This window comes from Bacteroides sp. MSK.18.37, from assembly GCF_019129155.2.
Lineage (GTDB): Bacteria > Bacteroidota > Bacteroidia > Bacteroidales > Bacteroidaceae > Bacteroides > Bacteroides ovatus.
Genome location: NZ_JAHOIB020000001.1, coordinates 3,171,932 through 3,287,274, shown reverse-complemented (window position 1 = coordinate 3,287,274; position 115,343 = coordinate 3,171,932). Strand labels below are relative to the sequence as shown.

79 protein-coding genes and 1 tRNA gene (2 of these 80 running past the window's edge) are annotated in these 115,343 nt (G+C 41.8%); 47 read left to right on the top strand and 33 right to left on the bottom strand.

Annotated elements, in window-relative coordinates:
- The 7 genes from KSX81_RS13085 to KSX81_RS13055 form a co-directional block, all read right to left on the bottom strand.
- Positions 1–585 carry the 5' end (the start) of a PcfJ domain-containing protein gene (locus tag KSX81_RS13085; RefSeq protein ID WP_217726102.1) on the bottom strand. 696 nt of this gene lie to the left of the window's left edge, so 585 of the gene's 1,281 nt are visible here — the first part of the coding sequence; its start codon is at positions 583–585; its stop codon lies beyond the left edge, outside the window.
- Position 586: 1 nt separating this feature from the next.
- Positions 587–997 carry a PcfK-like family protein gene (locus KSX81_RS13080; RefSeq protein WP_022217992.1) on the bottom strand — a complete coding sequence of 137 codons (411 nt, stop codon included), beginning with the start codon at positions 995–997 and terminating at the stop codon, positions 587–589.
- A 7-nt stretch (positions 998–1,004) separates the two neighbouring features.
- Positions 1,005–1,262: a DUF6926 domain-containing protein gene (locus KSX81_RS13075; protein WP_057099066.1), complete on the bottom strand. Its 258-nt coding sequence runs from the start codon at positions 1,260–1,262 to the stop codon at positions 1,005–1,007.
- A gap of 18 nt (positions 1,263–1,280) precedes the next feature.
- Positions 1,281–1,499: a hypothetical protein gene (locus KSX81_RS13070; protein WP_013619456.1), complete on the bottom strand. Its 219-nt coding sequence runs from the start codon at positions 1,497–1,499 to the stop codon at positions 1,281–1,283.
- 24 nt (positions 1,500–1,523) lie between these two features.
- Complete coding sequence (locus KSX81_RS13065) at positions 1,524–1,727, bottom strand: hypothetical protein (protein ID WP_410492459.1); 204 nt, start codon at positions 1,725–1,727, stop codon at positions 1,524–1,526.
- 8 nt (positions 1,728–1,735) lie between these two features.
- Complete coding sequence (locus KSX81_RS13060) at positions 1,736–2,083, bottom strand: hypothetical protein (RefSeq protein ID WP_013619458.1); 348 nt, start codon at positions 2,081–2,083, stop codon at positions 1,736–1,738.
- Between the two features lie 1,040 nt (positions 2,084–3,123).
- Complete coding sequence (locus tag KSX81_RS13055) at positions 3,124–3,981, bottom strand: SGNH/GDSL hydrolase family protein (RefSeq protein WP_118418346.1); 858 nt, start codon at positions 3,979–3,981, stop codon at positions 3,124–3,126.
- Positions 3,982–4,423: 442 nt separating this feature from the next.
- Between KSX81_RS13055 and KSX81_RS13050 the strand changes: the two genes are divergently transcribed.
- The 3 genes from KSX81_RS13050 (at position 4,424) to KSX81_RS13040 (ending at position 5,859) form a co-directional block, all read left to right on the top strand.
- The gene (locus tag KSX81_RS13050) at positions 4,424–5,200 is read left to right on the top strand and encodes a class I SAM-dependent methyltransferase (RefSeq protein WP_004302574.1); all 777 of its coding nucleotides are present in this window, start codon (positions 4,424–4,426) and stop codon (positions 5,198–5,200) included.
- Between the two features lie 70 nt (positions 5,201–5,270).
- Positions 5,271–5,621: a helix-turn-helix domain-containing protein gene (locus tag KSX81_RS13045; protein WP_004302575.1), complete on the top strand. Its 351-nt coding sequence runs from the start codon at positions 5,271–5,273 to the stop codon at positions 5,619–5,621.
- 13 nt (positions 5,622–5,634) lie between these two features.
- On the top strand, positions 5,635–5,859 hold the full coding sequence (locus KSX81_RS13040) for a hypothetical protein (RefSeq protein ID WP_004311131.1): 225 nt from the start codon (positions 5,635–5,637) through the stop codon (positions 5,857–5,859).
- Positions 5,860–5,879: 20 nt separating this feature from the next.
- Here KSX81_RS13040 and KSX81_RS13035 read toward each other — a convergent pair whose 3' ends face one another.
- Positions 5,880–6,578, bottom strand: coding sequence for an SIR2 family NAD-dependent protein deacylase (locus tag KSX81_RS13035; protein WP_008775240.1), 699 nt, complete (start codon positions 6,576–6,578; stop codon positions 5,880–5,882).
- A gap of 473 nt (positions 6,579–7,051) precedes the next feature.
- On the opposite strand from KSX81_RS13035, the gene KSX81_RS13030 reads away from it, so the two are divergent.
- The 11 genes from KSX81_RS13030 to KSX81_RS12980 all read left to right on the top strand — a co-directional run bounded on the left by KSX81_RS13030 (position 7,052) and on the right by KSX81_RS12980 (position 17,770).
- Positions 7,052–7,636 (top strand): FKBP-type peptidyl-prolyl cis-trans isomerase, encoded by a 585-nt coding sequence (locus tag KSX81_RS13030; RefSeq protein WP_004302578.1) that lies wholly within the window; start codon positions 7,052–7,054, stop codon positions 7,634–7,636.
- Positions 7,637–7,656: 20 nt separating this feature from the next.
- Entirely contained in the window at positions 7,657–8,535 is an 879-nt protein-coding gene (locus KSX81_RS13025) for an FKBP-type peptidyl-prolyl cis-trans isomerase (protein WP_118418287.1), read from the top strand.
- A gap of 160 nt (positions 8,536–8,695) precedes the next feature.
- The gene (locus KSX81_RS13020) at positions 8,696–9,160 is read left to right on the top strand and encodes an Lrp/AsnC family transcriptional regulator (RefSeq protein ID WP_004302580.1); all 465 of its coding nucleotides are present in this window, start codon (positions 8,696–8,698) and stop codon (positions 9,158–9,160) included.
- 5 nt (positions 9,161–9,165) lie between these two features.
- The gene (locus KSX81_RS13015) at positions 9,166–9,477 is read left to right on the top strand and encodes a DUF4491 family protein (RefSeq protein ID WP_004302581.1); all 312 of its coding nucleotides are present in this window, start codon (positions 9,166–9,168) and stop codon (positions 9,475–9,477) included.
- A gap of 90 nt (positions 9,478–9,567) precedes the next feature.
- Positions 9,568–9,641, top strand: a tRNA-Ile gene (locus KSX81_RS13010).
- Between the two features lie 142 nt (positions 9,642–9,783).
- On the top strand, positions 9,784–11,055 hold the full coding sequence (locus KSX81_RS13005) for a site-specific integrase (protein ID WP_217726101.1): 1,272 nt from the start codon (positions 9,784–9,786) through the stop codon (positions 11,053–11,055).
- 87 nt (positions 11,056–11,142) lie between these two features.
- Positions 11,143–12,156 carry a hypothetical protein gene (locus KSX81_RS13000; protein WP_217726100.1) on the top strand — a complete coding sequence of 338 codons (1,014 nt, stop codon included), beginning with the start codon at positions 11,143–11,145 and terminating at the stop codon, positions 12,154–12,156.
- A 236-nt stretch (positions 12,157–12,392) separates the two neighbouring features.
- Positions 12,393–13,394 carry a hypothetical protein gene (locus tag KSX81_RS12995; protein ID WP_217726099.1) on the top strand — a complete coding sequence of 334 codons (1,002 nt, stop codon included), beginning with the start codon at positions 12,393–12,395 and terminating at the stop codon, positions 13,392–13,394.
- A gap of 313 nt (positions 13,395–13,707) precedes the next feature.
- Positions 13,708–15,321, top strand: a complete 1,614-nt coding sequence (locus KSX81_RS12990; protein ID WP_217726098.1) for a hypothetical protein — start codon at positions 13,708–13,710, stop codon at positions 15,319–15,321.
- Positions 15,322–15,764: 443 nt separating this feature from the next.
- Positions 15,765–16,781, top strand: a complete 1,017-nt coding sequence (locus tag KSX81_RS12985) for a DUF3871 family protein (protein ID WP_149923655.1) — start codon at positions 15,765–15,767, stop codon at positions 16,779–16,781.
- 401 nt (positions 16,782–17,182) lie between these two features.
- Positions 17,183–17,770 (top strand): tyrosine-type recombinase/integrase, encoded by a 588-nt coding sequence (locus KSX81_RS12980; protein WP_008646584.1) that lies wholly within the window; start codon positions 17,183–17,185, stop codon positions 17,768–17,770.
- Positions 17,771–18,197: 427 nt separating this feature from the next.
- Here the strand turns inward: KSX81_RS12980 and KSX81_RS12975 are convergent, their stop codons facing one another.
- Entirely contained in the window at positions 18,198–19,271 is a 1,074-nt protein-coding gene (locus KSX81_RS12975) for an IS110 family transposase (protein WP_008645115.1), read from the bottom strand.
- Positions 19,272–19,790: 519 nt separating this feature from the next.
- Between KSX81_RS12975 and KSX81_RS12970 the strand changes: the two genes are divergently transcribed.
- Both KSX81_RS12970 and KSX81_RS12965 read left to right on the top strand, forming a co-directional pair.
- Complete coding sequence (locus KSX81_RS12970) at positions 19,791–20,273, top strand: hypothetical protein (RefSeq protein ID WP_254884170.1); 483 nt, start codon at positions 19,791–19,793, stop codon at positions 20,271–20,273.
- 30 nt (positions 20,274–20,303) lie between these two features.
- The gene (locus KSX81_RS12965) at positions 20,304–20,714 is read left to right on the top strand and encodes a lipocalin family protein (protein ID WP_217725468.1); all 411 of its coding nucleotides are present in this window, start codon (positions 20,304–20,306) and stop codon (positions 20,712–20,714) included.
- A 759-nt stretch (positions 20,715–21,473) separates the two neighbouring features.
- On the opposite strand, the gene KSX81_RS12960 is transcribed toward KSX81_RS12965, so the two are convergent.
- Together KSX81_RS12960 and KSX81_RS12955 are read right to left on the bottom strand one after the other, a co-directional pair.
- Positions 21,474–22,250 (bottom strand): Cof-type HAD-IIB family hydrolase, encoded by a 777-nt coding sequence (locus KSX81_RS12960; RefSeq protein ID WP_004311110.1) that lies wholly within the window; start codon positions 22,248–22,250, stop codon positions 21,474–21,476.
- 217 nt (positions 22,251–22,467) lie between these two features.
- The gene (locus tag KSX81_RS12955) at positions 22,468–22,971 is read right to left on the bottom strand and encodes an RNA polymerase sigma factor (protein WP_004323001.1); all 504 of its coding nucleotides are present in this window, start codon (positions 22,969–22,971) and stop codon (positions 22,468–22,470) included.
- A gap of 594 nt (positions 22,972–23,565) precedes the next feature.
- Here KSX81_RS12955 and KSX81_RS12950 point away from each other — a divergent pair.
- The 7 genes from KSX81_RS12950 (at position 23,566) to KSX81_RS12920 (ending at position 33,921) form a co-directional block, all read left to right on the top strand.
- The gene (locus tag KSX81_RS12950) at positions 23,566–24,921 is read left to right on the top strand and encodes an SWIM zinc finger family protein (protein WP_004323000.1); all 1,356 of its coding nucleotides are present in this window, start codon (positions 23,566–23,568) and stop codon (positions 24,919–24,921) included.
- Positions 24,909–27,770 (top strand): DUF6493 family protein, encoded by a 2,862-nt coding sequence (locus tag KSX81_RS12945; protein ID WP_004322999.1) that lies wholly within the window; start codon positions 24,909–24,911, stop codon positions 27,768–27,770. The genes KSX81_RS12950 and KSX81_RS12945 overlap by 13 nt, the downstream gene beginning before the upstream one ends.
- Before the next feature lie 13 nt (positions 27,771–27,783).
- Positions 27,784–30,633, top strand: a complete 2,850-nt coding sequence (locus tag KSX81_RS12940) for a DUF6493 family protein (protein ID WP_004322998.1) — start codon at positions 27,784–27,786, stop codon at positions 30,631–30,633.
- Between the two features lie 67 nt (positions 30,634–30,700).
- A complete protein-coding gene (locus KSX81_RS12935; protein ID WP_004322997.1) occupies positions 30,701–31,474 on the top strand; it encodes a M15 family metallopeptidase in 774 nt (257 codons plus the stop codon).
- Between the two features lie 68 nt (positions 31,475–31,542).
- Positions 31,543–32,733: a THUMP-like domain-containing protein gene (locus KSX81_RS12930; protein ID WP_004322996.1), complete on the top strand. Its 1,191-nt coding sequence runs from the start codon at positions 31,543–31,545 to the stop codon at positions 32,731–32,733.
- Between the two features lie 48 nt (positions 32,734–32,781).
- Positions 32,782–33,435 carry a hypothetical protein gene (locus KSX81_RS12925; RefSeq protein WP_004302604.1) on the top strand — a complete coding sequence of 218 codons (654 nt, stop codon included), beginning with the start codon at positions 32,782–32,784 and terminating at the stop codon, positions 33,433–33,435.
- A 21-nt stretch (positions 33,436–33,456) separates the two neighbouring features.
- Entirely contained in the window at positions 33,457–33,921 is a 465-nt protein-coding gene (locus KSX81_RS12920; RefSeq protein WP_004302605.1) for a hypothetical protein, read from the top strand.
- 18 nt (positions 33,922–33,939) lie between these two features.
- Here KSX81_RS12920 and KSX81_RS12915 read toward each other — a convergent pair whose 3' ends face one another.
- The gene (locus KSX81_RS12915) at positions 33,940–35,790 is read right to left on the bottom strand and encodes a mechanosensitive ion channel family protein (RefSeq protein ID WP_004322995.1); all 1,851 of its coding nucleotides are present in this window, start codon (positions 35,788–35,790) and stop codon (positions 33,940–33,942) included.
- 126 nt (positions 35,791–35,916) lie between these two features.
- On the opposite strand from KSX81_RS12915, the gene KSX81_RS12910 reads away from it, so the two are divergent.
- Positions 35,917–36,900, top strand: a complete 984-nt coding sequence (locus tag KSX81_RS12910; RefSeq protein ID WP_004322994.1) for a calcium/sodium antiporter — start codon at positions 35,917–35,919, stop codon at positions 36,898–36,900.
- Here the strand turns inward: KSX81_RS12910 and KSX81_RS12905 are convergent.
- Entirely contained in the window at positions 36,897–38,894 is a 1,998-nt protein-coding gene (locus KSX81_RS12905; protein ID WP_004302608.1) for a DUF2961 domain-containing protein, read from the bottom strand. The two genes, KSX81_RS12910 and KSX81_RS12905, sit on opposite strands and share 4 nt — an antisense overlap.
- Before the next feature lie 310 nt (positions 38,895–39,204).
- Between KSX81_RS12905 and KSX81_RS12900 the strand changes: the two genes are divergently transcribed.
- From KSX81_RS12900 to KSX81_RS12820, 17 genes are all read left to right on the top strand, one after another.
- The gene (locus tag KSX81_RS12900) at positions 39,205–40,182 is read left to right on the top strand and encodes a glycoside hydrolase family 5 protein (protein ID WP_004322993.1); all 978 of its coding nucleotides are present in this window, start codon (positions 39,205–39,207) and stop codon (positions 40,180–40,182) included.
- Between the two features lie 119 nt (positions 40,183–40,301).
- Positions 40,302–43,553 (top strand): SusC/RagA family TonB-linked outer membrane protein, encoded by a 3,252-nt coding sequence (locus KSX81_RS12895; RefSeq protein WP_004322992.1) that lies wholly within the window; start codon positions 40,302–40,304, stop codon positions 43,551–43,553.
- Between the two features lie 12 nt (positions 43,554–43,565).
- Positions 43,566–45,329: a RagB/SusD family nutrient uptake outer membrane protein gene (locus tag KSX81_RS12890; RefSeq protein WP_217725465.1), complete on the top strand. Its 1,764-nt coding sequence runs from the start codon at positions 43,566–43,568 to the stop codon at positions 45,327–45,329.
- A gap of 28 nt (positions 45,330–45,357) precedes the next feature.
- Positions 45,358–46,530: a glycan-binding surface protein gene (locus KSX81_RS12885; protein WP_004302612.1), complete on the top strand. Its 1,173-nt coding sequence runs from the start codon at positions 45,358–45,360 to the stop codon at positions 46,528–46,530.
- Positions 46,531–46,589: 59 nt separating this feature from the next.
- Entirely contained in the window at positions 46,590–47,675 is a 1,086-nt protein-coding gene (locus KSX81_RS12880) for a glycoside hydrolase family 5 protein (RefSeq protein ID WP_004302613.1), read from the top strand.
- Between the two features lie 18 nt (positions 47,676–47,693).
- The gene (locus KSX81_RS12875; RefSeq protein ID WP_004322991.1) at positions 47,694–50,264 is read left to right on the top strand and encodes a glycoside hydrolase family 2 protein; all 2,571 of its coding nucleotides are present in this window, start codon (positions 47,694–47,696) and stop codon (positions 50,262–50,264) included.
- Positions 50,265–50,274: 10 nt separating this feature from the next.
- Positions 50,275–51,315, top strand: a complete 1,041-nt coding sequence (locus KSX81_RS12870) for a glycoside hydrolase family 5 protein (protein ID WP_004322990.1) — start codon at positions 50,275–50,277, stop codon at positions 51,313–51,315.
- A gap of 4 nt (positions 51,316–51,319) precedes the next feature.
- A complete protein-coding gene (locus KSX81_RS12865; RefSeq protein ID WP_004322989.1) occupies positions 51,320–52,681 on the top strand; it encodes a DUF4038 domain-containing protein in 1,362 nt (453 codons plus the stop codon).
- A 26-nt stretch (positions 52,682–52,707) separates the two neighbouring features.
- A complete protein-coding gene (locus KSX81_RS12860; RefSeq protein ID WP_004322988.1) occupies positions 52,708–53,877 on the top strand; it encodes a glycosidase in 1,170 nt (389 codons plus the stop codon).
- A 10-nt stretch (positions 53,878–53,887) separates the two neighbouring features.
- A complete protein-coding gene (locus KSX81_RS12855; RefSeq protein WP_004322987.1) occupies positions 53,888–55,282 on the top strand; it encodes an MFS transporter in 1,395 nt (464 codons plus the stop codon).
- Positions 55,242–57,974 (top strand): alpha-L-rhamnosidase, encoded by a 2,733-nt coding sequence (locus KSX81_RS12850; RefSeq protein ID WP_004322986.1) that lies wholly within the window; start codon positions 55,242–55,244, stop codon positions 57,972–57,974. The genes KSX81_RS12855 and KSX81_RS12850 overlap by 41 nt, the downstream gene beginning before the upstream one ends.
- A gap of 2 nt (positions 57,975–57,976) precedes the next feature.
- Positions 57,977–58,756, top strand: a complete 780-nt coding sequence (locus KSX81_RS12845; RefSeq protein ID WP_004298414.1) for a DUF5040 domain-containing protein — start codon at positions 57,977–57,979, stop codon at positions 58,754–58,756.
- A gap of 18 nt (positions 58,757–58,774) precedes the next feature.
- Complete coding sequence (locus KSX81_RS12840) at positions 58,775–60,694, top strand: sialate O-acetylesterase (RefSeq protein WP_004322985.1); 1,920 nt, start codon at positions 58,775–58,777, stop codon at positions 60,692–60,694.
- 177 nt (positions 60,695–60,871) lie between these two features.
- Complete coding sequence (locus KSX81_RS12835; protein WP_004298422.1) at positions 60,872–62,008, top strand: GNAT family N-acetyltransferase; 1,137 nt, start codon at positions 60,872–60,874, stop codon at positions 62,006–62,008.
- A gap of 10 nt (positions 62,009–62,018) precedes the next feature.
- Complete coding sequence (locus KSX81_RS12830) at positions 62,019–63,896, top strand: DNA topoisomerase IV subunit B (protein ID WP_004298424.1); 1,878 nt, start codon at positions 62,019–62,021, stop codon at positions 63,894–63,896.
- Positions 63,893–64,351 carry a pantetheine-phosphate adenylyltransferase gene (gene coaD, locus KSX81_RS12825; protein ID WP_004298426.1) on the top strand — a complete coding sequence of 153 codons (459 nt, stop codon included), beginning with the start codon at positions 63,893–63,895 and terminating at the stop codon, positions 64,349–64,351. The genes KSX81_RS12830 and coaD overlap by 4 nt, the downstream gene beginning before the upstream one ends.
- Before the next feature lie 37 nt (positions 64,352–64,388).
- The gene (locus KSX81_RS12820; protein WP_004322984.1) at positions 64,389–65,966 is read left to right on the top strand and encodes a S41 family peptidase; all 1,578 of its coding nucleotides are present in this window, start codon (positions 64,389–64,391) and stop codon (positions 65,964–65,966) included.
- A 155-nt stretch (positions 65,967–66,121) separates the two neighbouring features.
- Here KSX81_RS12820 and KSX81_RS12815 read toward each other — a convergent pair whose 3' ends face one another.
- From KSX81_RS12815 to KSX81_RS12765, 11 genes are all read right to left on the bottom strand, one after another.
- On the bottom strand, positions 66,122–68,350 hold the full coding sequence (locus KSX81_RS12815) for a glycoside hydrolase family 3 C-terminal domain-containing protein (RefSeq protein WP_004322983.1): 2,229 nt from the start codon (positions 68,348–68,350) through the stop codon (positions 66,122–66,124).
- A 22-nt stretch (positions 68,351–68,372) separates the two neighbouring features.
- Positions 68,373–70,928: a beta-galactosidase BoGH2A gene (locus KSX81_RS12810; RefSeq protein ID WP_004298430.1), complete on the bottom strand. Its 2,556-nt coding sequence runs from the start codon at positions 70,926–70,928 to the stop codon at positions 68,373–68,375.
- Between the two features lie 19 nt (positions 70,929–70,947).
- Entirely contained in the window at positions 70,948–73,812 is a 2,865-nt protein-coding gene (locus tag KSX81_RS12805) for an alpha-xylosidase BoGH31A (RefSeq protein ID WP_004298432.1), read from the bottom strand.
- Between the two features lie 143 nt (positions 73,813–73,955).
- Positions 73,956–77,996, bottom strand: coding sequence for a two-component regulator propeller domain-containing protein (locus KSX81_RS12800; RefSeq protein ID WP_004298434.1), 4,041 nt, complete (start codon positions 77,994–77,996; stop codon positions 73,956–73,958).
- Between the two features lie 64 nt (positions 77,997–78,060).
- Positions 78,061–79,824 (bottom strand): glycoside hydrolase family 9 protein, encoded by a 1,764-nt coding sequence (locus tag KSX81_RS12795; RefSeq protein ID WP_004298437.1) that lies wholly within the window; start codon positions 79,822–79,824, stop codon positions 78,061–78,063.
- Positions 79,825–79,890: 66 nt separating this feature from the next.
- The gene (locus KSX81_RS12790) at positions 79,891–81,360 is read right to left on the bottom strand and encodes a glycan-binding surface protein (RefSeq protein WP_004298439.1); all 1,470 of its coding nucleotides are present in this window, start codon (positions 81,358–81,360) and stop codon (positions 79,891–79,893) included.
- Between the two features lie 13 nt (positions 81,361–81,373).
- Positions 81,374–83,002 (bottom strand): RagB/SusD family nutrient uptake outer membrane protein, encoded by a 1,629-nt coding sequence (locus KSX81_RS12785; protein WP_004322979.1) that lies wholly within the window; start codon positions 83,000–83,002, stop codon positions 81,374–81,376.
- Between the two features lie 23 nt (positions 83,003–83,025).
- Positions 83,026–86,199 (bottom strand): SusC/RagA family TonB-linked outer membrane protein, encoded by a 3,174-nt coding sequence (locus KSX81_RS12780; protein WP_004298443.1) that lies wholly within the window; start codon positions 86,197–86,199, stop codon positions 83,026–83,028.
- Between the two features lie 25 nt (positions 86,200–86,224).
- A complete protein-coding gene (locus KSX81_RS12775) occupies positions 86,225–87,733 on the bottom strand; it encodes a cellulase family glycosylhydrolase (RefSeq protein WP_004298445.1) in 1,509 nt (502 codons plus the stop codon).
- Between the two features lie 172 nt (positions 87,734–87,905).
- A complete protein-coding gene (locus KSX81_RS12770) occupies positions 87,906–89,486 on the bottom strand; it encodes a glycoside hydrolase family 43 protein (protein ID WP_004298447.1) in 1,581 nt (526 codons plus the stop codon).
- Positions 89,487–89,654: 168 nt separating this feature from the next.
- Positions 89,655–91,244 (bottom strand): glycoside hydrolase family 43 protein, encoded by a 1,590-nt coding sequence (locus KSX81_RS12765; protein WP_217725464.1) that lies wholly within the window; start codon positions 91,242–91,244, stop codon positions 89,655–89,657.
- 284 nt (positions 91,245–91,528) lie between these two features.
- Between KSX81_RS12765 and KSX81_RS12760 the strand changes: the two genes are divergently transcribed.
- Positions 91,529–93,889, top strand: a complete 2,361-nt coding sequence (locus KSX81_RS12760; protein WP_004322977.1) for a glycoside hydrolase family 3 protein — start codon at positions 91,529–91,531, stop codon at positions 93,887–93,889.
- 200 nt (positions 93,890–94,089) lie between these two features.
- Here the strand turns inward: KSX81_RS12760 and KSX81_RS12755 are convergent, their stop codons facing one another.
- From KSX81_RS12755 to KSX81_RS12730, 6 genes are all read right to left on the bottom strand, one after another.
- Positions 94,090–94,410, bottom strand: a complete 321-nt coding sequence (locus tag KSX81_RS12755; protein WP_004298459.1) for a hypothetical protein — start codon at positions 94,408–94,410, stop codon at positions 94,090–94,092.
- A 110-nt stretch (positions 94,411–94,520) separates the two neighbouring features.
- Positions 94,521–96,116, bottom strand: coding sequence for a glycoside hydrolase family 30 protein (locus KSX81_RS12750; protein WP_004298461.1), 1,596 nt, complete (start codon positions 96,114–96,116; stop codon positions 94,521–94,523).
- An 80-nt stretch (positions 96,117–96,196) separates the two neighbouring features.
- Positions 96,197–97,204 carry a family 43 glycosylhydrolase gene (locus tag KSX81_RS12745; RefSeq protein WP_004298463.1) on the bottom strand — a complete coding sequence of 336 codons (1,008 nt, stop codon included), beginning with the start codon at positions 97,202–97,204 and terminating at the stop codon, positions 96,197–96,199.
- A 68-nt stretch (positions 97,205–97,272) separates the two neighbouring features.
- Entirely contained in the window at positions 97,273–97,947 is a 675-nt protein-coding gene (locus KSX81_RS12740; protein ID WP_004298466.1) for a DUF3823 domain-containing protein, read from the bottom strand.
- 13 nt (positions 97,948–97,960) lie between these two features.
- A complete protein-coding gene (locus KSX81_RS12735; RefSeq protein ID WP_217725463.1) occupies positions 97,961–99,811 on the bottom strand; it encodes a RagB/SusD family nutrient uptake outer membrane protein in 1,851 nt (616 codons plus the stop codon).
- A gap of 14 nt (positions 99,812–99,825) precedes the next feature.
- Positions 99,826–102,957, bottom strand: a complete 3,132-nt coding sequence (locus KSX81_RS12730; protein WP_217725462.1) for a SusC/RagA family TonB-linked outer membrane protein — start codon at positions 102,955–102,957, stop codon at positions 99,826–99,828.
- 190 nt (positions 102,958–103,147) lie between these two features.
- On the opposite strand from KSX81_RS12730, the gene KSX81_RS12725 reads away from it, so the two are divergent.
- The gene (locus KSX81_RS12725) at positions 103,148–107,266 is read left to right on the top strand and encodes a hybrid sensor histidine kinase/response regulator transcription factor (protein ID WP_115483929.1); all 4,119 of its coding nucleotides are present in this window, start codon (positions 103,148–103,150) and stop codon (positions 107,264–107,266) included.
- A gap of 117 nt (positions 107,267–107,383) precedes the next feature.
- Here the strand turns inward: KSX81_RS12725 and KSX81_RS12720 are convergent, their stop codons facing one another.
- Positions 107,384–108,346 (bottom strand): glycoside hydrolase family 18 protein, encoded by a 963-nt coding sequence (locus tag KSX81_RS12720; RefSeq protein WP_115483928.1) that lies wholly within the window; start codon positions 108,344–108,346, stop codon positions 107,384–107,386.
- A gap of 273 nt (positions 108,347–108,619) precedes the next feature.
- On the opposite strand from KSX81_RS12720, the gene KSX81_RS12715 reads away from it, so the two are divergent.
- The 4 genes from KSX81_RS12715 (at position 108,620) to KSX81_RS12700 (ending at position 113,214) form a co-directional block, all read left to right on the top strand.
- Entirely contained in the window at positions 108,620–109,489 is an 870-nt protein-coding gene (locus KSX81_RS12715; protein ID WP_004298479.1) for a helix-turn-helix domain-containing protein, read from the top strand.
- Between the two features lie 211 nt (positions 109,490–109,700).
- Entirely contained in the window at positions 109,701–110,405 is a 705-nt protein-coding gene (locus tag KSX81_RS12710) for a succinate dehydrogenase/fumarate reductase cytochrome b subunit (RefSeq protein WP_004298481.1), read from the top strand.
- A 37-nt stretch (positions 110,406–110,442) separates the two neighbouring features.
- Positions 110,443–112,422: a fumarate reductase/succinate dehydrogenase flavoprotein subunit gene (locus KSX81_RS12705; protein ID WP_004298483.1), complete on the top strand. Its 1,980-nt coding sequence runs from the start codon at positions 110,443–110,445 to the stop codon at positions 112,420–112,422.
- 36 nt (positions 112,423–112,458) lie between these two features.
- Entirely contained in the window at positions 112,459–113,214 is a 756-nt protein-coding gene (locus KSX81_RS12700; protein ID WP_004298485.1) for a succinate dehydrogenase/fumarate reductase iron-sulfur subunit, read from the top strand.
- Between the two features lie 646 nt (positions 113,215–113,860).
- Here the strand turns inward: KSX81_RS12700 and KSX81_RS12695 are convergent.
- Positions 113,861–114,700: a helix-turn-helix domain-containing protein gene (locus KSX81_RS12695; RefSeq protein ID WP_115483927.1), complete on the bottom strand. Its 840-nt coding sequence runs from the start codon at positions 114,698–114,700 to the stop codon at positions 113,861–113,863.
- 265 nt (positions 114,701–114,965) lie between these two features.
- On the bottom strand, positions 114,966–115,343 hold the end of the coding sequence (locus KSX81_RS12690) for a fimbrillin family protein (protein ID WP_115483926.1). Its footprint extends 588 nt past the window's final position; only the last 378 of its 966 coding nucleotides appear in the window; the start codon falls outside the window, past its right edge; it ends in the stop codon at positions 114,966–114,968.

Genomic DNA, 115,343 nt, shown 5'->3' with positions numbered 1-115,343 from the left:
CTTGAAGCCGTTCCGCCTTAATTCGGGAATGATGCGCATTGCCGGATAAGTCTTGTATGCGTCTATGTTGTATGCTTTCAGCATCTTGTTGCTGCGCAAATCCATATCGCTCCATTCAGTCCAAAGGTCATAGTACATCGTGTGCATGGCTCTCAGTCGGGCAATAACTTCGGTCTTTCCGTTTGGGGCAATCCACCATTGCACCACCTCCCGAATGGAATACTCTGCCTTCTGTCCCACCTTGTATGTTGCTCCTACCATAAAGTAGCGCAACACTTGATAGCCTTTTCGGGTCGTAATGATTTCATAATATGCGCTGTCCCTGAAAACTCTCTTTCGGGTATCAAGTATTTCAAGTTCCTTTCCGCAATGGGGACAGCTACAGCCACATATAGTTTCCGCAAGAGTGTGTCCGCCTTTCCAGCGGTGTCCACATTCTGAACAAGTGATAGTTCCGCCTTTTGTGCGGTAGGCATGATGCTTGAAGCAATGTTCAAAAGCGTATGCTTTCTGCTTGTCTGTCAGTTCGGGCAGTCCGCTTGACAAACGGACTACCTCTTTCTGTATGCGTGTTCTCGGTTTCATATCAAAAATCAAATAATGAGGGTTGGACTTGTGTTTCTTTTTTCGCTGTCGGCTTGTTGCGGTTCTGTAGCTTTTGGAGTTCCATCTGCTGATATTGGGCAACAGCCTTTCTTCTTGCTTCCTGCTTTTCCTCTTCTGTCAGTTCCACCACATGGTTTACAACTACTTGACATTGTATAGGCTTGCCTACTTCAATCTCGTTTTCATCGTAATAGTGAATGGCTTGTCCGTAAATCTCTCCGTCTGAAAAGCCGTTGCAACCGCTTTTCTGCACATAGTTCAGAATGTATGTGACACAATCGTCTATGTTCTTGGCAGGGTTGCGGTAGCTTTTGGCGAATAGTTCATCTTCCGCTGCTCTCTGCTCCAAAAACATCTGTATGGTTCGTTTGAAATGGTCTGTTCCTTTCATCATAATCTCAAATTTTAGTCGGGTTGTCGTTCAAATAAAGTATCTCGCAATCTTCCACTTCTGTGGGAAGTCCGAAAAGGGGGTAATGGGTGAAATAAGGCTGTGCGTTCCCTTCTTCATCTGTGAGGGGTGAAACATCTTGTACTTGCCATCGCTTCATCCATCTGTCTATTGTCTGAACTTCATCGTCTGTGAGTGCGGTTGCATCGCCATTGATGATGTAGGCTAAACTCCATGTGGGTATCTTTTCCGTTGTCCTGTTCATATCCGTTCCTTTATGTGGTCAGACAATCTCTTGTAAAATCTCCGTGTGGTATTGTGGGGGGCATTCCACCAAAAGAAAACCGATAAAATCCTTTCTCGCTTCCTTGTTGAGTTCGTGGTATAGCCTTCTTAGGGTTGAATGGTTGCCGTTGATGTAGGTTTCCACCATATACTCAAAGATGTTGTCCACCTCGTAAAATCTGCATTGCTGCGCTGCTGTCTTGCTGTATCGTTTCATAATGTTATGCTTTGGGGAGTTAATTCAAAGTGTCAGTAGCCATAGGAAAAAGCCGAAAATGGCAATGAGAAATATGATGAATACCATTACATTGATAACCATTCGGAATACTCCACAGACTATTTCTCTGATGATGTACCAAAGGATATTGACTATCCAAAGGAAACAGCGCAACAGAAATGCGAATACTGCAAGTCCAATGGATTGCGCTGTCTGTCTTATGTTCATTGCTGCTGTCATTTTGGGTGTCGTTTGTCAAGTTCTACAATTCTGTCAATTCTTCCGTACAATATCTTGCGGAGTGCCGTCTTGTCCATAGCCTTGTATTCTCTCCATTGTCCGTACTGGCTTACAAGGAATGTCCTCAGTATGTCGGAGAAGTCAAACCGCCATCCTTGCAATGGTATCGCACTTTTGAAATAGGTATTGCCGTTTACCTTTTCGGTTATCCAATTCTTTTCCTCTCTGTTCAGCACCTCGCCATTATTCACTTTCATACGAAGTCTGTAAACCTTGCACTCATGTAGGCTTTCCAATGTCGGAACTTCCCACTTCACGAATTTTGTTGCTACTGCTGCTTCCATATCCATTTATTTTTATTTTTAATGCGGATTCGAGAGCTGAGGGAGTTGAGTTTCCAACCTTATATGCCTCCCGTTTATCCGACATTTTTTTTAATGCGTCTTTCTGTCGCTTCGGTCGTTTTCGTTTCGGGTGCTTCAAAAAAGGTAGGGAGTGGGTAGAGCAAGGGTTTTCAAAGAAAAAATACTACCCGCAGGGCTGGAGATTTTTTCTAAAAACCATTGAGCATCCCAATCCCGGATTTACCTTTGCACCCAGAACGGGAACGATCCACCTGATGCGACTGCCTGAAAGACCATCAAAATGGAGGTAAACGGATGTGGAGGCATATTGGATATGAAATGTTCCGGGAAAAGAAAGAAAGGAAATGTCAAAAAAGGGATACGGCGAAAACGTGAAACCGGCAAACATTCCAAGAAAGTATGTTGCAACCGTGTGGCTAAACCTGTTTAGTTATGCGGTTGCAATTTTCTTTCCGGTTTGCCGTCATGGGTAATGGCACTTTTCATTTATGGAAGGTGTGGTTACCCATGACTTCCGTTTTCGATTAGAGGAACCGACAAAAAAAGAAAATCAACAGGTGACAGCCGTAAAAGCACCGCTTGTGGCATAAGCAAAAAAAGAAAGGGGCCTTGCATCATCAGTCTGAACATGGTTCAGGCGTGACGCAAAGCCCTTTTCTATGCTTATGCAATAGTAGGAACATGGTCGTCAATTTATTGATGATGATGTTCCTACGAATAAATTCGCTTTTACGGAAAAACTTGTCTGTGGAGCTTAAAAAGCTGGATTTTTATTTCAATATATGCCATTAAAGTGCTACTTTTGCATACGAAGAGTTCTTTGAAGGTTACGCAATGCGCAGAAGAATAAAACAGCAGATAACTAACTAATTCGTAACCTATTACTACTATGAGTTGGTAACTGCAACTCATTTTCAATCACTTAGACCTTTTTCGTAATTTCGGTTTACAAAATTACAGGTTTGCAGAAAATGTACTATAGAATAGTGTACAATTTCATAGAATTCTGTCCGACCTATTTAAAATGTAGCAGGCAACGCAAGCAACTGATACATCAGCGTTCGTGCCATGCGTATCTGTCCTTTCGTGCTGGGATGCAAACGGTCATATCCCGCATCGTAGAAATAAATCAGTTGTTCTTCCACCATCGGATTCAATCCGGTTACCGCATTAAAATCAATCACGGGAACTCCCCACACATTGCCGGCTTCTTTAACAGCCTGCACGTAGGCATCCACATATTCGCCACAACTGTTCTGGTAGTTTTCATCCGGTTGCACATTCGTTTCTCCAAAATTGGCCAGTGAACGGTGCAACGGGGTCAGCAACACAATCTGCTTGTCCGGGAAGAGTTGTTTCAGTCTATTGATTCCTATGTTGATACGTCCCTTATACGTGCTTCCATCCATTATAGGAGTGCGTTTCTTACGGGTTTCCAGCTTTTGGGTTTGCCCACGGGCTGCCATCACTTGTTCTTCTGTTTCCGTAAACCATTCTCCAATAGGTACACCGTCATTAAAATCATTCGTACCCATCAAAATCACGATAGCATCTACTTCTTCGCCGTGTTCTTTCTTCAGTTGCTCGGCTTGCCGGGGCACATCATTCCATTGCCTGCCACTGATACCATATACATAAGGAGTGATTCCCAGCCATTCCTGCAGAAAATCCCAGTATTTCTTTATCTTGTCACCATAACAGTTGGGATCTGTAATAGAGTCTCCCAAATATCCCACTCTTTTTCCTTGCCACGGGTGCCGGATGCATCCATTATTCGTTTCAACAGAGTTTGCCACTTTAGAAGATTGATTCTGTCCGCACAGAAAAGAGGAACAGAAAAACAGGATGGTACATGTGAGTAATAATTTGCTTTTCATCGGTATCATACATTAAATGAGAGATTTGTATTTAATATTCGACAAAAATAACTCAAAAAAATGTAGTTTCAATCAATTTGGCCGATCAATCTCATCCATGCAACCGGATATATAAACATATTCCTATTTGACTATTCTTGCTAAAATACAGGTTTACAGTCTTTTTTCAATCAAGTTATCATTGAGTTTTGCAGCTAAAACCCTATCTTTGTCACAAACTAAAAGAAATAATTGGATGTTTAACTCATTTTCATTCCATAAGGATTCCGTTCTGTAAATAATCTGTAAGCCTTCCTCTCATTACAGATTATCCCTTATGTTTTCTGACATACTCTTGTCAGAGTTATTTTCTATATCTAAATTTTCAAACTATTTGTATGGTCAAATGGTTGCAAGCATCATTATATGCCTCCATTCGCCGTACAACTAAAATATTAAAACAATGAGTAACGATTTTAAATCAATCCACGAATTCGATTTTACACTGATATGTAATTACTTCAAGGCATTAAAACGTCAAGGTCCCGGAAGTCCTGAAGTCACACAAAAAGCCGTAAGCTTCATCAACGAACTGTCCGACAAGGCACGAATAGCCGACATTGGCTGTGGCACAGGCGGTCAGACAATGGCATTAGCCAACTATACGAAAGGACAAATTACAGGTATCGACCTTTTCCCCGACTTTATCGAGCTATTCAACAAAAATGCAATAGAAGCCCATTGTGAAGACAGAGTAAAGGGTATCGTCGGTTCCATGGACGCTCTGCCATTTCAAGAGGAAGAACTCGATCTGATCTGGTCCGAAGGCGCTATCTATAACATAGGATTCGAACGCGGCATGAACGAATGGAACAAATTCCTGAAAAAGAACGGATTTATCGCTGTAACGGAAGCCTCCTGGTTCACCCCGGAACGTCCCTCCGAAATAGAAGACTTCTGGATGGCCAATTACCCGGAAATCGATACGATTCCAAGAAAGATAATGCAAATGGAAAAAGCAGGATATATCCCGACAGCCCATTTCATTTTACCGGAAAATTGCTGGCTTGAGCATTTTTACGCTCCCCAGTTCCCTGTTCAGGAAGCTTTTTTGAAGGAATATGCAGGAAATGACGCAGCCGCAGACCTCATCACCGGGCAACGGTATGAAGAGAGCCTATATAATAAGTATAAAGAATACTACGGCTACGTATTCTATATAGGACAAAAAAAAGATTGATTATCTGCCGGAGAAGTTAGCAAGATAGGACAACTCTCCGGCATTTATTATCCTTTACTTTGCAGAAAACATGGAGACGAAAGATATCAATAAACAGGAATATCAGTTACGGATCAATAAAGTGACCGACTATATTCACAATCACATAGACCAGCCGTTATCATTACAGAAAATGGCAGGTATCGCCTGCTTTTCTCCTTTCCACTTCCATCGCGTATTTACAATCCTGACGGGCGAAACGCCTACGGATTATATCAAACGCACCCGGATTGAAAAAGCAGCCCTATTATTAAAACGAAACAAGGAACTTTCCGCCACCGAAATCGCCCGTCTTTGCGGCTTTAGCAGCCTTTCACTTTTAAGTCGCAATTTCAGGTTGCATTTCAGTATGACGATCCGGGAGTTCCGTTCATTAAAATAAAACCCTAAAGAATATGGAAAAAGAAAATAAGATTCTGATTTTTCGAACTTCTATCACCCAAAGGCGTGACATCAAGCGCATAGGAGAGCTTTTGGCAGAGTTCCCCCAAATAGACAAATGGAATGTGGACTTTGAGGACTGGGAGAAAATATTAAGAATCGAGTGCAGGGATATCTCTGCACTCGAAATATCGGAAGTACTCCGGAACAATCATATTTTTGCCACCGAACTGGAATAAAACCGGGAAAAGAAAACCTCTCAAACTCCCAACAACTGTTTCAATTCAGCCACTCCTTCAGAAGCTCCCTTCTGAATTACATGTATCGAACGGGAAGTATGCGTATCTACCGGTTTCGGATCAATCAGATACACCTCTGCTCCTCTCGGTACATAATGAAGCAGCCCCGCCGCAGGATATACGTTAAGCGACGTACCGATAATGACGAAAATATCCGCTTTCTCCACATATTGGATGGCGGTTTCAATTTCCGGCACAGCTTCTCCAAACCATACGATAAAAGGTCGCAATTGAGTGCCGTCGCCGGCCTTGTCTCCCATCTTCACTTCATATTCTTCCGGTTTCAGTTCTTTTATGTAGTGGGGATTATGAGGATCTCTGCTGGAACACACTTTCGTCAGTTCGCCATGCAGATGAATGATGTGGCTACTCCCGGCACGTTCGTGCAGGTTATCAATATTCTGTGTCACCACCGTCACATGGAAGTTTTTCTCCAGTTCCGCCAACAATTCATGTCCACGGTTCGGTTTCACCTCCAACAACTGTTTCCGGCGCTCATTATAGAAATTAATCACCAAAGCCGGGTCACGCTGATAACCTTCAGGAGTGGCCACCTGCTCCACTGGATATCTATCCCACAAACCGCCTGCATCGCGAAATGTACTAATCCCACTCTCGGCACTCATACCCGCACCCGTCAAAACTACCAGATTCTTCATTACTATTCCTCCTTCTTTTTTAATAGCCACACAAATGTAATCAGAATCATCGAATAAAAAAACACTTTCTCACGCTTAATATAATCCAATTTATGCAGAACTTTAAGATGAAAGATGCAGATAGTTAGCATCATTTATGGCAACAACTATTCGTCTGACTACTGTTACTCTTTCGTCTGACAGTTGTCAGACGAAAAAACAACAATTGTCAGACGCAAGTTCAACAGCTGTCAGACGATTAATTATCTACATAAACCAACCTAAATAATAAGAATAAGCCGATTAAATCCTACGAACAAAAAAACTAATTCTTTAAAGAAAAGCGATTAACTTTCACAGATATAAGAATTTTTAAATAGCAAATGCTAAATCATTCAAATAAAACACGTACTTTTGCGATTCATAAATTTGCAATTGATTGAAAGCTAAAACCATGATGGTGATACATTTCAATCGCCAACAAAAAACATTATATGGATAAATTCAGTTACTCTATTGGCCTCGGAATTGGTCAAAACTTATCAAGCATGGGAATCGGAAACCTTGCGGTAGATGATTTCGCACAAGCAATCAAAGACGTATTGGAAGGCAATCAGACGGCTATCAGCCACAATGAAGCCCGCGAAATAGTAAACAAGTATTTCGAAGAACTGGAAGCTAAAATGGGTGCCGTTGCTATCGAGCAAGGACAAGCTTTCCTCGAAGAAAACAAAAAAGGACCGGGCGTAGTTGTTCTTCCCAGCGGACTACAATATGAAATCATCAAAGAAGGTACAGGCAAAAAGCCGAAAGCTACCGACCAGGTAAGATGCCACTATGAAGGAACATTGATTGACGGCACACTGTTCGACAGCTCTATCCAACGCGGAGAACCGGCTGTATTCGGTGTCAACCAAGTAATACCGGGATGGGTGGAAGCTTTGCAGCTGATGCCGGAAGGTTCTAAATGGAAACTGTATATTCCGTCAGAACTTGGTTATGGCGCAAGAGGTGCCGGAGAAATGATCCCTCCTCATAGCACACTCATTTTTGAAGTAGAATTACTCGAAGTATTATAAATAAAAAATTTCAAAGCAAAATGAAAAAAGTTAGTATTTTTATGGCAATCGCCGCTGCTGCAAGCCTTGCTTCTTGTACAGCTCAAGCTCCTAAAGCAAATCTGAAATCAGACATCGACTCACTGTCTTATTCTATCGGTATGGCGCAGACTCAAGGTCTGAAAGGCTATCTGACAGGTCGTCTGGACGTTGATACTGCTTATATGGCAGACTTCATCAAAGGTTTGAATGAAGGCGCAAACAAGACTAGCAAAAAAGACATCGCTTACATGGCAGGTCTGCAAATCGGTCAGCAAATCAGCAACCAGATGATGAAAGGTATCAACCAGGAATTGTTTGGCACAGACTCTACTAAAACTATCAGCAAAGAAAACTTCATGGCAGGTTTCATCGCAGGTACTTTGGAAAAAGGTGGCGTGATGACTATGGAAGCAGCTCAAGAATATACTCGTACAGCTATGGAAACTATCAAAGCAAAAGCTTTGGAAGAAAAATATGCTGACTATAAAGCTGAAAACGAAAAATTCCTTGCTGAAAACAAGACTAAAGACGGCGTAAAAACAACTGCAAGCGGTCTGCAATACAAAGTAATCACTGAAGGTAAAGGTGAAATTCCTGCTGACACTTGTAAAGTGAAAGTGAACTACAAAGGTACTTTGATCGACGGAACAGAATTCGACAGCTCTTACAAACGTAACGAACCGTCTACTTTCCGTGCCAACCAAGTAATCAAAGGTTGGACAGAAGCATTGACTATGATGCCTGTAGGTTCTAAATGGGAACTTTACATCCCGCAAGAACTTGCTTACGGTGCAAGAGAATCTGGCAACCAAATCAAACCGTTCTCTACTTTGATTTTCGAAGTTGAACTGTTGAGCATCGAAAAAGATAAGAAATAAGAAAGTTCTTTTCTAAATAGAAAAAGGAAAGAGGCGCAAAACGTTTGTGCCTCTTTTTTTTGCTTTTTCCTATTTTTTTTCTCCGAAAAGAAGAATAATTAAAATAAATCTCTATATTTGCTTACTATTTGATAACAACAGGAAATTACAATTTATTATTATGGAAAGAATAGACAACCTCGACAGGCAGATCCTAGAGATTATCTCCCAGAATGCCCGCATCCCTTTTAAAGACGTAGCAGCCGAATGTGGAGTGTCACGCGCAGCTATCCATCAGCGTGTGCAAAGACTGATTGACCTAGGTGTCATTGTAGGCTCTGGTTACCATGTGAACCCGAAATCATTGGGATACAGAACTTGTACCTACGTGGGTATCAAACTGGAAAAAGGCTCCATGTACAAATCTGTCGTAGCGGAACTACAAAAGATTCCCGAAATTGTGGAATGTCATTTCACTACAGGTCCGTACACAATGCTGACAAAGCTTTATGCATGCGACAACGAACATCTGATGGATTTGCTGAATAACAAAATGCAAGAAATACCGGGTGTGGTAGCTACCGAGACATTGATTTCTCTGGAACAGAGTATCAAGAAAGAAATCCCCATCCGCGTTGAAAAATAATTGTGATGGAATTTCTAAATGAATATCACCTTGCGGGGTTATTCATCGGAATATGTACCTTTTTGATTATCGGCCTTTTTCACCCCGTCGTGGTAAAGGCCGAATACTATTGGGGTACAAAATGCTGGTGGATATTCCTGGTACTCGGCATAGCCGGTGTGGTCGCCTCATTAAGCATCGATAATGTGATTTTATCTTCTTTGCTTGGCGTGTTTGCGTTTTCTTCCTTCTGGACGATTAAAGAGGTCTTCGAACAGGAAGAACGGGTACAAAAAGGATGGTTCCCCAAGAACCCGAAGCGCAAATATAAGTTCTAAAAATAAAGTATCGTAGTTTTTTATCAAAAGGATTTGCATAATTCGAGGGAAAATACTACTTTTGTCACCGCATCCAACAAAGGATACATCGGACTTGTAGCTCAGTTGGTTAGAGCAACAGACTCATAATCTGGAGGTCCCTGGTTCAAGCCCAGGCTGGTCCACAAACTAAGAGGCTCATTCCTAAGGGAATAGAGCCTCTTTTAGTTTGTAGAACCTCACAGATATAAGTCTGTTGCTTGGGTAATATTAGCCTTAATTTAGGTAGTTGTTGACCTATTGTTGACCCCAAATTAATAGGTTAAAATGCTAACAATTAAAGCAGAAGTCCAACAGGACAAACAGAGGAGTGATAAGACATACAATGTCAAGGTAAGGTTTACAATGAATAGAAAGGTAAGAAGATTATCTACAAACCTATTCATAACACCTAAAGAACTTACTAAAGACTTCAAATTCAAGGAAGGTACTCCTATTAAGAAGGAGATTGATAATCTGGTAGTATACTACAAAGAACGGTGTAACAAACTTCAAATAGACCAGAATAATTACACATTAGAGGACATATTGGAGTTATTAAACCATGAACATGAGAAGAACCAAGTAATAGATTTCATTAAATTCAGTCATGAATGGATAGCCTCAACTACAATCAAAGGTGCACCCAATTATACAACTGCCATTAATGCTTTAGTGCGTTTCATAGGTAAGGAGGAGTTGGATATTAATCTAATTACTCTTGACTTCTTAGAAGACTTCAAATCATTCTTGAATAAAGAACGTGAGATACGGACTAAAAGATTAATGCAGCAAGGCAAACGTGTACCTTCTAATCGTTCACTCTCCCTTTATTTGATAAGTATCAAGAAGTTGTTCAATGAAGCCAAGAAGAGGTATAATAAGAAGGATAAGAATTTAATCTTAATTCCCAACTCCCCCTTCATAGAACTTGAAATACCCAAACAAGAAGCTACCCGTAAAAGAGCCATATCCGCAGATATTATAAAGAAGGTATGGAAACTACCATATAAGGACATGAAGAAGGGTTACAAAGCTACGTGCCGTTATAATTTGGCTAAGGATTGCTTCATTCTCTCATTCTGCCTTATGGGTATGAACTCAGCAGATTTATACAATGCCACTGAAATGAAAGGCAATACAATTACATATAATCGTACAAAGACTAAAGACCGCAGACTGGATAAAGCTCAAATGAAGGTTGATATACCTAAATTAGCCCAACCGCTCATTGAGAAGTATAAGGATAAAACAAGTAAACGCCTCTTCAATTTCTATCAATATTACGTTGACGAGAAAGGTTTTAATAAAGCCATAAACTATGGTTTAAAGGAGATTGGAAGATTATTGGAGATTGATGACTTGGAATATTATGCAGCCCGCCACTCATGGGCTACCATAGCACTCAATAAGGTAGGAATTGACAAATATACAGTCCATGCAGCGTTAAATCATGTTGATGAAACAATGAAGGTTACTGACATCTACATTGAACGGGACTTTGTCAACGAGAACAAAGCTAATGCGAAGGTCGTGAAGTACGTATTTGGAAGAATGTAATTACATTCTGTAGTAATTTGTAATGCTGTTCTATTGTGTAATGGGACAGCATTATTTATCTTTACAGCACTAATATTAAGAAGCGATATGAGAGATTACATACTACCAATTCCAGAATTAAAGAAGATAGAACCCATACTCACGGAATACTTTGGCTATAAGCGTGCCATGTTTGAGAATGAACTGTCAGCTACTTACTACCATGAATATCCCAACGGAATCAGTGAAGACATTTGTAAGAACTACATGACAGACTATTCATTTCTAAATACTATCGCAGTAGATAACGGAGTATTTGATTATAAACGGTATGCTCCCAAATCTACTTCTCTCAGTAAGGCGTTTAATCCAAGTAGCTTCATTATGGATTCAGAACACAATATACTTATCACTCTGCCAAGTGATAATTTATTGGAACGGCTGACTGATTTATTACAGAAGCATGGTGAAACTGATAATGACGGAGTAATTGGAATAAGTATGCTTGTTGTAGCTGCCATATATGAGAAGTATAAGAATGGTGAACTTTACACAGAAGTTGTCATATCAGAGAACACACTGCCTTATCTGGAACAAGTCCGTCCAGAAATGCTAAAGCTATATGAGTTGCTGAATACCAAGAGATACTCACCTTCCAAGAAGAAGGAGCTAAGGGTATTCAGCCCTATAACCATTGATAACGGAGTTAAGAAGATTACTCTTGATAACTCTTGCTATTGGCTGACTGATTTATTGGATAACTACCTTCACATCTATTTAGGAGTAAACAGTTTGGAAGAAGCCCAACAGGAATTGAAGGAAGTATATTCACAGAAGAAGGGCAGGAAAGCCAATAATGCAGCCCATAATCTAATCATGTACGGTACATTCCACCTGTTGCAAAGATATTCCTCAATAAAGACCAAGAGTGAACAGATACGCATGACTTTAGACTACATGGAATTATTATTTGAAGCAGGCAGTTTCAATAATGATGAGAACTACACCAATGCAGCAATAGCCTATTTGGTGAAACAAGGCTATAAACCGCAATGGAAGACCAAACAGACAGAAGACTACAATTTCTCACCCAATAATCAATCTACAGAACATCTTTGGTAATTAATAAATCCACCAATCCTTACAGACTACCATGTAATCGCGTGGTAGTTATTTTTATGTCTTTAAATAAGCTAATTTATTGATATTCTTATATCTAAAGAATGCACACAAAATCGCCTTCTATTCTTTATAACACACCTTCCGACTATTCCTCACCTTTGCAATGTAATCAGAAACGATAAGGCGCCAAGTTGAAGATTACACCAACTTAATTATTAATTTAAATTTAAACAATTATGAAGAAGATTTATTTGACAATTAAAATTGTAACTAATAATGAAGTAAGAAATGTAGCTTTTGCTAAAGGTATTAACCGTGCCATCAACTTGGGTAATGTAGAGAAGATATTAGCCATGATGAAGGTCAAGGGTTATAGAAAGGCAGAAATGGTACAGGTCGTTAAGGCAGAAGATGTAATCACAACAGGTGACATTCGTCTGGTTGACATAAACGGACAGGATATAAATCCAGAGGATGCAGCCAAATACTTCCTTGTATTGGACGGTCAGCACAGAACCATTGCCGCATCCCTCTATAATGAATGGGCAGCGGAGAACGGAGAGGAAGCAATAAATGTACCCGCCATTGAAGTTGAACTGCAAGAGAATGAAACCATTGCAGAATACATCAACGAGATTAATATTACCAAGAAGGAATGGACTACCCCAGACTATGTGCGTGGTGCAGCCAATATTAACCCAGACAATGAATTTCTGCAACGGTACAACGAATTAATAAAGAGCGAGAAGAACCCAGACGGTTATCCAATCTCAACACTGAACCTTATCTTTTGTGGCAATAATAACGCCATATCAAAGTCTGACTTCTCTTTATTATGCTCTGGTAAGGATGAGAAGGGGAAGAAGGTGAAGAAGCCTATCATTCCAGCCTATAACATGGAGATAGGTAACAAGTTCATCCAAATCTGCAAGGATAAAGGCTTTGATGACAAGGATATTGCCAAGAGATACTTAAGTAACCAATTCAATAATATCAAGACAATTACAGGGGACGTCAAGGAAGCTGTCAAGATATTCCAGTCCATTACACAGAATGACAAGGCGGCAATGTTCAATACACACGGAAATCTGGACGAGAATTTAGTAATGGAACAGTTTGAGAAGATAAGAGAACGGTACAATCGCCCTACTACTGTCATCTCAATTAAAGACAGCAAGGAAGTGACCGCCAATGATGACACAGAGGACATTCCTTATCTGGAAGCGGAAGAAGTCTAACCATGTAAAGAGCCTATGTGACAGGTAGGCTCTTCTACTCCAGATTCTTCCAGAGTGGTGAATTTCCATTATATAATAATACGGGTTACCCTAATAAATGAAGCTAAGAGTAACTTAAAGTCTGATTATTGAGGTGACAGGTAGCTGTTTTCCAATCACCAAGCAGAAGTGGAGATAAAGTTGGAATCTCCAAAGAGTGGTGAATTATCCCTATATAAAACGGTCAGTTACCCCAATATTCAGAGTTTAGGATTATTTAAAGTCCAATAATTAGGGGCACAGGTAACATATTTAAAATCACAAAAGATAACTTATGGTAAAGTTAGAAATTCAAGAGCGGAACGGCTTCCTCATTATGGAGGACTTCCCAAAGAACTGTATCTTCAACAAGGTGAAGACAGGATGTGGTGCTACTACGATAGCACTTACCAATGACGAGAATTACATTATAGCCGTACCTACGACAGAGTTAGTAATTAATAAGTGTTATCCACCTAAGGATAAGAATGGTAAGGACATTACTTGGAAGAGGTCACAGATTCAAGCAGGCGTAAGTCCTACTAATGACAAACTGTTCGGCTTGTATGGCAGTTTCAATAAAACAGTGCAAGCCAAGTTAAGGAAGTTTCTTGATAAGGACGGAGTGAAGAAGATAATCTGCACTTATGACAAGGTTGACAAGTTGATTCCTGTTATCAATCCACTGGAATTTAAAATACTTGTGGATGAATACCACAACCTGTTAAAACAGTACGGGTTTAGGACAATGGTGATAAATCAAATCATAGAGAACTTCAAATGTTTCAAATCCCATTGCTTCCTGACCGCAACCCCTATCCCAGAACTGTTCAAGCCCAAAGTCTTTGCTGAAATGACAGAGTACGTGGCTGACTGGAAGACAGTGGATAAGATTACAGTCTACCCCTATCCATGTAAAAGCGCAAGCAGTACGGCTGCCAAGATTATAAGGCATTATAAAGACAACGGTCATTTTGTACTGGACGGGATTAAGAGTGAGGAAGCTTACTTCTTTGTTAATAGCGTAAGAGAGATTAAGGAGATACTTGAAGAAGCCAGACTGACTAATGATGATTGCAGAATTATATGTGCGGATGACGAGAAGAACCATTACAAACTGGAAGGCTTTGAAATCTCCAGTTCAACAGCTCCCGCCAAACGGTTTACATTTGTAACCTGTAAGGCGTTTGAAGGAGTGGATTATTATTCTGAAACGGCAATATGCTTCATTGTCAGCAACGGTTACAACAAGCATACCCTAATCAGCATTGATATGGATATTCCCCAGATTGCAGGACGTATCAGAACCAAGTCCAATCCGTTCAGAAACAAGATAGTCCATATCTTTAATCCAAAGGTTATGAACTACTACCTTCCATTTGCTGAAATGAAACGGAAGACAGACGAAGAGCTTGCAGCGGCAGAGGAACGGATACAGGTATTGAATGAGAGCAAGTTAGGGGAAGTTGCAAGGAAACAGCAGGACGATGAACTTAAGAAATTGGGGGCTGATACATATATCATCAAGAAGGGTGACAGGTATGAAGTCAATGACATGGTTGCCCAGTTAAAACTCTACCAACACTGGACTACACGTATAGTGTACAGGTCGGCAGAAGCATTGCAGGAAGGCTACAGACAGTTGGGCATGGCAATAGTCCAGACGTATGAATGGAACATTGCAGACGAGAATATTATCAAAGGCATACTTACCACTCCCCAATTCAGAGACAGGCTCAAACGCTTCTGTGACTTGAAGGAGAAATCCGCTCTGACTGATAACGAGCGGCAGGAGTTGGAAAGCCTTATGAAGAGAGACCCAATATTAGAACAGGGATATCAGCAGCTTGGATTAAGCCAACTAAGGAGAACAAGAACCAAGAAGGCTATCAAGGCTTTGATTGAATAAGAATAAAACTCCAGACCACTAATACGGTTTGGAGTTTCTTATTATATACCCCAACCCAAGAATAGGGTACTCTAAATTCATACCCCCGCTCTTAAGATTTAGGTCGTGTTTCTATTTAGACTTTATGCAGCTATAGAGTGAAATATTTGATTTGTCAGTGAGCAGGCTGACATATATCAGATGTATATCATGCGCTAAGCTTTATTGTTACCCTAAAACACCCCCTTACCCATTATTGGAAAAATGAGAGGATAACATGAATCGCTATTCAGCCCACAAACGCTTTGAACTTCTGAAATGTGCGGACTTATCAATGATTTGTATATGTCTACATATAAAGATGCACAAAAAGAAGTGGAATGAATAGTACTTCATGTTAAGCCCTCATTTTGTCCTCAAATGCAGTATTTACTAATCATATTAACTTAATAATTTATCAGATTATGGAATCAACATTACAGATTATGCCAGTGCAGAGAATTAGTAGAAACTTTGGTGAATATGCAGAAGAAGCGGTAATAATTGAAGAGCCAATTATTAAGCAGAAACGACCGTTATTTATTGAAGCTAATACGATTGAAGCCAGTTTGGAACATCTAAGGAATGATTGCATTATCCCTGTATTTGCCAAGGATAACGAAGCTACATTATCTCATGTGGCTTTTATCGAAGCGGTACAGGATGCAACCAATACATTCTTTAGCGGTGAACAAATTGAATCGCCAGACATTCGTGTAAGCCATGTTATTAAGGGTCGCATTCCGGAAGCAATTCATAAGCCCGCCAATCAGTTATTAGAGAGTGACAAGACTATCTACTACGAGAGGTGCGCTTTTGTTATTGAAGTTCCTACTATCTATGAGACAGTACACGGTAACAGGCTAACACTTACTATTGGCGGTGTCAGAGCTTATAACCATACCAATCTTTATTCAAAGAAGGGTGCGGAACGCTTTAAAGTGTTTATTGGCTTTACTTGTAAGGTTTGCACAAATCTATGTGTATCTACAGACGGTTATCTTAGTTGCTTGGAAGTTACCAATACAAGGGATTTATATCAAGCGGTATTGGAGATGTTCCATAAATACGATGCAGCCAAACACATACATTTGATGCAGTCTTTAGGCAATACCAGTATGACGGAGCATCAGTTCTGCCAACTATTAGGCAGAATGAGACTTTATCAGTCATTACCGCAAGGCTATCAAAAGGATATACCTAAAATGTTGCTTACTGATACACAGGTTAACAATGTGGCTAAAGCGTATATCAATGACGAGAACTTTGGCAGCTTGGGAAATGACTTGTCTATGTGGAAGTTCTACAACTTGCTCACAGGTGCAAATAAGAGTAGCTATATAGATTCATTCTTGGATAGAGCCTATAATGCTACAGAACTTGCAACGGGTATTTGTTCCGCTTTACACGGTGATGACAAATACCAATGGTTTCTTAGTTAGTGGTATTATACAGTATTTAATAGGGGACATCCATATAATAAGGGTGTCCCTTAATTTATTCATTACTTAATTAATAATTAAAGATTTATGTTAGTAGCATTATTCGCTGTTATATTTTGGACTATTATGTTCTTTATTGCATGTGCGGTTTCACCTATTGTATTCTTCTTCATGATTATTTGGACTATATATCAATATTTCAAATTATTATGTTGAGGTAGTACATGAAGTACTAATAAGGGTATCTATATACTATATATAGGTACTCTTTATTAGCTATAGCCAGTAGTATAATATTCACTTTGTTAATTAGTGAATGTTTAGCTAATAATCAGTAAGTTAGATATTCCAGTTTAAAATTAATATTCACTTATATTAGTTTCACTATAAATCAGAACATTATGTCACTTAAATATTCAAGTACAACAGCAGATTATCTGCAATGGAGCGAAGCAATGAACCTAATAAGAAAATTGGCAAGGGATAGTAATTATAAGATGTCACTTCTTATTGCTTTAGGTTGCTTCACAGGTCTAAGAATTTCTGATATTCTTGCCTTAAGGTGGAATCAGATATTAGATGCAGAAGAATTTACCATTACAGAGATTAAAACAGGGAAGCAAAGGACAATTAGGATTAACATGCAGCTACAGCAACATATCAGAGATTGTTATGAGCATATAAATCCAGTTGGCATAAATGCGCCTGTATTGATAAGTCAGAAGGGGACAGTGTACACAGTTCAGAGAATCAATGTCATGTTGAAGGAGATTAAGAAGAAGTACAGGTTACATATAGGCAATTTCAGTTGCCATTCTCTTAGGAAGACCTTTGGCAGACAGGTTTATAACATGAATAACGATAATTCAGAGCTTGCACTTGTCAAGCTCATGGAGCTATTCAATCATTCCAGTGTATCAATTACTAAGAGATACTTGGGATTAAGGCAAGAGGAATTACTTAATACTTATGATTGTCTTAGCTTCTGATAATTGGGTTGGTATGGAAGTTCAGAATTTCTACTTATATGGGGATTTGGCAAGTTTCATACCAACCTTGAATTATTGAGTAGAGACAGCTCTCAACATTTAATAAACAATAGTTCTTGCTAATCAAACGTAAATTCGTAACTTTGTAGCAATTTCAGATACCTAATGTGTTAGGGCTGAAGGGACATAGTTAACGAAGAGCGTTTAAGATATTATCCTATCGTGGAATCTCGACAATTTCAATGAATGGGGATAGTAGGCAAGAACGCTCACGTCAGTGTTATATATTCATCTTAAGGGATGAACTATATATTCTTCTGGCGTGGGCTATTGTTTATTACCCATTCAAGGCAGTCGAGAGCCTCACGATAGTAATATTCAGTAGTTCCCACGTATTCTATGCTAATATCCTAATCTCTTATTCCGTTTAACAATAAATTAACTTCTCGTTCTTTTTCCTTTCTATAACTTCTCGTTCTTCATAATATTTGTATGTATTTTGATCATATGGTACTTTCTTCCTGACTAATGCCACTATGATTCTTATGAGTTTGTTCTTGACATTATTTAAAGCCACTTGAGGCTTCTTTCCCTTACTAATCAGTCTTTGATAGTAATCTCTAATTTCGGGATTATATATTTTGGCTATATGAGCTGCTTGTCCTAATAATGATTTAATAAGTTTATTGGCGAAATGGCTTGTATGAGCAGGTGTATTTACACTCGTTCCGGATTGTTTACCAAAGGGGGCAACTCCATAATAGCATGCAATCTTTCTTGGGTCATATCCGAATTTTTTGAAGTTGTTTGTGTAGACCAACATACAGGTTGCGTTTTGCCTGGCTACGCCTTTTATTGAGGTTATAATAGCATAATTTTCTTTCAGTTCCTCATCCGCCTCTATTATGCTATCAATGGCCTTATCGCATTCGGCAATTGTTTTGTTTATCTCCGCAATAAGGTGTTTGCTCTTGCGGTTGATGAAGGATATTGCTTTTGACTTGTTTGATTGTGATTTGTCCTCTTTTCGTAATTCCATTGCCACTCTTTGCCCAACTAGCTTATGCCTATAGAGGAAAATCTCCCTTAGTTGCGCAAGGGATTCATTCAATGGTTCAAAGGGTACAACCTTGTCCTGTTGCCTCCATGCGTATTCAGCAATGATTGCTGAGTCCGCCTTATCGTTTTTCACACGCTGGATACCACTGCTATGTTTTATGGCGTAAGCGTTCTCAATCCATATGTCATAGCCTTTTCCGTAAAGCCATTTGCTCAGTCCTATACTACATGAACCTGTGTCTTCTCCACAGAATAGCCATTCCTCAGCAATTGTATTCCAAGCGTTTGTTTTAACCCAATTACATAACTTGCGGTAGCCCGTAGTGTTATTTGGGAAACACCCATACTCACGGGAGCCTATTTCGTTCATTCCACATGCGAGAATTATCGTCGCGTCAAGTTTCTCCTTTGAAAAATCAATTCCAATAAATAATTTTTTCATATTTTTGCTGTACTTTTCTAAGACTGGTAAAAGCTGTTTGAACTCTAAACTCTAAATAGGCTCGCAACCTTGATATTCTATCGGAGCTTTGCAGCTTGGCGGAGAGAGGCCGTTACGTGGGCTAGCCTCAAGTGCTTTCTCTTTTATGGTGTCCTCTTCCCGCCTATCAGTCTTTATCTTAATACAACAAAGATAATAAGACTGATATTTTCCTGATAAGATGCGGAGGTAATTATTCGTCTCGCTTGACTTTTTTAAAATAAATTTCCGACCTCTTATCTATTAACTGCAAACTTAGAGCTTCTTGTATGTAGTAGCCAACTATAGGGAACAGGTTGGCATAAATACAGGTATCTAAGAAACAGACAGTCTATCTACTAATCAATTGCAGTTCTATTAAATGAAGTGTGCAACCTTCGTGTTGCGTTCCTCACACTTGTATCTCAATTACTAACGCCTCTAATGGGAACGTAGAGACACAAACAGATTTATATAACGATGAAGATATTAAGATTACTAATGGTATCAGTTGCCTTGATTACCGTATCAGTGTGCAGTGCACAACGTGGATACAGAGGAATGATAGAGGGCGGACGGACGTTTCACCTTGAAGAAACAACCTTGCACTCTACGGAGTTCTCAACTACGCATGGTTATCAATTTAATCCTTATTTATTCATTGGAGCAGGAGTAGGATTTCACTTCACATCTTCGGAAACTGATATGACGTACATGCCATTGTACTTAGATTTAAGAGCCAACCTTATGAGAACTAAAGTATCTCCATTTATTGATGTTAAAACTGGATATACCGTATTAGATGCTAAAGGCGTGTATCTGAATTCAAGTGTGGGAGTTAATTATAACTTCTACAGGCTTCTCTCCGTTTATTTAAAAGTGGGCTATACTTATCAGAAGGTGGATTCTCCCATCTATGCTAATAGTGATAAGGAATACGATAACATAGGGGGTATCACAGCTAAAATCGGATTTGAGTTTTAACTATATTACTAACTTAATCAGTTAATTGAAATGAGAACATTAAGATTTATAGGTATGGCTTTAATAGCCATTATTATGAGTGTAAATTTCGTTGCTTGTAGCGATGACGATGATGACAAGAGTGGTGATGCTGCCAATTTCATAGGCAAGTGGAAGATTGAAAAGACAAATTACGAAGGTGAAACAGAAGAATGGGATGGTTATCCATACCTTGTGGTAACAGCTTCTAACTTCTATTTTACAGATGAAGCAGGAGCAACTAAATCTGACCATTCGACTTATACCTATGACGTAAAGAATAAGGTTATTAATGCCAAGTATGTAAATGGTGGAGAATCTTATACTATCAAGGTCGTTAAACTGACTGATACAGAATTCCAATGGCAATGGGACGAAGATGATAATAACCAATGGACTACCTTCTACTGTAAGAAGGTATAACAAGAATCTTCAATAAAGACGGAAGGCAGCATTTGAAGTAACATCCACTTGCTGCCTTATTAATTACCTCCTTCTCTTCTTAACTAATTTATGCTTATTCTTCTTAGCTGAATTTGAGAATAGTTGTTCTAACATTTCCCTTGTAATAGGTAGGTATGTTACTTCTGTGAGTTTGGTTTCTTTAATCTCTTGTGGTAAATAGTGAATTGTGTTATTCCTCTTTGGTGTTACTTGCATATTTGTGTAGCAATAAATAGGTTGGTAATTGATTTATCTACAGTAAAGATACTAAGAAGCAGTGGAAGAACATAATACAAGGATCGAAGTTTTAAATATAGCATAGCAGGTACACATATAAATAAAATTCTGCATTGGGGTATAATAAGAAACAGTGATTTAATTCTTGATATGAGGAATTATTATTAACTTTGCAGAGTAAGTTCAATGTTGACCTATTGTTGACCTCTGAACTTACATAGAGATAATTAATGTGTTGACAATCTGCCTTATACAAGGTTAGTATTAGAGCCTCATAATCTGGAGGTCCCTGGTTCAAGCCCAGGCTGGTCCACTGAAAAATTCCTGCAAGTGAAGCACTTGCAGGAATTTTTCCTTTTTATAGCCATCCTCCAACTAGAATAAAAGATAACTAATTGTTCCCAAACAGGTAAAAACAACAGCAACGGACAAAGCAGAAATGGCGAAGAATAAGCAATAGGGGAATAACACCTATAATATTAAGCTATAGAGTACCCAATATTAAATAATTCCAAAATGTTTCAGCGCTTTACAAAGCCCGTCATTCTCCACCGTATCAGTAACAAAATTGGCTGAAGCCTTGACTATCTCCGATGCATTTCCCATAGCCACTCCGATTCCGGCAACTTTCAACATAGGAATATCATTACCACCATCGCCGCAAGCCATTATTTCCGTCATTCCGATCCCATAATAATCAGCAAATACCGAAAGGCCGGTTGCTTTACTTATTCCTGCCACATTTACGTCAGCAAATAAAGGATGCCAGCGCGACAAGGAAAGATTAGGCAGAAACGACATCACTTTTTGTTCCATCTCATCATCGATATAAAAACAAAGCTGACAACACTCTTTCTTTTCAAACAGGTTTTCAATGTCTACAACGGTCGGGATAGGGTGTTCCACGATTTTAGCAATCTGTTCGACAGTCGGAGTCAGACGATTAACAAACACACCTTCATCCAATTCAATAGCGACTGCAAAATCAAAGGTCTTTGCTATTTCCATGGCTTTCTTAAAATCATCTTTCGGAATAAGGTGCTTTCTTATCACAGTGCCATCCCGCAAAACACAGTCGGCACCATTCAATGCAATAATTCCGTCATACGGAACATCAGCTATTTCATGAAGGTCGCCTGCCGCTCTACCGGTAGCAATGACTATTCGAATTCCACCGTCATGAATCTTCCTAAGGGCATCAACAGAGGATGGCAACACTTTATGAGTTTCAAAACTCACCAATGTTCCATCCACATCGAGCATGATCGCTTTTATCATAACACTTATATCTTTATTCATTCTTCGACAATTTAGAGAAGCAAATCGACTATCCTTGACTGATAAGTCAGAGCAGTCAATTAAACAGTGACAAAGTTACTGAAAAAATTCCCATAACAAATACAAACCTCCAACACATAAAATAAAAAAGGCAAAAGGAAACGAGATCCTTTTGCCCTATACCTATTGATACCAACTGAAAATTGATAGTAAACGTTTAGCGGAAGTCCTTTAATTCTTCCTGCAATTTCTGACGGGTAAAGAATATGCGGCTCTTTACAGTACCTAACGGAAGATTCAGCTTTTCTGCAATCTCACGGTACTTGAATCCTGAAACGTGCATAGCAAACGGAACTCTGTATTCTTTCGGCAGAGCATTGACTACACGGTGCATTTCTTTTAAATCGTAAGCTCTTTCCGTACTTTCAAAACCTGAATCTTGCGGCAGGTTTAAGTGATAGAGGTTTTCAGTCTGATCGACAAATGTCTGATCGCGCACTACTTTGCGGTAATTATTAATAAAGATGTTCCGCATTATAGTATACATCCATCCTTTGAAATTTGTGTCGGGGGTATATTTGTCTTCGTTATCCAATGCTTTTAATGAGGTTTCCTGTAACAAATCGTTTGCTTCTTCACGATCGGTTGTCAGTTTATATGCAAAACGGAGTAATTCATCCTGTACTCCTATCAGATCTTTCCTGAAGCTTAAACTTTTCATATACGTTATTTTTAAATTGTGAGTATTCGTTATCATCATTTTGATGTTGCAAGTTTACGGGTTTTCAACAAATGTGGCAGGTGAAGAACAGACATTGTTTAGGGGAAAATCTATCCACTGATAGAATTTAGGTCATTTTTGATAGTATTCAGGTGGTTTTGAGACTGTCTTTATAGCGAAAATCCCATTTTGAAGTCACACCTGACTCAAAATGGGATAACACAAACAAAACAAACAATATTAGCGATTTTCACAAACAGCTGTCTTTTTCATCTTTAAAAATTCATAAGACTTAATTTAGAATCTGTTACTAAAACATTCTAATTATGGGAACAAAAGTATTATTTTCCGGCAAAAAGGAACGTAGAAATTAAGAATAGTTATAAATAATAGTTGTTTTATGTATAAAAAATTGTGCCTGACTATAAAGAATTGTATTTAATATTTGCTGCCAAAAGAGGCATAAATGCTTCATTTGACGATATTTTATAATATCAGTATTCCAAAGCGATGTAAATTCTCCTACTTCTTTTTTTCACTAAGAATTAATTTCTATATTTGGAGAATATACAACCAAATTCAGATTTACTATCTATGACTGATACCATCTCTTACCAATATGCAGCTCCTTCCGCACTGCAACGGTCAGCCGATCAGGACGAACTGTTTCTTGCCAAATACAGCGAAATAGAAAAGAAAGAAACACCCTGTTTCTTTTGGGGAAAGTTGACACAACCCTACATGACAGCACGCTGCCTCATCGCATTATCCAATGTTGTGCAGTCCAGTTTTAATCTGACACCGTCACAGCTTTCCATGCTGAAAGATCCGATTGTAACCGCAGGAAATGACCGCCTGCGTTTTGAAGGATTCTCTAATTGTGCAGGTGTATATGCCAGAGTCGACGTGCTTCCTGACGGACACGACGGAGAATTTCTGGAAAACGGGACAACAAACGTAGATTTTAATCCCGGAATGATTTCTGCCTTAGGAGGAATAGGCAGACAGGAGAATATGGTAATGTCGGTCGGTCCCAAAGAGGTGGGACTTTATCATAAAGGTGAGAAAGTGATAGAACGAAAAGTACCTCTTCCCGTGAAATGGATAAAAGGGCTGACTACGGTACAGATTTATCAATCCGTTGCGGAACAGCTCTACTCTTTCAATCGCATACAAACCTTACAACTCTTCCAGACTCTTCCGAAAAGTAGTGTGAAATGCGACTATTATTTAGTGATGCGCGGTCAAAAACCCGCCTTTTCACCGGTGAAAAGCATGAATGCCGTCTGCATTGGAGGACTTCATCGCTTACGTCTGCTCGAGCCCTTGCTTCCATTTGCCGATGAGCTGAAAGTCTTTGCGCATCCCACCATGCAATCTACCATTTGGCAACTTTATTTCGGTCCGGTACGCTTCAGCCTTTCTCTTTCCCGCGAATGTTGGAGAGGATTTTCCGGAGAAGGCGCCGCACTGGAATCTCTGCTCGAAGATGTCCCCGAAAGATGGATAGAAGCAATGGATAAATACAGTTATGCCAACCAACAGTTCAACCCCACTCTTTTTGCCATAGAGGAACATATTGACCTGGAGAAGGTAGATTCCCTCGCGGCACGGCTGGCAGCCATGGGGTTATTAGGATTCGATTTGGATGAAAACAGCTTCTTCTACCGTCGCCTGCCTTTCAAAACCGAACGTATTTTAAGTCTCAATCCTCGAATGATAGCTGCAGAAAAATTACTGGAAGAAGAAAAAGTAGAAATCATATCGAATGACGAGAAACGGACAGAAGCACGCGTGGCAGGAAGCGGAGGTGTCAGACATACGGTCATTCTCGACAGAGAAAGCGAGAAGGAGCGTTGCACTTGCACCTGGTTCAGCAGCAATCAAGGAGAACGGGGAGCTTGCAAACATATTCTGGCAGTAAAGAAACTAGTACAATGGAAGAACTAAAAAAAGAACTCGAGAAATTATCCAAGGCTTATGTGGATATTCCGGAGAATGAAGAGAAGATATTAATCCCTTTTGTCAAGAGATTACTGGAGTTACCAATGAAAGAAAGACGGAAGCTGCTGCCGGTTATCCGGGATTTACAATGGATAAAAAGTAAGTTTGCCGGTTTCAGTAGTGAGACAACCTGCAGTGCGGCACGGGCACATTTTCTATCTGCTGTCCAGTTTGTCTGCGCCAACAAACGGGAGATGGATATGGCATATCATGTAAAGTTTGATATGCTTTGCAAACTACTCCCGCTCTACTACCCCACCTGGCTGACTGATTTTATCAATGATGACAAAACTTGGTTTAATTTCGATCTCAATTACGAACAGCTGATGCAGCTCATGGATATGGGATACCTCAAAGAAATCGCTCCAAGCCGCATTGCACATGTACTCCCCTGGATTACCCGTATCAGAAATAAAGAACCTAAAGGAAACGATACTTTCAACAGTGAGTTATTACTCAAGCGGGACATCACCCTGAAAGAACATATCTGGACGATTTTCGAATACGAATCGTCCATCGGCTATCAAGATGATTGCGCCAAAGAGGCTTATAAAAAAGGAGTTACCGCACGGGATGAAAGTATCAGTGCCGCTCTCTACCGCTTTTCGCTGGACGGCCATCTGGATAGAGAACGCCTATTAAAAGCCACACTCGCCACCTTCCACCGGAGTTTCAAAAAAGATATGGCAGGATGGTTTGCCGGATTCTTCGAAACTCTGCAACCAACTACCGGAGAACTGTTATCCTTGCAAGAAGAGATGATGCAAATATTCACCTCTTCCTATACCAAACCGGTGAACGTGATGTTGCAACAGTTGAAAAATATTGCATCCGAAGAAGGATTCCGTTATCAGGAATTCATCGAACGTGCAACCACCCTTTTCTTCTCCAGCCCCAAAAACTCGCTGCTTACCATTTACGCCCTCTTTGAAAAGATCGTCGCACAACATCCCGAGATGAAAGAGCCCTGCTGCATCACTCTCTGCCAACTCTTCTTGAAGAAAGACGAAAGCCTTCAAAAGAAAGCCGCTAATTTTATATCAAAACATGGAGACGCCTCTTCATCCAATCTCCAGGAAACACTGCAATCTTATCAACCGGAGATGTTTCAAAGCGTGCATGCGATACTCTCATCTTTCAAACCGCAGCCTGCGGAAGATACCCTTGAACCCGATGCAAGTGTAGGAGAAACGGTACGCATCTGCAGGGAAGACAACTTTATTCCCTTCCCCGCCAACAAAGAAGATTTCCTGTTCCAGCTTAGTCGTTTGTTCGATATGGAGGAAAGTTGGGAGATAGAAACAACCATTGCCGCCATCATTGCCTTCCATCCCCAATTGGACAAAGAAGATCTCAACCGGATGGAACCTGTTTTCCAACGGGCTGCCACTATCGTTGCCAATAGCTGGGAGCCATACGAAGATCTTCTCGCTACCTTCCTACTGGAATATCAACGCTTATGGGCACAGAAAGATACCTCCAACACAGGATTTTTGAGAAATATGTTCACCCGACTGGAAGAAAGGCTGAAAGGAATAGATGAAAACAGAGGAGCTTATGACGAGCGCTCTTTCAAACGACTTGCCGACTGGAAACCCGGCTACAGCAACGCAACCTGTTTCACGCCCATCAAACATTTATGGCTAAATGTGATCCGTAAAATAAAAGGAGGCAATGCCTTCCCCCTACTTTCTACTCCCACCCATACCCCGGCATACGTACAGGCTACCGAACTGGTACGCCGGCTTGCCGTATATCAGAAAGCAGAAACGAAACCCTGTCCATGGGATTTCCAGCTAGCTATTGCCCGATGTGCCATGGAAGACAAAGAAGAAGCCATCGCCACCGCCCGGCAACTGTTGCAAGATGAATACCTGCATCTCTCTCTGTTCCTGTTGGATGAAAACACGCTACCCGAACCGCCCTACAATCATCCGACTGCCTGGGTGGCCGCCGGACTGGTAAAAGCACCGGAGACGGAATTCGAAGCATTCAAATCTTTCGCCTGTAACACATTACCGCACAACTATCTGACAGGAGACTACGAGTGGAAAGAGGTAAAACCCAAAGAGAAATCATACGAAACAGACAGGCGTCTGCTCCAACTCGAGTTCTACAAATGGCATACATATACTGAATACAACAGCCACCAGTTATGGCAGGAACATCTGATTATCAACAGTAAATATAACATGGATGATTCCCGTTACATGGAACCTTTGTTATGCTGCTTTCCCAACCGCCCGGAACCATTAATAGCCCAAATTATCACTTGCTACATGACTTTCGGCACTCCGCAGGAAGACAGCAAACGCACCCTCGCCTGTGCCTTGCGCATGTTGTTGTCTTTCCACTGCCCGCTCAAAGAGATGAGTTTGCTCCTACTAAGTGGTTCGCTGCTTTTTGTAGACAAAACAGTCCGTTCCTATGCAGCCGAATTATGGGTAGAAGGAATATCCACAGGAAGAATAAACAATCACCGGGTAGGAGAAATCCTGGCCCGCCTCATCCAGATGGAACTTGCTCCGCTAAAACGCTTCACCACACAAGTGTACGAAAGCATGTACAAACGAAGTACTTTCCACAACCAGCAACTGGAAGCACTGCTCACAGAATTTATAGGCGGATTGCCAGACAAACCCGTTACCGGACTCAAACAACTGCTCGAACTTTATCTGGAGCTATTGACCATCAACCACAGTAAGGTTACAGACGAACAAATCCTGCAACGCCTACAAGAATGGGGCACAAACAGCAACCTGAAAAAAGTGACGACTTCACTCAACAACCTATAACAAATTCATGATTATGACCATAGAAGAACGCCTCAACGAGATAGTAGAAAAAGGACAAGGCGATGCCATCATCCCTTTTCTGCAAGGATTAACGCAGGAAGAACGAAAAACGCTTGTTCCCTGCCTTAACAAATTGGAAGAACACTACAATAAATTCGTGCAACTTAACGAGAACACATACGGTACACGCGGAACTCCCGAACAGCATCGTATCATCAATCTTACCGCTCTCGTCATCTATTCGCTAAAAGAATTCCGCAAACACGAATGGGGAATCTATACGGAACAACTGAATGAATTGATCCCATGGTACATTCCTTCCTGGATCGACAGTTTCTTCAAAGAGGGTGAAAGCAGGGAATTCGGCGGTTTCTATGGAATGAATTACGAAACTCTGATGGATTGGATAGAACAGGGAGTACTCACCCTAACACCCTCTCCACAAACCATCGCCGGTTATCTGGTGAACTACATGAACAATACCGATTTCCTGCAAAAGCGGGCAATCACACTCAAAGAACATATCTGGTATCTGTTCCAATACGATTGCGGACAAAACTGGACGGATAATCGTACAAGCGGACAGCCTTATTTCTCTTTCAGATACTTCGTAGAACACGGTCAACTAGATCGTATGCGTGTATTAAAAGAATCTCTGCTTGCCGTCAACCGGAATCTGAACAAAAACCTAAGTAGTTGGTTTGCAGGCATGTTTACCGCACTTAACCCCAGCACAGAAGAACAACTGACACTACAACCGGAAATATTTGCCGTTCTGTCCGCCCCTCACAGCCGTCCGGTAAATATCATACTCGGACTGCTGAAGAACTTATGCACTCACCCACAATTCCAGGTTGAAGAGTTTCTAAGTCAGACTTCCGTGCTTTTTGCTTCGGACGTGAAAGCGATTCACCAAAACACACTGGCAATACTCCATAAGCTGGCAAAAGAAAGAAAAGAACATCGCGACACTATCTGTTGTGCAGCCGCACAAGGACTGACGAGCCAGGAAGAATCCACCCAAAGTAAGATAGTCAAACTTATTCAGACGTATGGAGAGACGGCATCTACTACATTAAAAGAGATACTTTCCATATATACGGAAACCATGTTGGCTAATACTAAAAAGGAGCTGAAAGCGTATTTGGAGAATAATGAGCCGGAAGATTCCGCCTCTTTCACGTATGAGCCAATACTCCCTATCATCCGTGAAGACAACCGGATACAGGAAATCACTTCCACTGAAGACCTGATATTTCTAGCCAGCCAAGTGCTCGACGTGAACGAGATCTATCACTTCGACCTGTTACTCGGAGCCTTAGTGAAATGGGACCGGCAACAGGAAGCAAAACAAATCTCTCAATGGACCCCTATTCTCCAACGTGCCTACAAATTGCTGATGAGCGGAGGAAGTTCCCGAAATGGTATATTAGACCAGTTAATGGCCACCTTCCTCCTTGACTATGCCAAACTGCTGATTAAACGTTTCCCTGAAGAAGCCCAAGAGTTAAACAACTTACATCTGAAAATGGTACAAAAAGACGAACTTCAAAAAGGCAAATGGGGGTATCGTAATCTGCAAAAACTCACCATTCGTGAAAAGACGAACAAAAAAATAAAGTTCCCCGTTCATAAGCAACTGTTATGCCGGACATTAGACCTTCTGGAAAGCAAGGAGAAACCTTTGCCCCTATTGTCCACTCCCACTCATACACCGATGTTTATCGCTCCGGAAACCCTGATAGAAAGGTTAAAACAATATCAGCAGGCAAATGCCGAACCGGACGATATGGATATGCAAACAGCACTTTCACGAGTGGCACTGGAAAGTTCGTCGCAAGAGCTTCCTCTGCTCCTCCGAAGTTTGAAAGGAGAATACCGGCACCTGCTCACTTTTTTGCTGGGAGAAAAAGATGTACTCCCCCAACCACCTTTCAATCATCCTTCCTGGTGGATGATGGCAGGATTAATGAAATCACCGGAAACAATCTATTCTGAATTTAAAGACTTCTCTTACAATAAAAGTCCACGTGAATTTCTGACTGGAAACTTTAAATGGAGAACCTATCAGTATACTGACTCGTACACGGATTATAACAAGAAAACGGTAGAATGGATTTGTTCAACTCTTACTTTCGATATTCCGGAAAGCGAGAACTCTCATGTCATCAATAAAGACAAATATAATGAAAGAGTCAGTTACTATTCATACGATCCGCATCCGTTACTGGTTGAAATGTACCCACAGATAGAACGTTTTGACGACATACAGAACGACTTACCACGTTTGGCATGGTTAACTCCCAATATACCGGAGCCACTATTGGTATGGTGCATCCGCAGTGCCATATACGCCCCGACGTTAAATGAGGTAAGGGAAGCAGGTATCACCCAAGCTGCTATTGAAGCGCTTCATCAGTTAAGGCATACATGGCACGAAGTGTCTTACCTGCTGGAAGCCACTTGCATGCTGGTAGCCGATAAAACTTCCCGTTCCTATGCAGCCGAAATCTGGATAGAGCGTGTAGGTCAAGGCTCCATAGACAGTGGACGCATAGGCAGTATCTTAGGTTCGCATCAACATACCGGCTGGGGACCGCTGAAAAGACTCACTGACCTGATACAGCAACAAATGATAAACGTCAGTCCGCTGCATAACCGGGAATTAGAGAAACTAATCGTGGCAATGTTGACCGGACTTCCAGAAAAGCCTGTCAAAGACTTAAAGAAATTACTAGAAATATATGCAGAGCTGTTATCCATCAACCACAGCAAAGCCGAAGACGAACACGTTTTGCACCTGCTTGACGCATGGAAAGGAGTGGCCAATCTGAAGAAAGCAGTAGCTAATATCCAACGGTAAGAGAGGTAGCTTATTGGAGCTAAAGCCAAAAAGAAGTATCTTTGGCACACTAAATACAAAAGGTTGAATGATTATTCTAAAATATAGTTTAGCTATTTTCTGTTTACTGCTGACAGGATGCTCCTTCTTTTCCAGCCATAAGGAAAAGGAGAGCACTCCCCTCATGGAATACGAACAAACGACGGAGGATATACAACCATGCGAAGAATGTTCCATCATCTCACCACCGGAACGAAGCGAAATGGCTCTCTACATGGACTCATTAGGACTCGTCAATATAGCTGACCTGGATAGCAGTCTCGTTGTAAAACTGATGTATACACAGGCTGATAATTTCACAGGCGAAGTGCTTTACGACAACTTAACGGAAGCCTACCTGCATCCGGATGCGGCATACGCTCTGATAGAAGCACAAAAAGCCTTAAAGAAACTACACCCGTCTTATAGTCTTATCATTTACGATGCGGCACGTCCCATGTCGGTACAGAAAAAGATGTGGAACGTAGTGGAAGGAACGTCCAAATATAAATATGTCTCCAACCCCAACCGTGGAGGCGGGTTACACAACTACGGACTGGCAGTAGACGTCAGTATCCAAGACTCTCTGGGACAGCCCCTACCGATGGGAACCAAAGTAGACCACTTAGGCATGGAAGCACACATCACAGACGAGATCGGATTGGTACATAATGGAAAAATGAGTGAAACAGAGCGTCAGAACCGATTACTGCTACGAAAAGTGATGAAAGAGACCGGATTCCGTGCATTACCCAGCGAATGGTGGCATTTCAATTTTTGCAGCCGGGACGTAGCCAAACAGAAGTATAAGTTAATACCATAACCGACACTCAACAACCCCATAATCAGAGCTCGACGATTCATTGTAATATCCTATAACACAATAACACCATGATGCAAATCTCTCCTGAAACCCAACTTTTTATTCGCGAACATTCATCGGACGATGTACGTGTGCTGGCTTTACAAGCTAAAAAGTACCCGGATATAGATATGCCAACTGCCATCACCCAAATTGCAGGAAGGAAGGTAGCAGCCGAAAAGATTCCCTCATGGTGGGAGATCGAAAAGATATGGTATCCGAAACATCTGTCGCTGGAACAATGCTCTTCAGAAATCACCGCCCGCTACAAAGCACGTCTTTTGCAGGGAGATTCTCTGACCGACCTCACCGGCGGATTCGGCATTGACTGTTCTTTTCTTGCCACTGGATTCAAATCCGCCACTTACGTAGAACGTCAGGAGGAACTCTGCGAAATAGCAGCACATAACTTTCCCGTACTGAATCTAAACCATATAAACATAAAAAACGAAGATGGAGTAACCTACCTGCAAGCAATGTCCCCCGTAGACTGCCTTTTCCTCGACCCTGCGCGCCGCAATGAGCACGGCGGAAAAACGGTTGCCATCTCCGACTGCGAACCAAACGTAGCCGAACTGGAAGAGCTTTTACTTCAAAAGGCCAACCGGGTAATGATAAAACTCTCCCCCATGCTCGATCTTTCATTGGCACTGAAAGAACTGAAACAGACACAGGAAGTTCACATTCTGTCCGTCAACAACGAATGCAAGGAACTACTAATTCTACTCGGACAAACATCACCGGCAGAAATCTCCATTCATTGTGTGAACCTTTTCACAAAAGGAACTCAAAAAGAACAACACTTTGTATTCACCCGCGAACAGGAACAATGCAGCGAATGCACATATACGGATTCTTTAGAAACCTATCTTTACGAACCGAATGCCTCCCTTCTGAAAGCCGGTGCTTTCCGAAGCATTGCAGCAGCCTATCCTGTCCGCAAACTGCATCCCAATAGCCATCTTTATACTTCCGATACTTTCATTGAAAACTTCCCCGGAAGAATATTCCGTATTGTCAACCAGTGCAGTTTCAATAAAAAAGAAGTAAAGGAGAATCTGGCAGACCTGAAAAAAGCAAATGTAACTGTCCGTAACTTCCCCGCCACAGTAGCCGAACTCCGCAAACGAATCCATTTGGCTGAAGGAGGAGATACCTACTTATTTGCCAGTACATTAAATAATGGGCAAAAAGTTCTGATTCGCTGTGAGAAAGTCTGAACTATTTTCTATTTTTGCAAAAAAGAAACACAATCTAAACTAATCCAGATGAATCAAACACTCATAAAAGCCATTCTATTACTAATCGCATTCACCTTGTCCTGTCACACTCTACTTTTCTCACAGAGAGATTTTGAGCGACACGAGTTCTCTTTTCACGCGGGCTACGGTGTTATGTTCCATCACCCTCCTACACTCACGTTAAGTACCCATAGTTACCAACGTACACTCGCACAAGGCGTAAGCTGGGATGGACAATATAATTTCCGCCCTCTCAAACGTTTTGTCTTTGGAGGAATCTACTCCGGATTTTCTTCCAAAGGAAGTCATCCTGAAGGGAAGGACCATTTATGGGTTCATTTCATTGGTACTCAAATCGGAATGTGTAATGCCAACACCAAACATTGGCAAATCCGCGTAACAACTGGTCCCGGTGGAGTCATTCTACGGAACAACAGTGAGGTGTTCGGCAAAACACGGAAAGTGAAAGCCTTCACTATTGGTCTCCTGACCAATGCCAATCTTACCTATAAACTGAATCCCAATCTGGGAGTCAGTCTAGGAGTACAATATATGTATAGTGAACTGCTTAGAATTAGAACCCACTATCACGGAGAAAGGGTTATTGTAAAACTCGATGGCAATAATGATACCAACCTCACACGAATAAATTTCACTACGGGATTATCCTATTATTTCTAACATTCACTCAAAAAAAGCACTATGAAGAAATATATACTCATTCTTTTTTCCATTATCAGCTTTTGGAGCTGTACGGAAGATGAATCGATTGACATTACAGTTTTACCTTCTGTCACCACTACAGGTGCCAACACCTTTGGCTGTCTGATGGACGGATGGATTTATGTGGGAGGACGATACCTGAATTGGGGGCACTCGTATGTCTGGACGTATGATTCATTCCACTACTATCCGGAGGAGGACAAACTATCCGTCAATGTTTCCGTCAAACCTGACATCAACATACACTTCATCATTTTATCTCCCCAGGAAGGCAAAGAAGCAACTCTCACCGATATACGGTTCAGAGGAGAAGAACTGGAAGACGGAACAGCTTTTATAAGCCATTTTGACCCAGAATTGAATATTATCAGTGCAACCTTCGGCAATGGCAAACGCCTGACTAACGGACGTTTTGATATTCATTATACAACACAACAGCAATAATGGCGGCGACAGTAATAACTATTCAGATTTACTTTCTTCTCCCGCCTTATTGGAAGGATTGTTACTTTTCTGATACTCTTTGGGAGTGGTTGTCTCATTTCCATCCCGTACAGCCATATAGTGCGGCGACATAATTTCAATGCCGGCTTCATTAAATTTATCCTGAATATTCTGATGCAAATCCGAATAAATCTGTGCCATTTTATCTGCCTGTTTGATATAAGCATTAATTTGATAGACCGGATACCAGTCGCTCAAAGAAGTCTCTAACACAAACGGACGCGGATCATCCACCACTCCGGGAGTATTCAACGCAGCATCAATCAGTATCTGATTAACCTGTCGCCAGGGAATATCATAACCGATAGATACTTCCGAGTGAATAATCAGTCCATATTCACGTGCCGAAGTACTGTAGTTTACCGTATGAGACGACATGATAAATGAATTGGGAACAGTCACAACCTCATTTTTAGGAGTCCGAATACGTGTCACTAGAGGAGTCTTTTCAATGATATCTCCGGTGGTATCATTCAATTTGATCCGGTCACCCATCTTAAACGGACGCATATAAGTGATAACCAATCCAGCGATGATATTACCAATAACCGTACTTGATCCGAGCGAAACAATCAATCCGACAAATACCGAAATACCTTGGAACACTCCGGAATCGGAACCCGGGAGATAAGGATAAATCATCGCAATCATAAATGCATAGAGCAGGAAACGAGCGATATGGAAAGTCGGCATCGCCCAGTCCGGGTAGAAGCCGTTGATTTTGAGCCGTCCTGCTTCCACCTCACGTGCCAGATACAAGACGAGACGTACCAAGTATTTCACGGCATACCAGATAACGATGATAGTAAACAATTTGGGCACATAGTCGATAATACCCACAAAGATACCGCGAATCGGATTCCATATATATCCTAACAGTTGGTATGCCAGTCCTTCCGTCTGGGGAAAGATGATGAAAATCAACGGTACGGTAAACAGTAGTTGCAATCCCATCAATATATACCGCCCGATACTGGACAGGAATACCAACAGGTTCGCCTGTTTCTGCGCATCCAGCAATTCATACCCCTGGATGGATACCGGTTTTATCTTCGTATCTTTCAGGCGCAGGATACGCGCTTTCAGTTTACGGAACAACCAATTGGTCAAGCGGAACAGGAAATACTGTCCCACAATTACCAACACAAAATAGAGCACACGCTTTGCCATCCGCCAAAGTCCGTGCTCCGCTTTCATCTCATGCAGTTTGGTAATGACGTTCTGCTGTCTTTCCTTAGCTAACGAATCACGGGAAACTCCTTCCCACAAAGCATCCTGATCGGTAAGAGAAAGCAGGACTTTACTGCCGTACATCAAATCGGAAACAATGTCCGAATGGTCGATAGCCACAGAATCGGGTTGTAGATTAAAGCGTCTTCCTATCTCTTCAATCGCTGCACCGGTCATTTGGGCACGTTGCTGAGGAGTATATCCGCCTCGTTTGGTGAAAAGGTAGAATAAGGTATCACCGTCCGCCACTACCGGTATTCCCTTAGTGAACTGACGCAGAGAGTCAATACGCTGTCGCTGCTGTACATACTTGACGGAGTCGGCAGTAGCCATCTGGAGCTTCATCTGCTCCATTTCCATCCGCATATTCGCTTCATTGAGCCGGGCTTCTTCCAACGATTTCCGCATATCCGCCAGATGGATAGAGTCCGAATCCCGTTTCAAAGGAACATGTCCGTTCGTTACTGTATCTCCGGCAAATATCTTCTTAACCGCCTGTTCCAACTGTGCCTGCGCCCCGATTGCCAGAAAAGAAAGGAACAACACCAGTAACGACCGTTTTATTTTATTTATTTCCATACCTTATATCCCTTGATTATAATTAAGGTTAATCTAACTTTTCATAAAAAACAGAGCAAACATACGGATTGTTTTTGACATTACCATTTCCAAATTGATTATCTTTGCCACTAAAAGAGAAAAAGCATGAATATATTATTACTTATCGGGGGATTAATCCTCATTCTTCTAGGAGCTAACGGATTAACAGACGGTGCCGCCTCGGTAGCCAAGCGTTTCCGCATCCCTCCCATCGTGATCGGACTTACCATCGTTGCATTCGGTACTTCTGCCCCGGAACTGACGGTCAGTGTATCTTCTGCTCTCAAAGGAAGCGCGGATATTGCCATAGGCAACGTGGTGGGAAGTAACATTTTCAATACATTGATGATTGTAGGCTGCACGGCATTATTCGCCCCGATTGTCATCACCCGCAATACACTTAGAAAAGAGATTCCGCTCTGCATACTTTCTTCTATTGTCTTGCTGATTTGTGCCAATGATGTATTTTTGGATAAAGCTCCGGAGAATATCCTGAACAGAGTAGACAGCTTGTTGTTGCTTTGCTTCTTTGTCATTTTCATGGGCTACACTTTTGCCATCGCTTCCAAGCCGGTTACAATGGAACAACAAGCAGAACATCCGGTCATAGAAGAGGAAACAGAAATCAAATCACTGCCTTGGTGGCAATCCATTCTTTATATCATCGGAGGCTTGGCCGCCCTTATTTATGGAGGGCAGTTGTTTGTCGACGGTGCCACGGGCATCGCCCGCAACCTGGGTGTCAGCGAATCAATTATCGGACTGACACTGGTTGCAGGAGGGACTTCTCTTCCGGAACTGGCTACGTCTATCGTTGCCGCATTAAAGAAAAATCCGGAAATTGCCATTGGAAATGTGATTGGTAGTAACCTCTTCAATATATTCTTTGTACTGGGATGCAGCGCGAGCATCACTCCTCTCCATCTTAGTGGAATCACCAATTTTGACCTGTTTACATTAGTAGGTTCCGGTATTCTGCTTTGGTTATTCGGACTGTTTTTTGCCAAGAGAACAATTACAAGAATCGAAGGAGCGATTATGATACTTTGTTATGTGGCGTACACGGTAGTATTAATTTATAATACCTAAATAATATAACAAAACACCTGATATTCAGCTTCATTCCAAGTAAAATTTCCTTCTTCAAACATAGAAACTGGTACAATACGAATGTTTAATGATTTCTTCCCCTTAGTATACCTGACTGGAATTTCAAAATCATCTTCCAGCCAACGTTTATAAGGGTTACTATCAGCTACATACCATAAACGTTCTGTAACTTCTTCGCCATCAACAAAAACACGGGCTGCTTGTCGAGCATCGTTTTGATCGCTCAACCTACGCAAACGCACTCCTTCATTTTGAGAAGATATGTTCACTCTAAAATTACTAAAATTTTCAAACCGGACAATTTCTCCTACATATAAAATACTATCCTCATTTCCTTCAAAGAAACTTTCCAATTTTGTTCTTCGTACATTACCCATAGCTTTATAAGAGTGTTGCTTAATGGAATGCGAAGAACTTAAATCCAAGCTATCAGTCTTCACCAGTACATTTTTATCTTGACCATAATAAAATATAGTACCCGAATGTTCCAAATACTGATTATTATATTCTCCCGACTCTATACCAAACTTCAACTCTGAATAGAAAGGATAACTGTCGCCTATACAAAAACGAGTCATTGACCATGGGTTATCCGAAAGACCGTCATACCCTCCCATTGGATGCACTTCGGGCGGAGTCGGAAATCCCCAGCCATAACAAACATAACTTTCAGAACCGTCGCTCTCAACTTGTGGAGTCCGTTTGCCATCAATATATATACGAACATCCCCTTCACAAGAAATAATATGTGAGCGTTCGGCGTGACATGTAATATGAGCAGCAACCATCTTCCCTCTTCCTTGAATAGCAGCTATCGGACTATCTGTTCCTGCCACATATTTTCTCGTATAATATGGTGTATTACGAAAATACCCGGTATTAAATGTAGGATAAACCGACCGGGAAACTGCTATTTCAGAAAATCCCAAAGAAACAGGAACACCACTACGATTTTCAATTATTATCTTCGCATGCTTCCAATATGGCATTGGAAAATAATTATAAAACCAACCGTATGTGTTATATCCTGACAGCAGATAGTTGGTATCGTGAAAGCCCAAAGAATTACCTCCCAAACACGCCAAAGGACAAGAAATATCGGGTTGTTGATGAGCATCCCAAAACATATGAATCCATACATTCTGCAAGTGCTGCTCATTAATCTCCGGAAGATAAAATTTTAAAGAACCAATAGCTCCCTCTCCTTTTTCATCCAATAAAGTAATGGACTCGCCAGCATTGATCTTTTGTTCCGACTTACGATGATATGCCAATTGATCTTTACACAAAAGATTGCTTCCTTGTTTCTTCCATAATTGTATCAAAGTATCATAATTCTCCTTCCCGGTAAAGGTCTTGATACCATTGTCCGCATAAGTGTGGTATACAACATGTCCCCAACCTCCTTCACCTTTGGTTCTTTCATAACCTTCCAGTTTCACATCGGTAGTTACACGGCATCCCTTGTTAAACGGCATTGGAACAAAACTCCGTGCAACACGTATGGGCCCTCTTCCGTTATCAAACGGACCAATATAACTTTCAGCCAAAGGTTTTATAAAAGGTTCTTTTTCTCCGAATTCAGATAAACGCAAGCTAAAACGAGGTGTTTCTTCTCCATCAAAATAAAAACGGAAGAGCGGATCACTTGAACTCATATAGCGATGTTGTACAAGGTTATAAATGCATCCCGGACCATCAACATCAAATATTACCCACTCTCCACGTTGGTCCTGATAAAGACTCCAATCCCAGTCGGCATTCTTTCCTCTTTTATCAATGCTGCCTTCATAATGGACCGAAATTCCACGATCTAACAAGGGCAAAGATGCAATATCAACCATTCGTGATATACCATAAGATATACTATCGGTTTGCCAACCCAACCGTGATACAGAGACTATCGGACCAATTGCCGACAATGACACAACCCCGAAAACTACCAAACAAACTAAAAAAATACTTTTTTTCATAAGGTGATAAATATAAAATAAAACATTAATCTATCTATAAAATTTAATTCATAAAAGTACGGCAACTTATATAAGCATACAACCACTTTATTATCAAATCAATATACTATTTCGACCTTCAAACCATCTGTTATCATATTTATTTCCCGGCTTAATCCCTTTTTGTATATATAATAAGGTAATATACTCTTGTTTGAAATAAATAGTAAGAAAAGTATCAGTATATGATAACAAAGCACTTTTTTACATATTTTTTTTGTGCTTACTTTGCAACGTCCATCTTATATGTTATACCTAATTTATTATGAAAATGAAGAAAGTCATTTTGTTTATCACCTTATTCTCCATGATATCATTATTCAGTTACAGTAAAAATCCTGTAAAACAATGGGGACAACTACAAGTGAAAGGCAATCAATTATGCGATCAAACCGGAGACCCTATTGTTTTAAGAGGGGTTAGTTATGGCTGGCACAATCTATGGCCTAGATTTTACAATAAACAATCTGTAAAATGGTTGAAAAAAGATTGGAAATGCACCGTTTTACGTGCAGCAATGGGGACAGTTATTGAAGACAATTACATTGAAAATCCCGAATTTGCATTAAAATGCATGAATAAAGTGATTAAAGCAGCGATAAAAAATGACCTCTATATAATAATCGACTGGCATACTTATTATCCGCAAAAAGAAGAAGCGAAAGCATTTTTCTCGATGATGGCACAGAAATACGGAAAATATCCTCATATTATTTATGAAATATATAACGAACCCATGGAAGACAGTTGGGAAAGCGTGAAAGAATATGCAACTGATATTATCTCTGAAATACGCAAATATGATCCTGATAATATTATTCTTGTAGGCAGTCCACACTGGGATCAAGATTTACACCTGGTAGCAGAAAGTCCTTTAAAAGGATTCAATAATATAATGTATACCCTCCATTTCTATGCCGCCACTCATAAACAAGAGTTACGGGATAGAGCTGAAGCGGCATGGGAAAAAGGAATTCCCATTTTTGTTTCAGAATGTGCAGGAATGGAGTGTACTGGCGATGGGCCATTAGATATACCGGAATGGACCCGTTGGGTAGAATGGATGGAAAGTAAAAAGATCAGCTGGGTTAACTGGTCCATTTCAGACAAGAACGAAACTTGCTCTATGATTCTCCCGCGAGCAAGCAAAAACGGAGGATGGGATGAGTCTTTAATAAAACCAGCAGGACGCCAAAGTCGTAAGTTTATCCGACAATACAACTCATATATTTATAAAAATAAAGAATGATAAAATAATATCAGTTTTAGGTAAATAACGTCAATTATTTACTTTCCTTATTTACTAGCTTTGCATCAACAATAAACCTACGAAATTTTATAATAAAGTTAATTTTAAATTTGAGAAAAATGAAAAAGAATCTCTTTTCTTTTCCCCGCTCAAAAGTGCGGATGTTAAAAGGATCAAAAGGAGTCTGGCTCTTCTTGATTATGTTCTGGATGATAAATACAGCTGCCTCAGCAGCAGGTATTGAGATTAAAGGTACTGTAACAGACAGCAAAGGTGAACCTCTTCCGGGAGTTAATATTGTTGAGTTAGGAGTTAAAAAGAATAATGGTACCATCACTGATTTAAATGGTAAATATACTATAACAGTAGAAAGCCAAAAATCTGTTCTTCAGTACACTTTTATCGGTTATAAAACAACAGAAGTCACTGTAGGAAACCGTAAAACAATCAATGTTTCACTCAAAGATGATACTCAATCTCTGGATGAAGTAGTAGTTATCGGCTATGGTACAATGAGGAAAAAAGATTTATCCGGAGCTGTTTCTTCTATTAAAAGTGATGACTTGATGCTTGGTAATCCTACCAGTATTTCCCAAGCTTTACAAGGCAAATTAGCCGGTGTACAAGTAAACCAGAGTGACGGTGCTCCCGGTTCAGGCGTAAGTATCACCATCCGTGGTGCCAACTCATTTTCTACAAATTCACAACCACTTTACATTGTCGACGGCATTCCGTTTGAAGTAGGAGACACTCCAAGTAGTAAAGCAAATGAAGGCAATAACTCAACAACCAATCCTCTTTCATTAATCAATCCTAATGACATCGAATCAATCGATATTTTGAAGGATGCTTCTGCAACAGCCATTTACGGTTCTCGCGGAGCTAATGGTGTCGTATTAATTACCACTAAAAGAGGTCGTGCCGGAGATGCCAAAGTTGAGTTCTCGGCCAACTTCGGACTTTCCAAAATAGCCAAAATGGTCAAAATGCTGGATGCTTACACTTATGCTAATTATGTAAATGAAGGTGTAATCAACGGAGCTGCTTATGACAATCTTCCCTATTCATACCTGCCTTATCGTGGAAAATGGAACTACCGTCGCGACGAAAACGATAAAATCGTTCCTAACTCCGGTAAATACTATGCTTCACCAGAAGATTATCTCAATCCGGGTTATCGTGAAGACGAATATGGCAATAAAGAATGGGTAGAAGGCACCAACTGGATGGACGAGATCTTACAAGATGCATTAACACAGGAATACAATCTTAGTGTATCAGGAGGAAATGAAAAGAGCAACTATGCATTTTCAGGCAACTATACAGACCAGAGTGGTATCATCAAGAATTCAGGTTATGAACGTTTTGCTGTTCGTGCCAACATTGGAAGCCATGTGAAACCCTGGTTAAATACGGGACTAAATATCAACTTTACCCGTTCGTTAACTAAGTTTGCCAAGTCAAATTCCTATGATTATAGTATCATCCGCTCTGCTATGCTTTATTTACCAACATTATATGTAGGGGACAAGACAGAAGATGATTCTTATGCATGGTTATCAGCCAATCCACGTACATACGTTAATACAGCTAAAGATGAACTGAAATCAATTAATGTGTTTACTTCTGCATTTGCCGAAATTACAATCCTTGATTGTTTGAAATTCCGTCAGAATCTAGGTATCAGTTATTCTGTAAACGATCGTGCAAGTTACTACAATCGTGAAACAGGAGAAGGTAAAGCTTCCAACGGACGAGCTGGTAAAAGCGACAATTTCTGGCAGAACTTAACAGCAGAATCATTGGTTACTTTCGATAAGACATTCAACAAACTACATCATCTCAATGTAGTAGCCGGTTTCACTTACGAAAAATCAGACTGGGGTGGCAAAACAATGAATGCGTCCAACTTCCCGACTGACATCACACAGGACTTCGATATGAGCCAGGCGTTAAATATTGAGACACCAGCCAGCTATCGAGGACAAGCAGTTCTAGTCTCCTTATTAGGACGCGCCAACTATACACTCAAGGATCGCTATATTTTCACAGCATCGTTCCGTCGTGATGGTTCAAGCCGTTTCGCTCCCGGAAATAAATTCGCGAACTTCGCTTCAGGAGCAGTAGCATGGACTATATCTGAAGAAGAATTCATCAAAAACCTAAATATATTCAGTAACTTAAAGTTGCGATTCAGCTACGGTCAAACCGGTAATCAAGCGATCAGCAGTTACCAGACCATCGCTTCACTTGCACCATCCAATTACCCTCTCGACGGAACATTGAGCAGTGGATTTGCAGGACAAACTTACAAAGGTCCTTTGAATGACAAACTCAAATGGGAAACAACCGACCAATATAATGTCGGACTCGACATGGGATTCTGGAATAACAGGATTAGTTTATCCGCTAACTATTATTATAAAAAAACTAATGACCTGCTACAAAATGTATCTATACCGAATAGTACCGGTTATACTACCATGTGGACGAATTTCGGTCATGTAAAAAACAAAGGACTTGAGCTAACCGGTAAAATCATTGCATTAGATAAAAAAGACTGGACCTTAGACTTCGACGGTAACATCTCTTTTAATAAAAATGAAATCGGAGGTTTAACGGCCGATCAATATGCTAACCAATTATGGTATAGTGCCAAAGAAGTCTTTCTGCAAAGAAATGGATTACCTATCGGAACACTCTTCGGCTATATAGAAGACGGCTTCTATGATAATATAGCAGAAGTCCGTGCAGATCCAATATATGCCAAAGCATCTGATGATGAGGCTCGCAGAATGATCGGTGAAATCAAATACCTGGACAAAAACAATGACGGAAAAATAACGTCAGAAGACCGAGCTATCATCGGTGATACTAATCCAGACTTTATTTACGGGCTGAACGCCAATTTACGATGGAAAAATCTGACTCTGGGATTGTTCTTCCAAGGTACTCATGGTAATGATATTTTTAATGGTAACTTGACAAATATCGGAATGAGCAGTATTGCAAACATCACTCAAGATGCTTATGATTCCCGCTGGACACCAGAGAATGCAGCTAACGCCAAATGGCCTCGCGTCACTACTGCAATGACCCGTGACATGAAACTCTCCGACCGTTATGTAGAAGATGGTTCTTACTTCAGACTAAAAACGATCAACTTAAACTACAATTTCGGTTCAGTCATAAAAAGAATTAGCAACTTGTCTGTTTTCGGTACAGTAACAAACGTATTCACGATTACAGGTTATAGTTGGTTTGATCCGGATGTAAACGCCTTTGGTTCTGACGCTTCCAGAAGAGGAGTTGATATTTTCTCATATCCAAGCAGCAGAACATATTCAATAGGTTTTAAATTAACGTTATAATCTCAAGAAATAATGAAAAAGAAAAATATATTCATATATCTGATGGCATCCAGCCTCCTATTATCCGGAGCAGTAATGACATCATGCGAAAGTATGATCGAAGAAAAGCCTTTTGACTTCATTGTCCCTGAAGATGTTGAGGATTCTGATAACGGTGCCGACATGTGGGTAACAGGAGTATATAACACATTACACGAAGCCATGTTCAGATACGGTAGTTTCCCACGTCCGCTGGATTATGACTGTGACTATATTTCCGGTGCAGTATGGCAGTTCAGCCAATTTGGAAGTGGTAACTTCCAGGGAGGTGACGGACAAGCCGATGTACTTTGGACCGGAATGTACTCTTTGATTAACCGAGCAAATATAGCGGTTTCTGAAATCAACAAGATGCAAAATGTATCAGAAGTATTTAAAAAGAATGCATTAGGAGAATGCTATTTTCTTAAAGCATGGGCATATTTCTATCTGGTACGTGCTTATGGAGCTATCCCTATTTATTCCGTCAGTGTAAACGAATCCGGGCAATATACTAATAATCCGCGCATTCCAATTGCACAAGTATACACGGAAACAATCATACCTTTGCTTAAAGACGCCAAAGATATGATTTATAAAAATTCGGACAATGGATTTAAACCCGGAAGAGTCTGTGCTGCAACTGCGGCAGGTTTGTTAGCCAAAGTATATGCGACTATCGGCTCTGCGTCCATGGCTACCGGAGAACAAATAACAGTAAAAACCGGCGCACCGTTTGTCATGCAGAATGTAAACGGCACTATGACCAAAGTATATACAGAACCTGTTCCGACAACATTCTCCAAGGATCAAGTTGCCGGTTACGAAAGCTTTTCCTCTCAAGAATATTATAGACTGGCCTACGAAATTGCAGGAGATATAATAGGAGGAGAATATGGAATACACAAACTTGAGGACTATGATTTGGTTTGGTCTCCTTCCGGCAAGACTTGTAGCGAACATTTATTCAGCTTACAAACTAAGTCCGGTGATGAATTATACGGTACATTATTCAGCTCGCACTACTGTGGCAGACTCAATGCAGCAGGAAATATAGACAATAGCTTAACGGTAGGATGTAGAAAACACTGGTATCTATTATTTGAAGAAAAAGACTACCGCGTGAACAAGGGAGTGTTGCATTGTTGGATACGTCAGAACTCTGATACAAGTTGGGGGGGTGGTTCATACTATCCGAACTTTGGGAAATGGCAACGTATGGTTGAAGCCAAAGAACCTCCGTTCGATAATCCTAAAGTAACCTCCGGATGGAGATGTGATGAAGGAGGATCAGAACAGTTCTTCGCTTTCACGACCAAATATTCACAACAAATAGCCGATCAGACTCAACCTCGTACAGATGCCAATTACCCATTTTTACGTTATGCTGATATTGTTCTAATTTTTGCAGAAGCAGCTAATGAATTAAATGGCCCGACAAAAGAATCGGTAGATGCTTTAAATGATGTTCGCACCCGTAGTAATGCAACAGGCAAAGAACTGGCAAACTTTACAGATAAAACCAGCCTGCGTTCTGCAATCCTTGAAGAACGTGCAATGGAATTAGCCTTGGAAGGCGATCGTCGTTGGGATTTAATACGTTGGGGAATTTATTTGCAGGCAATGAATGCTCTAGGCGGAATGGATGAAGCTAACAACGTAAAACAACGTTCCAGCAAACATCTGCTATTCCCGATTCCGACTCTTGAAATCCTGACAAACCAAGGAATTAATGAGAATAATCCTGGCTGGGATTAATCACTTATAACCATGTAAAAAACAGATTATGAAGAAAATAAAATATTTTGCAATAATCGCAGCATCCATATTTACTTTAACATCCTGTACGGATATTGTTGAAGTCGACGATCTGAAAGCCAAAGAAAACAAACCGTCAACAGGTGCTCCGACTGTAGACAAAGTCGTTTTGGCAACAGATGCTGAATTTCCCATTGAGGGAGCAAATTTCGAACAAGTAGTACGAATCGAGGGAACAAACCTTGGAGATATCACTTCCCTAAAATTCAATGATATCGAGGTGGACAGTAAGGAGATATATTCGACATACGATATGCTTCTCGCACCTATTCCCCGTGCACTTCCTAAAGAAGTGACAAACACAATTTATATTACAACCAAACACGGAGAACTAAGTATTCCTTTTGTCGTTTCCATCCCTGATTTAACAATCAATGGACTCAAGAATGAATTTACCCAGCCGGGAGATACGACGGTTATTACAGGTGATAATTTTGACCTCTACGGTATTACAATTGAGGAAGCAATTGTTAATCTAGGCAATTTACCAGTAAATGTAATCGATGCTACTCGTACAGAGCTGACAATAGAAATTCCTGCAAATGCCGCTCCGAAATCTACTCTTACTATAAAAGGGGCAAACATGGATGAAGCATACAAGCTCACATACATGGATCCGGGAGTATCTCAACTTTTCGATTTCAATAATTGGCCGGGAAGCGGTGCCTTTACACATTCCAGCCAATTCCCTGATGCCCCGAAAGATTTCTTATGTGACGGCACATTAGAAGGACAACCGGAACCATTAGTAGAAGGAGGAAAATATATTCGCTTCAATAATTCCGTGAAAGCTTGGGGATGGATGGTTATGTGGGCCGGATATATTACTGTACCGGCAGAAGTAGCCGCAGACCCTTCATCTTACGATTTAAGATTTGAAATCTGTACTGGAGCTAAATTTCCGATATCAGCCCAGGCGCGTATCATTTTAGGAGATTATGGATGGTATCCTTCCAAAGGAGGAATTCCTGTTAATACTTATGGTGGATGGCAAACTGTACGGATCAGTGCCGATACAGAAGCATTGTTGCCTAATCCTATCGATCCTAGTACCAACACAGCTTTCAAAATCATATTTTCTCCCGAATCTGCTCAAGATTTTGATTTAAGTATGTGTAATTTCAGGTTTGTTCATAAGTAAAAATAAAAAGGGAACGCTCGTACTAAAGCGTTCCCTCATAAACAAAAACAATTCGATTTATGCTAAAAGACTTATTTTCATTATTAACGATTATAGCACTTCTATTTTCATCTTGTTCCAAATCAGACGAAGAAGAAAATGGTGATGAACCTCAACCAACCAAACAAACAGCTTATTTCGGAGTTAACCTGTCAGGAGCTGAATTTGGGAATGTATATCCGGGGGTAGATGGTACTCACTATGGTTATCCCACAGAAAAAGACTTGGATTACTTTAAAGCCAAAGGTCTTTATCTGGTACGTTTTCCATTTCGTTGGGAACGCATACAACCCACAATGAATGGAGAATTAAATGCAACAGAACTGGCAAAAATGAAGAAATTCGTCAAAGCTGCCGAAGATAGAAACATACAGATACTATTGGATATGCATAACTTTGGAAGATATTGTGTATATTGCGACGGGCAAAGTTCACAAAATAATCAATATGCAATCATTGGTAATGCACGATGCACTGTTGACAATTTCTGTGACGTATGGAAAAAACTGGCAAAGGAGTTTAAAGACTATAAAAATATCTGGGGTTACGACATTATGAATGAACCCTACGAAATGCTGGCATCGACACCGTGGGTTAACATAGCCCAAGCTTGCATTAATGCCATCCGCACTATAGATACTAAAACAACCATCATAGTTAGCGGAGACGAATTCAGTTCTGCCAGACGATGGAAAGAATGCAGTGACAATCTGAAAACTCTTACAGATCCAAGTAATAACCTGATATTCCAGGCACATATATATTTCGATTCGGATTCTTCCGGAAACTATAATAAAGGATATGATGAAGATGGTGCAACCGTTCAAACAGGGGTGGCTCGTTTGAAACCTTTTGTTGACTGGCTGAAAGAGAATAATAAACGTGGATTCGTCGGTGAATATGGAATACCTGATACTGACGGTCGTTGGCTGGATATTCTTGATGCAGCACTTAAATATCTACAAGAAAATGGAATAAACGGAACTTATTGGTCTGCCGGTCCACGATGGGGTGACTATCCCTTATCTGTCCAACCGACCAATAATTACACACAGGATCGTCCGCAATTAAGCACGCTCCTGAAATATAAAAGTACACAACAATAATCAGAATAAATACTGTCCATGAGAACTCGAATCATCACCATTATCACTTTACTGCTATCTACTCCAATGATTATTGCACAAAAATCAATGGATGAGATAGACAGGGAAAGCTTTGCAGCAAAGCTATCTCCAATAGAAGTAAAAGGTATACAGATGACTGAAGCAGGAAATATTCCTCTTGTCAGGGATACTCCTGCGAAAATCTCTTTGGACGGAACTTGGCAACTGGCAGAAGGAGGAAGTGAAAAAGAACGTTTACATACCATCTGGACAGATCAAATACCCGCCCGTGTGCCTGGTAGTATTCACACCGCATTAGTAGAAAATGAAATCATACCTGATCCATACATCGGACAGAATGACTCTATTGCAGAAAAACAATCTTACAAAACATGGTGGATGAAGCGGGAGTTCGAACTAGACTCCCCCTCATCGCACTGTATATTATCTTTTGGCGGAATCGCTAACAAATGTACAATATGGCTCAATGGAAAACTTTTGGGAACACACGAAGGTATGTTCGGAGGCCCCGATTTTTCAATAGGTAAATATTTAAAGAATAAAAATACTCTCATAGTAAAACTAGAAGCCATTCCCCAAATGTTTCTGGGAAACTGGCCTCCCAACGCAAATGAAAGTTGGAAATATACTGTTGTATTCAATTGCGTTTATGGATGGCATTATGCACAAATCCCATCATTAGGAATCTGGCGTAGCGTTCAATTAAAAGAACAAGCCGCAGTAGAAATAGAATCGCCATTCATCGCCACTCGTTCGCTCAATGGTCAAATGCGCTTAACTCTCGATTTGCATAAAGAATCATCTCCATTAAAAGGAGTATTATATGCAGAAGTATCTCCTAAAAACTTTAAAGGAGTAAAACAATATTATCATTTCGACATAAATAGTCAGAAGAAACAGGAAACTCTATCTTTAGACCTTCAAATCAAAGATCCGCATCTTTGGTGGCCCAATGACAGAGGAGAACAATCACTATACGACCTCAACCTATTCTTCATTCCACAAAAAGGGAAGACAGCCCATACAAAAACGTCGTTCGGTATACGGACTATTGAAATGAGACCATTAATTGATGGTGCTAAAGAAGATTATTATAACTGGACATTCGTCATCAATGGCAAGCCGATGTTCATAAAAGGAACAGGCTGGTGCACTATGGATGCATTAATGGACTTCTCAAGAAATAAATACGAGCATTTGCTCCAGATAGCCCAAAGCCAGCACATACAAATGTTAAGAGCCTGGGGAGGAGGAATGCCCGAAACCGATGATTTTTACGAATTATGCGATAAATATGGTATTTTAGTCATGCAAGAATGGCCAACGGCCTGGAATAGCCATAACACGCAACCGTACACTATCCTGCAAGAAACAGTGGAAAGAAATACCAAACGATTAAGAAATCACCCTTCTCTTATTATGTGGGGAGCAGGGAATGAATCAGATAAACCATTCGGACCTGCAATTGACATGATGGGACGACTTAGTATAGAACTTGACGGAACACGTCCCTTCCATCGTGGGGAAGCCTGGGGAGGCAGCCTGCACAATTACAACTGCTGGTGGGACGATGCTCATCTTAATCACAATTTGAATATGACCGCTCCTTTTTGGGGAGAATTTGGGATAGCATCATTGCCTCACATCGAGACAGTGCGTAGATATTTGGACGAGGAAAAAGAAGTGTGGCCTCCCCAAAGGAGCGGTAATTTCACGCACCATACTCCTATCTTCGGAACGATGAGAGAAATGGAGAAACTCACTCAATATTCCGGTTATTTTATGCCGAAGGATTCGCTGGCTTCTTTCATCCTCGGGTCACAGTTAGCACAAGTAGTAGGAGTGCGCCATACATTAGAACGGGCACGCACATTATGGCCTCATACTACCGGAGCACTTTATTATAAGATGAACGATAACTATCCTGGTGTATCATGGTCATGTGTAGACTATTATGGTATCATCAAACCCGTTCACTATTTTGTGCAAAAGTCTTTTGCCCCGTTAGCAGCAGTCATGCTATTTGACCGCAGCAACCTTGCCAGTCAAGAAGTCAGTCTTCCTGTCTATCTACTTGATGACTGCCAAACATTAGAGAAAGAACCTTATCAAGTCAAAGTGTCTATATACAATGCATTACTAGATACTGTTGCCACCCATACTTTCAACGGTACCGGCGATGATAATGTCGTCAAAAAACTAGGAGAAATAAATCTGAATAGAGAACAAACCAAATCGACCATGCTATTCTTTGTTCTGGACATAATCAAAGATAACAAAAACATATATCGGAATTATTACTTTACCAATTACGAAGTACGTCCGGGCTCCATCGTATCAATGCCCCAAACAGAAATTAAAATGGAACGCACAGGCAATATGGTGACTTTAACAAATACAGGAAAGCACCCTGCTATCGGAGTACACGTAGAAGTACCAGAAAAAATGGACCAACTTATCGTTTCGGAGAACTATATATGGCTTAACCCACAGGAATCAAAAATATTAAAAATAAATTTGGAATCTCCAGTTATTGTAAAAGGCTGGAATCTTCAATCACCCTATTAAACAGAACATTATGAAAAAAGTTTTTATTTCGGCTTTTCTACTACTTAGCCTTCTTACTCTAAATGGATGTAAAAGTAATCAACCTCCGGTAAAAGAGACAGGTGAACCTTACGGAGTAAACTTGGCATGCGCGGACTTCGGTTCATCTTTCCCCGGTGAGTATAATAAAGACTATACCTACCCGACAGATCAAGACCTCGAATATTGGCAAAAGAAAGGGCTGAAACTTATCCGGTTACCATTCAAATGGGAACGGCTACAACTTGACTTAAAAGGACCGCTAAACCAGCATGACCTCAATAAAATGAAAGAATTGGTCAGAGCAGCAGAGAAACGCGATATGGTGGTTATTCTTGACTTACATAATTACTGTCGCCGCTTCATGAACAACGAACATACCCTCATTGGAAACAACGGATTAACAATCGAAGACCTGGCTTCTTTCTGGCAAGCTATCGCTAAAGAATTCTCCACTTTTAAAAACATATATGGTTACGGGCTAATGAACGAACCACATGATCTGGCCCCGGAAACCAAGTGGTTCGACATGGCGCAAGCGTCCATCAATGCCATACGAGAAGTCGACACAAATACGCTTATTATGGTAGGCGGCAACGACTGGTCATCAGCAGAGCGTTGGATCGAGCAGAGTGATACACTCAAATTCTTAAAAGACCCGGCTAATAACCTTGCCTTTGAAGCTCATGTATATTTTGACAAGGATGCATCCGGTACGTACAAATATTCATACGAAGAGGAAGAATGTTATCCGGAGAAAGGAATCGACCGGGTAAAACCATTTGTAGAATGGATTAAACAGAATAAATTCCATGGTTTTATCGGAGAATATGGAATCCCCGACAATGATCCCCGTTGGAATGAAACCCTCGACTTATTCTTGGGATATTTACAAGAAAACGGAATCAATGGTACATATTGGGCTGCGGGTCCGTGGTGGGATACCTATTTCATGGCAATTACCCCCAAAGACGGGAAAGACAGACCGCAAATGCCTATCATTGAGAAATATACAAGTACCTTAAAAAAATAGAATTATGTTCAAACGATTCTCCATCTGCTATATTTTACTCATGTTTTGTATAACTGGAACTTCCGCCCAAGAAGATCGGTGGACAGGAAACGCCACGAATCTATCCAAAGGAAACTTAAGGGTAAATTCTTCAGGACGTTACCTAGAATACAGTGACGGAACTCCTTTTCTCTACATAGGAGATACAGCATGGGAACTCATCAGCCGCTTAAATGACAAAGAGACTGAACTATATTTGGAGAATCGCAGAGAAAAAGGATTTACCGTCATACAAACGGTAATCCTGGATGAATTAGATGATATGGATGTTTCATCTAACGGAGAACCTAAGTTAATTGACGGCAATATTGACAAGCCCGCTCCCGGCTATTTCACTCATGTAGACAAAGTTATTTCTCTGGCAGCAGCCAAAGGTTTATACATAGCTCTATTACCAACTTGGGGAGATAAGGTAGACAAACAATGGGGAAAAGGACCGGAGATTTTTACACCGGAAAATGCATATAGATACGGCAAATGGTTAGGAGAACGCTATATGAACGCATCCAATCTGATATGGATAATAGGAGGTGATCGAAGTGGAGACGGAAAAAACTTTGCCATTTGGAATGCATTAGCAACCGGTATTAAAAGTGTAGACAAAAACCATTTGATGACCTATCATCCTCATGGAGAGCACTCATCCTCATTTTGGTTTCACAATGCTTCGTGGCTGGATTTTAATATGTGTCAATCCGGACACGCACAACAAGATTTCGCAATCTATCAACGTCTGCTTTTGCCCGATTTAAAAAAGGAACCACACAAGCCATGCATGGACGGAGAACCCCGATATGAAAATATTCCGATCAATTTCAAAAAAGAAAATGGAAGATTTGGAGATGATGATATCCGCCATACACTTTACCAAAGTATGTTCAGCGGAGCTTGTGGATATACATACGGCTGTAATGATATATGGCAGATGTTTGATACCGGACGTGAGCCTAAATGTGACGCCGACACTCCATGGTACCAATCAATGGATAAACAAGGAGCCTGGGATTTAATTCACTTTCGCAGATTATGGGAGAAATTTGATTTTACTCAAGGAAAAAACCTACAAACCATCTTTGGCGATGTACCTTTAGAAAATAAAAACTATCCCGTAGCATTCGGCAACAAAGACTACTTATTAGTATATTTTCCACAAGGTGGAGAGAGAACGATTTATTTGCCTTCAATGAAGGCATCCAAACGGTCTTTAAAGTGGATGAATCCTCGCAATGGAAGAATCACATTCTATCAAAATACAACAGCAGATACCATTCCCGTATCCTCTCCCACAAAGGGAAAAGGAAATGACTGGGTTTTAATTATAGAATAATTAACCGAGAAAAATAACTATAGAATATGAAAAGTAATAGATTAGAAGAGCTAACACAAAATTATGAAGCTCTTATCAACCGAAAAAATGAGATATGTAACAATAGCAACGGTATATATAAACGTTACTACCACCCTGTATTAACAGCAGAACATGCACCACTCATCTGGAAGTATGATTTTGATGAAAAACAAAACCCATTCATGGAAGAAAGAATTGGCATCAACGCTGTAATGAATACGGGAGCCATCAAGATCAATCATAAATACTATCTTGTGGCGCGTGTCGAAGGAGCAGACCGAAAATCATTCTTTGCAGTAGCAGAAAGTAATAGTCCCGTAGACGGATTTCGTTTTTGGGATTATCCGATAGAAATGCCGGAGACAGACATTCCTGATACCAATATGTACGATATGCGCCTGACCGCACATGAAGATGGATGGATTTATGGCATTTTTTGTGCGGAACGCAAAGATACAAACGCTCCAGCCGGTGATTTATCTTCCGCAGTAGCCGTTGCAGGTATTGCACGAACAAAAGACCTGAAAACATGGCAACGCTTGCCGGATCTGAAATCTCCGAGCCAGCAACGTAACGTAGTGCTTCATCCGGAATTTGTGAATGGGAAGTATGCCCTGTATACCCGCCCTCAAGATGGTTTTATTGACGCCGGCAATGGAGGAGGTATCGGATGGGCACTCATAGATGACATCTGTCATGCCGAAATAAAAGAGGAAAAAATCATCAATAAACGGTTTTATCATACGATCAAGGAGGTAAAAAATGGAGAAGGGCCACACCCCATTAAAACTCCACAAGGATGGTTACATTTAGCACATGGTGTAAGAGGATGCGCAGCCGGATTACGCTATGTATTATACTTATATATGACTTCTTTAGAAGATCCGACAGAAATTATAGCTGAACCTGCAGGTTATTTCATGGCCCCTATAGGAGAAGAAAGAATCGGTGATGTATCGAATGTATTATTCTCAAATGGATGGATTGAAGATGATAACGGAAAAATTTATATCTATTATGCGTCTTCGGACACCCGTCTTCATGTAGCCGAATCAACAGTAAACCAGCTTGTAGATTATTGTCTGCACACACCAACCGACGGTTTCCGTTCTATAGAATCTGTGAAGCGGATCATTACTATGGTAAACCACAATAAACAATACCTGAAACAATAAATACATCACCATGGAAAACATAAAACTAAGAGAAAAAATCGGGTATGGATTAGGAGATGCTGCTTCTTCCATGTTTTGGAAGTTATTCACAATGTATCTGCTATTCTTCTACACAGACGTGGTAGGTATCCCTTCGGCAGTGGTAGGAACAATGTTCCTTATCACACGCATTTGGGACACTTTCCTCGATCCGTTTGTCGGAATATTAGGCGACCGGACAAGCTCACGCTGGGGTAAATTTCGCCCCTACCTACTATGGGTAGCCATACCATTCGGCATCTGTGGTATACTGACCTTCTCATCTTTTGGAGATAACATGACTACCAAAATAATATTTGCCTATGCCACATATACCCTTATGATGATGGTATATTCATTAATCAATGTTCCGTACGCATCTCTATTAGGAGTAATGTCCGCCAATCCACAAGTACGCACAGAGTTCTCCTCCTACCGCATGACATTTGCTTTTGGAGGAAGTATTCTGGTACTATTCCTCATTGAGCCACTGGTTGATATATTCAGTAAAATGAAGATAACGGAAAATATACCTGACATCGCTTTCGGCTGGCAGATGGCTGCAGTCGTATTTGCGATTATGGCTAGTGGAATGTTCTTATTAACTTTTCTATGGACAAAAGAAAGAGTGCAGCCCATAAAAGAAGAAAAAGGATCACTGAAAGAAGATCTGAAAGATCTGGGCAGAAACAAACCCTGGTGGATTCTTTTATGCGCAGGAATCATGGCATTAGTGTTCAATTCTCTTCGTGACGGTTCTGCTGTATTCTATTTCAAATATTATGTAGACAGCTCCGATACATTCTCTTTCTCATTCATGAATAGTGCCATTACTCTAATCACGATCTACTTGGTATTAGGACAAGCCGCCAATATCCTCGGAATCATGTTTGTGCCATCACTCACCAAAAGAATCGGTAAAAAGAAAACTTATTTTGTAGCAATGGTTGGCGCTACCATTCTAAGTGTTTTATTCTACTTCCTTCCTAAAGATTTTATCTGGGGAATTCTTTGTTTACAGGTCTTAATAAGTATCTGTGCGGGTATTATTTCTCCTTTATTATGGTCTATGTATGCAGATATATCAGACTATTCCGAATGGAAAACCGGAAGACGGGCAACCGGCCTGATATTCTCTTCTTCGTCCATGTCTCAAAAGTTCGGTTGGACAATCGGAGGTGCTTTGACCGGATGGCTACTGGCCTATTTCGGTTTCAAAGCAAATGTAATCCAATCCGACTTTGCTCAAACCGGCATTTGTATGATGATGAGTATCTTCCCGGCAATTGCCACCATGCTATCAGCATTCTTCATTTCACGTTATCCGTTAAATGAAAAAAGATTATATGAAATATCAACAGAACTCGAAGAGAGAAGAAAAAAGTAAATTCATCACTAACCAACTAACCAATATGGCTCATATTTCAATTCGGTCCTATTTGTATTTACTATTGGGTACAACCCTATTCTCATGTGCACCTCAAGAGCTAAAAACGCCATTTGAATTAAAATGTGAGAATATACCCGTTCCTGTAGGAGTAGATACTCAAACTCCCAGACTCTCCTGGAAACTTCCGCTGCTAGAGGAAGATAGTATCAACAGAGTTGAAATATGGCTATCAACAGACAGTACTCAATTATCAGGCAGACAGTCCGGTTATTGGAACAAATCCATCATAGGAGCTCCCATAAGAGTCTCCTATGATGGACAACCATTAGATTCATATACAACGTATTATTGGAAAATAGGCTATCAAACCTCTTCCAAACAGAAAACTACATTTTCCCCTATATCCTCCTTCACAACAGGATGTTTATCATCCGACAACTGGAAAGGGAAATGGATTACTGACAAACATGACATCACATACCGTCCGGCACCCTATTATAGAAAGAGCTTCCAATTAGACAAAACAATCGAGCAAGCCTTACTCACTATTGCATCGGCAGGCCTGCATGAGCTCTCTGTCAACGGGCAACGGGCAGGAAATCATTTCCTAGACCCTATGTATACACATTTCAACAAACGTATACTATCAGTCACTCATGATGTTACGTCATTACTATCTATGGGTGAAAATGTAATAGGAGTACAACTGGGGAACGGCTGGTATAATCATCAATCCACAGCAGTATGGTTTTTCGACAAGGCTTCATGGAGAAACCGCCCTAAATTCACAGCACAACTCCATCTGCGTTACACAGATGGAACAACAGAATATCTGGGTACTGACTCAGCCTGGCAAACAACTGACAGCCCGGTTATTTTCAACAGCATCTATACAGCCGAGCATTATGATGCACAGAAAGAATTAGCAGGCTGGGACTCCCCCGGATTCAACGCTACCGGATGGTATCATGCACAAGAAACCGAATCGCCTACGGAAACGATCAAATCACAAGTTATGCATCCGATTCGTGAAACGGCCCGCTATACAGCAACTCAATGCAAAAAAATAAATGACAGCTGCTACGTCTATCATTTCCCCAAAAACATTGCAGGTGTTACCGAGCTAAAAGTGAAAGGGAAAAAAGGAACAAAACTGCGCCTGAAACATGGGGAACTTTTAGACAAAAACGGTATAGTAAACATGGCAAATATAGATTATCACTACCGGCCGACAGACGACAGCGATCCTTTTCAAACAGACATCGTCATACTTAGCGGAAAGCAAGATAGATTCATGCCCAAATTCAACTACAAAGGTTTTCAGTTTGTAGAAGTCTCATCATCTGCCCCTATTCAATTATCCGACGAAAATCTTATTGCAGTAGAAATGCACAGTGATGTTCCGGCCATCGGCTACTGGTCTTCGTCATCCGATCTGCTAAACAAAATATGGAAAGCCACTAACAGTTCCTATTTAGCCAACTTGTTCGGTTACCCGACTGACTGCCCTCAACGGGAAAAAAATGGCTGGACAGGAGACGCACATATTGCCATAGAAACAGGATTATACAATTTCGATGGTATCTCTATATATGAGAAATGGATGAACGACTTTTGTGATGAACAAAAAGACAACGGAATCCTCCCATGTATCATCCCAACTTCTGTATGGGGCTATGATTGGGCCAACGGGGTCGACTGGACGAGTGCTGTCGCCATTATCCCTTGGGAAATTTATCGATTTTACGGAGATACCACATTACTCCGCCGCATGTACGGACCAATCAAAAAATATGTCTCCTATATAGAATCCATATCAACCAATCATCTTACAGACTGGGGACTGGGCGACTGGGTACCTGTACGCTCAAAAAGCAATATAACCTTGACTTCCTCTATCTATTATTATACGGACGTCTGTATTCTAGCCAAAGCAGCCAGACTTTTCGGATATGCCGAAGATGCCTCCTATTATAACACGCTGGCACAAAAAATAAAAGAAGCTATCAACACCAGTTTTCTCAATAAGGAAACAGGAATATATGCAGGGGGAACACAGACAGAACTTGCCATGCCATTATACTGGGGAATCGTTCCGGAAGAAGATAAAAAGAAAGTTGCTGCCAGACTACATGAATTGGTAGAAAAAGACGATTATCATCTGGACGTCGGTTTATTAGGAAGCAAGGCCCTACTTTCCGCCCTGTCAGATAACGGATATGCGGAAACAGCTTACAAAGTCGCATCACAAGACACCTATCCTTCCTGGGGGTACTGGATCAAACAAGGTGCTACAACTCTACATGAAAATTGGCGGACAGATGTCGTTATCGACAACTCATATAACCATATTATGTTCGGAGAAATAGGAGCATGGCTATACAAAGGACTGGGAGGAATTCAGATAGATGAAAAACATCCCGGATTCAAGCATATTTTGCTAAAACCTTTCTTTCCGGCAGACATGAATGAACTTACCATACGCTATAATACTCCCTATGGCTGGTTAAATATCAACTGGGTTCGTCAAACTAATGACTGCATCCGTTATACAATCGATATTCCGGCAGGCACTTCTGCAACATTTGTTCCTTTTACAATGCCAGAACCCCAAAAATCTATAACTTTACAAGCCGGAAAACATTCACTTGAACTTGATTTTATTCACCAATTAATCAATCAACGATAACTATGTACAAAAGAATCACCTTATTCACATTCATTTGCCTGCTCGCTTTAGCAGGAATAGCCCAAAATAAAGACACTTATACCATTTTATTATCCGGAGCATCTTTTGCCGAACCTAACAATAAGTGGTTTGAAATGGGATGTCGTGCCCTTCACGCCATCCCCATCAATCGGGCTGTAAGTGCAGAATCTATTGCTCACACTGCAAATAAAATGCTGGACGGTACTCTCTATACCCCGGAAGAGTTCGATAACATTGATGTATTTGTCTTGATGCAAGTACATGAAAAAGACGTATATAACGAAGCAAACTTAAAAGAGAACTACAAGGATTATAAAACTCCTTTTGATGCTTCCGACTATGCCGTTTGCTATGATTATGTCATCAAGCGCTACATATCAGACTGTTATAACCAGAAATTCAATCCAAAATCTAGATATTACAACACTCCTTATGGGAAACCTGCTTCTATTGTCTTATGTACTCATTGGCATGACAGTCGTCCGATATTCAACACTTCGGTCCGAAAACTGGCAGAAAAATGGGGATTCCCGGTAGTAGAATTCGACAGATACATCGGATTCTCCAAAAACCAGAAACATCCGGTTACAGGAAAACAATATAGCCTAATTTACACTGGGGATTCACAAGAGACTCATGGAGAAATATTTGGATGGCATCCGCCACATGGAGAACATTCATTTATTCAACAGCGCATGGCTGCAATCTTTGCCGATACGCTTCGTAAGATATTGCTTCCCAAAGAATATATTAATGAATAATCACCAAATACTCATCGGATGAAAAAACTTCTATCATTAACAGTTTGCTTGTTATTTGTCCTATCACAAATAATGGCACAGCTTTCCGTACCTTCTTTCTTTTCAGACCACATGGTGCTGCAACGTGAGAAGCCAATCAATATATGGGGAACTGCCAGTGCCGGTGAGCGAATTAGCGTAACATTAGGAAATGCTCAAAAGAGTACCCGAACCGATAAAAATGGGAAATGGTCAGTCAGCCTGCCCCCTATGCAAGCCGGTGGACCGTATACTCTAAATGTAAAAAGCCTCAAGCAGACTTTATCATTTACAGATATTTTAATCGGTGAAGTATGGATTTGTAGCGGACAGTCAAATATGGAGTTTCGTCTGCGTAGCGCTAATCATGCTACCGAAGAAGTCGCAGCTGCCAATTACCCTCAAATCCGTTCATTCAACGTAATTCAAGAAATGGGGCACACTCCTAAAACCGACTTAAAAGGTAAATGGGAAGTATGTTCACCCGCCTCCGCTTCTGATTTTTCAGCTGTCGGCTATTTCTTTGCACGTGAATTATACCAAAAACTCAATATTCCTATCGGATTCATCAACTCCTCATGGGGTGGTACGGACATCGAAACCTGGATGAGCATGGAAGTGATAGAGCATTTTCCGAAATATGAAAAATCATTAGCCCGTATGCGCTCTTCTGAATTCGAAGAATACATCAAACACAGTGACAAAGTCAAAAAGGAATTCGAACAAGCCATCATAAACGAACCGGGAGAAAAAGAGAAATGGTATTTAGAAAACACCTCTACAGAAAACTGGAAGGAACATATTGTTCCGTCATTATGGTCAAATGAGGAATTATCCGGTATAGATGGAGTTGTATGGTTTACTTATCAGTTTTCCATACCGGTCAACTGTTTAGGACAGGATGCAGAATTGAGTCTCGGTACTATCGATGACGATGACATTACCTGGGTTAACGGACATGAAGTAGGACGAACGGTAGGATATGACCTGAAACGTCTATACAAGATCCCGGCAGAAGTATTAAAGGAACAGAATACCATCACTATTAAAATATCCGACTATCGTGGAGGAGGCGGTCTATATGGTCCTAAAGATGAAGTATACCTGAAAGTCAACAACCGAATTTTCCCTTTGTGTGATAATTGGAAGTATAAAGTTGCAGTATCGAGTGCACAATATGATTATGTAGAATATGGTCCTAACGCTTTTCCTTCTTTGCTGTTCAACGCAATGATTCATCCACTGGTAGGTTTGGGGATGAAAGGGGTAATCTGGTATCAGGGAGAAAACAATGCCGCCCGCGCCAACGAATACATTGATTTATTTCCGGCTTTAATTACAGACTGGAGAAGTAGATGGAATAACGAATTCCCATTTTATTGGGTTCAATTAGCAAACTTCATGTCTCCGGCCAAGCAGCCCTCTGAAAGTCATTGGGCAAACCTGCGGGATACACAGTCGAAGACACTGGCCTTACCACATACAGGACAGGCCGTCATTATAGACATCGGTGAAGAAAATGACATACATCCCCGCAACAAACAAGATGTAGGTAAACGACTTGCTTTGCATGCTCTCCACAATGATTACGGATATAACTCTATTGTTTGCACCGGCCCGATATTCCAGTCGGTAAAAAGAATCGGAGATGCACTGGAGGTCACCTTTAACGCTTGTGACGAGCAACTAGTAGCTCGTAATAAATATGGCTATTTATCAGGATTCGCCATTGCCGGCGCAGATGGAAAATACCAATGGGCACAGGCTAAAATCGAAAACAATAAAGTAATAGTATGGAATAAGGAAATACAGCAACCGGTCTCTGTACGATATGCTTGGGGAGATAATCCCGATGATGCTAACTTATACAACGCAGCCGGTTTGCCTGCCTCGCCTTTCGAAGGACACATCAGCCAATAAACGGCCTACAAAAACAGAAAAAGAATACCGGCAATGAATGTATGATCATCATTTCCGGTATTTTTCATATTTACAGTCCACTCCCTAATCGTCCAGAGACTATATTTTCTCTTTCCGGCGCGTTGTAATTTAAAGATTATCACGTATCTTTGCTTCCTCAAATCATAAATACGAGATATGGCTATTACAATCAAGAAAGTCTCCACAAAGAGAGAACTTAAGAAATTTATCCGTTTCAATTACAGAATGTACAAGGGCAACCCTTACTCTGTGCCTGACCTCTATGACGACATGCTCAACACCTTCAACAAGAAGAAAAATGCAGCATTCGAATTCTGTGAAGCTGATTATTTCCTCGCATATCGGGACGATAAAATAGTAGGACGTGTAGCTGCAATTATCAATAACCAGGCGAACAAGAAGTGGGAATGTAAAAACGTTCGTTTCGGATGGATAGACTTCATCGACGATCCCGAAGTATCATCCGCACTTATCAAAACAGTGGAAGAATGGGGAAAAGAACGGGGTATGACTCATATTGCCGGTCCTCTCGGATTTACTGATTTCGATGCGGAAGGAATGCTGATCGAAGGATTCGACCAGCTTAGCACCATGGCCACTATCTACAACTACCCGTACTATCCGGTACACATGGAAAAACTAGGCTTCGAGAAAGATGCCGACTGGGTGGAATACAAAATCTACATACCGGATGCTATTCCCGACAAACATAAGCGTATCTCCGAACTGATCCAACGAAAATACAACCTTAAGATAAAGAAATATACTTCCGGAAGAAAGATAGCCAAAGACTATGGACAGAAGATTTTCGAACTGATGAACGAAGCATATAGTCCACTTTATGGTTATTCTCCGCTGACACAGCGGCAAATCGACCAATACGTGAAAATGTATCTGCCGATCCTTGACTTACGGATGGTTACACTGATTACTGATGCCAATGATGAACTAGTCTGTGTAGGTATCTCTATGCCATCTCTCGCTGAAGCTTTACAGAAATCAAACGGACGTCTGTTGCCGCTCGGATGGTTCTATCTGTTAAAGGCATTATTCATGAAACGTCGTGCCAAAATGCTTGATCTGCTACTCGTTGCAGTGAAACCGGAATATCAAAATAAAGGTGTTAACGCTTTGTTATTTTCCGATTTAATTCCAGTTTATCAAAAATTAGGTTTTATCTTTGCGGAAAGCAACCCCGAACTGGAACTGAATGGAAAAGTTCAGGCACAATGGGATTACTTTGAGACTCAACAACATAAGCGCCGCCGTGCGTTCATCAAAGAGATAAAATAAAAAAACAGCTATGGAAGAGAACGAATTGATACCTGTAGACAACAACAATGCAGTAGAGTACACTGACGACAACATCCGCCACTTGAGTGACATGGAACATGTACGCACACGCCCCGGTATGTATATCGGAAGGCTGGGCGACGGTGCACATGCCGAAGATGGAATCTATGTCCTCCTGAAAGAAGTAATTGACAACAGTATTGACGAGTTCAAAATGCAAGCCGGTAAGAAAATCGAGATTACCGTTGAAGAAAACCTTCGTGTCAGTGTACGCGACTACGGACGAGGCATCCCACAGGGAAAACTCATCGAGGCTGTCAGCATGCTGAATACCGGTGGTAAATACGACAGCAAGGCATTTAAGAAAAGTGTCGGACTGAATGGTGTCGGTGTGAAAGCCGTCAACGCTTTAAGCTCCCGTTTCGAGGTACGCAGTTACCGCGACGGCAAAGTGCGTATCGCCACTTTCTCAAAAGGAAACTTACTGACCGATGAGACAAAGAATACCGAAGAAGAAAACGGAACTTACATCTTCTTTGAACCGGATAATACACTATTTCTGAATTACTGTTTCAAGCCCGAATTTATTGAGACAATGCTACGTAACTACACGTATCTCAATACGGGGCTTGCTATCATCTATAACGGACACCGTATCTTGTCGCGCAACGGTCTGGTAGACCTTTTGAACGACAACATGACGGCAACCGGGCTTTACCCGATCATCCACCTGAAAGGGGAAGACATCGAAATCGCCTTCACGCATACCGGACAATACGGAGAAGAATATTATTCTTTCGTCAACGGTCAGCATACTACCCAAGGTGGTACGCATCAAAGTGCCTTCAAAGAACACATTGCCCGTACCATCAAAGAGTTCTTCAACAAGAACATGGACTACACCGATATCCGTAACGGATTGGTTGCCGCCATTGCCGTCAATGTGGAAGAACCGATCTTCGAAAGTCAGACGAAAACTAAACTGGGTTCTACCAATATGGTTCCCGGTGGCGTAACGGTCAATAAGTATGTAGGCGACTTTATCAAACAGGAAGTGGACAACTTCCTGCACAAGAATGCGGACATAGCCGAAGTAATTCAACAAAAGATACAAGAATCTGAAAAGGAGCGTAAAGCCATTGCAGGGGTAACGAAACTTGCCCGTGAACGTGCCAAGAAAGCCAACCTGCACAACCGCAAATTGCGTGACTGCCGCATACACCTCAACGACCCGAAAGGCAAAGGACTGGAGGAAGACTCCTGCATCTTTATCACCGAGGGAGACTCTGCAAGCGGTTCCATCACCAAAAGTCGTGATGTCAACACCCAAGCTGTATTCAGTCTCCGTGGTAAACCATTGAACTCTTTCGGACTGACCAAAAAAGTGGTTTACGAGAACGAGGAATTCAACCTGCTTCAAGCAGCCCTGAATATAGAAGATGGTATTGAAGGATTACGCTACAACAAAGTAATCGTAGCAACCGATGCCGATGTGGACGGTATGCACATCCGCCTGTTGCTGATTACTTTCTTCCTGCAATTCTTCCCTGATCTCATCAAGAAAGGACATGTATATATCCTGCAGACGCCTTTGTTCCGTGTACGCAACAAGAAAAAGACAAATTACTGCTACAGCGAGGAAGAACGCATCAATGCTATCAATGAACTAGGACCGAATCCAGAGATCACCCGATTTAAAGGTTTGGGAGAAATCTCACCGGATGAGTTCAAACATTTCATTGGTAAAGATATGCGTCTGGAGCAGGTGACACTGCGCAAAACGGATGCGGTAAAAGAACTACTCGAATTCTACATGGGCAAAAATACCATGGAACGACAGAACTTTATTATAGACAATCTGGTTATAGAAGAAGACTTGGCATCATGAGAAAAGCAATATTCCCGGGTACTTTCGACCCTTTCACCATCGGACATTACTCGGTAGTGGAACGTGCACTTACCTTTATGGACGAAATCGTGATAGGAATCGGTATCAATGAGAACAAGAATACCTACTTCCCCATTGAGAAAAGAGAAGAAATGATTCGGGAACTTTATAAAGACGAACCTCGCATCCAGGTGATGTCCTATGACTGTCTGACAATTGATTTTGCGCAGGAAGTAGAGGCCAGGTTCATTGTCCGCGGTATCCGTACGGTGAAGGATTTCGAGTATGAAGAGACCATTGCAGACATTAACCGCAAACTGGCAGGGATTGAAACCATCCTGCTCTTCACAGAACCGGAACTGACTTGCGTCAGCTCTACAATTGTACGCGAGTTATTAACCTATAATAAAGATATCAGCCAGTTTATTCCCAAAGGAATGAAAATGAGTGAATAACACTCGTTAGGGAATAGGCGATGAGTCAGAAAAGATGATGAAGAAACTAACGATTATACTATCCGTTTGCTTGTGGGCAGTTGCCATACAAGCCCAGAACTTCGGTTCCGAAGCCATGCGAAAGTTACAAATGGCAGAGTTTGCAATCTCCAATTTCTATGTGGACAAAGTAGATGAAGACAAGTTGGTAGAAGAAGCCATCATCAAAATGCTGGCACAACTTGATCCGCACTCTACTTATTCGGATGCAGAGGAAGTGAAGAAGATGAACGAACCACTTCAAGGTAACTTCGAGGGTATCGGAGTGCAATTCCAGATGATAGAAGACACCCTGTTGGTGGTGCAACCTGTCAGCAACGGACCTTCCGAGAAAGTCGGCATCCTTGCCGGTGACCGTATCGTTGCGGTCAATGACAGCGCCATTGCCGGAGTGAAAATGAGTACGGAAGATATTATGAAGCGCCTTCGTGGTCCGAAAGGTTCGAAAGTCAATCTAACAATCGTTCGTCGTGGCGTGCAAGACCCTTTATTGTTTACAGTGAAAAGAGACAAGATACCTATCCTTAGCCTCGATGCCTCCTATATGATTCAACCTAAAACGGGTTATATCCGCATCAACCGTTTTGGAGCAACCACTGCCGAAGAATTCAAAAAAGCAATGACAAGTCTTCAGAAGCAAGGTATGAAGGATATGATTCTCGACCTGCAAGGAAACGGAGGTGGTTATCTCAATGCAGCCATTGACCTTGCTAACGAATTCCTGGGACAAAAGGAGCTAATCGTATATACCGAAGGCCGGACTGCCAAACGCAGTGATTTCTATGCCAAAGGGAATGGAGATTTCCGTAATGGACGTCTTATCATTCTGGTGGATGAGTACACAGCCTCTGCCAGTGAAATCGTCAGTGGCGCAGTACAGGATTGGGACAGAGGAATTATTGTAGGACGCCGCTCTTTCGGCAAAGGATTGGTGCAACGTCCTATCGACCTGCCGGACGGTTCCATGATTCGTTTGACTATTGCACGCTATTATACTCCATCGGGTCGTTCCATCCAAAAACCGTACGACAGTACTGTTGATTACAACAAGGATTTGATAGAACGTTTCAACCACGGTGAACTGATGAATGCTGACAGTATTCATTTCCCGGATTCGCTGAAAGTACAAACCAAGAAACTCGGACGTACCGTCTATGGTGGAGGTGGTATCATGCCGGATTATTTCGTACCTATCGACACTACTCTTTATACGAATTATCACCGTAATCTGGTAGCCAAAGGAGCCGTGATTAAATTCACCATGCAGTTTATCGAAGGACACCGGAAAGAGTTGGCAAACAAATACAAGAAGTTCGAATCGTTTGATGAGAAATTCGTAGTCGATGATGACATGCTCGCCAATCTAAAAGAAATCGGAGAGAAAGAAGGAGTGAAGTTCAATGAAGAGCAATATCAGAAATCGCTCCCTCTTATCAAGACCCAGCTCAAAGCATTGATAGCCCGTGACCTTTGGGATATGAACGAATATTTCCGGGTAATGAATACCACGAATGAGAGTATACAAAAAGCACTGGAAATATTGAATTCGGATGAATATCAGAAGAAACTGAAATAGGGTATTCAATAAACAATCATAAAACATCGTCTTTCAGTTTGGTGGACATACATACTCATCATAGTGGACATATAGATACATGATGGTGAGTATATATATCCACCACTCTGTATCTATATGTCCACTAAGCGTTGTGTATCAACCCGTTAACTTTATTATTGAATATATTCGAATGTCACCGTACCGCGAATATCAGAAGAAGAGGCGGCAATGTATGCCTTGAATTTTCCAGGTTCTGCCACCCAAGTACGCTGTTTATCATCAAAGAATTGCAATGCTTCCGGTTTGATTGTAAACTTCACCTCTTTTTCTTCATTCGGAAGAAGTTGTACCTTCCGAAAATCTTTCAATTCCTTAACCGGACGCAGGACACTACACTCCTCATCACCAATGTATAGTTGGATAATCTCTTTCCCTGCTACTTTTCCTGTATTCTTAACCTTTACAGAAACATCTATACTGCCATCAGTATTCATTGTTTGAGCCGATATTACAGGTTTACTATACTCAAAGGTAGTATAACTCATGCCATAACCAAAAGGAAAAAGTGGCTGCACCTTCTTCGTATCATACCAACGATAGCCAACCAGAATATCTTCTTTATATTCTTGACGGATGCTATCGCCCGGATAACTGATTTCCCCAAAGAAATGAGCCGGACAATCCTCCAGTTTCACCGGATAAGAGAAAGGAAGTTTACCACTGGGAGTCACCTCTCCACTCAACACATCAGCCAGCGCCTCCCCACCAACAGAGCCTAAATACCACGACTGGACAATAGAAGGAATCTCCTTTACCCAAGGCATTTCCACCGCATTTCCGCTGACAATCACTGCTACCAGATTTTTATTTACCTTCAACAAGGCTTCTATCAACTCATTCTGCGCAAAAGGAAGTTCGTATGATAAACGGTCTCCACCCTCACAGTCCTGAAAATGATTCTTATTTAGTCCGCCTACAAAAATCACCAAATCCGAATTCATCGCCTTTTCCACCGCATCATTACGCAAAGAATCCACAGTAACCTGCGGAATAACATCCGCCCGTCCATACATCGGGCGACCGCTTGTGTAACCTTGTGCATAAACCACACCGTCACCAAATTTGGCCTTTATACCGTCCAGTGATGAAATCACTTTCTGAACTTTCAACTCTGAAGAGCCACCACCTAACATCAAATTACGGGTAGCATTATCTCCCACCACTAAAATACGTTTGTATTTTCCTTGAGGTACAGGCAATAAGGCAGGTTGTTTCTTACCGGTTCCATTTTTCAACAGGACAATACCCTCTGTTGCAATCTCATAAGCCGTACGATAGTGCTCTTCACTAGTCAGTGCCCCGAACGGTTTCCTGCGATTCATGGCTGTACGGAAAATCAGACGCAACACACGGGCAGCCTTATCATTCACTACTTCCATCGGAATCTTACCTTCCCGAACCATTTTCAGATAAGACTTACCCAAGTAATAATCGTCATAACCGAATTCCGATTCTGAAGTCAAACCATTCGTATAAGATCCCATTTCAATATCCAAGCCATACATGGCAGCTTCATAGGTATCATGCGCAGCTCCCCAATCTGTTATGACACAACCGTCGAAATTCCATTCTCCCTTCAATATATCATTATTCAGCAGTTTATGATGAGTAGCATGAGTTCCGCGCACCTTATTGTACGCTCCCATAATAGACCAAGCCTTCCCTCTTTCCACAGCAGCCTTAAAGGCAGGCAGATATATCTCATACAATGCACGGTCACTTAGCTGCACATCGATATGTCCCCGCCATAATTCCTGATTGTTCAGTGCGTAATGTTTTACGCAGGCGGCTACTCCATTCTTCTGCACTCCCTGAATATAAGGTACACAAAGCTCCGAGGCTAAATAAGGGTCTTCCCCCATATATTCAAAGTTACGCCCGTTGAGCGGAGTACGATAGATATTCACACCCGGTCCCAACAAAACATCCTTTTCACGATAACGGGCTTCTTCACCGATAGCATATCCATATTTCGCTGCTAATAGCGGATTCCAGCTAGCTGCCAGACAGGTCAGTGCAGGAAAGGCTGTGCAACTATCGTTCGTCCATCCGGCATATCCCCAATCATTCCAATTAATTTCGGCACGTACGCCGTGAGGTCCGTCACTCATCCAAAGTTCAGGAATACCCAAACGGGGACAGCCAGGGGAGCTAAACTTCCCTTGTGCATAACTAAGACGAGTTTTCTCCTCCACAGTCATACGGTTCAACGCATCCTGTACCCTAACCTCTATCGGTTGTGTATCATCCAGATACACCGGTGTTTGTTCTTTGTCTTGAGCAATCGCCACCATACCTGTCTGAACAGACAGGAAACATATAGTCAATAAAAATGTCTTCATTATTCCAATAATCATTTACAGTTTACAATTCCTCTGCCGAAATCTTTAGTACAGCTTGCCGAAGTCCCTCTGAAGTAGCCGTCAGCTTTGCTTTTCCCGGTTTTCCATCGTTCTGAATGACAACAAGGCATTTTCCATAAAATGCTTTCCTCTTTTCATCCTTAAAGCGTTCCATCGATACCGGGTTTCCGTTGTCTACCCCTGCGATAAAGCCATTACCTTGTACTGTGAAATTCACTAGATTGTCAGCATCAGGGCAAAGATTTCCTTTCTCATCCAACACCTCCACAGTGACAAAACACAAATCTTTTCCATCAGCAGTCAGAATAGAACGATCAGGAGTCAGACGAATCTCTGCGGGTTTTCCGGCTGTGCAGATTTCCTTTTCCGCCACTACCTTACCACTCTCTCGTGCAATGACCTTCACCGTTCCCGGTTCAAACTTCACACGCCAAGCTACATGCAGATTATCAAGGTCTTTACGCTTCACTCCTTGCGACTTTCCATTCACAAACAGTTCCACTTCATCAGCCTGATTATAGTAGCACCACATATCAATCTCCTGTCCCGGAGTCCAGTTCCAGTGCGGGAAAAGGTGCAACACCTGCTTATCCGTCCATTCCGACTGATACAAATAGTAGACATCTTTCGGGAAACCAGCCAGATCTACAATACCAAAGTACGAACTACGCGCAGGCCATCCGTAAGGAGTCGGTTCCCCGATATAATCAAATCCCGTCCATACATATTGCCCGCTGATAAAGTCGTTGTCCCTGACTAATTTCAAGCTTTCCTCATGAGTGTTTCCCCAAGGCACATGACAGTTTTCATAAGATGAACAGGCAAATGTGGAATCGGCAAAGGATTTGTCCCAACGCTTGGGCCAGATAAACATCCGGTCGCTGGGCATACGGTAATATCCGCGAGTCATCAACGCTGAATTGCTTTCAGTAATGATAAACGGCTTGTCCGGGAAATTAGCCGGAACATTGGGAATATCCTTGTTATGATAATTATAGCCAATCACATCCAGTACGCCGGAACGGAATAAATGATTGCCGGAATTCGGTTCATTGCATCCGGCAGTGACAGGACGGGTAGGATCAAGCCCTTTTACAAAGCTTACCAATTTTTTCGTCAGCAAAGAGTTGACACTCTCCTCTCCTTCTTTGGCTAACATTTCAGAAGAATGTCCGAAATTTAAGATCAGATTGGCCTCTTCCAGACTCAACGTATCCGCTTTGGCATCACTCCATTGTTCGAGGACTTCATTACCGATACTCCACATAAAGACAGAAGGATGATTACGGTCACGCAAAATAAAGTCATTCAAATCGCGCTCGTGCCATTCATTGAAGTAACGGGCATAATCATGTGCCGTTTTTTTCTTCCGCCACATATCAAAAGCCTCATCCATCACGATAAATCCCATACGGTCACAAAGATCAAGCAGTTCGGGTGCGGGAGGATTATGGGAACAACGTATGCCGTTACACCCCATTTCTTTCAGAATTTGCAAGTGCCGTTCAATGGCACGTGTGTTGACTGCCGCTCCCAAACAGCCCAGGTCATGATGCATACACACACCATTAATTTTTGTCTGCCTGCCATTCAACGTGAATCCTTTCCGGGCATCCAAACTAAATGTGCGAATACCGACAGGAGTAGTATACCTATCCATACATTCTTCGTTTCGCATCACTTTGGTAACCAGTGTATACAGATAAGGAGTATCAATATCCCACAGTTGAGGTTGCTTTACAGTCAGTTGCTGGGTAAAAACAACTTCCTTACCGGCTTCCGCTTCCCCACTCGACCGGGTTTCAGCAACTTCTCTGCCTTCAGCATCCTGCAAGGAAGAACAGACAGTAACATTTTCGTTCGTATCACTTTCATTCACAAGGGTAGTAGCGAGATTCAGTACAGCCTGTTTTTCGTCAACTGACGAGGTTGTTACATACGTTCCCCATCCACCCACATGTATTGGGCCGGTCTTGCTTAGCCACACATTCCGGTAAATGCCACAACCTGAATACCACCGTGAATTAGGTTGCTCCGCATTATCCACACGTACAGCCAGCACATTCGGTTCATCCCATTTCAGATAAGGAGTCAGGTCATAGCTGAAACTAATATATCCATAAGGACGTACTCCCAATGAAACACCATTGATAAATACCTCCGAGTTCATATATACTCCGTCAAACTCAATGCGAAATATCTTTCCTGCATCCGCTTTGTCTACACTAAAAGTTTTGCGATACCAACCGACTCCTCCCGGAAGTGCCCCTCCTCCTGTACCGGAAGGATTTTCCTGACTGAAGTCTCCTTCAATCGCCCAGTCGTGGGGCAAATCCAGTACACGCCAGTCATTGTCGGCAAAACCAGGTTGTGCCGCTTGCAGCCCGTCTCCCAAATGAAAACGCCAGTCTGCATTAAAGTCGGATCGCTCCCGCGGAGATACAAGGGAAGAACTGCTACATGCTCCTAATAACATCAGACAGCCTCCCAATGCCAGGCAGCTCCCCAGTATAAGGCAGCCCCCCAGCATCAAATATTTTAGTTTACCAATCATCATCAACGGATTATCATTCAGCTTACAGTTTCAATGTCTGCTCGCTGCCATTATACTTCACAGTCACCCCTTTCGCGTTCAAATCAAACGGTTGGGCTTTCTCCTTATTCACCGTAACTACCGTGAAAGTACGCTCCTTCAGCATACCCGGGAACTCCCCCTGACGCTCACCAATCACTAAAGTCTTGGTAGCCTCATCATACTTCATCGGTATCATGGCATACATCCCTTGTTCATAGTTATAATTCACACCTTCATCTTCGTATAACGTAAACTCCCCATCCGCTCCCTGATAAATATACAAACGGATGTGCTCCGCCGGTTTTTCATCCGTATACTGAATATCATCTCCGAACGGAATGATAGCGCCTGCACGCACATACAACGGAATACGCTCATAAGGAGCTTCTATTACTTTTCTCTCTCCTCCAGCCTGGAATTTGCCGGAATAGAAATCATACCAGCCCTCTGCTTGAGGGAAATAAATTTCACGACTGCGGTCACCATAGCGATAAACCGGAGATACCATAAACGAAGGACCGAACATAAACTGGTCACCAATATCATTCACTTCAGCATCCGCTGTGAAATCCATTACCAAGGGACGCATGATTGTATAATCATCAAACCAAGTCATACCTGCCAGCGAATAAATATACGGCATCATATTATAACGTAACTTAGTATAATATACAACCGACTGATAAGCAGGATGCCCTTCCGGCGCAATCTCCCATATTTCACGGAAAGGGTATTGTCCGTGTGCACGATATAAAGGAACAAACGCACCGAATTGATACCAGCGGGTATTCAGCTCACGCCATTCTTTATAATCAGCATTTTCCGTCTTTGTCGCGTTCCATTGTTTCTGTCCGGCCACATAACGATTCTCTACACAAAAACCGCCAATATCCATTGTCCAGTAAGGTATTCCACTCATGGCAAAATTCAATCCGGCAGAAATCTGTGCCTTCATGTCCTCCCAACGTGTACCGATATCCCCACTCCATGTAGCCGTGGAATAACGCTGTAATCCGGCAAATCCCGAACGGGTTAATAAGAACACCCGTTTGTTATTATCTACTCCGCGCTGACCGTCATAAATGGCTTCTGCATTCATCAGTGCATACGCATTGAAAAATTCCGTAGAGGAACCCAACGCTGTAGGTCCGCACAAAGCTTTCCGATATTCCAAGTCGGTACAGTCACGTACATTCGGTTCGCTGGCATCCATCCACCAAGCATCGATACCCAACGGATAATAGTGCTCATACATCTGTTTCCAGAACAGTTTCCGTGCATCGGGATCATACGCATCATAAAAACCATAATGGTAACCGGGACCTACCCAATCTTTCAAACTATCTTTAACAGACTGCTGATACATCCACCCATTCTCGTCGAACTCCTTGAAATGTTCGGTAGTAACATAAAACTTAGGCCATACCGAGATCATCATACGGGCATGCATAGCATGGATGGAATCAACCATTGCTTTCGGGTCCGGAAAACGAGCTTTATCAAACTCATGACTTCCCCAGGCATTCTCCGGCCAATGATTCCAATCCAGTACGATATTATCCAATGGGATTTTACGATCACGGAAACCTTTCAGTGCTCCCAACATTTCCTCCTGTGTATTATACTTCTCACGACTTTGCCAGAAACCCATTGCCCATTTCGGCATAACGGGAGACTTTCCGGTCAGCGAACGATAACCGCTAATCACGTCGTCCATATTCTCACCAGCCATAAAATAATAATCGAGCTGCTTGGTCATTTCACTCCACCACGACTGCTTCCCCTGTTCTTCCGGATTAACAGGTGTCAATGCACGCAGTCCGCAATAAGACTGTCCGCCATCAGGCTGCCACTCGATTTTCAACGGCACACGCTTTCCTGCTTCCAAATGAGCTGCAAACTTATAACTATTAGGATTCCATGCAGTCCGCCAACGTTCCGGCACTACCGGCTCATTGTTCAAATAGACCTTAACATATCCCGCATAATAAAGAATAAACTTGAACTCTCCCGTTTGAGCAGGTTCTATCTCTCCTTCATAAGTGACTTTAGCCCCCATTAACGGCAGTTTCTTCGGAAGATTCTCAATCGTTTTCAGATTCTCGAAATAGATGGAGTCTTCCCGGCGGACCAGAGTTTCTCCTTTTTTCGGCACATAAGTACCGGTTAGCGCCCCTTCCTGGCCTGTCTTATCATAAAGTTTAAAGATACGATTCAACTGGGAGTAATCATTCGGATTACCGAAACGACAGAAGGAATAACTATCCAGCAGTATACCATAGTTTTTATTCGAAACAACAAACGGAACAGAAACTTTCGTATTATACTGGAACAGTTCTTCGTTCTTACCCTTATAATTAAATTCATCCGCCTGATGCTGGCCTAATCCGTAAAACGCTTCATCTTCGGGAGATTCAAAAACCTGACAGACCGTATATCCTTTCGTTCCTTCCACTTCTATCGGAGTAAATGTCTTTCCTCCTCCCTTATTCTCCTGCAGGATTAACTCTCCGTTTTTATCCGTAAACCACACCTCTCCGGTACTAGCCAATACAGATGCTTTCACTTCTTCAGTAGACACTGTAATCGTATCGCCATTCTGCACGACGGCAAAAGATGTTTGTTTTTTCTGCGGAACAACAATCAGACTTTGCGGATCGGCAAACTTGCTGTCGGCAGTGGCAGAAACGTGAATTAACTTATCTCCCATCACCTGAAGGCGAACCAAACGGGGACCTCCTGTTTCTTTGTGTTGTACTTTGACTATCACACTATCACCTGTCTTCTCGTAGACCTTATTGGAACATGCTCCCAAAAGAAGTCCCGGCAACAGGCAATAGAAAATGTTTTTCATATTCATAATCATACCTACCTTTAGGGTTCAACAATATATTTTCTCATATCGCAAAAGTAAGTACTATAAATGAAAAGCTCCCCTTCTAATGTTTTATAGAAGGGGAACTTTTAAACAGTGACCGGACGATATGTTTTTTTCAGAGGTATCATTTGTTATTTCCCTTCTTTTTCCTGGTAAACGGAGGGTAAAACACCAAATTCATCCTTGAAATAACGGCTGAAATATTTAGGATTATTGAAGCCTACTTCGAAAGCTACTTCGGACACATGAAGCTGGCTTTCACGCAATAATTGCGCCGCCCGTTTCAAGCGAATCACGCGGATAAACTCAATAGGTGTCTTTCCTGTGATCTGAAGCAATTTCTTATACAGATGCACGCGGCTCATACCCAGTTCCCGGCTAAGTTCCTCTACCGAAAGTTCAGTACGTGACATATTATCCTCCACATATTTGATTGCTTTCTCTATCAACTTTTCATCCAGTGAAGTAATCACAATCTCGCTAGGTGCAGGATCAATCATTCCCTGGGTGACACGATGATAACGGCTTAGTTCTATCAGTTTACGGATACGCAACACAAGGATAGTCATATTGAACGGCTTCGTTACATAGTCGTCCGCTCCTGTCTGCAATCCCTCCAACTTCGCTTCGGTATTCTGCCGCGCTGTCAGCAAAATCACAGGGATATGCGCAGTACGCTTGTCCTGCTTAATCAGGCGACACAGCTCATTGCCGTCCATTTGGGGCATCATTACATCACTGATAACCAGATCGGGTAATTCTTCCTGCATCATCTCCCATGCTTCGTTACCATTCACAGCCAGTTTGACACGATACTGTAATTCCAGACTATAACGCATAAAGATACGGAAGTCTTCATTATCATCTACCACCAGCAGCAAAGGGGAATCCTTGCGTCCGGTCTCTTCCCTGACTTCCTCTTTCATTTCCCTATCTTCTTCATCCCCAACCGACATGCCCGTTTCTTCCGGTAACTGTACTTGTGTCTCCACATGTTTTACCGGGAACTGAATAACGAAAACAGACCCCGTCCCTATATTATCGAATACCTTCACTTCTCCTTCATGCAAAGTGACAAAGTCACGTACCAGGCTCAATCCGATACCATTTCCGGTAGTTTCCTCTACTCCTTTATGATCCGCCTGATAGAAACGGTCGAAGATATGTTCCTTGTCCACATCGCTAATTCCTATTCCGGTATCGGCAATCTTGATTTCCAGTGTATCAGGAGTTCCTGTCACATGCTCTATCATCACCGTCACACGTCCTCCTTCAGGAGTAAACTTAAAAGCATTGGAAAGCAGATTCATCACAATCTTCCCTACCTTGTCAGCATCAAAAGCCATCGAGAATGTATCTATACCCGAAAAGAAAGAGAATTGAATATGTTTCTTATCCGCCATCAACAGGAAAGAGTTGCAAACACTATGCACATACGAAATGATATCTCCTTCCGACAGAGACAACTGATGAGTACTCATCTCTCCTTTACGGAAATCGAGCAGTTGATTGACCAGATGTAACAACCGTTGCGCATTACGATACATCAATTGCAAACGTGTACTCTGCAATTCATCGGTCGTTTCTTTCAACATTCCCTCCAAAGGAGAAATAATCAAGGTAAGCGGTGTACGCAATTCATGGCTGACGTTCGTGAAGAAACGGAATTTCATATTATTGATTTCTTCATTCTTCGCCACCTCATTTTCTATCTGCTGAAGATGAAACTTCTCACGTTCACGTTTCAGCATCCGGTAGCGCGCCAGGAAAAGCACGACCACCAAACCGGCAGCATACAACAAATAAGCCCACCACGACATCCAGAAAGGAGGATTGACTACAATACCCAGCGTGGCTTCCTTTATGCCGACATAACCGTCGCTATTGATCGCTTTCACTCTCAAAACATACTTTCCTGGGGCAAGATTCGTAAAAGTCACATTGTGTACTCCTACTGGCAGGGTTAACCAGTCATTATTGAACCCTTCCAACTTATACATATATTGAGTTTTCTCCGGCAAATTATAGTTGTCCGAAGCAAAAGACACACTGAAAATATTCTGCTTATAATCGAACTCTACATTTTCTACATCGTTCAACTCTTTTTCTATCAACACTCTTCCGCCATACGACTGCCCCACTTTCACTGCCTCATCAAACAACGAAAGACCTGTAAACATCACATTAGGCAGCATTTTATTATAGCGTATATGATCCGGAGCAAAAATATTGACTCCATACAGGCCACCAATCGCAATGATTCCATTGTGTAACGTTTTGATTGAACGCTGGTTAAAATCACAGTTCTGCAATCCGTCCTCACTATTGTAAGCCCTGGAATCAAAAAGGTAACTCCCTTTTCCATCGGAAGCCACTGTTACCCGAATCACCTTCCTGCTGGTCGATACCCACATATTACGCTCCTGATCTTCCGTAATTGCCGCAATAAAATTTCCTTTGGCCTCTACAACAGGAAACAGATCCAGAAACATATGACGCCTCGTATCATACACATTCAATCCCTCACGGGTAGCAATCCATACCAATCCCCGGCTATCTTTATATACATGATTCACCGCATCGTTCGACAATTTCATACTATCGCTCTGGCCTTGAATCTTTTTTATTTCTCGAGTGCGCATATCCATCGTGCCTACTCCCTGACTGGCAGTTCCGAAAAACAATGTATTATCATCTACCCAACACAAAGAGGTTACATTATTCTCCAGCAGAGCCGAGTTGTTACTGGTATAAGTTTCAAAAGTACCGGATAACGGTTCCAAACATTGCAAACCGCCTCCCAAGGAAGCAATCCAGATTCTTCCCTTATCATCCTCCACCAATGCCCAGACATTATTACTCGCCAAAGCGTTTCCGGTACCTTCCTTATAAGAACGTACCTGGGAACCATTCATACAATACAATCCCCCATTGAATGTCCCTACCCATAATTTGCCGTCTTTCGATTTCAACATAGACACGACGGGATTCGGCAATTGTCCTTCGGCGTCTCTCCAGAAAGGTTCCGCCTTTCCTGTAGAGCGATTCCACAAAAGAATCCCATGGTCGTTCGTTCCGAGCCACAGTCTATCTTCATCCGCCTGTTCTATGCAAGTTATATCTCCCCATTCATACATATTGAACTTAAAGATGCTTTCACTATAATAAGATACCCCCTTCTTATAAGTACCTACCCACATGACACCATCCCTGTCAGCATATAAGTCATAAATTGTATTATGAGGCAAGCTCCGTCCATTGTCATCGTGGGCAACAAGAGAAGTCACTTTCCCCGTTTCTTTCTCAAGCACGTCTATGCCGTCATAATCCTTTCCAACCCAAATCCTGCCTTCTATATCCTGTGCCACCGCATGAATAATTACGTCCGGACGTGACGACCAGATACCGGTCAAATCTGTCCGCCAACTTTTTGTTCCGCAATCATACGCCCAGATTCCCATAAGACTGTATGCCCAGATGCAATTGTCTCTATCTACAAAAAGCGAAAGTTCTATCGTCTTTCCTCCCGGAATATATTTCTTAATTTCATCAGACTGCCATTTAATCGCCAATGTGGCACGATCCAGACAGACAAGCAGTCCCGTATTATAAATCAACAAGATTCCGTCACTACATTCCGCCATTTGTGTCACTCCATACTCCGGCAACGAATGTTCCGTATACGAAAAGAAGAGTCTCTTTCCACCCTCCTTGTAACGGTAACATCCTTCACCTGCCACACTAAGCCACGTATTCCCTTCCCGGTCTACAAAAACCTGTTCCGGAACTCCCCATGACTCCAGATTTTTCATAAATCCGGTAACATCAGTGATAAAGTAATCCCGCTCCTTATCAAATAATACATACCCCCGGGCGGTATTTATCCAAAACCGTCCGTCAGGCATTTCCACAATATCGGTAATGTAATTATCCGGTAAAGATCCCGGCTCATTCTCGGCATGCTGGTAGATCTTGAAAGTATATCCGTCATAGCGGTTCAGTCCGGTAGTCGTACCGAACCACATGAACCCATCACGATCTTTATAAATAGTATTCACAGAATTATTAGACAATCCGTCCGACACTTCCAGATGCTTGAACAAGTATGATTGTGCAGACACAATCCACGAAGCGAGAAGTAAAGCTAACAATAAAAGGCTCTTTCTTATCATGTTTTTCAGATTTGTACAAAGGAAATAAAATATTATCAAACAGCCAAGAAAAAGAGCCTACGGATTATTTGACAGAATAAACAGCAAGCGCATCCAACGAAGAAGCTAATGCAACCAAAGCAGCGTTCCAGTTAATGGCTACTTCATTGGAAGCATACGAATCTTCCGTATCTACATACGACTCATCCGGACTGGCAGTAGGATAAAAAGCCCCGTCCTGCTGTCCTGGGTTAGGTCCTCCAACAAGAAATCCGGGAATAGGGTCTTCTATGTCGTCCGAAGCCGAAAGGCGGTGATGAGGATGCTTCGGACTCTTCGTTCCAAGCCCTGTCACATAACAGAAACCCGTTGCATTTCGCCCCAATATATAATCCATGTTTCTATAGGCATTAGTCAAATAAACGTCTTTGCCAGTCTGGAGATAAGCGTACATCAACGATACACCCTGATTCATACATTTCTCCGCAAGGCATCCCCAAAAGAAATCTTTAGCATCATTACCATAAGGAGCGTGAAATGGGGTCTGTTCGGCTCCTTCTATGACTTTATCCGCATATTTCAAAAGTTCCGTTTTCAATGAATCGGCAAAACGACGGTCGGCTTCATTTAACTCTCTGCCTGGTTGAAGCCATGCAAATATACCTAATGCGAACGTGTTGCCCCATCCCGGAGCTGTGTATATTTGGGGAGCCTTTTTTATTGCTTCTTCCCGGTATATCTCTTTTCCGGTTGAGAAATAGAGTTCGCTAGCCGCCCAGAAAAATTCATCGTCTGCATGTGTGTCACCATATTCTCCGGTAGCTATTGCCGGTTGATACTTCTGATTGAGCAGATTCTGATTATAATAGGCTTCCGGATGCTTTTCCGCCCAGGCATAAGCCTTCTCCGCTGCCAGTAGAGCACGTTTGGAGAATCCCGGATAATCTTCTTCATAAGAGGCAAACAGACGGGAGGACTGTGCCATGACTGCTGCAAAATCTAAAGCGGCAGTGACTGATTTCTGCACGACATAACGTTGTTGTTTACAGTCCACAGGTTTCACAAAACCTTCAAAAAAGGGGGTGGTCAGTTTATGATATACTCCTCCATCTTCGGGATCTTGCATTGTTAACATCCAATCCAAGTTAAATTGCATTTCGTCCAGTAAGTCGGGGGTATGGTTATTGCTCTCCGGGATATTTATCTTTTGCCGGGAGAAGTAATCCAGAAACAGCTGATAAATAGACTGCATCAAACCTATTGAATAACCGGAATTCACAATATACTTATTATAATCGCCGGCATCATACCAACCTTTGGAAGAAGAGACAATTGTTCCCGCAGGACGATCGGGGGAAGCAGCGCTGGGATGTATCAATACATGATTATCCGGATGCCCGGCCATTCTGTGCCACTGCCCTGCATATTGTTCTTCAATCGGCATTGCGGTACGCTGATAATAAAAAGACTTCAAAGCCGCGTCAGCCAGAGGAGATAATACACTGTCTTTTATTAGGAAAGTAACCGATGCTCCGTTCACCTTCAGTATATATTTTCCCGGAGTTGTTACAGCACTAAAATCCAGTGTTGTTCTTGTTTTATCCGACCATGCTGACTTTGCTGTATATAAAGATTTCCCGACAAACACTTGTTCACCGGAAACAGCATCCCATATTACAAACTCTTCAACTTTTCCGCTGTCTACTACAGCTATTTTCTCTTGATTGGGATAATAACCCAGTTGATTCAATCGGATAGCATCGTTTGGTATCACACTTGTTGAAGGAGTGCACGCAACCGCCAACCCACTCAATATCCCAAACAGAGCAATGTATCTTACTATTTTCATACAGTTACTAAAAAAGTAGGAGAAGGTAAACGGTTCGTTCTACCCTCTCCTATTTCATTCAAATCATTATTTTCTCACGATGCGGAAGTTATCGAAATAAACTTCAATAGTAGCTTGACTACTACCAGGGTTCGTTGCATATACGCCTATATGAGTAGAGTTCCTATTTAAAAAGTCTTGATATGTAGCATCTGCAACAACAGAAGATAAAGATACGGAACATTGCATCCACTTTCCAGTCTCTGTCTTTCCTGTAAAAGAACTCACTGGGACATACCCATTTAATGCAGCATCAAAGTTTTCACACATTGCGATTTGGAAAACAGGTCCGGTAAATACTTCTTTCACAAAACATTCAAACTGTAATTTCAAATCATCAATCGGTATATTTCCTGGAATGATGCTTGTATTTACCCATTGAGCGTTGGAATAACTTTGTTTCCACCAATAATTGGATGCACTCACTGTTCCGGTAATGCCTAGACAAGTTCCATTAGAAACATAAGGAGCTGACGAGCCATCTGCTACTACAAAACTGCAATCACCCCAAACATGACTACCGATTCCATCGTAATTCAATATCACATTTTCTAGAGGATAGAATATTTCTGCAGATTCTACCGTTCCTCCAATCGCAGTCACAGAAATATGGCCGGACTGGGTAGGAGCCTGTGGCAATACAAAACTAATCTCATCAAAAGTGTTTGAGGTTGTGATGTCCCCCACTGGAATGTCGAACTCACCGTTAATATTCACACGTGATACCTCAATAAAATTCTGTCCAGTAATAGTAACCGTGCTTCCTACGACTGGCATTGTCGAACTGACAGCAGTAACAACCGGTTTTGGACCATTCTTCTTAAACTCTGTAACCGCACTGCTCGTATAGCACTCTACCACAAGATATCCCTCTTCAAGCAGATTTGCCGGAGCTGTTAGCGTAATTTGACTATATTTGTTATTTACTTCATAATTTGTTATCTCCTGAACATCAACAGGGCGTGTCCCATCCTTTGCCGGTTGTTCAGTAGAAAGATAAACAGCCTGTACCTCATAGAAGTTACCACCGATCACAGTCATCTGGTCTCCCGGCTTTATAGGATAGGTTGCGGAAATACGGGTGATGTAAGGTGCAGGCGAAAGCACGTGCATATTGTAAGCTGCTACTCCATGCTCTGTTTCTATGCGAATTTCACCTTTCAACTCAGGATTTTGTCCTGTCAGTTCCAATTCATTAGGAACCGTTAATATGATACTTGTAGAAGTTACATAATTCCTGTTGAAACTAACCTCCTGATCATTGATATACACCTTTTGTGTTCCACCCAAATGTTCTCCGACTACAACAATCATTGTTCCCGGATTTACATCAGTAAAAGTACTATCAGCTTTAGCCGGATCTGTTACTCTTATATAATGAATTACCGGTATAGCATCATCGTCGTCATTCTGGCAAGAGACAACAGCCAAAAAGGGCAGGACTAACAACCCTATCAAGAACAATCTCGTATCTAAATATTTATATATTGATTTCATAAATTCTTCTGATTTATTCGTTAAATGTATAAGGAACCGGTGGTTCGTTCAATAACGGATTCTGGATGACATCAGATTCCGGATAAGGCAAGAAAATATCCTCTGCTTCAATATTGATAGTAAACTCCGGAGCTGTGTAATACTCAGGACCTTCAAGGAACGTAGTTCCATCCGTGTCATACTTCCCAAAATGCAATTTTCCGTCCTCATCTTTGATGATAGCATCCGTCCGGTACCCCCGCCACTGATTATTAAAGTAGTTAAGCATCTTGTCCGGTAAATAACGGAACCAAGTTACCATATCATACCAGTTTGAATATTCCATACCGAACTCAACACGGCGTTCGCGGATAATGTCATCCAACGTGATGGAAGACTTTTTATTAATCTTTGCACGCTCACGTACACGGTTGAAGAAGTAAAGACCACGACCGTCACTCAACGTAGAATTGTTACCCAGACAAGCTTCCGCATACGTCAAGTAGACATCTGCTAAACGCAAAATATAAGTATTAAGTGGCGAATTCATTTGTTTCACCTTACCGTCGTTATCGTCATCCGGCCCTCCCGGAACACCTTTTTTAATAGGAGAAGCAGTACCCTTATAAGTATAGCCACCATCTTTAATGCAAATATAAGAGTAATAAGAACCCTTGGTAAAAAAGGTAGCGTTCCTACGCAACGTATCTGCCAACTCGTATTGCTGAAGCATATCAATACTTCCATTATAGCTACTCCAACAATTGACACCACCCGTCACCTCGGTCGAGAATGCCAAATCAGACAAGAGGGTATTACATTCATACCACTCCCCCAACGGCACCCACTGCATAGCGAGCAGGGATTCCTGATTGTTATTGTTCTTATACTTGAAGAGATCTTCGTAGTTTGTCATCAAGTCCAACCCACTATTCTCACACACATCACTGGCATATTGACGGGCAAGTTCTAAATCACCTTCATCACGCGTACCACCATTGTTCCAGCCCGAACGTGCCAGATAAACCTTTGCCAATATCCCTTTTGCCGCCCACGATGTAGCCCGTCCTTTATCACTCTGCTCCGACAAATTATCGACGGCGTAATTCAAATCATTAATAATAAACTGAAATACATCTTCTTCACGATTGAGCGGACGAACGGGATTGTCAACCAACTTCTGGTTATCTTCAATGAGAATCACCGGGCCCCAAATGCGCAACATATAGAAGTATGCACATGCACGCATCAACCGGGCTTCTGCAATTGCCTTTGTCTTGGCAGCTTCGCTCACACTACCCTGTGTCTGCGTCTCTACCGCATTGATTACAGAGTTCGCCATCGTTACTACCGAGTAGAATCCACTCCATGCACCCGACAGATTTTCATCCAAAGCTGTCACTTGGAAAGTAACAAACTGCGGATAATTCCAGGGACTGTACATATCATTGGCACGCCCGCTACCGATAGGAACGATGGAACGTTGATTGTAATCAAACCATGCCCGATTGTAAAGCGGAGCGGTGGCTGCTTCTAACGCTTCGTCAGAAGTATAAAATGTAGCGTCTACATAGTTTCCTTCCGGTGCTCTATCCAGAAAACTGTCACTGCATGCTGCAAACAGCAGGGCGGTAGTTGCTATTACTAATAATTTACTTTTCATAAATATTCTCATTATTTGTCAGGTTAGAAACTAAGGTTAAGTCCGAAAGTATAAATCCGTTGTGAAGGATAACGGGCATTATCGATACCACGCGTCAGCACATCATAATTGTAAGCACCCACTTCAGGATCATATCCTTTGTACTTTGTAAAAGTGAATGCATTCTGGATATTCATATACACCCGTAGATTGTCAATATTGAGCTTACTTATCCACTTTTTAGGGAAAGTATAACCTAACGAGATATTCTTGATACGAAGATATGAACCGTCTTCTACAAAGCGGCTGCTCATACGGTTATTATCGTTAGCATTGGCAGCAGTGATGCGCTGTACTTGTGCCGAACCGGCATTCGAGACATAGACATTGGAAAGCGTAGTCGGTTGTGATGGATCGATCAGTTCCACACGGGCGATATTAACAGCTTCTTTCAACATTCCACTGTTGTTCATCGGATTGGTAAATTCTTTACGTAGCATATTCACCACTTTATTACCGTATACACCATTGATGAAAATATTCAGATCAAAGCCTTTATAAGAAAACGAGTTGTTAAAACCGTAAGAGAACTTCGGTTCGGGATTACCTAAATAGGTACGGTCTTTCTCATCAATAACGCCATTGTCGTCAATATCCTCATAAATATAGTCTCCTACCCATATCTCACTTTCAGAGATATTCTTTCCTTTTGGAATAGCCACTTTCACACGCTCACCATTTTTATCGAGAATATAATTACCGTAAGAATCCCGCTTGTAAAAGTCATCCTCCTTCGTAAACATGCCTATCACGTTATATCCGTAAAACTGTCCTATTGGCTGTCCCACCTCCGAGTAGGTGTAAGTCTCACTGTTGATAGTACCGGAAAGTCCTGCTGTCTCTGTGTAAAGCTTTGTAATCTCATTCCTATTAAATGAAATAGTCAGTCCTGATCTCCACATGAAATCATTTTTATTGATATTAACCGTATTCAACGTGAATTCCAGACCTTTATTGGTCATAGCACCCGCATTTACCCACGGTGAGGAAATAACACCGTTAACATAAGAAGGAAGAGATGCTTTCATTAACAGATTATCTGTGTTTTTGTAATATCCGTCAATAATCAGTTCTACCCGGTTACCAAAAAGATTAATGTCTAGTCCGGCATTCCATGCTTCAGTCTCTTCCCATTTCAAGTTTTCGTTTCCATAGTTCTCCGCATAATATCCGCTTCCCCAAATAGTTGCCACAGTTCTCATCTTTACACCATAAGCATAGTTTTCTGCCGCTTGATTACCAACCAATCCCCAACCCAGACGTAACTTCAAATTATCCAACCAAGAGACGTTCTTCAGGAATTTCTCATTCTTCAACTTCCATGCAAGAGCTGCCGATGGAAATATTCCCCAACGATTGTTCGGAGCAAACGTAGAAGAACCGTCACCACGTACAGTAAGTGTCAACAAATAACGGTCATCAAATCCGTAGTTAACACGACCGAAGTAAGATTCGATAGCAGAAGAACCTTTGGAACTACTATTCTTTGCGGTAAGTGAGCTACCCGCGTCCAGTTCGTGAACAGAGTTGAGAAAATAGTCACTCCGGGTGCCGGAAAGTGATTCCCAATTATTCTCCTGCGCTTCATGTCCCGCCATGGCAGTAATTTGATGTCGACCGAAAGTATTAGTATAAGTTAGATAAGTCTTTAATGTCCAGTTACTACCATTGCTGGCACTACGACTACCTAATGACTCTTGGGTATAAAGACCATAGTCATAAGACGGAGTATACTGATAATTGTTGTTATAATAATAATTGCCTGCATACTCAGCTCTGAACACTAATCCCTTGTAAAGTGTAATATCAGCAAAGAAATCCACATAGAGTTGTAATCCCTTTTCGTAGTTCTCACGCATCAGCGCTTCTGCTACCGGATTCGTAAAGTAAGTACCATACATGTTTTCTGACTGCATTCCCCATGAACCGTCAGGATTCTTCGCCGGTACTTCGGGCAACTGCTGTATCGCCGTGCGGATGATATTACCATTGTCGATCGTATTGTTCTGCTGCGTCTTGGCAACAGAAGCACGCAACCCGGTAGAGAGCCAGTTCGTTATCTTATTATCCATATTGACACGGGCAGAGAAACGTTCGAAGCTAGAACCGATACCGATACCATCCTGACTCAAATAACCACCCGAAAGTGAATAAGTAGTTCCCTCATTTCCTCCGGAGATATTGATCTGATGATTGTGCATAGATGCATTGCGGAAAATCTCATCCTGCCAGTTCGTCCCTTCTCCCAGTAAGCTGGGATCTTTAAACTCCTCACGGTCACCAAAGCCCAGTACTTGAGCGCGTAGATTTTGATATTCCGCATATTCGCGCAGATTTAAAACATCCAACTTCTTTGGTAATTGCTGCAAGCCATAATATCCTTCGTAAGAAACTTTTGTCTTACTGGCTTTACCCTGATTAGTGGTAATCAGTACCACACCATTGGAAGCTCTCGAACCATAAATAGCTGTAGCCGAAGCATCTTTCAGAATTTCCATAGAAACGATGTCCGAAGGGTTAATGGAAGACAGTACACTGGAGTTACCGTCCGTATTACCGGAAATCGCTACACCATCAATCACATACAGAGGTTCGTTACCATTCAAGGAATTGATACCACGAATACTCACAGAGATACCTCCACCCGGGGCTCCCGAATTTTGTGTAACGGAAACACCCGCTGCACGCCCCTGCAAAGCTTGGTCTAAAGAAGTAACAACAGACTTTTTCAGTTCATCTCCGGTCACGGAAACAACTGAACCTGTCAAGTCACTTCGTTTCATGGTTCCATAGCCGACAACTACCACCTCATCCAACGTTTTAGTATCTTCTTTCAGAACTACGTTAATGACAGGTTTTGTTGCAACAACCTGCTGTTCCATAAAGCCGATGTAGGAGAAGACCAGCGTCTGTCCGGTAGATACATTCAGCGTATACTTACCGTTCAAGTCTGTAATAGTTCCTGTCGACGTACCTTTCACTTGTACGCTTACCCCAATCAACGGTTCTCCGTCAGTCGCGGAAGTTACTATTCCGGACACCTTTAAGTTCTGTGAAGGAGCAGCCTCCAATATCGTTATTGGCAACCAAAGTAATATTGCCAACGCAAGACAGTACCAATGTACAAATGTACATTTTCCAAGAAAGTGTTTATTCATTGTACCTTATTTAAATGGTTAATATTCAATTTAATCCTTTCATAATCGCTGCTATGGATGCTGCATTATGCGGTTGTCCTGTAGTACGGTCAAACAGTTTTTCGGTATAGCCGGCATCCCAGTACAAGGGAACGAGCTTATTCTTCACACAGGTTTTCACTACATATTCGATATAGTCATTACGCGATTTCAAATGATTCTCCAAAGCCTCTCCGGTCAACTGGTCTCTTAATGTCGGACCATATTCGCCGATGATTACAGGAACATTATTATTGATAAATACATTCAGCGAACTTAAAGTAGCCTCTATGTCCCCCTCCTGTCCGGTAGCAGATACATCTCCACCTGCAAACGCAGCTCCCCATTGACTCTTGAAATTCTCATCGTTAGGCATGATTGTGAAATCATAAGGATCATAGTAATGACATTCCAGGAAAATACGATTTTGAACAATATCGAGCGGCATTGTGAAATGCGCGACCGCTTTCGCCACATCGGTATTATATGCCTGCACAATCAGATGACGGTAATGATTACGTCCTCCGGTAGCTCTAACCGTATTGACAAACACCTGATTGAAACCATTCTGTACCCGGTAATTCTCCTCTGTAGGCTGCGCACCGTTAGCGTCGTCATTATTCACCTCATTGGTTCCGGCAAAGAGCAGACGGTCGTCATAGTCTCTGAATCTTAAGGCGATCTGTTTCCACATCGCTTCCAGTCTTTCATCCAGAGCTTCTTTATTGGCATCTACCGGATGGTTCAGCCAGCCACCTTCCCAGTGGATATTGATAATAACATAGAGACCGGCATCAAGCGCAGCTTTCACGGCAGCCTCCACCTTATCCATCCATGCACTCTTAATCTTATACGTTGCCGCATCTTCAAACTGATGAGAATAAGCTACCGGTATACGCACGACATCAAAGCCCGCTGCTTTGATACCCTCGAAAAGAACCTTGTTCGGTGTAGGATTTCCCCAACACGTTTCATCGCCGGAAAGACTTCCGTCATTTCCCACAATCACCGCCTCAAATGTATTCCCTACATTCACTCCGGCTTTCATCAATGCCGACAGTTGCATGGAAGTCAAATCACGCATCCCTGTATTATCAGGTGCAATGTATTCATCGTATGCAGGTACGCTATATAGGGACTGCTTTACATTGATAATAATATCAGGAGCGCCACTCGCCGAAACGGTGACGGTAGCCGTCCTCTCTTTCTGCGTATCATTGGCCTCTACTGTGATATTTACATATTGTTTTCCTTCACCGATAGTATGTGAACTTTTACACCAACTTTCCGAAGTACTGATATGCCATTCGGCCGGACCGTCTATCTGAATAGTCTGCCTGCTTCCACGAGCGTCAAACTCCAGATTACGATATTCCTGTGCCACTTCCAGACTTCCTCCTTTTTCATCACTGTTGCTACATGATATAAAAGAGGTGGTGAGCAACACCAGCATAAATATGACTCGTTTAATACCCAATGGACTAAATAATCCATCACTAAATGACTGTTTTTCCATATTCTTCTATACTATTAGATTAAATTTAAAACCGTTAACCTTGCCTCATCAAAACACATTTGTTTTCTACACCACAAAATTATGTATTCGACATGTAACTTCACTTCTGTAATGTTATTCATATAGGGAGCGTTTTGGAAACGATGGGGTGAATTTGTTTTATAAAAGGGATTCATTTGTTTTCTCCCGGTTTCCCTTTATACTTAAAGTACTCAAAATCAGCATACGCCTTCGAATCTTTAGAAGCTGATGTAATGTAAAGCCCCAATACGACTCCGGTAAATCCGCCTGCTGTTTCAGTGCTTAGATAACGCGTGTTCATCTTACCCAGATCATGATATATTCCATTCACTTTATAACCAAAATAATAGTAATTGATATCCGACTTCACCACCAGTTCCACCTCACCATCCGTCGGTAGGGAAACTTCTTTGGCATAATGGGTAATCTCTCCCAGTTTATATCGCAAGCCAACAGAACGTTTCCGATCCTTATCCTGACGGACAAATAAATCGTAGTGAGAATGAAACTCCATAAAGACGGAAATTCCCGCTTCATCATTCACTCCCGCTTTCTGCAAGACTACCGGAGCGGATGCTTCCATATCAAAATGTTCCTGCCGCAAGGCGACAAAGGTAGGGCTTTTCCAATCGCTTAACGTAACGGGAGTCGCTATCAAACGAAGTTTTCCATCTTTGGTAAAAATATAATTCTTCGCTTCGGGATTCTGCAGATGAATCCATTCGGGAGAAAGCTTTCCTTCTTTAAAGTCTATTCGTTCCGGTCTGCCTTTCATTTCCTGTTGAGGCAGAGTAGGGACGTCCATCTTCAAAGAAATGGTTCCATTGCTATTGACTACAGGCCAGGCGTCCTTATCCCACCGCACCGGAGCCAGATACGTTTCACGTCCCAATGTATGATGAGTTCCCGGCATAATTCTGTATGCCAGACAAACCATCCACCAAGAACCATCGGTGCCTTCCACCAGATCAGCATGCCCTGTTCCCTGAATCGGACTGGATTGTCCCGATTCATTGGCATGGGTCAGAATAGGATTTGCCGGATTTCCCTGATAAGGCCCGTCAATGTAACGGCTGCGGGCAATGGTTACTTTATGTCCCAATTCCGTACCGCCCTCCGAAATCAGCAGATAGTACCAGCCGTCTTTCTTATAAATGTGCGGACCCTCGGCATATCTGCCTCCAGTGCCGTTCCATATTCGTTTGGAAGAAGAAAGCTGTTTGCCTGTCATGGGGTCAATCTCACACAGGTTGATGTATCCATCCGGATTACTGACCATAAAACATTTGCCATCCTCAAAATAAAGCGAAGGATCGATGCCTCCTTGCTCGAGCCAGACTGGTTCCGACCATTCACTACGGGGATCAGTAGTATGTACCAGGAAATTCCCCTTACCGGAGACATTAGTCGTAATCATGTAAAACACTCCATCATTGTAACGAATGGTAGGAGCGAAAATACCGCTTCCCGAATTAGCATTAGTCAGATCAAGCTGGGACGGACGGGTCAGACAGTTTCCTATCTGCTCCCAATGCACAAGGTCTTTACTGTGAAACAAAGGCACTCCGGGGAAATATTGAAAGCTGCTGTTGACTAAATAATAATCATCCCCTGCCTTGCAAACACTCGGATCGGGATGGAAACCGGGGATTACAGGATTACTGTAACCTTGAGCTGATGACTTGCATACGGAACAAAGCGAAATAAAAATAAGGAATAAAGCGTTTCGCATATTATATAATTTAAGAGTTAAACATCTTTTGCCAGCCGACGATACAAAAGTAGATGTTTTTCCCAAAGGAAATATGGTATTTCGTTCACACCCGGTCTGCCAAATGTTTTACCCATACGCACAGAATGTTTCCCTTTTGCGTATGATTTGTTTTCAACCCTCTTCAGCTTAGTCCAAGCAGCGAAAATCGAACCAGTCAAAGTCGGCCGGATTTGTATTTGCCTGCCCATTACCGGATGCATACATACCTATAAATACACCGGTAAATCCACCTACCACTTCATTGGAGACATCACGCGTGGAAGCTGTTCCCAATATAGCAGAAACGTGGGCTGCCTTTATCTCAAACGTATAGGTCGTCTCGGTGGCGGTGATGGATAAGATCACCTCTCCGGTAGCAGGAAGTTCTTTGCAGGTGGTATCGACCACTTTATCCTTCAAAGTTTTACGGATCATGGCAACCCGCTGTCCGTTCCGCTCCGTTATCAGCAGGTCATAATGATTCTTATCATCCGCTCTTACTACCAGTCCCGCCTCTTCATTTTCCACTTTCGGAATAAAGTTGACTTTTGCAGATGCAGTCAGATTGAAAGCAGCCTGCCGGCGGCCGATAAAAGAAGGAGAATCATTCGTTGTGAAGTTGATTGCTGTTCCTTTCAGACGCAGCGAACCCGGCTTCTCCGTCAATGACCAGAACGAATGAGCAGGATTGCGGATAAAAGTCCAGTCCAACCCCAGCGTTTCCGCATCGAAATCATCACGAACCGGTTGTTCCATCCAAACGTGTGACGGCAGGTTGGGGAAGAGATATGTTTCCTGTACAACACCATCTTTACCCACCTTAGGCCAGCCGTCGGCATTCCACGTCACAGGTGCTAGGAAAGTTTCACGCCCTAAATGCTGGTACTTGCCGTTCACTGGTCTTATTCCCAGACAAATTGCCCACCAGCTTCCATCTTTCAGTTGGACGAGGTCGGCATGACCTATCGCCTGGAAAGGATGATCGGGACAGTTCATATTCGACAGGACAGGATTTACAGGACTGGGCTCATACGGTCCCCAAGGGGATTTACTCCGTTGTATGACTTCCCGGTGCTCGTAGCCCGTTCCTCCTTCGGCAGACATGATATAGTAATAATCACCTATTTTATAGAAATGAGGTCCTTCCGGTGAAGAGCCTCCCAGACCGAAAGCTACTTTTCTCAAAGGTTCCACAAACGTTCCGGTTTCGGGGTCCATCACTCCCAACAGGAAGCTGCCTTGATTATCCGGACTCAAAAAGTACATCTTTCCGTCGATAAACTCAATAGACGGATCTACATACCAGTTCCCCACCCATACCGGATCAGACCAGGGACCTGCAGGATTCTTCGCCGTCACATAGAATACTCCTTGCGAACCTTTTCCTCCATAGTTCGTGCCAATCACATAGAATGTACCGTCATGGTATCGTAACGTCGGAGCATACTGTCCGCCGGTGGAGGCATTGCATCCCATCAACGGATTATTTTCCGGGCGGGACAGGGCATGACCGATCAGTTTCCAATGAACAAGGTCTTTACTATGATAAACCGGCAGACCGGGAAAATATTCAAAGGTAGAAGTAACCAGGTAAAAATCATCTCCCACCCTGCAAATGCTCGGGTCGGGATTCATTCCTGTGATAATGGGGTTCCTGAATGTCTTTTGTGCGAGGGAGACATTAGCCATCCATAATCCGATTAAGATTAATAAAAGTCTGCAACTGTTCTTCATCATTCTTATTTTTAAAGTTTGTACTGATGGCAAAGTTCACCATAATCCGGCAGAAACAAGGTTCGTTATGTTTCAAGGTGCGGAACGTTTTCTTTCAGGATAGCGTTTTTCGTTTCAAATATAAGGCAATAATGTTACATTCGGAAAGTCTCGCAAGGCATAGAAGAGAATAGAATGTATTTTATTGGGGCATGATTTGTATTCAATTGCATTTCGCCCTTTCGGGTGACTGCAATTCTTCCTACATTTGTAATAGAATTAAAGTCTCACTCTAAAAATATCAACTCATGAAAAACATTAAGAAAATGGTATTAGTATCAGCCTTTGCCGGTACTTGTCTTACGCCTCATGCACAGACTGCCTCTCCTGTCATCCCGACCGATCCGGCTATTGAAACTCATATCCGGGAATGGCTTCAGAAAATGACTCTCGAACAAAAGATCGGTCAGATGTGTGAAATCACGATTGATGTGGTATCCGATCTTGAAACCAGTCGTAAGAAAGGATTCTGCCTTAGCGAGGCAATGCTCGACACGGTTATCGGTAAATATAAAGTAGGTTCACTGTTGAATGTTCCTTTAGGGGTAGCACAGAAAAAGGAAAAGTGGGCGGAAGCCATCAAACAGATACAGGAGAAATCGATGAAGGAGATCGGTATTCCCTGCATCTATGGGGTAGATCAGATTCATGGAACGACTTACACATTGGACGGAACGATGTTTCCGCAAGGCATCAACATGGGAGCCACCTTCAACCGCGAGCTAACGAGAAGAGGTGCCAAAATCTCCGCTTATGAAACGAAAGCAGGCTGCATCCCCTGGACGTTCGCCCCGGTAGTCGACTTAGGCCGCGACCCGCGCTGGGCACGTATGTGGGAGAACTATGGTGAAGATTGTTATGTAAACGCAGAAATGGGTGTATCGGCCGTGAAAGGTTTTCAGGGAGAAGACCCGAACCGTATCGGAGAATACAATGTAGCTGCGTGCATGAAGCATTATATGGGTTACGGTGTACCTGTTTCCGGTAAAGACCGTACTCCATCTTCCATCTCACGCAGTGATATGCGTGAAAAACATTTCGCTCCTTTCCTTGCCGCTGTACGTCAGGGTGCATTGAGCGTAATGGTAAACTCCGGCGTTGACAACGGACTGCCTTTTCACGCCAACCGTGAGTTGCTGACCGAATGGCTGAAAGAAGACTTGAACTGGGACGGACTGATTGTTACAGACTGGGCGGACATTAACAATCTCTGTACCCGGGATCACATCGCTGCCACCAAGAAAGAGGCTGTCAAGATTGCCATCAATGCTGGTATCGACATGTCGATGGTTCCTTATGAAGTGAGTTTCTGCGATTATCTGAAAGAGTTGGTTGAAGAAGGAGAGGTATCTATGGAGCGTATCGATGATGCAGTAGCCCGTGTGTTGCGTCTGAAATATCGTCTGGGATTATTTGACCATCCATATTGGGACATTAAGAAGTATGACAAGTTCGGTTCTAAGGAATTTGCAGCTGTTGCCCTGCAGGCTGCCGAGGAATCGGAAGTGTTGCTAAAGAATGACGGAAATATCCTGCCGATAGCGAAAGGCAAAAAGATTCTGCTGACCGGTCCGAACGCAAACTCGATGCGTTGTCTGAACGGCGGATGGTCGTATAGCTGGCAGGGACACGTTGCTGATGAGTATGCGCAGGCATATCATACCATCTACGAGGCTTTGTGTGAGAAATACGGAAAAGAGAATATTATCTATGAACCGGGAGTGACCTATGCTTCTTACAAAAACGATAATTGGTGGGAAGAAAACAAACCGGAAATTGAAAAACCTGTGGCAGCGGCAGCACAAGCGGATATTATCATCACCTGCATCGGTGAAAACTCTTATTGCGAAACTCCGGGCAACCTGACGGATCTTACCTTATCAGAAAACCAGCGCAATCTGGTAAAAGCTCTGGCCGCTACGGGCAAACCTATTGTCCTGGTTCTGAATCAGGGACGTCCACGTATTATCAACGATATAGTGCCTTTAGCTAAAGCGGTTGTCAACATCATGTTGCCAAGCAATTACGGTGGTGATGCACTTGCTAACTTATTGGCCGGTGATGCCAACTTCAGTGGAAAAATGCCGTTCACCTATCCCCGACTTATCAACGCTTTGGCAACTTATGACTACAAGCCTTGCGAAAACATGGGGCAAATGGGAGGTAACTACAATTATGATTCGGTGATGGATATTCAATGGCCGTTCGGTTTCGGATTAAGCTATACGAATTATAAGTACAGCAATTTAAAAGTAAATAAACCGACTTTTAATGCTGACGACGAACTGATATTCACGGTTGACGTAACCAACACGGGCAAAGTTGCCGGAAAAGAGAGTGTGTTATTGTTCTCTAAGGACTTAGTGGCAAGCAGCACACCGGACAATATCCGTTTACGAAACTTCGAAAAGGTTTCTCTGGAACCGGGAGAAACAAAGACGGTTACGCTGAAACTGAAAGGAAGCGACTTGGCATTTGTGGGATATGACGGTAAGTGGAGACTGGAAAAAGGAGATTTCAAGATTAAATGCGGTGACCAATGGATGGATATTGTATGCGATCAGACAAAAGTATGGAATACTCCGAATAAGAATACGCTCCACAAATAAACCTCTTTTTATATATTTCTATATAAACATCTTCATATAGGATCTTCTTCTCATATAAAAATACACATTCCTCTATCACCTATCATTTTGCTGACATCAGCAAAATGGTATTCCTGACAATAAATGAGAGATACCCTGCGACGAGGTATCTCTCATTGCCTATATCATCCATCAATAAGACCTAAATTCAATTATTCTTATTAATCAAATTGATTACTACCTTCACCATCACGTCCTTTTCTTCCGTCCGGCTTTCGGCAATCATTAACGTAAGTGCTACAAACGTATTGTTGGTCATTATCGCTACCCACATGTGCGAATTTTGCACACGTGATATCACGCTCCAACTCTCCTTCCCGATATACATTATTTATATGTCTACCGATGACAGTTCTATCCTTCTGGAATAAGTCTGCCATTTGCGCCTGCGTCAGCCACACCGTCTCATTCTCCAACTTTACATCAATGGAAGTTTTCCCATCCTTTGTCTGATAAATGACAATATTTCCTCTATTGTCCATAAAAGACCTCCTTGTTTATGCATTGCGTCCGTCCATTACCTTCGTAGTAATGGACGGACACACAAATGTACAACTTTCAAAAAGAAATAAAAATACAAAGCCGTTTTTAATTATTTGCTCTGAAGCGTTATAATAGAACGTGCCGGAATCTGAACAATCTTTCCACTTTTCACTGTCCCCACCGGAAGCAAATCTTCCCCTTCTTTATCTGAAGTACAATAAATCTGCCATTGTGCATTTCCTACTTTTCTTTTATGAATAGAAAACTCTTTTTCTTCATTGGCATAATTAATCACTACCATCACATACGTTCCGTCTACATTCTTATAAGCAGAACACATCAATCCCTGCTGATCGGTGTCGCCATCAGGAATCAAAGCGTCTGTTTGATCGAAAGCCGAAACGGACAACCGGACTGCCCCCGGACGAATAAAACGACTATAATTACCTAAAGCCCACATCAGTTTGGAGTCTTCCACTCTGCCATCCAGGAAGTTATCATCCGTAGTATATTCGCGAATCAATCCATCCTTATAATCACCACCAATAGCACGCCACCATTGCCAGCTTTCAGCTTTGGCATACACAATATCGTGATGAATGATACGTGCCACATAGAGTGCTGTTTTCATCGTATGGTCGAAACCATTTCCACCACCAATTTCTTCATCATTGCCCATGATGCAGGTTTCTGTTTGCCAGAAACCAACTTGATGTTTATCTAATGTATCCCGTAGCTGGCAGCGGATATTACGTAATTCACTTAACGGAGTCGTTGTCCAATAACTATGACCGAGCATCAGGCGGGGAACATTCGGAGTATCTCCCAAATACGTATCCACACTATCCGGACAGAAGAAAGCCTGAATCTGATACCCCCGTTGCCAATCCGTTTCGTGAGTGCGGAACATACAACGATAATCGGAAGACTCATTGACCATAATCTGTGTATCCATGTTCCGGTCTACAAACTCTTTGCTCAACAGACGAACGGTGCGGGCTATTTCCCTGTTCGTTGCCGGACAGCCTTCCTGCTTCGGACCGACCCAGTTCCAGTGTCCGTCCGGCTCATTGAAAGGACAGATATAGTTGAACTTGATGCCATCGTGTTGTTCTACTCCCTGCACTACATCAGCCAGAAAACGAGCGTACTTTTCATAACAATCCGGTTTCAGGTTCGCCGTACCTCCACGGCCGGTGTTGGTAGCCAATCCGTTCTGTGTGTAATATACGGGAGGAGAGTTCAGGAAAGCCAGAAATTTGCTGACTCCCCGTTCTTTAGCCAGTTTCAGAAAGTTGCGTTGACCTTGTTGCTTGTTCCAGTCGTATGTTCCGTCGGGATTCAGGAAACATTCGGCACGCATCCAGGGGGAAGCAATTTGACTGTCCTCTCCTTGCTCCGTGCTACCTGCTCCGACATTGAAACGCCAGAGTGACAGTCCGATACCTTTCGGTTGTCCGTTGGCGTCATTCTCCGTGCTGAACAGCCAGTCGGCTATTTGGTTTTGTTTCTCCTGCGGCCAAAGCCCGATGAATTGCATACTCCAGGCATCGGAAGCACTAAAGTATGCCATCGTCTGACAGGGTTGGTCTGTTTCTATCTGATAACGTATATTGGGGGCAGGTTGGGAACATCCACCTGCCGCACCGGCTATTGAGAAGAAGCCTAAAGCGGCTAAAATCTTTTTACCTTTCATCCTATTCATCTAAAATCTTTAATTATTCAAATCACACAATACGGTTCTAAAAACATACAAACAATCTATTGAAATCCGAAAAGATATAACTAACGGGTGGGTATTACTTGTTTAATGCTCCCATCTTCATTAAATTCCATGCGATCTATGCATACTTCACGATGAACACCGGGATCACTCTTCAGATAATTCTTATTAATGCGATGATAAACAATATACCACTTATCAGTACCGGGAACTTGCAAGATGGAATTATGAGCAGGGCCATATATTTCCTTTTCCGGGTTTTGGATCAATACGACAGGGTTCTTAGCTACTTTAATCGGTCCCAAAGGTGATGTCGAAGTGCCATAAGCTACATGATAATTAGGAGAGCCGGTATCGTCTACCGACCACATGAAATAGTAAAGCCCGTTACGATAAAACACATAAGCAGCCTCACGGTAAGCATAATCCTGTAGCGTTCCTCCTTCGGGAGTCATCACCGTGATAGTCTCTTTCTTAATTGAAATCATATCATCATTAAGCTCTGCACCTGCCATATAACCGTTTCCCCAATACAAATATGACTTCCCCGAAGCCGGATCGGTGAACACGTCCACATCAATCTGTTGCCCGTGTCCTGTAGGTGAATCTGTTATAATAGGATGTCCCAAGTCAACAAACGGTCCGGCAGGCGAATCACTTATAGCCACTCCGATCTGCTTTCCTCCTCCTGCTTTAGGATTTCCACTGTAATAAAAGAAATATTTATATTGATCTCCTACTAACTTTTCCTCTATACATGGCGCCCACGCATTACCATCCGCCCAAGGTACCTGATCTGATTTTAAATCCAGCATCACTCCTTCGTCCTTCCAGTTCTTCAGATCGACAGACGAAAAAACAGTAAAATACCAACCACCCCATCCAGGCTGACCGTCTGTGGTAGAATAAATGTAGTACTTCTTTGTCTTATTGGAATACAAAATTTCAGGATCGGCATGAAAACCCGGCAATATAGGATTATTGGATTGTGAAAAAGCAGGGAACGTTACTGCTAACATCAGACCGAACGCAATTAGAGTTTGTTTAATCGTTACTATCATTATTTTCATTCATTAGATAAAGGGGGAAATATCAGGTTGCGATACTTCCCCCTCAAGTATTATATTCTTGATACTATTTATTTCAATGCTACCTTAATAGACTGACTATAGCAATATTCTGATGATTTGTCCGATTTGACTCCCACACGGGCGTAAAGATACGATTCGTTTACCAAACCACTCGGGATTTCAATTTCAGCTGTGTTTTCTTGATCGAGTGAAACAGTATTACCCAACTTCAACTCTGCTTCTTTCTGCTTCTCATCCGTCAGGATACCTGTACCCAGATAAATACCTACATTTTCCATATTGGCATTGGCAACCACTTTGTTAATGGTGAAACGTGCTGTAATCTTATTACCGTTTTTGGCAAATGACACGTTTCTGACAAAGAAATACGGCGTCACAGGAATATCCTGCACTGTGTTTCCTCTTACGGTAATATAGATCGTATCATTAGAAGGTCTTTCCCAAGGTGCATTGCCCATACGCACCAATTTGTAATCACCATTGAAAAGGGACACGGAATAACTTCCATCTTGGGCAATATACACCGGAATAGAACCTTTCAGAGCATAACCATCCTGAAACAAAGCAAATTCGGAACTTCCGCTTCTAACCCCTACTGCCTCACCGTCATAAATAGCTTTTCCGGTTAATGTGGCTTTAGGTTCCTCAAAGTTGTCGTAGCTGCAACTGCTTACTGCCAACAAACAACATATCATAATAAAGAAAGGTATAATCTTTTTCATAATCTCTTATTTTTTATTGGAATGGATTTTTAACAATCGTCGGATTGTTATTAATTACATCATCAGCAATGAATGAATAATAGTTGGACTGCTGGAAGGTTCTTGCCACCTTGAAACGTTCGGATCTGGTCTTTACGAAAATGTACTTGTCCTGATCCTGTGTTCCCGGTTTTGCCACTGCAATACGATAAGGATATAAACCATATACGATAGCTTTATCATTATCAGTATTTCCGTTCCAGGTAATATCAGCTATTCTCCATCGTTTCATATCAAAATAACGGTGATCTTCGAAAGCCAGTTCCACACGACGTTCGTTCTGAATCTTTTCTATTGTCAGGCTTGTTAAGCTGTTGGCCGGGAAACCGGCACGCTGACGCAAACGGTTGATGTAGGGTAAAGCTGTCGGTTCGTCATTCAATTCGAAAGCAGCTTCGGCGGCATTCAAATAGATTTCACCCAAACGGAACCAAGGCCACCAGTTTTCAGCGTAGTTACGGAGAGTGTAACCGGATGCCTCACTGATAAACTTACGGATGTAGAATCCGGTGTTGCTCACATTAGGACTGTTGGTTTGAGGTCCGTCCTGCCCGACAAAAGTTTTATTATCTTCATAAAAACTTCCCAATTTCGAGTCTGTCAGTAAATCATAAGAACCGGTCTTATCGTTCCAAACTGCTACTCCTGCCTGAATATCCACATCTTGATTTCTGAACTTGGAACCCGGATAGATAATCGTACCATACAAACGTGCATCCTTATTAGCAAAAATATCGCTTGGAGTGTCATATACTACATAATCATTACCATTTTTATAATGTAACGTTCCCGGAGTTCCATCCAGATAATCGAAAGCCTCTACCAATCCTAGTGACGGGTCGATGCAAGAAGAGTTGTCGTTATCCTCTCTTAAATGATGAACTACATTATCATAACCGAAGCTATGCACCTTCAGAGGATTCTTATAATCTTTCACCCAAATTGCTTCCTTATTCAGGGTCTTGTCCATAAGCATCTTGTAGAAGTTCACCCCTTTATCTGACTCCTTCTCATAAAGTTCATATCCACCTTTTGTGATAATCTCTTGCGAAGCTGTCAATGATTTGCGATAGTAATCATCTGCCATATCGGACGGAATGCCCACTTCTCCACCGGAAGTCACAATATTAGGAGTTTTCAGCGCGTTGTACTTAGCGATAGAACCGGCATACAACATAGCGCGACTTTCCAACGCTAACGCTGTGTAATAGTTGGCACGAGTCTGACTGCCTTTATTACCCAATTGCGACTTAATCGCTTCACATTCACTATATACAAAATCATATATTTCGTGTTCCTTTGCACGCGGATTGCGTAAATAAGAAGGATCTCCGCTAAAGTCATACTCCAAAGTCGTTGTAATCAATGGTACACCACCCATACGTCTTACAAGCTCAAAATAAACGTAGGCGCGGATAAAACGGAACTCTGCTTTGAACTGAAGTTTCTCATCTGCCGAAATATCGGTCCCATACTTATCGATATTCTCAATAGACATATTGATGTCACGTATCAGTCCGTAATCCCACCAGCGTCCGTAGTCGTTTCCATAACGCAGTTCGTTACGATAATTCTGATCTAATGTACCACAATACATCGCATCGTCTGTTTCACACATACCACCGGTATTGAAATCACCGTGCAACTGCGGAATACGATTATAAAGATTGGCCAACTGCGATTTAATCATGTTCGGATCATTCCATACCAACTCATTAGTAAGAATGTTTTTGGGTTCTCTTTCGAACCAACTGTCACCACAACTCGACAACATGGAGGTGATGGCAGCTCCCATCAGAAGTATTTTTATAGATTTGCTTTTCATGATCACTTTCGTTTTTAGTATGTAATATTAAATCCAAGGAGGAATGTACGTTGTTGCGGATATACCACTGCAGCTGCGGCAGTAATTTCAGGATCGACTCCAAACTTACCCACATTGTCGAACGAACACAAGTTAGAAACATTCGCATAAACACGTACCTTCTGTGCACGGATCGGTCTCAACAGTTGAGCCGGCAAGCTGTAACCCACTTCCAAGTTCTTGATACGCAGATAGCGTACATTGTGCAACCAAAAGTCACTATTCTTATTGTTATAGCTGAATTCACCTTTACGGATGGCCGGATAACGTCCCGGTATCCATTCACTATCCGGATCATACAAGTCGGCACGATGCCAACGGTCTTCCAACAAATAAACCGGAGAGTTTCCGTTGCCATGATATGCATTGGCCAACTCATAGTTCTGTCTCCATCCTTGCATAGCACCACCGGAAAGGTCGATATTCAAGTCAATGCCCTTCCACTGCAAACCGATATTACCACCAAATGACATGATAGGTGCCCAGCCTTCAGGATAACCGATAGGACGCTCATCCATACCATTGATGATGCCATCACCATTCACATCTTTATAGATAAAGTCACCAGGAAGCAGGGTGCGGTTATTATTTCCATCCAGGTTTACCGGATAATTACGAATTTCTTCTTCCGACTGGAACTGGCCGATTACCTGATATCCCCAATAAATACCTCCCCAACGACCTTCTGCAGAATTGCGATATTCATCCCAGGAGTTATTAAAACGTGGTTTGTAAGTCTCAATACTTTTGTAACGTGAGAAAGTAAAATTACCGCTTACGGTATAATTCAAATCACCGATATGGTCGGTCCATGTAACCATACCCTCCGCACCGATATAAGCTTGTTTATTCAAGTTTTCATTAGGTAACGAATAGCCTACTTCGCTCGGAAGCAATACATCATAGCGGGCAGCCGGCACACCAGTAATATCCTTACGGAAAGCATCGGCTGTGATCTTCAAACGATTATTGAACATGGTCAGGTCAAAACCGATATTCGATGTCGTATTCTTAGTCCAGGATAAGTTTGTAATAGGTAATCCTCTTTGGTTCAATCCGGTAACCAGCTCGCCATCCAATACAGCATTACCATTATTCCAAGTATAACCACTCAAGTAATCGAACAACTTTACATCTTTTTCTGTACCTGTCTGACCGATAGAAGCACGAATCTTTAAATCATCTACAACTGGTCTCAACTTTTCAAAGAATTTCTCTTCCGAGATTCTCCAACCGATAGATACACCCGGGAAGAATCCCCAACGATTATTCGCTGCATAAAGATAAGAGCCATCATAGCGAGCCAATAATTCAATCAGATATTTGTGAGCAAAATCGTAATTGATACGACCAATCCATCCGGCACGTGCCTCGTAACTCCATTCATCACCGAAACTGTTAAGTTCATCGAACTGCAATAGCGGCAAATAGTCGGTAGAAGGTTCTGTTCCATAAGTCTTCTTAGTCCAATCGTAATCGGAGGCTTCATAACCCAAAACAGCCGAAATATTGTGGTTCTTAATCTGTTTGGCATAATTCAATTGTAACTGCATATAACGCGCAGGAACGCTACGGTCAATTTGACTTCTCCAACGTCCTACGGCAGGAGTTCCATTATAAGTATCTTTCTCTTTATCGTAGGTATAAATCTGATAAGCATATTGATAACCGTCAAAACGACTGTTAGTATAATTGTACGAGAAAGTAGCCTTTGCAGTCAAACCAAATGAGAAATCATACTGCGCATAAGCATTGATATTGGCATTACGAGTCAGATTATCTTTATAGCCGGCAATATCACGGCTGAAAGCTGCCGGATTGTAACCATTCTCATGTACATTATTGATATACTCCGGATTATCATTAGCATAAGGACTTTCAATCGGTTGCATTTTGAACATAGACAAAATAGCCGAATAATATCCATCACCGCCAGGCAAACCTACATCTTCGGTCTTTTCGTATTTACCGCTGATCTGTGCACCGATCGTAAAACGATCTGTAATCTTTGTATCAATATTCAACTGAAGGTTGGTACGTTCGTATTTGAAGTCGCGCATCATGGCATCCTGTCCGGTATGGGCTACAGAAAGGTAGTAATTGGTCCTTTCAGAACCACCCGTCACGTTAGCGTTAATGTGGTACTGTGGCACATTTTTTCTCATCACCATATCATAATAGTCATAACTCTTATATCCCGGTTCCGTACCGGCTTCCCATTTCGCCAGTTCTTCGGGGCTATATAGCTTGCTTGGATCTTCGCCTCTGTTCTGCGCTGCTTCAGCCAACCCTCTTACATATTGTCCTGCATTTGCCAGTTTCGGGAAACGGGTCAGGTTTTGCCAGCCATAATATCCATTTACATTGATACTTACCTTATCATTCTTTTTACCTTTCTTGGTGGTTACCAAAACCACACCATTTGATGCACGCAAACCGTAGATAGCAGCAGAAGCATCCTTCAAAACTGTGATACTTTCAATATCTTCAATGTTTAGAGCATTAAAGACATCACTACCGGAAACATCCGATGCCTGCAACCAGTCACGACTATTCATACCTCCGTAAGGAATACCGTCAATTACAAACAACGGACTACCCATATTACGAATTTCGAGATTAATTCCCCTACCCGGACGGGCATCCACAGCACGTGTAGACACACCTGCTATTTTACCGGACAACGCTCCGGCAGTGGTGGTAGAAACAGAACGTGTCAACGCATCAGACTTGACATCACTGATTGCTCCGGTCAAACTTTTCTTGGTTTGTGTACCATAACCTACCACTACAACTTCATCCAAAGTTTCGGTATCTTCTTCAAGAACAATCTGAAGACGTGCCTTTTCGCCAATCTTCACTTCTTTAGTCTTATAACCAATAAATGAGACTGCCAGTGTTCCATTCTTATCATCTACATTGATTGTAAAATTACCATCGATGTCTGTAATTGTCCCATTAGAAGTTCCCTTTACAGTTACATTGGCACCAATGATATCCTCTCCCCTTACATCAGCTACATGTCCTGTAACTTGTGTTTGTGCAAATGCAACAGCAGACAGAAACAGCTGTATGATACATATGCATAAGATTCTTAAATACCTCATAAATTAGAATTTAAAGATTAAACATTTTTTGTTGTTTTTTCGAACACAAATATACGTCATTGATATAGACTGAATAAACAAAAATCATGCAGAAGAGCTACACAAATCATGCAATGAACGATTTACATACTCTAAATAAAATATTTATTCCTATTTTTGGACTTGTAATTGAAACAAATAAGCACAAGTTATGAAAAAACACATTGCTTCTATTCTATTTTTATTCTTGTTATCAACTTTTCAATTGATAGCCCAGTCTCATTCTGTAAAAAGATTGGGGATAGAGCAAGGATTATCAAATAATTATGTAGTCAGCATTACACAAGATAAACAAGGATTCTTATGGTTTGCCACAGAAGAAGGACTTAATAAGTTTGACGGTACCCGCTTTACTACTTACTATAAAAATGATTTAGCACAGAATAATCAGGGAATTACCGGCAACGAGCTTAACCGGGTGTATGCAGACACCAAACGTCCTATTATTTGGATAGCCACTCAACGAGACGGACTAAATGCATACAATTATAATGAGCAAACATTTACCGCTTATCAACATAACCCGGAAAATCCACATAGTCTGATTACGAATGACGTAACAGACATTTCTCCTTCCACTCAACATGATGATGGTTTATGGATTAGTACCTATTATAGAGGTATAGAATACCTTGATATCACCAGCGGACAATTCACTCATTATAATAAAAGTACAGTTCCCGGTCTACCTTGCGACCAGACATGGACAGTATTGGACGGAGGTGATGGAAATTTGTATATCGGGCATGTCGGAAGCGGGTTCAGTATTTTTTCTCCAAAAGACAAGAGCGTAAAAAACTTCCGGAACGAAGCCGGAAACCCAATGAGTTTGCCCGGTAATGATGTGTTTTGTATTATAAAAGATGTAAATGGAAATATCTGGTTAGGTACAAATAACGGATTGGCTCTATATGATGCTGCTAATGAAAACTTCATAACGTTCAAAAACAACAAGAATGACAAGTATGCTACTTTATGCAGCCGTATATTATCCATCCGCCAACTGAAAGATAATAGGCTTTGGATTGCTTCAGAACTCAATGGCATTGCCATATTAAACCTTAAACAAAGTATGTTCCTTTCGCCAGAGGAGATTTCTCTTGAATATATACAGGAGGGTGCTGATAGCCGAAGTCTTTCTAATGCAAGTGCCCGATGCATATTCCAGGATTCTTTTGATAATATCTGGATAGGGACATGGGGAGGAGGAATCAACTTTATCAGCAGTAAACCACCTTTGTTCACCACATTGAGCTATTCCCCTATTCCAAACAATGAGAACGGTTTGAACAACAAAGTAGCCAGTAGCCTCTGTATGGACAGACAAGGACGGGTTTGGATCGGAACAGATGGTGGAGGAATCAATGTATTTGAAGGAGAGAAACGTATCGCTATCTATAAAAAAGAGAGTGGAAATATTCCTTCGAATTTTATATTAGCCTCTTTGCAGGATTCAAAAGGTAATTTATGGTTTGGTTCCTACCAAGGGGGAATCAGCTATTATGATAACCGGAATAAAAAATTCCGTTCCATCTCTCTTATGGGGCAATCTAATCTGGATGTCCGTACGATCTATGAAGACACCCAGCACAACATTTGGGTAGGATACAGTGGAGGGATTGTTATATTGAACCCTCTTACAATGGAGATTATCCGACATTACAATACAGAAAACAGCGAACTACAAAGTGACTTTATACGCTCCATAGCTCAAGATGAGAAAGGGCGTTTCTGGATTGGGACTTTCGGAGACGGACTTGGTATATACACCCCGGACTTACAAAAAATCAAAACGTTCACTCAAAGGGATGGTTTCTGTTCCAATACTGTCAACCAGATCATACAAGATAAACAAAAAAGAATGTGGATAGGAACAGGAGAGGGATTGGTTTGTTTCCTGTCTACCGATGAACTGAATTATAAGACTTATCAACGGAAAGACGGCCTGATCAATACAAATATCTGCGCTATAGCAGAAGACAAAAAAGGAAATATCTGGTTTAGTAACAACAAAGGTATCAGCTGTTATGTTACAAGCAAAGACTGTTTTTACAATTATAGTCACTCTGATGATGTACCGGCAGGAAGTTTCTCAAGCAGTTGTGTTACACAAAACAAGAACGGATGGATTTATTTCGGTTCTATCAATGGAGTATGCTGTTTCAATCCCGATATCACCATGAACGAACAACCAGCTCCGGCAGCAGTTATTACGGAAATGAAAATACTCGGACGATTGAGCAACCTGGAAAACAATGACATGATTATCAATTTATCCAAAGGACAGAATGTAGAACTAAGTCATGCGCAAAATAGCTTTGGACTTACATTTAACGTACAAAACTACTCACTAGTCAACCAAGTGGAATATGTTTATATGCTGAAAGGGCTTGAAAACTCATGGTACACCGTCAATGAGAACAACAGCGTCACTTTCCGAAACATTCCTCCGGGAAAATATGAATTCCTCATCAAAGCAAGGGTACATAATCAGGAATGGCCCGAAGAAGCTACTTCACTTACCATCCGTGTCAATCCCCCTCTTTGGTTGACATGGTGGGCAAAGCTTATCTATATTTTGGTATCTATCAGCATCATTTACCTTATCCTGCATGCATATAAAAAGAAGCTGGATTTGGAAAGCCTCTATACGCTGGAAAAGAAAAACCATGAGCAAGAACAGGAATTGAATCAGGAACGTCTGCGATTCTATACCAATATTACCCATGAGCTACGTACACCGTTGACCTTAATCCTCGGTCCTCTGGAAGATATGCAAAAAGAGACCTCACTTCCGGCAAAACAAGCCCAGAAGTTATCTGTCATCCATCAGAGTGCACTACGGTTGCTCAACTTGATTAATCAAATACTGGAATTCCGGAAGACAGAGACACAAAACAAGAAATTGTGTGTCAGCAAAGGCAATATCGCTCCTCTGATCTATGAGATAGGGCTTAAATACAAAGAACTAAATCAAAAGACCAAGATTGATTTCCAGATTCAGATAGAGAAAGAAGAGATGCTCCTTTTCTTTGATAAGGAAATCATTACCATCGTTTTGGACAACCTGATTTCCAATGCGATCAAATATACGGAACAGGGACGCGTCACTCTAAGTTTGTATCAGACAATGCGCAATGAAGTTGCTTATACGGAGATAAAAGTCAGTGACACGGGATATGGAATTTCTGCTGAAGCCCTGCCACATATTTTTGACCGTTATTATCAGGAAAGCGGCAAACATCAGGCATCCGGTACAGGCATTGGCTTGGCTTTGGTGAAGAATCTAGTCACCCTGCATGAAGGAGAAATCCGGGCAGAAAGTATGCAAAACGAAGGAAGTACTTTCTATATCAGCCTATTGACGGATAATATCTATCCCAATGCCTTACACGCAGATTCTACAGAACCGATTCAAGAAGATACGAATCAGGAAGCAAGCCTTGAATATCCACAAGAAACCACACTGGATACCGGCAAACCGATCCTGTTGATTGTAGAAGACAATGAAGAGATACAGAAATATATCGCCGAGTCCTTCGCAGATTCGTTCGAAGTACTCACAGCCTACAATGGAGAAGAAGGGAAGCAACAAGCTCTTAGTCGTATCCCGGATATTGTAGTCAGCGATATTATGATGCCTGTCATGGACGGTATCACTCTCTGCCGGAAATTGAAAGAGGACGTACGGACCAGTCATATCCCTGTCATCCTATTGACAGCCAAAGATTCTCTGCAAGATAAAGAAGAAGGATACGAGGTAGGAGCCGATTCTTATCTGACAAAGCCTTTCAGTGCTTCTCTGCTACGCAGCCGTATCAATAATCTGCTGGAATCAAGAAAGAAACTGATAGCTCAATTCCAGGCACAATCCGTTCCGGGCAATCAGGCGGATTTAAAAGAAAAACGTATCGTAATCGCCGAAGCTCTAAGCAAGCTGGATAATGAATTTATTGAAAAAATCACCCTTTTAATCGAAGAAAACCTCTCTTCGGAGAAGATTGATATTACCTATCTTTCAGACAAGATGTGTATGAGCGGTTCCACCCTCTACCGGAAAATGAAAGCACTGACAGGATTATCGACCAACGAATATATCCGGAAAGTGAAAATGCAGAATGCAGAACGTTTATTGCTTGAAGGGAAGTTCAACATCTCTGAAATCGCCTATAAAGTAGGAATGAACAGTACGGGGTATTTCCGTCAATGCTTTAAAGAGGAATTTGGCGTCTCGCCTTCGGATTACCTGAAGCAGATTATACAATCTTGAGAAAGGAAGATGTATCAGAAGTAGAATTTACTTTCATGTTGCTCTATCATTCAGAACAATAATGAAAAATCCCTTCTGATACCTCCCAATAGGAAACTCTGCGACCTGTAGGGGAGGTCATTTTCTTAATTCCTCAACCATCGCTTTGAGCAATGATTTAGAATCATCCAGCGGCAAATCTGTGGCTAAATCCCAACTCATCATGCCTTTCAGTCCTTGCTCCATCGCATAACGGGTCTTAGTGCGGATATTGTCCTGTCCGTCAAACACATATTTCTCTCCCTTATATATTACTTCATTTTGTGCAGGTTCCGTAATCAGTCCCTCTTGTACAAAACTGAAATAAGCCTCTGTCTTCTTCGAATTATCCTTTGTCACACCATAGAAAGGAACTCCTGCCACCAGTTTTTCCTTCGGAATGCCATACTCCAATACCATCTGTATATCCGAACAATATTTCTCTATCGGAAAGCGAACCGGTGAAGGACCATAGCACTGAAGTGAAATAAAATCAACTGCTTCAATAGCTTCCTTACTAATCTTATAACAAACAGGATGCAGAGATACACTGAAAAGATACTTGTTTCCCAACACTTCCCGCATCTTCAGAATAGCCAAACTATAATCTTTATATTCTTTCTCATTTTCTGCCCACTCAAAATCAAGATCAATGCCATCCAGTTTATTCTTTTCCAGTACAGTCTTTATGTTCTTTGCAAACGTCGTACGAGCGGCCTCATCGGCCACCATCGCTTTCCATTCGCCACTGGAAGCTCCCAAACGTATTTTCACTTTTGTACCTTTTACTTTTGCACGAACCGATTTAATCAAACCTTCCCAAGTGGTCACCCCTTTTCCCTGAAATACACGTGGATTCTCAAATGACAATGATCCGTCTTTATTAGGATGAACATTCAAGAAAATAAGGTCGTCACTTGCCCGCAAGCTTTCTGTAGAAATACGACCACGGTTGTAAAAATTACCCCGCACATAAGAACTGACCATATAGTCTTGTTGTGCAAACAATGATAATCCAACAAACACAAAAAGGAAGAATACAATTTTTCTTAGCATTAGCATAATGATTGATAATTAAAACGTTTAGATCGCAAAAATACGCATATCAAAAGCAAACAGATGTTCAAAAACAACTATAATACTTCCAAAAATCAACATAAAGTTTTCTATTCAGAAATTTAAAACAGATAAATATTGAATTCTCTAACATCATCCAAAGGGATAAGAATAATATTTGCAGGTTTCTACTAAAACATAAATAAAAGAAAGAGTTCCATTTTCCGCAAAAAAAGCCTATCTTTGTTCCGTTAAGATAATAAATCACGCATAAAACTCATGCCAGGAGATTCATTTTGCATACAATATACCAACTGTACGGGATGTCCAAAAAATGTTGAGAATATCCTTGTATATAGAAACTTACCTAAAGGAGAGCATATCCCCAAGGATAAGTGTACACAGAATTGTATGCTTTTTATGATAAAGGGCGAATTACTTATCAATAGCGAAGAGCATCCCGGAATAACGTTACGCGAGAGACAAATTGTTTTGCAGGCTATTGGCTCCAAGGTCGAAATACTGGCACTGACAGATGTTGAATACGTTGTCTACTGGTTCAACGAACTGCCTTTGCTCTGCGAAGACCGATATAAGGAAATGATGGAACAGGCGGAAGCTCCTTTGACCTACACTCCACTGATTATGAGCGAAAGGCTTTACCACCTTGTCACCAGTATGCCCGAATTCCTCGCTGAAGAAAACCCTTGCAGCAAGTATATCGACTTAAAATGCAAAGAACTGGTTTTCTTGATTACCAACTTCTATCCGCTGCCCCAACTGGGTTCATTCTTCTATCCGATCAGCACTTATACGGAAAGTTTCCACTATTTCGTCATGCAGAATTACAGCAACGTGAAGAACGTGGAAGAATTTGCGCATCTGGGAGGATATACGACCACTACTTTCCGCCGACTTTTCAAAAACCTCTATGGTGTGCCCGTATACGAATGGATACTGGAAAAGAAACGGGAAGGAATCCTGGAAGACCTGCAGCACACCAAAATGCGAATCACTGAAATCTGTAACAGATACGGATTCGACTCCCTGTCGCATTTCGCACACTTCTGTAAAGACTCTTTTGGCGATACCCCACGCGCTTTACGCAAAAAAGCAGCCGGCGGTGAGAAAATCGGGAAAGTACAATAAACAGCCTCATCCTACGAATGTGCCAATCAGTTGCACCATGCGTACATACTGGCTGGCATATTGATACATTAGCGCATTGATTCATTATTAAAGAATTATTTCTTTAATTCCTTGCTCAATCAATCTATTTCCCCTATTTTTGCAGTCTGTAAGAGGTGTAAAACGTCGAAATTTTAGTTCTAACAATTAAATAATTTAAATTCAATCATTTATGTGGTTAAGTAATTCATCTGTAGGAAGGAAAGTGGTGATGAGCGTTACCGGTATCGCCCTTGTCCTGTTTCTAACATTTCACATGGCGATGAACTTGGTTGCAATCATCTCGGCTGATGGTTACAACATGATTTGTGAGTTCCTGGGAGCAAACTGGTATGCGTTAGTGGCTACCGCAGGACTAGCCGCTCTTTTTGTGATTCACATCATCTACGCATTCTGGCTGACAATGCAGAATCGCAAAGCGCGTGGTAGCGAACGCTATGCAGTGGTTGACAAACCAAAAACTGTAGAATGGGCATCTCAAAACATGTTGGTGCTGGGTCTGATCGTTATCGTAGGTCTTGGTTTGCACCTCTTCAACTTCTGGGCAAAAATGCAGTTGCCGGAACTGATGCACAACATGGGCATGCACGCTGATACACTGACGCTGGCTTATGCCGCTAACGGTGCTTATCACATCCAGCAGACTTTCTCTAGCCCGGTTTACGTAGTTCTTTACCTCGTTTGGCTGTTTGCTTTGTGGTTCCACCTGACTCACGGTTTCTGGAGCTCTATGCAATCACTGGGATGGAACAACAAAGTATGGATCAATCGTTGGAAATGCATTTCTAACATCTATTCTACGATTGTTGTACTCGGTTTCGCACTGGTAGTAGTGGTATTCTTCGTGAAAACACTGATTTGTGGCGGTGCTTGCTAAATAGTAAATTGTAAATGATTAAATTGTAAATAATATTATGATCAAGATAGATTCAAAAATTCCAGAAGGCCCGGTGGCTGAGAAATGGACCAACTATAAAGCTCACCAGAAATTGGTGAACCCCGCTAATAAACGTCGTTTGGACATCATCGTTGTGGGTACGGGTCTGGCAGGTGCTTCTGCCGCTGCTTCACTTGGTGAAATGGGTTTCAGAGTATTCAATTTCTGTATTCAGGATTCTCCCCGTCGTGCACACTCTATCGCTGCACAGGGTGGTATCAACGCTGCAAAGAACTATCAAAATGATGGTGACTCGGTTTACCGTCTGTTCTACGATACTGTAAAAGGTGGCGACTATCGTGCCCGTGAAGCAAACGTATATCGTTTGGCTGAAGTGTCTAACGCTATCATCGACCAATGTGTAGCACAAGGTGTTCCTTTCGCTCGCGAATACGGTGGTACACTGGACAACCGTTCTTTCGGTGGCGCACAGGTATCCCGTACTTTCTACGCTAAAGGCCAGACTGGTCAGCAGTTGCTGCTGGGTGCTTACTCTGCATTGAGCCGTCAGGTAAACGTAGGTACTGTTAAACTGTATACCCGCTATGAAATGCAGGATGTTGTCATCGTTGACGGACGTGCCCGCGGTATCATCGCAAAAAATCTTGTAACAGGCGAATTGGAACGTTTCGCTGCTCACGCTGTAGTAATCGCTACTGGTGGCTATGGTAACGCTTACTTCCTGTCTACTAACGCTATGGGTTGTAACTGTACAGCTGCTATCTCTTGCTACCGCAAGGGTGCTGTATTCGCTAACCCTGCTTACGTTCAGATTCACCCGACTTGTATTCCGGTACATGGCGACAAGCAGTCTAAGCTGACTTTGATGTCTGAATCTCTCCGTAACGACGGTCGTATCTGGGTTCCGAAGAAAAAAGAAGATGCTGTGAAACTTCAGAAAGGCGAAATCAAAGGAAGTGATATTCCTGAAGAAGACCGCGACTATTACTTGGAACGCCGCTATCCGGCATTCGGTAACCTGGTTCCGCGTGACGTTGCCAGCCGTGCCGCTAAAGAACGTTGCGACGCTGGTTTCGGTGTAAACAACACAGGTTTGGCCGTATTCCTCGACTTCTCTGAAGCTATCAACCGTTTGGGTATCGACGTTGTTCTTCAACGTTATGGTAACCTCTTCGATATGTACGAAGAAATCACTGACGTTAATCCGGGCGAACTGGCTAAAGAAATCAGTGGTGTGAAATATTATAACCCGATGATGATTTATCCGGCTATCCACTATACAATGGGTGGTATCTGGGTAGACTACGAACTGCAAACCACTATCAAGGGTCTGTTCGCTATCGGTGAATGTAACTTCTCCGACCACGGTGCAAACCGCCTCGGTGCTTCTGCATTGATGCAAGGTTTGGCTGACGGTTACTTCGTATTGCCTTACACTATCCAAAACTATCTGGCAGACCAGATCACTGTTCCTCGTTTCTCTACCGATCTTCCTGAATTTGCTGAAGCTGAAAAAGCAGTTCAAGCTAAGATCGACAAGTTCATGAGCATCCAGGGTAAAGAATCTGTTGATTCTATCCACAAGAAACTGGGTCATGTCATGTGGGAATATGTAGGTATGGGACGTACGGCAGAAGGCCTGAAGAAAGGTATCGCCGAACTGAAAGAAATCCGCAAGGAATTCGAAACGAACTTGTTTATCCCCGGTTCTAAGGAAGGTATGAACGTAGAGCTTGACAAAGCAATCCGTCTGTACGACTTCATCACTATGGGTGAGCTTGTTGCTTACGATGCATTGAACCGTAACGAAAGTTGTGGTGGTCACTTCCGTGAAGAATACCAGACTGAAGAAGGAGAAGCAAAACGTGATGACGAAAACTTCTTCTATGTAGCATGCTGGGAATATCAAGGTGATGATGAAAAGGCTCCGGTATTGCACAAAGAACCGCTGGTATACGAAGCTATCAAGGTTCAGACTCGTAACTACAAGAGCTAATCGGTGAAGTTAAACATTTAAAAGAATTAGAAGAAAATGGATAAAAATATATCATTTACACTGAAGGTATGGCGCCAAGCTGGTCCGAAAGCTAAAGGTGCTTTTGAAACCTACCAAATGAAAGATATCCCCGGTGATACTTCCTTCCTCGAAATGCTGGATATTCTGAACGAACAGCTCATCAGCGAAAGAAAAGAACCGGTAGTATTCGATCATGACTGCCGCGAAGGTATCTGCGGTATGTGTTCTCTTTACATCAACGGACACCCGCACGGTCCTGCAACAGGTGCTACTACTTGCCAGATCTATATGCGTCGTTTCAACGACGGTGATACCATCACTGTTGAACCTTGGCGTTCGGCTGGTTTCCCTGTCATCAAAGACTTGATGGTAGACCGTACTGCATACGACAAGATTATGCAAGCTGGTGGTTATGTAAGCGTACGCACAGGTGCTCCGCAGGATGCTAACGCTATCCTGATCGCGAAACCTATCGCTGACGAAGCTATGGATGCTGCTTCTTGTATCGGTTGCGGTGCTTGTGTAGCTGCATGTAAGAATGGTTCTGCTATGTTGTTCGTTTCTGCAAAAGTCAGCCAGTTGAACTTGCTGCCGCAAGGTAAACCGGAAGCTTTGCGTCGTGCAAAAGCTATGTTGTCAAAGATGGATGAACTGGGATTCGGTAACTGTACAAACACTCGTGCTTGTGAAGCTGAATGTCCGAAAAATATTTCTATCAGCAACATCGCTCGCTTGAACCGCGACTTCATCATCGCAAAATTAAAAGACTAGAAATTGCTAGATTTCAATAGCGAGAGCTTAATTTGATTAATGACAGAATCCCCTGCCGGCTAGTCCGACAGGGGATTTCTTTATGTATGAGTAGATCACAATTATTATTAATACGGATCAGTAACATGAACTTTTAATTCATAAGTTTCACCGATTTCACCTTATAGCCAGAACTGTTATGAATGAGAGAATTACGGGTGAAAGCGAGGATTGAAATAAGGTAAAATCATTCGTTACCGCTTTCACCTGTCTTATTAAAATATCCCTTGAGCTAAAACAATTATCATTATAGCTAATCCGGATATGCTTATAGCAAATCCGCTTTCAGGTGTTAATGAGTGAACTGTGCGGATGTAATACTTTGGCCGACAGGTCTTAACACCTTAGTTCTCATGTGTTAATACTTGAGTTGTTGCATCTATATATCCAGCATCTTGGAGCTATATATCCAACACCTTGAAGCTATATATCCAACACTTTGGATCTATATGTCCAACAGTCGGTATGAATAAACTCAATAGGTGAAACCGGGAAGGTTCAGTTTCACCTGAATTTCTCCCTTGCTTTCACCCGCTGTTACCTTATTCATCGGCATTTAGAGAATTGGATGAAACCGGTGAACCGCAGTTATCTTACATAGTTGCATTTATGAAATGTCTTGCCTACGTAAATTACGTGGAGAGGCACCAAAAGATTTCTTGCAGAAATTAGAAAAATGGGGTAAAGATTCAAAACCATATTTATAGCATATCTCCGAGATGCTATATTCAGAGTTGTTCAAGTCGTCCAGAATGCCCTCTTTACGTCTCGCCAGCATCCATTCATAAACAGGTTCATGAAAGACGTTATTGAAGATACGACGGAATGTACTAAGAGTATATCCACCCAATTGTGCCAGTTCTTCCACTGTCTTTACTTTCTTATAGTTTTGAATAACGAAGTATTGGAAACTGTTTACATATTTAGAGAGTGGATGCACCAAGCTCGAAAGATCATAATCGGAATAATAGTATCCCAATACAAACGCCAATTCTTTTCGTTTCAGAGATAGCAAATCCCGACAGACTTTATCTCCTTTCAAATAAGTAATAGACCCATTGAGGAAATATTGCAGTTCAGGTATTATTTTAAGTGGAGTATAAATAAGTGGAGGAGATACCTCCTTCATGATATGATTGAAACGGAAATCACAAAACAGTTCGGGCTGGATAAAACGATAATAAATACACTCACATTCAGTCATAGCAAGCATCTCAAACATAGAACCAATAGCCTGAAGGATAAATTCACCTTCCTTAAGCATTGTCCCCGCATATTCCTTACTATTGACCAGTATTTCTCCCTTCATCAAAAAAAGGATAAGATTTTCTTCACACTTTTGAGCCGGTTTATGAAAACCACGCTGATAAATCACATGAGTAATGGCATTACTCACCGCTTTTGGACATATTTGACAATCCCAGGTTCCTTGACAAATAGATGACATACGTTTGCTGTGTTTGCACTTATTTTACGTTAGCAACAAAAGTATATGAAAGTTTTCATATTGCCATAAAAAAAGAGAGAAAAGTGAAAAAGAGGTTAGGTAAGAGAAAAAAGGTATCCACTACAAAAATGTAAGTAACATATAGAATTAAAATTCCCAGTCTTTTTCTGGAGAAACTAGGCTATATTTTCTATCATAATTCCAAAACACAAGAAGAACCGATGTAACATACAAATTACATCGGTTCCATAGATTTAATCTTGTGTTAGTCAACAGTTGGAGTTACAGGATCTTCAGCATCCCAACTAGTAACAGTTGCAGTGATACCAACTTCTTGAGCACCAATAGGCAATGTTAGTTTATATAGTATTTTCTTTCCAAACGCCCATGCAGCAGTACTTGTCAAAGATACTTCCTTACTATTTTCAGCAATCTTACTTCCATCTTTCTCTACGGTATATTCTATAGATATTTTTGCATCAGTAAGAGCTTGCGGTATTAACATCAACGCATTACCTGCTTTTACAGTTGTCTTATCATCTGAAAAAGCCCCAAGTTCATATGCATAAGAGACACTTGTCTCTGTACCTGCAGTCCAAGTCCCTGCGTTAACACCTGTATATGTAAATGTTCCACTTCCCTT

What these genes read in the sequence shown, in the direction of transcription:
- KSX81_RS12710 (WP_004298481.1), top strand. Translation starts at nt 109,701, where the DNA reads ATGTGGTTAAGTAATTCATCTGTAGGAAGGAAAGTGGTGATGAGCGTT.
- KSX81_RS13000 (WP_217726100.1), top strand. Translation starts at nt 11,143, where the DNA reads ATGAGAGATTACATACTACCAATTCCAGAATTAAAGAAGATAGAACCC.
- KSX81_RS12760 (WP_004322977.1), top strand. Translation starts at nt 91,529, where the DNA reads ATGAAAAACATTAAGAAAATGGTATTAGTATCAGCCTTTGCCGGTACT.
- KSX81_RS13070 (WP_013619456.1), bottom strand. Translation starts at nt 1,499, where the DNA reads ATGAAACGATACAGCAAGACAGCAGCGCAGCAATGCAGATTTTACGAG.
- KSX81_RS13060 (WP_013619458.1), bottom strand. Translation starts at nt 2,083, where the DNA reads ATGGAAGCAGCAGTAGCAACAAAATTCGTGAAGTGGGAAGTTCCGACA.
- KSX81_RS13080 (WP_022217992.1), bottom strand. Translation starts at nt 997, where the DNA reads ATGAAAGGAACAGACCATTTCAAACGAACCATACAGATGTTTTTGGAG.
- KSX81_RS12970 (WP_254884170.1), top strand. Translation starts at nt 19,791, where the DNA reads ATGGTATCAGTTGCCTTGATTACCGTATCAGTGTGCAGTGCACAACGT.
- KSX81_RS13015 (WP_004302581.1), top strand. Translation starts at nt 9,166, where the DNA reads ATGGAATTTCTAAATGAATATCACCTTGCGGGGTTATTCATCGGAATA.
- KSX81_RS12960 (WP_004311110.1), bottom strand. Translation starts at nt 22,250, where the DNA reads ATGATAAAAGCGATCATGCTCGATGTGGATGGAACATTGGTGAGTTTT.
- KSX81_RS12735 (WP_217725463.1), bottom strand. Translation starts at nt 99,811, where the DNA reads ATGAAAAGCAAATCTATAAAAATACTTCTGATGGGAGCTGCCATCACC.
- KSX81_RS12995 (WP_217726099.1), top strand. Translation starts at nt 12,393, where the DNA reads ATGAAGAAGATTTATTTGACAATTAAAATTGTAACTAATAATGAAGTA.
- KSX81_RS12705 (WP_004298483.1), top strand. Translation starts at nt 110,443, where the DNA reads ATGATCAAGATAGATTCAAAAATTCCAGAAGGCCCGGTGGCTGAGAAA.
- KSX81_RS12890 (WP_217725465.1), top strand. Translation starts at nt 43,566, where the DNA reads ATGAAAAAGAAAAATATATTCATATATCTGATGGCATCCAGCCTCCTA.
- KSX81_RS13030 (WP_004302578.1), top strand. Translation starts at nt 7,052, where the DNA reads ATGGATAAATTCAGTTACTCTATTGGCCTCGGAATTGGTCAAAACTTA.
- KSX81_RS13075 (WP_057099066.1), bottom strand. Translation starts at nt 1,262, where the DNA reads ATGAACAGGACAACGGAAAAGATACCCACATGGAGTTTAGCCTACATC.
- KSX81_RS12775 (WP_004298445.1), bottom strand. Translation starts at nt 87,733, where the DNA reads ATGGAAAAACAGTCATTTAGTGATGGATTATTTAGTCCATTGGGTATT.
- KSX81_RS12700 (WP_004298485.1), top strand. Translation starts at nt 112,459, where the DNA reads ATGGATAAAAATATATCATTTACACTGAAGGTATGGCGCCAAGCTGGT.
- KSX81_RS12870 (WP_004322990.1), top strand. Translation starts at nt 50,275, where the DNA reads ATGAAAAAAGTTTTTATTTCGGCTTTTCTACTACTTAGCCTTCTTACT.
- KSX81_RS12745 (WP_004298463.1), bottom strand. Translation starts at nt 97,204, where the DNA reads ATGAAAATAATGATAGTAACGATTAAACAAACTCTAATTGCGTTCGGT.
- KSX81_RS12750 (WP_004298461.1), bottom strand. Translation starts at nt 96,116, where the DNA reads ATGAATAGGATGAAAGGTAAAAAGATTTTAGCCGCTTTAGGCTTCTTC.
- KSX81_RS12965 (WP_217725468.1), top strand. Translation starts at nt 20,304, where the DNA reads ATGAGAACATTAAGATTTATAGGTATGGCTTTAATAGCCATTATTATG.
- KSX81_RS12980 (WP_008646584.1), top strand. Translation starts at nt 17,183, where the DNA reads ATGTCACTTAAATATTCAAGTACAACAGCAGATTATCTGCAATGGAGC.
- KSX81_RS13055 (WP_118418346.1), bottom strand. Translation starts at nt 3,981, where the DNA reads ATGAAAAGCAAATTATTACTCACATGTACCATCCTGTTTTTCTGTTCC.
- KSX81_RS12810 (WP_004298430.1), bottom strand. Translation starts at nt 70,928, where the DNA reads ATGATGATTGGTAAACTAAAATATTTGATGCTGGGGGGCTGCCTTATA.
- KSX81_RS12725 (WP_115483929.1), top strand. Translation starts at nt 103,148, where the DNA reads ATGAAAAAACACATTGCTTCTATTCTATTTTTATTCTTGTTATCAACT.
- KSX81_RS12755 (WP_004298459.1), bottom strand. Translation starts at nt 94,410, where the DNA reads ATGGACAATAGAGGAAATATTGTCATTTATCAGACAAAGGATGGGAAA.
- KSX81_RS12845 (WP_004298414.1), top strand. Translation starts at nt 57,977, where the DNA reads ATGTACAAAAGAATCACCTTATTCACATTCATTTGCCTGCTCGCTTTA.
- KSX81_RS12885 (WP_004302612.1), top strand. Translation starts at nt 45,358, where the DNA reads ATGAAGAAAATAAAATATTTTGCAATAATCGCAGCATCCATATTTACT.
- KSX81_RS12820 (WP_004322984.1), top strand. Translation starts at nt 64,389, where the DNA reads ATGAAGAAACTAACGATTATACTATCCGTTTGCTTGTGGGCAGTTGCC.
- KSX81_RS12875 (WP_004322991.1), top strand. Translation starts at nt 47,694, where the DNA reads ATGAGAACTCGAATCATCACCATTATCACTTTACTGCTATCTACTCCA.
- KSX81_RS13035 (WP_008775240.1), bottom strand. Translation starts at nt 6,578, where the DNA reads ATGAAGAATCTGGTAGTTTTGACGGGTGCGGGTATGAGTGCCGAGAGT.
- KSX81_RS12990 (WP_217726098.1), top strand. Translation starts at nt 13,708, where the DNA reads ATGGTAAAGTTAGAAATTCAAGAGCGGAACGGCTTCCTCATTATGGAG.
- KSX81_RS12795 (WP_004298437.1), bottom strand. Translation starts at nt 79,824, where the DNA reads ATGAAAATAGTAAGATACATTGCTCTGTTTGGGATATTGAGTGGGTTG.
- KSX81_RS12940 (WP_004322998.1), top strand. Translation starts at nt 27,784, where the DNA reads ATGACCATAGAAGAACGCCTCAACGAGATAGTAGAAAAAGGACAAGGC.
- KSX81_RS12730 (WP_217725462.1), bottom strand. Translation starts at nt 102,957, where the DNA reads ATGAGGTATTTAAGAATCTTATGCATATGTATCATACAGCTGTTTCTG.
- KSX81_RS12955 (WP_004323001.1), bottom strand. Translation starts at nt 22,971, where the DNA reads ATGAAAAGTTTAAGCTTCAGGAAAGATCTGATAGGAGTACAGGATGAA.
- KSX81_RS12840 (WP_004322985.1), top strand. Translation starts at nt 58,775, where the DNA reads ATGAAAAAACTTCTATCATTAACAGTTTGCTTGTTATTTGTCCTATCA.
- KSX81_RS12830 (WP_004298424.1), top strand. Translation starts at nt 62,019, where the DNA reads ATGGAAGAGAACGAATTGATACCTGTAGACAACAACAATGCAGTAGAG.
- KSX81_RS12790 (WP_004298439.1), bottom strand. Translation starts at nt 81,360, where the DNA reads ATGAAATCAATATATAAATATTTAGATACGAGATTGTTCTTGATAGGG.
- KSX81_RS12785 (WP_004322979.1), bottom strand. Translation starts at nt 83,002, where the DNA reads ATGAAAAGTAAATTATTAGTAATAGCAACTACCGCCCTGCTGTTTGCA.
- KSX81_RS12800 (WP_004298434.1), bottom strand. Translation starts at nt 77,996, where the DNA reads ATGATAAGAAAGAGCCTTTTATTGTTAGCTTTACTTCTCGCTTCGTGG.
- KSX81_RS12895 (WP_004322992.1), top strand. Translation starts at nt 40,302, where the DNA reads ATGAAAAAGAATCTCTTTTCTTTTCCCCGCTCAAAAGTGCGGATGTTA.
- KSX81_RS12805 (WP_004298432.1), bottom strand. Translation starts at nt 73,812, where the DNA reads ATGATTATGAATATGAAAAACATTTTCTATTGCCTGTTGCCGGGACTT.
- KSX81_RS12865 (WP_004322989.1), top strand. Translation starts at nt 51,320, where the DNA reads ATGTTCAAACGATTCTCCATCTGCTATATTTTACTCATGTTTTGTATA.
- KSX81_RS12765 (WP_217725464.1), bottom strand. Translation starts at nt 91,244, where the DNA reads ATGATGAAGAACAGTTGCAGACTTTTATTAATCTTAATCGGATTATGG.
- KSX81_RS12910 (WP_004322994.1), top strand. Translation starts at nt 35,917, where the DNA reads ATGAATATATTATTACTTATCGGGGGATTAATCCTCATTCTTCTAGGA.
- KSX81_RS12695 (WP_115483927.1), bottom strand. Translation starts at nt 114,700, where the DNA reads ATGTCATCTATTTGTCAAGGAACCTGGGATTGTCAAATATGTCCAAAA.
- KSX81_RS13040 (WP_004311131.1), top strand. Translation starts at nt 5,635, where the DNA reads ATGGAAAAAGAAAATAAGATTCTGATTTTTCGAACTTCTATCACCCAA.
- KSX81_RS12835 (WP_004298422.1), top strand. Translation starts at nt 60,872, where the DNA reads ATGGCTATTACAATCAAGAAAGTCTCCACAAAGAGAGAACTTAAGAAA.
- KSX81_RS12880 (WP_004302613.1), top strand. Translation starts at nt 46,590, where the DNA reads ATGCTAAAAGACTTATTTTCATTATTAACGATTATAGCACTTCTATTT.
- KSX81_RS13045 (WP_004302575.1), top strand. Translation starts at nt 5,271, where the DNA reads ATGGAGACGAAAGATATCAATAAACAGGAATATCAGTTACGGATCAAT.
- KSX81_RS12950 (WP_004323000.1), top strand. Translation starts at nt 23,566, where the DNA reads ATGACTGATACCATCTCTTACCAATATGCAGCTCCTTCCGCACTGCAA.
- KSX81_RS12985 (WP_149923655.1), top strand. Translation starts at nt 15,765, where the DNA reads ATGGAATCAACATTACAGATTATGCCAGTGCAGAGAATTAGTAGAAAC.
- KSX81_RS12860 (WP_004322988.1), top strand. Translation starts at nt 52,708, where the DNA reads ATGAAAAGTAATAGATTAGAAGAGCTAACACAAAATTATGAAGCTCTT.
- KSX81_RS12900 (WP_004322993.1), top strand. Translation starts at nt 39,205, where the DNA reads ATGAAGAAAGTCATTTTGTTTATCACCTTATTCTCCATGATATCATTA.
- KSX81_RS12935 (WP_004322997.1), top strand. Translation starts at nt 30,701, where the DNA reads ATGATTATTCTAAAATATAGTTTAGCTATTTTCTGTTTACTGCTGACA.
- KSX81_RS12720 (WP_115483928.1), bottom strand. Translation starts at nt 108,346, where the DNA reads ATGCTAATGCTAAGAAAAATTGTATTCTTCCTTTTTGTGTTTGTTGGA.
- KSX81_RS12925 (WP_004302604.1), top strand. Translation starts at nt 32,782, where the DNA reads ATGAATCAAACACTCATAAAAGCCATTCTATTACTAATCGCATTCACC.
- KSX81_RS13020 (WP_004302580.1), top strand. Translation starts at nt 8,696, where the DNA reads ATGGAAAGAATAGACAACCTCGACAGGCAGATCCTAGAGATTATCTCC.
- coaD (WP_004298426.1), top strand. Translation starts at nt 63,893, where the DNA reads ATGAGAAAAGCAATATTCCCGGGTACTTTCGACCCTTTCACCATCGGA.
- KSX81_RS13050 (WP_004302574.1), top strand. Translation starts at nt 4,424, where the DNA reads ATGAGTAACGATTTTAAATCAATCCACGAATTCGATTTTACACTGATA.
- KSX81_RS12975 (WP_008645115.1), bottom strand. Translation starts at nt 19,271, where the DNA reads ATGAAAAAATTATTTATTGGAATTGATTTTTCAAAGGAGAAACTTGAC.
- KSX81_RS12770 (WP_004298447.1), bottom strand. Translation starts at nt 89,486, where the DNA reads ATGCGAAACGCTTTATTCCTTATTTTTATTTCGCTTTGTTCCGTATGC.
- KSX81_RS12715 (WP_004298479.1), top strand. Translation starts at nt 108,620, where the DNA reads ATGCCAGGAGATTCATTTTGCATACAATATACCAACTGTACGGGATGT.
- KSX81_RS13025 (WP_118418287.1), top strand. Translation starts at nt 7,657, where the DNA reads ATGAAAAAAGTTAGTATTTTTATGGCAATCGCCGCTGCTGCAAGCCTT.
- KSX81_RS12740 (WP_004298466.1), bottom strand. Translation starts at nt 97,947, where the DNA reads ATGAAAAAGATTATACCTTTCTTTATTATGATATGTTGTTTGTTGGCA.
- KSX81_RS12850 (WP_004322986.1), top strand. Translation starts at nt 55,242, where the DNA reads ATGAAATATCAACAGAACTCGAAGAGAGAAGAAAAAAGTAAATTCATC.
- KSX81_RS12905 (WP_004302608.1), bottom strand. Translation starts at nt 38,894, where the DNA reads ATGAAAAAAAGTATTTTTTTAGTTTGTTTGGTAGTTTTCGGGGTTGTG.
- KSX81_RS12945 (WP_004322999.1), top strand. Translation starts at nt 24,909, where the DNA reads ATGGAAGAACTAAAAAAAGAACTCGAGAAATTATCCAAGGCTTATGTG.
- KSX81_RS12815 (WP_004322983.1), bottom strand. Translation starts at nt 68,350, where the DNA reads ATGAAGACATTTTTATTGACTATATGTTTCCTGTCTGTTCAGACAGGT.
- KSX81_RS13005 (WP_217726101.1), top strand. Translation starts at nt 9,784, where the DNA reads ATGCTAACAATTAAAGCAGAAGTCCAACAGGACAAACAGAGGAGTGAT.
- KSX81_RS12780 (WP_004298443.1), bottom strand. Translation starts at nt 86,199, where the DNA reads ATGAATAAACACTTTCTTGGAAAATGTACATTTGTACATTGGTACTGT.
- KSX81_RS12915 (WP_004322995.1), bottom strand. Translation starts at nt 35,790, where the DNA reads ATGGAAATAAATAAAATAAAACGGTCGTTACTGGTGTTGTTCCTTTCT.
- KSX81_RS12930 (WP_004322996.1), top strand. Translation starts at nt 31,543, where the DNA reads ATGATGCAAATCTCTCCTGAAACCCAACTTTTTATTCGCGAACATTCA.
- KSX81_RS13065 (WP_410492459.1), bottom strand. Translation starts at nt 1,727, where the DNA reads ATGAACATAAGACAGACAGCGCAATCCATTGGACTTGCAGTATTCGCA.
- KSX81_RS12920 (WP_004302605.1), top strand. Translation starts at nt 33,457, where the DNA reads ATGAAGAAATATATACTCATTCTTTTTTCCATTATCAGCTTTTGGAGC.
- KSX81_RS12855 (WP_004322987.1), top strand. Translation starts at nt 53,888, where the DNA reads ATGGAAAACATAAAACTAAGAGAAAAAATCGGGTATGGATTAGGAGAT.